The organism is Citrobacter sp. CK189 (genome assembly GCF_030333505.1).
Taxonomy (GTDB): Bacteria; Pseudomonadota; Gammaproteobacteria; order Enterobacterales; family Enterobacteriaceae; genus Citrobacter_B; species Citrobacter_B koseri.
The window spans coordinates 1-115,343 of record NZ_JAOWFV010000040.1 but is presented as its reverse complement, the minus strand read 5'-3'; the positions used below and the strand labels follow the sequence as shown (position 1 = coordinate 115,343).

At 55.7% G+C, this 115,343-nt stretch carries 101 protein-coding genes and 2 pseudogenes (1 of these 103 running past the window's edge); 53 read left to right on the top strand and 50 right to left on the bottom strand.

All coding sequences use genetic code 11. From position 1 onward, the window contains the following. The 9 genes from phnH to phnP all read left to right on the top strand — a co-directional run. Positions 1-421 carry the 3' portion of a phosphonate C-P lyase system protein PhnH gene (phnH, locus tag OGV83_RS18895; RefSeq protein WP_058668431.1) on the top strand. 164 nt of this gene lie to the left of the window's left edge, so only the last 421 of its 585 coding nucleotides appear in the window; its start codon lies beyond the left edge, outside the window; the stop codon is at positions 419-421. Beyond that, complete coding sequence (locus OGV83_RS18890) at positions 421-1,488, top strand: carbon-phosphorus lyase complex subunit (RefSeq protein WP_012134543.1); 1,068 nt, start codon at positions 421-423, stop codon at positions 1,486-1,488. Before phnH ends, OGV83_RS18890 begins: the two co-directional genes overlap by 1 nt. A 46-nt stretch (positions 1,489-1,534) precedes the next feature. Then, positions 1,535-2,326 carry an alpha-D-ribose 1-methylphosphonate 5-phosphate C-P-lyase PhnJ gene (phnJ, locus tag OGV83_RS18885; RefSeq protein WP_065422776.1) on the top strand — a complete coding sequence of 264 codons (792 nt, stop codon included), beginning with the start codon at positions 1,535-1,537 and terminating at the stop codon, positions 2,324-2,326. Next, positions 2,323-3,081, top strand: a complete 759-nt coding sequence (phnK, locus tag OGV83_RS18880; RefSeq protein WP_047459591.1) for a phosphonate C-P lyase system protein PhnK — start codon at positions 2,323-2,325, stop codon at positions 3,079-3,081. The genes phnJ and phnK overlap by 4 nt, the downstream gene beginning before the upstream one ends. A gap of 107 nt (positions 3,082-3,188) precedes the next feature. Beyond that, positions 3,189-3,869: a phosphonate C-P lyase system protein PhnL gene (gene phnL, locus OGV83_RS18875; RefSeq protein ID WP_047459594.1), complete on the top strand. Its 681-nt coding sequence runs from the start codon at positions 3,189-3,191 to the stop codon at positions 3,867-3,869. Continuing rightward, positions 3,866-5,002, top strand: a complete 1,137-nt coding sequence (gene phnM, locus OGV83_RS18870; protein WP_012134547.1) for an alpha-D-ribose 1-methylphosphonate 5-triphosphate diphosphatase — start codon at positions 3,866-3,868, stop codon at positions 5,000-5,002. The genes phnL and phnM overlap by 4 nt, the downstream gene beginning before the upstream one ends. Positions 5,003-5,004: 2 nt before the next feature. Then, a complete protein-coding gene (gene phnN, locus OGV83_RS18865) occupies positions 5,005-5,559 on the top strand; it encodes a ribose 1,5-bisphosphokinase (protein ID WP_012134548.1) in 555 nt (184 codons plus the stop codon). After that, positions 5,546-5,980, top strand: coding sequence for an aminoalkylphosphonate N-acetyltransferase (gene phnO / locus OGV83_RS18860; RefSeq protein ID WP_012134549.1), 435 nt, complete (start codon positions 5,546-5,548; stop codon positions 5,978-5,980). Before phnN ends, phnO begins: the two co-directional genes overlap by 14 nt. Before the next feature lie 8 nt (positions 5,981-5,988). Next, positions 5,989-6,747 (top strand): phosphonate metabolism protein PhnP, encoded by a 759-nt coding sequence (phnP, locus tag OGV83_RS18855; protein WP_286464344.1) that lies wholly within the window; start codon positions 5,989-5,991, stop codon positions 6,745-6,747. Between the two features lie 55 nt (positions 6,748-6,802). Here phnP and yjdP read toward each other — a convergent pair whose 3' ends face one another. Both yjdP and rpiB read right to left on the bottom strand, forming a co-directional pair. Next, positions 6,803-7,135, bottom strand: a complete 333-nt coding sequence (gene yjdP, locus OGV83_RS18850; protein WP_012134552.1) for a DDRRRQL repeat protein YjdP — start codon at positions 7,133-7,135, stop codon at positions 6,803-6,805. A 69-nt stretch (positions 7,136-7,204) separates the two neighbouring features. Then, on the bottom strand, positions 7,205-7,654 hold the full coding sequence (rpiB, locus tag OGV83_RS18845) for a bifunctional allose-6-phosphate isomerase/ribose-5-phosphate isomerase RpiB (RefSeq protein ID WP_024130821.1): 450 nt from the start codon (positions 7,652-7,654) through the stop codon (positions 7,205-7,207). A 359-nt stretch (positions 7,655-8,013) separates the two neighbouring features. Here rpiB and OGV83_RS18840 point away from each other — a divergent pair, with 359 nt between their 5' ends. From OGV83_RS18840 to alsK, 6 genes are all read left to right on the top strand, one after another. After that, complete coding sequence (locus OGV83_RS18840; RefSeq protein ID WP_012134556.1) at positions 8,014-8,904, top strand: MurR/RpiR family transcriptional regulator; 891 nt, start codon at positions 8,014-8,016, stop codon at positions 8,902-8,904. A 53-nt stretch (positions 8,905-8,957) separates the two neighbouring features. Further along, positions 8,958-9,893 carry a D-allose transporter substrate-binding protein gene (alsB, locus tag OGV83_RS18835; protein WP_012134557.1) on the top strand — a complete coding sequence of 312 codons (936 nt, stop codon included), beginning with the start codon at positions 8,958-8,960 and terminating at the stop codon, positions 9,891-9,893. 250 nt (positions 9,894-10,143) lie between these two features. After that, positions 10,144-11,676 (top strand): D-allose ABC transporter ATP-binding protein AlsA, encoded by a 1,533-nt coding sequence (gene alsA / locus OGV83_RS18830; RefSeq protein WP_058668428.1) that lies wholly within the window; start codon positions 10,144-10,146, stop codon positions 11,674-11,676. Beyond that, complete coding sequence (gene alsC / locus OGV83_RS18825; protein ID WP_012134559.1) at positions 11,655-12,635, top strand: D-allose ABC transporter permease; 981 nt, start codon at positions 11,655-11,657, stop codon at positions 12,633-12,635. The genes alsA and alsC overlap by 22 nt, the downstream gene beginning before the upstream one ends. 10 nt (positions 12,636-12,645) lie before the next feature. Continuing rightward, a complete protein-coding gene (alsE, locus tag OGV83_RS18820; RefSeq protein WP_110494789.1) occupies positions 12,646-13,341 on the top strand; it encodes a D-allulose 6-phosphate 3-epimerase in 696 nt (231 codons plus the stop codon). Further along, positions 13,325-14,239: an allose kinase gene (alsK, locus tag OGV83_RS18815; RefSeq protein ID WP_049011255.1), complete on the top strand. Its 915-nt coding sequence runs from the start codon at positions 13,325-13,327 to the stop codon at positions 14,237-14,239. Before alsE ends, alsK begins: the two co-directional genes overlap by 17 nt. Before the next feature lie 14 nt (positions 14,240-14,253). On the opposite strand, the gene OGV83_RS18810 is transcribed toward alsK, so the two are convergent. Further along, positions 14,254-16,524: a hybrid sensor histidine kinase/response regulator gene (locus OGV83_RS18810; RefSeq protein WP_286464343.1), complete on the bottom strand. Its 2,271-nt coding sequence runs from the start codon at positions 16,522-16,524 to the stop codon at positions 14,254-14,256. A 114-nt stretch (positions 16,525-16,638) separates the two neighbouring features. Between OGV83_RS18810 and OGV83_RS18805 the strand changes: the two genes are divergently transcribed. The 6 genes from OGV83_RS18805 (at position 16,639) to OGV83_RS18780 (ending at position 22,867) form a co-directional block, all read left to right on the top strand. Continuing rightward, positions 16,639-18,159 carry a sugar ABC transporter ATP-binding protein gene (locus tag OGV83_RS18805; protein WP_058668426.1) on the top strand — a complete coding sequence of 507 codons (1,521 nt, stop codon included), beginning with the start codon at positions 16,639-16,641 and terminating at the stop codon, positions 18,157-18,159. Further along, entirely contained in the window at positions 18,156-19,151 is a 996-nt protein-coding gene (locus OGV83_RS18800; RefSeq protein WP_049011261.1) for an ABC transporter permease subunit, read from the top strand. The genes OGV83_RS18805 and OGV83_RS18800 overlap by 4 nt, the downstream gene beginning before the upstream one ends. A gap of 101 nt (positions 19,152-19,252) precedes the next feature. Beyond that, entirely contained in the window at positions 19,253-20,194 is a 942-nt protein-coding gene (locus OGV83_RS18795; RefSeq protein ID WP_012134567.1) for an ABC transporter substrate-binding protein, read from the top strand. A gap of 125 nt (positions 20,195-20,319) precedes the next feature. Further along, on the top strand, positions 20,320-21,000 hold the full coding sequence (locus OGV83_RS18790) for a D-lyxose/D-mannose isomerase (RefSeq protein ID WP_024130824.1): 681 nt from the start codon (positions 20,320-20,322) through the stop codon (positions 20,998-21,000). A 14-nt stretch (positions 21,001-21,014) separates the two neighbouring features. Then, positions 21,015-21,875 carry a ketose 1,6-bisphosphate aldolase gene (locus tag OGV83_RS18785; protein ID WP_012134569.1) on the top strand — a complete coding sequence of 287 codons (861 nt, stop codon included), beginning with the start codon at positions 21,015-21,017 and terminating at the stop codon, positions 21,873-21,875. Continuing rightward, positions 21,872-22,867 carry a carbohydrate kinase family protein gene (locus tag OGV83_RS18780; protein WP_110494792.1) on the top strand — a complete coding sequence of 332 codons (996 nt, stop codon included), beginning with the start codon at positions 21,872-21,874 and terminating at the stop codon, positions 22,865-22,867. Before OGV83_RS18785 ends, OGV83_RS18780 begins: the two co-directional genes overlap by 4 nt. Positions 22,868-22,954: 87 nt before the next feature. On the opposite strand, the gene OGV83_RS18775 is transcribed toward OGV83_RS18780, so the two are convergent. After that, positions 22,955-23,686: a response regulator transcription factor gene (locus OGV83_RS18775; protein WP_012134571.1), complete on the bottom strand. Its 732-nt coding sequence runs from the start codon at positions 23,684-23,686 to the stop codon at positions 22,955-22,957. Positions 23,687-23,975: 289 nt separating this feature from the next. On the opposite strand from OGV83_RS18775, the gene fdhF reads away from it, so the two are divergent. Together fdhF and yjcO are read left to right on the top strand one after the other, a co-directional pair. Next, positions 23,976-26,123, top strand: coding sequence for a formate dehydrogenase subunit alpha (gene fdhF, locus OGV83_RS18770; RefSeq protein WP_077956844.1), 2,148 nt, complete (start codon positions 23,976-23,978; stop codon positions 26,121-26,123). A gap of 182 nt (positions 26,124-26,305) precedes the next feature. Then, positions 26,306-26,995, top strand: coding sequence for a Sel1 family TPR-like repeat protein YjcO (yjcO, locus tag OGV83_RS18765; protein WP_012134575.1), 690 nt, complete (start codon positions 26,306-26,308; stop codon positions 26,993-26,995). Between the two features lie 103 nt (positions 26,996-27,098). Here the strand turns inward: yjcO and gltP are convergent, their stop codons facing one another. The 7 genes and pseudogenes from gltP to nrfA form a co-directional block, all read right to left on the bottom strand. After that, entirely contained in the window at positions 27,099-28,412 is a 1,314-nt protein-coding gene (gene gltP / locus OGV83_RS18760; RefSeq protein WP_024130825.1) for a glutamate/aspartate:proton symporter GltP, read from the bottom strand. Between the two features lie 346 nt (positions 28,413-28,758). Continuing rightward, positions 28,759-29,460, bottom strand: coding sequence for a heme lyase NrfEFG subunit NrfG (nrfG, locus tag OGV83_RS18755; RefSeq protein WP_464223599.1), 702 nt, complete (start codon positions 29,458-29,460; stop codon positions 28,759-28,761). Further along, positions 29,457-31,671 (bottom strand): annotated as a pseudogene (gene nrfF / locus OGV83_RS18750) (heme lyase NrfEFG subunit NrfF). Before nrfF ends, nrfG begins: the two are co-directional and overlap by 4 nt. A gap of 18 nt (positions 31,672-31,689) precedes the next feature. After that, positions 31,690-32,646 (bottom strand): cytochrome c nitrite reductase subunit NrfD, encoded by a 957-nt coding sequence (gene nrfD / locus OGV83_RS18745; protein ID WP_049011576.1) that lies wholly within the window; start codon positions 32,644-32,646, stop codon positions 31,690-31,692. Then, positions 32,643-33,314, bottom strand: a complete 672-nt coding sequence (gene nrfC, locus OGV83_RS18740; RefSeq protein WP_012134582.1) for a cytochrome c nitrite reductase Fe-S protein — start codon at positions 33,312-33,314, stop codon at positions 32,643-32,645. Before nrfC ends, nrfD begins: the two co-directional genes overlap by 4 nt. Next, the gene (nrfB, locus tag OGV83_RS18735; RefSeq protein WP_024130827.1) at positions 33,311-33,877 is read right to left on the bottom strand and encodes a cytochrome c nitrite reductase pentaheme subunit; all 567 of its coding nucleotides are present in this window, start codon (positions 33,875-33,877) and stop codon (positions 33,311-33,313) included. Before nrfB ends, nrfC begins: the two co-directional genes overlap by 4 nt. A gap of 112 nt (positions 33,878-33,989) precedes the next feature. Beyond that, positions 33,990-35,426, bottom strand: coding sequence for an ammonia-forming nitrite reductase cytochrome c552 subunit (gene nrfA / locus OGV83_RS18730; protein ID WP_012134584.1), 1,437 nt, complete (start codon positions 35,424-35,426; stop codon positions 33,990-33,992). A gap of 435 nt (positions 35,427-35,861) precedes the next feature. Here nrfA and acs point away from each other — a divergent pair, with 435 nt between their 5' ends. From acs to actP, 3 genes are all read left to right on the top strand, one after another. Continuing rightward, a complete protein-coding gene (acs, locus tag OGV83_RS18725; protein WP_012134587.1) occupies positions 35,862-37,820 on the top strand; it encodes an acetate--CoA ligase in 1,959 nt (652 codons plus the stop codon). A 136-nt stretch (positions 37,821-37,956) separates the two neighbouring features. Then, positions 37,957-38,271 carry a DUF485 domain-containing protein gene (locus OGV83_RS18720; protein WP_024130828.1) on the top strand — a complete coding sequence of 105 codons (315 nt, stop codon included), beginning with the start codon at positions 37,957-37,959 and terminating at the stop codon, positions 38,269-38,271. Continuing rightward, entirely contained in the window at positions 38,268-39,917 is a 1,650-nt protein-coding gene (gene actP, locus OGV83_RS18715; protein ID WP_012134589.1) for a cation/acetate symporter ActP, read from the top strand. The genes OGV83_RS18720 and actP overlap by 4 nt, the downstream gene beginning before the upstream one ends. A 39-nt stretch (positions 39,918-39,956) precedes the next feature. Here actP and OGV83_RS18710 read toward each other — a convergent pair whose 3' ends face one another. Continuing rightward, entirely contained in the window at positions 39,957-40,646 is a 690-nt protein-coding gene (locus OGV83_RS18710; RefSeq protein ID WP_012134590.1) for an LrgB family protein, read from the bottom strand. Next, positions 40,639-41,049 carry a CidA/LrgA family protein gene (locus OGV83_RS18705; RefSeq protein ID WP_286464341.1) on the bottom strand — a complete coding sequence of 137 codons (411 nt, stop codon included), beginning with the start codon at positions 41,047-41,049 and terminating at the stop codon, positions 40,639-40,641. Before OGV83_RS18705 ends, OGV83_RS18710 begins: the two co-directional genes overlap by 8 nt. 103 nt (positions 41,050-41,152) lie before the next feature. Between OGV83_RS18705 and OGV83_RS18700 the strand changes: the two genes are divergently transcribed. Beyond that, complete coding sequence (locus tag OGV83_RS18700; protein WP_012134592.1) at positions 41,153-42,040, top strand: LysR family transcriptional regulator; 888 nt, start codon at positions 41,153-41,155, stop codon at positions 42,038-42,040. Positions 42,041-42,139: 99 nt separating this feature from the next. Here OGV83_RS18700 and OGV83_RS18695 read toward each other — a convergent pair whose 3' ends face one another. From OGV83_RS18695 to soxR, 4 genes are all read right to left on the bottom strand, one after another. Then, positions 42,140-43,786 (bottom strand): Na+/H+ antiporter, encoded by a 1,647-nt coding sequence (locus tag OGV83_RS18695; RefSeq protein WP_012134595.1) that lies wholly within the window; start codon positions 43,784-43,786, stop codon positions 42,140-42,142. Between the two features lie 152 nt (positions 43,787-43,938). Continuing rightward, positions 43,939-45,288, bottom strand: a complete 1,350-nt coding sequence (gene ghxP / locus OGV83_RS18690) for a guanine/hypoxanthine transporter GhxP (protein ID WP_024130830.1) — start codon at positions 45,286-45,288, stop codon at positions 43,939-43,941. A 325-nt stretch (positions 45,289-45,613) separates the two neighbouring features. Continuing rightward, positions 45,614-46,282 (bottom strand): glutathione S-transferase family protein, encoded by a 669-nt coding sequence (locus OGV83_RS18685; RefSeq protein WP_012134597.1) that lies wholly within the window; start codon positions 46,280-46,282, stop codon positions 45,614-45,616. Between the two features lie 318 nt (positions 46,283-46,600). Further along, positions 46,601-47,059 carry a redox-sensitive transcriptional activator SoxR gene (gene soxR, locus OGV83_RS18680; RefSeq protein WP_012134598.1) on the bottom strand — a complete coding sequence of 153 codons (459 nt, stop codon included), beginning with the start codon at positions 47,057-47,059 and terminating at the stop codon, positions 46,601-46,603. Between the two features lie 86 nt (positions 47,060-47,145). Here soxR and soxS point away from each other — a divergent pair, with 86 nt between their 5' ends. Further along, a complete protein-coding gene (gene soxS, locus OGV83_RS18675) occupies positions 47,146-47,469 on the top strand; it encodes a superoxide response transcriptional regulator SoxS (protein WP_012134599.1) in 324 nt (107 codons plus the stop codon). A 2-nt stretch (positions 47,470-47,471) separates the two neighbouring features. On the opposite strand, the gene pdeC is transcribed toward soxS, so the two are convergent. Beyond that, positions 47,472-49,058: a cyclic di-3',5'-guanosine monophosphate phosphodiesterase PdeC gene (pdeC, locus tag OGV83_RS18670; RefSeq protein ID WP_012134600.1), complete on the bottom strand. Its 1,587-nt coding sequence runs from the start codon at positions 49,056-49,058 to the stop codon at positions 47,472-47,474. A 577-nt stretch (positions 49,059-49,635) separates the two neighbouring features. On the opposite strand from pdeC, the gene OGV83_RS18665 reads away from it, so the two are divergent. The 11 genes from OGV83_RS18665 to OGV83_RS18615 all read left to right on the top strand — a co-directional run bounded on the left by OGV83_RS18665 (position 49,636) and on the right by OGV83_RS18615 (position 61,323). Continuing rightward, positions 49,636-49,917: a YjcB family protein gene (locus OGV83_RS18665; RefSeq protein WP_012134601.1), complete on the top strand. Its 282-nt coding sequence runs from the start codon at positions 49,636-49,638 to the stop codon at positions 49,915-49,917. Positions 49,918-50,073: 156 nt separating this feature from the next. Beyond that, positions 50,074-50,592, top strand: a complete 519-nt coding sequence (gene fecI, locus OGV83_RS18660) for a ferric citrate uptake sigma factor FecI (RefSeq protein WP_199976356.1) — start codon at positions 50,074-50,076, stop codon at positions 50,590-50,592. Beyond that, positions 50,589-51,545, top strand: a complete 957-nt coding sequence (gene fecR / locus OGV83_RS18655; protein WP_286464340.1) for a ferric citrate uptake sigma factor regulator FecR — start codon at positions 50,589-50,591, stop codon at positions 51,543-51,545. The genes fecI and fecR overlap by 4 nt, the downstream gene beginning before the upstream one ends. 97 nt (positions 51,546-51,642) lie before the next feature. Then, positions 51,643-53,958 (top strand): TonB-dependent Fe(3+) dicitrate receptor FecA, encoded by a 2,316-nt coding sequence (gene fecA / locus OGV83_RS18650; protein ID WP_012134604.1) that lies wholly within the window; start codon positions 51,643-51,645, stop codon positions 53,956-53,958. 100 nt (positions 53,959-54,058) lie between these two features. Continuing rightward, positions 54,059-54,961 carry a Fe(3+) dicitrate ABC transporter substrate-binding protein FecB gene (locus OGV83_RS18645; protein WP_286464339.1) on the top strand — a complete coding sequence of 301 codons (903 nt, stop codon included), beginning with the start codon at positions 54,059-54,061 and terminating at the stop codon, positions 54,959-54,961. Further along, positions 54,958-55,944: an iron-dicitrate ABC transporter permease FecC gene (fecC, locus tag OGV83_RS18640; RefSeq protein ID WP_115626240.1), complete on the top strand. Its 987-nt coding sequence runs from the start codon at positions 54,958-54,960 to the stop codon at positions 55,942-55,944. The genes OGV83_RS18645 and fecC overlap by 4 nt, the downstream gene beginning before the upstream one ends. After that, entirely contained in the window at positions 55,941-56,897 is a 957-nt protein-coding gene (gene fecD, locus OGV83_RS18635) for a Fe(3+) dicitrate ABC transporter permease subunit FecD (RefSeq protein ID WP_286464336.1), read from the top strand. Before fecC ends, fecD begins: the two co-directional genes overlap by 4 nt. Beyond that, the gene (gene fecE / locus OGV83_RS18630) at positions 56,898-57,665 is read left to right on the top strand and encodes a Fe(3+) dicitrate ABC transporter ATP-binding protein FecE (RefSeq protein WP_012134609.1); all 768 of its coding nucleotides are present in this window, start codon (positions 56,898-56,900) and stop codon (positions 57,663-57,665) included. A 455-nt stretch (positions 57,666-58,120) separates the two neighbouring features. Next, a complete protein-coding gene (locus tag OGV83_RS18625) occupies positions 58,121-60,838 on the top strand; it encodes a cation-transporting P-type ATPase (protein WP_372376842.1) in 2,718 nt (905 codons plus the stop codon). A 102-nt stretch (positions 60,839-60,940) separates the two neighbouring features. Continuing rightward, positions 60,941-61,156: a hypothetical protein gene (locus OGV83_RS18620; RefSeq protein WP_286464335.1), complete on the top strand. Its 216-nt coding sequence runs from the start codon at positions 60,941-60,943 to the stop codon at positions 61,154-61,156. Next, positions 61,153-61,323, top strand: coding sequence for a hypothetical protein (locus OGV83_RS18615; protein WP_286464334.1), 171 nt, complete (start codon positions 61,153-61,155; stop codon positions 61,321-61,323). The genes OGV83_RS18620 and OGV83_RS18615 overlap by 4 nt, the downstream gene beginning before the upstream one ends. A gap of 43 nt (positions 61,324-61,366) precedes the next feature. Here OGV83_RS18615 and OGV83_RS18610 read toward each other — a convergent pair whose 3' ends face one another. Together OGV83_RS18610 and ssb1 are read right to left on the bottom strand one after the other, a co-directional pair. Next, positions 61,367-61,798, bottom strand: coding sequence for a universal stress protein (locus OGV83_RS18610; protein ID WP_012134612.1), 432 nt, complete (start codon positions 61,796-61,798; stop codon positions 61,367-61,369). Between the two features lie 260 nt (positions 61,799-62,058). After that, on the bottom strand, positions 62,059-62,595 hold the full coding sequence (ssb1, locus tag OGV83_RS18605) for a single-stranded DNA-binding protein SSB1 (RefSeq protein WP_047459655.1): 537 nt from the start codon (positions 62,593-62,595) through the stop codon (positions 62,059-62,061). Between the two features lie 250 nt (positions 62,596-62,845). Between ssb1 and uvrA the strand changes: the two genes are divergently transcribed. Continuing rightward, entirely contained in the window at positions 62,846-65,668 is a 2,823-nt protein-coding gene (gene uvrA, locus OGV83_RS18600) for an excinuclease ABC subunit UvrA (RefSeq protein WP_012134614.1), read from the top strand. 95 nt (positions 65,669-65,763) lie between these two features. On the opposite strand, the gene OGV83_RS18595 is transcribed toward uvrA, so the two are convergent. The 5 genes from OGV83_RS18595 to dnaB all read right to left on the bottom strand — a co-directional run bounded on the left by OGV83_RS18595 (position 65,764) and on the right by dnaB (position 71,324). Then, on the bottom strand, positions 65,764-66,120 hold the full coding sequence (locus OGV83_RS18595; RefSeq protein ID WP_012134615.1) for an MmcQ/YjbR family DNA-binding protein: 357 nt from the start codon (positions 66,118-66,120) through the stop codon (positions 65,764-65,766). A gap of 202 nt (positions 66,121-66,322) precedes the next feature. Then, positions 66,323-67,036, bottom strand: a complete 714-nt coding sequence (gene aphA, locus OGV83_RS18590) for an acid phosphatase AphA (RefSeq protein WP_012134616.1) — start codon at positions 67,034-67,036, stop codon at positions 66,323-66,325. A 306-nt stretch (positions 67,037-67,342) separates the two neighbouring features. Then, positions 67,343-68,536, bottom strand: a complete 1,194-nt coding sequence (gene tyrB, locus OGV83_RS18585) for an aromatic amino acid transaminase (RefSeq protein WP_286464333.1) — start codon at positions 68,534-68,536, stop codon at positions 67,343-67,345. Positions 68,537-68,684: 148 nt separating this feature from the next. After that, a complete protein-coding gene (gene alr / locus OGV83_RS18580; protein WP_049011986.1) occupies positions 68,685-69,764 on the bottom strand; it encodes an alanine racemase in 1,080 nt (359 codons plus the stop codon). A 144-nt stretch (positions 69,765-69,908) separates the two neighbouring features. Beyond that, positions 69,909-71,324 (bottom strand): replicative DNA helicase, encoded by a 1,416-nt coding sequence (gene dnaB, locus OGV83_RS18575; RefSeq protein WP_012134629.1) that lies wholly within the window; start codon positions 71,322-71,324, stop codon positions 69,909-69,911. 81 nt (positions 71,325-71,405) lie between these two features. On the opposite strand from dnaB, the gene OGV83_RS18570 reads away from it, so the two are divergent. Then, positions 71,406-72,389 (top strand): quinone oxidoreductase, encoded by a 984-nt coding sequence (locus tag OGV83_RS18570; RefSeq protein ID WP_012134630.1) that lies wholly within the window; start codon positions 71,406-71,408, stop codon positions 72,387-72,389. 176 nt (positions 72,390-72,565) lie between these two features. Here OGV83_RS18570 and pspG read toward each other — a convergent pair whose 3' ends face one another. Continuing rightward, a complete protein-coding gene (pspG, locus tag OGV83_RS18565) occupies positions 72,566-72,808 on the bottom strand; it encodes an envelope stress response protein PspG (protein WP_012134631.1) in 243 nt (80 codons plus the stop codon). Between the two features lie 162 nt (positions 72,809-72,970). Beyond that, positions 72,971-73,966 (bottom strand): tRNA dihydrouridine(20/20a) synthase DusA, encoded by a 996-nt coding sequence (gene dusA, locus OGV83_RS18560; RefSeq protein WP_047459672.1) that lies wholly within the window; start codon positions 73,964-73,966, stop codon positions 72,971-72,973. Positions 73,967-74,121: 155 nt separating this feature from the next. Here dusA and zur point away from each other — a divergent pair, with 155 nt between their 5' ends. Continuing rightward, positions 74,122-74,637, top strand: coding sequence for a zinc uptake transcriptional repressor Zur (gene zur, locus OGV83_RS18555; protein WP_012134638.1), 516 nt, complete (start codon positions 74,122-74,124; stop codon positions 74,635-74,637). A 93-nt stretch (positions 74,638-74,730) separates the two neighbouring features. Here the strand turns inward: zur and OGV83_RS18550 are convergent, their stop codons facing one another. From OGV83_RS18550 to OGV83_RS18535, 4 genes are all read right to left on the bottom strand, one after another. Next, on the bottom strand, positions 74,731-74,940 hold the full coding sequence (locus OGV83_RS18550) for a CsbD family protein (RefSeq protein WP_024130835.1): 210 nt from the start codon (positions 74,938-74,940) through the stop codon (positions 74,731-74,733). Positions 74,941-75,077: 137 nt separating this feature from the next. Beyond that, positions 75,078-76,397, bottom strand: a complete 1,320-nt coding sequence (gene dinF / locus OGV83_RS18545; RefSeq protein ID WP_286464331.1) for an MATE family efflux transporter DinF — start codon at positions 76,395-76,397, stop codon at positions 75,078-75,080. A 348-nt stretch (positions 76,398-76,745) separates the two neighbouring features. Next, positions 76,746-77,354 (bottom strand): transcriptional repressor LexA, encoded by a 609-nt coding sequence (gene lexA / locus OGV83_RS18540; RefSeq protein WP_012134642.1) that lies wholly within the window; start codon positions 77,352-77,354, stop codon positions 76,746-76,748. A 123-nt stretch (positions 77,355-77,477) separates the two neighbouring features. After that, the gene (locus tag OGV83_RS18535) at positions 77,478-77,846 is read right to left on the bottom strand and encodes a diacylglycerol kinase (RefSeq protein ID WP_286464330.1); all 369 of its coding nucleotides are present in this window, start codon (positions 77,844-77,846) and stop codon (positions 77,478-77,480) included. A 170-nt stretch (positions 77,847-78,016) separates the two neighbouring features. Here OGV83_RS18535 and plsB point away from each other — a divergent pair, with 170 nt between their 5' ends. Beyond that, on the top strand, positions 78,017-80,437 hold the full coding sequence (gene plsB / locus OGV83_RS18530) for a glycerol-3-phosphate 1-O-acyltransferase PlsB (RefSeq protein ID WP_049011993.1): 2,421 nt from the start codon (positions 78,017-78,019) through the stop codon (positions 80,435-80,437). Positions 80,438-80,528: 91 nt separating this feature from the next. On the opposite strand, the gene ubiA is transcribed toward plsB, so the two are convergent. From ubiA to malK, 5 genes are all read right to left on the bottom strand, one after another. Further along, positions 80,529-81,398, bottom strand: a complete 870-nt coding sequence (gene ubiA, locus OGV83_RS18525; RefSeq protein ID WP_110494805.1) for a 4-hydroxybenzoate octaprenyltransferase — start codon at positions 81,396-81,398, stop codon at positions 80,529-80,531. A gap of 12 nt (positions 81,399-81,410) precedes the next feature. Then, positions 81,411-81,908, bottom strand: a complete 498-nt coding sequence (gene ubiC / locus OGV83_RS18520; protein WP_012134646.1) for a chorismate lyase — start codon at positions 81,906-81,908, stop codon at positions 81,411-81,413. A 181-nt stretch (positions 81,909-82,089) separates the two neighbouring features. Then, on the bottom strand, positions 82,090-83,031 hold the full coding sequence (gene malM, locus OGV83_RS18515) for a maltose operon protein MalM (protein ID WP_012134648.1): 942 nt from the start codon (positions 83,029-83,031) through the stop codon (positions 82,090-82,092). Between the two features lie 154 nt (positions 83,032-83,185). Further along, positions 83,186-84,538 carry a maltoporin gene (locus OGV83_RS18510; RefSeq protein ID WP_024130837.1) on the bottom strand — a complete coding sequence of 451 codons (1,353 nt, stop codon included), beginning with the start codon at positions 84,536-84,538 and terminating at the stop codon, positions 83,186-83,188. A 133-nt stretch (positions 84,539-84,671) separates the two neighbouring features. Beyond that, on the bottom strand, positions 84,672-85,781 hold the full coding sequence (malK, locus tag OGV83_RS18505; protein WP_012134650.1) for a maltose/maltodextrin ABC transporter ATP-binding protein MalK: 1,110 nt from the start codon (positions 85,779-85,781) through the stop codon (positions 84,672-84,674). Positions 85,782-86,152: 371 nt separating this feature from the next. On the opposite strand from malK, the gene malE reads away from it, so the two are divergent. The 3 genes from malE to malG all read left to right on the top strand — a co-directional run bounded on the left by malE (position 86,153) and on the right by malG (position 89,921). Next, complete coding sequence (malE, locus tag OGV83_RS18500) at positions 86,153-87,343, top strand: maltose/maltodextrin ABC transporter substrate-binding protein MalE (protein WP_024130838.1); 1,191 nt, start codon at positions 86,153-86,155, stop codon at positions 87,341-87,343. Between the two features lie 128 nt (positions 87,344-87,471). Beyond that, positions 87,472-89,016: a maltose ABC transporter permease MalF gene (malF, locus tag OGV83_RS18495; RefSeq protein WP_286464327.1), complete on the top strand. Its 1,545-nt coding sequence runs from the start codon at positions 87,472-87,474 to the stop codon at positions 89,014-89,016. Positions 89,017-89,030: 14 nt separating this feature from the next. Beyond that, the gene (malG, locus tag OGV83_RS18490) at positions 89,031-89,921 is read left to right on the top strand and encodes a maltose ABC transporter permease MalG (protein WP_012134654.1); all 891 of its coding nucleotides are present in this window, start codon (positions 89,031-89,033) and stop codon (positions 89,919-89,921) included. 105 nt (positions 89,922-90,026) lie between these two features. Here the strand turns inward: malG and psiE are convergent, their stop codons facing one another. Then, a complete protein-coding gene (gene psiE / locus OGV83_RS18485; protein WP_012907714.1) occupies positions 90,027-90,437 on the bottom strand; it encodes a phosphate-starvation-inducible protein PsiE in 411 nt (136 codons plus the stop codon). Between the two features lie 141 nt (positions 90,438-90,578). On the opposite strand from psiE, the gene OGV83_RS18480 reads away from it, so the two are divergent. Continuing rightward, entirely contained in the window at positions 90,579-91,031 is a 453-nt protein-coding gene (locus OGV83_RS18480; RefSeq protein ID WP_286464325.1) for an acyltransferase, read from the top strand. Here the strand turns inward: OGV83_RS18480 and OGV83_RS21675 are convergent. The 6 genes and pseudogenes from OGV83_RS21675 to pgi form a co-directional block, all read right to left on the bottom strand. Further along, positions 91,014-91,112, bottom strand: a pseudogene (locus OGV83_RS21675) (hypothetical protein); the annotation flags it as partial. The gene OGV83_RS18480 and the pseudogene OGV83_RS21675 sit on opposite strands and share 18 nt — an antisense overlap. 16 nt (positions 91,113-91,128) lie before the next feature. After that, positions 91,129-93,225, bottom strand: coding sequence for a YjbH domain-containing protein (locus OGV83_RS18475; protein WP_286464324.1), 2,097 nt, complete (start codon positions 93,223-93,225; stop codon positions 91,129-91,131). Beyond that, positions 93,225-93,962 carry a capsule biosynthesis GfcC family protein gene (locus tag OGV83_RS18470; protein ID WP_286464322.1) on the bottom strand — a complete coding sequence of 246 codons (738 nt, stop codon included), beginning with the start codon at positions 93,960-93,962 and terminating at the stop codon, positions 93,225-93,227. The genes OGV83_RS18475 and OGV83_RS18470 overlap by 1 nt, the downstream gene beginning before the upstream one ends. After that, positions 93,959-94,597 carry a YjbF family lipoprotein gene (locus OGV83_RS18465; RefSeq protein ID WP_049012005.1) on the bottom strand — a complete coding sequence of 213 codons (639 nt, stop codon included), beginning with the start codon at positions 94,595-94,597 and terminating at the stop codon, positions 93,959-93,961. The genes OGV83_RS18470 and OGV83_RS18465 overlap by 4 nt, the downstream gene beginning before the upstream one ends. A 107-nt stretch (positions 94,598-94,704) precedes the next feature. After that, a complete protein-coding gene (yjbE, locus tag OGV83_RS18460; protein WP_012134661.1) occupies positions 94,705-94,947 on the bottom strand; it encodes an exopolysaccharide production protein YjbE in 243 nt (80 codons plus the stop codon). 459 nt (positions 94,948-95,406) lie between these two features. After that, positions 95,407-97,056, bottom strand: a complete 1,650-nt coding sequence (pgi, locus tag OGV83_RS18455; protein WP_286464321.1) for a glucose-6-phosphate isomerase — start codon at positions 97,054-97,056, stop codon at positions 95,407-95,409. Positions 97,057-97,361: 305 nt separating this feature from the next. On the opposite strand from pgi, the gene lysC reads away from it, so the two are divergent. From lysC to OGV83_RS18440, 3 genes are all read left to right on the top strand, one after another. After that, entirely contained in the window at positions 97,362-98,723 is a 1,362-nt protein-coding gene (gene lysC, locus OGV83_RS18450; protein WP_012134664.1) for a lysine-sensitive aspartokinase 3, read from the top strand. Positions 98,724-98,815: 92 nt separating this feature from the next. Beyond that, the gene (gene panS, locus OGV83_RS18445) at positions 98,816-99,754 is read left to right on the top strand and encodes a ketopantoate/pantoate/pantothenate transporter PanS (protein ID WP_101744391.1); all 939 of its coding nucleotides are present in this window, start codon (positions 98,816-98,818) and stop codon (positions 99,752-99,754) included. 130 nt (positions 99,755-99,884) lie between these two features. Beyond that, on the top strand, positions 99,885-100,157 hold the full coding sequence (locus tag OGV83_RS18440; RefSeq protein ID WP_012134667.1) for a YjbD family protein: 273 nt from the start codon (positions 99,885-99,887) through the stop codon (positions 100,155-100,157). On the opposite strand, the gene rluF is transcribed toward OGV83_RS18440, so the two are convergent. After that, on the bottom strand, positions 100,154-101,029 hold the full coding sequence (gene rluF, locus OGV83_RS18435) for a 23S rRNA pseudouridine(2604) synthase RluF (RefSeq protein WP_012134668.1): 876 nt from the start codon (positions 101,027-101,029) through the stop codon (positions 100,154-100,156). The genes OGV83_RS18440 and rluF overlap by 4 nt on opposite strands. A gap of 227 nt (positions 101,030-101,256) precedes the next feature. On the opposite strand from rluF, the gene pepE reads away from it, so the two are divergent. Further along, entirely contained in the window at positions 101,257-101,946 is a 690-nt protein-coding gene (pepE, locus tag OGV83_RS18430) for a dipeptidase PepE (protein ID WP_286464318.1), read from the top strand. Between the two features lie 116 nt (positions 101,947-102,062). Here the strand turns inward: pepE and OGV83_RS18425 are convergent, their stop codons facing one another. Beyond that, on the bottom strand, positions 102,063-103,694 hold the full coding sequence (locus OGV83_RS18425) for a Na/Pi cotransporter family protein (protein WP_024130841.1): 1,632 nt from the start codon (positions 103,692-103,694) through the stop codon (positions 102,063-102,065). A gap of 210 nt (positions 103,695-103,904) precedes the next feature. Continuing rightward, positions 103,905-107,588 (bottom strand): methionine synthase, encoded by a 3,684-nt coding sequence (gene metH, locus OGV83_RS18420; protein WP_286464315.1) that lies wholly within the window; start codon positions 107,586-107,588, stop codon positions 103,905-103,907. A gap of 197 nt (positions 107,589-107,785) precedes the next feature. Between metH and iclR the strand changes: the two genes are divergently transcribed. Continuing rightward, positions 107,786-108,610, top strand: coding sequence for a glyoxylate bypass operon transcriptional repressor IclR (gene iclR / locus OGV83_RS18415; protein ID WP_047459716.1), 825 nt, complete (start codon positions 107,786-107,788; stop codon positions 108,608-108,610). A gap of 83 nt (positions 108,611-108,693) precedes the next feature. On the opposite strand, the gene aceK is transcribed toward iclR, so the two are convergent. From aceK to metA, 4 genes are all read right to left on the bottom strand, one after another. Further along, a complete protein-coding gene (gene aceK, locus OGV83_RS18410; RefSeq protein WP_115182236.1) occupies positions 108,694-110,421 on the bottom strand; it encodes a bifunctional isocitrate dehydrogenase kinase/phosphatase in 1,728 nt (575 codons plus the stop codon). A gap of 97 nt (positions 110,422-110,518) precedes the next feature. Next, positions 110,519-111,823: an isocitrate lyase gene (gene aceA, locus OGV83_RS18405; protein WP_115626198.1), complete on the bottom strand. Its 1,305-nt coding sequence runs from the start codon at positions 111,821-111,823 to the stop codon at positions 110,519-110,521. A gap of 31 nt (positions 111,824-111,854) precedes the next feature. Next, the gene (gene aceB, locus OGV83_RS18400) at positions 111,855-113,456 is read right to left on the bottom strand and encodes a malate synthase A (RefSeq protein ID WP_012134676.1); all 1,602 of its coding nucleotides are present in this window, start codon (positions 113,454-113,456) and stop codon (positions 111,855-111,857) included. A gap of 268 nt (positions 113,457-113,724) precedes the next feature. After that, entirely contained in the window at positions 113,725-114,654 is a 930-nt protein-coding gene (metA, locus tag OGV83_RS18395; RefSeq protein ID WP_012134677.1) for a homoserine O-acetyltransferase MetA, read from the bottom strand. A gap of 156 nt (positions 114,655-114,810) precedes the next feature. Here metA and OGV83_RS18390 point away from each other — a divergent pair, with 156 nt between their 5' ends. Further along, positions 114,811-115,248, top strand: coding sequence for an acetyltransferase (locus OGV83_RS18390; RefSeq protein WP_012134678.1), 438 nt, complete (start codon positions 114,811-114,813; stop codon positions 115,246-115,248). Positions 115,249-115,343 lie beyond the last annotated feature (95 nt).

The window sequence follows — 115,343 nt, the reverse complement described above, 5'->3', positions numbered from 1 at the left end:
GGTCGACGGCGACACCCCGGTATGGCTCGCGCCGTCCATCAACAACGACATTGCCAGTCAGAACCTGCGCTTTCACACCAGCGCGCCGCTGGTTGAACAGCCGCAGCAGGCCGCCTTTGCCGTCGCCGATGAACACATCAGCAGCGAGCAGCTAAATGCCCTTTCCGCCGGAAGCGCCGTCGCGCCGGAAACCAGCGCCACCCTGATCGTCCAGGTCGCCAGCCTGAGCGGTGGACGTATGCTGCGCCTGACCGGGGCGGGTATCGCCGAAGAACGCATGATTGCCCCGCAGCTGCCGGAGTGCCTCATCCATGAACTGACTGAGCGCCCGCACCCGTTCCCGCTGGGGGTCGATCTCATCCTCACCTGCGGCGAGCGACTGCTGGCGATTCCGCGAACCACCCATGTGGAGGTGTGCTGATGTACGTAGCCGTCAAAGGGGGCGAAAAGGCGATAGCCAACGCCCACGCGTTGCAGGAAAACCGACGCCGGGGCGACGACACCCTCGCCGAACTGAGCGTGGCGCAAATCGAGCAACAGTTGAACCTGGCCGTGGATCGCGTGATGACCGAAGGAGGCATCGCCGACCGTGAACTGGCCGCGCTCGCCTTAAAACAGGCCAGCGGCGATAACATCGAAGCCATCTTCCTGCTGCGCGCGTACCGCACCACGCTGGCAAAGCTGGCGGTCAGTGAGCCGCTGAACACCGCAGAGATGCGTTTAGAGCGCCGTATTTCCGCCGTCTACAAGGATATTCCCGGCGGGCAGTTGCTGGGGCCGACCTACGATTACACCCATCGCCTGCTCGATTTTACCCTGCTGGCGAACGGCGAAACGCCGCCGCTGCGTACCGCTGACGCCATGCAGGACGCCGCGCCGCACGTTTTTTCTCTGCTGGCGAACCAGGGGCTGGCGAAGCGTGAAGAAGACAGCGGCGCCGTGCCGGATGACATCACCCGCACGCCGCCGGTTTACCCTTGTTCGCGCTCCTCACGCTTGCAACAGCTGATGCGCGGCGACGAAGGGTATCTGCTGGCGCTGGCGTATTCCACGCAACGCGGCTACGGACGCAACCACCCGTTTGCCGGTGAGATCCGCAGCGGCTACGTCGGGCTGGAAACGGTGCCGGAGGAGCTGGGATTTGCCGTGAACGTCGGCGAACTGCTGATGACGGAATGCGAAATGGTCAACGGCTTTGTCGCACCGGAAAACGACGCGCCGCACTTTACCCGCGGCTACGGACTGGTGTTCGGCATGAGCGAACGTAAAGCAATGGCGATGGCGCTGGTGGAAAGAGCCCTACAGGCACCCGAATACGATGAAACGGTCACGGGCCCGGCGCAGGACGAAGAGTTCGTGCTGGCGCATGCGGATAACGTCGAGGCGGCGGGTTTTGTTTCGCACCTCAAACTCCCCCACTACGTCGATTTCCAGGCTGAACTGGAACTGCTCAAACGCCTGCAACAGGAGGCCGCCCGTGACGACTAACCTCTCCGGCTACAACTTTGCTTATCTCGACGAGCAAACCAAACGCATGATCCGCCGCGCTATTTTAAAAGCGGTGGCGATCCCCGGTTATCAGGTGCCGTTCGGCGGGCGTGAAATGCCGATGCCCTATGGCTGGGGAACGGGCGGCATTCAGCTTACCGCCAGCGTGATTGGCGAGCCGGACATTCTGAAAGTGATCGACCAGGGGGCGGATGACACCACCAACGCCGTGTCGATCCGCAACTTCTTTAAGCGCGTGACCGGCGTGAACACCACCGAGCGCACCGAAGACGCGACGCTGATCCAGACCCGTCATCGGATCCCGGAAACGCCGCTGACCGAAGATCAGATCATTATCTTCCAGGTGCCGATCCCTGAACCGCTGCGTTTTATCGAACCGCGCGAAACCGAAACCCGCACCATGCACGCGCTGGAAGAGTACGGCGTCATGCAGGTGAAGCTGTACGAAGATATCGCCCGCTTCGGCCATATCGCCACCACCTACGCCTACCCGGTGAAGGTCAATGACCGCTACGTCATGGACCCGTCGCCGATCCCGAAATTCGACAACCCGAAGATGAATATGATGCCCGCGCTGCAACTGTTCGGCGCGGGGCGCGAAAAACGCATCTATGCCGTGCCGCCCTGGACCCGCGTGGAAAGCCTCGATTTCGACGATCACCCGTTCACCGTACAAACCTGGGATGAGCCCTGCGCCATCTGCGGTTCAACACACAGCTATCTCGACGAAGTGGTGCTGGATGACACCGGCAAACGGATGTTTGTCTGCTCCGACACCGATTATTGCCGCCAACAGAGCGAGGCACTCATCAAATGACGCAACCGCTGCTTTCAGTCAATAACCTGACCCATCTCTACGCGCCGGGCAAAGGCTTCAGCGATGTTTCTTTTGACCTGTGGCCTGGTGAAGTGCTGGGCATTGTCGGGGAGTCCGGTTCCGGCAAAACCACCCTGCTGAAATCGATCTCCTCGCGCCTGACGCCGCAGTCCGGCGACATTTTGTACCAGAACCGTTCACTGTACGGCATGAGCGAAGCCGACCGCCGCCGCCTGCTACGCACGGAATGGGGCGTGGTGCATCAGCATCCGATGGACGGACTGCGCCGCCAGGTCTCGGCGGGCGGCAATATCGGCGAACGCCTGATGGCCACCGGCGCGCGTCACTATGGTGAAATCCGCGCCACGGCGAAGCGCTGGCTGGAGGAGGTGGAAATTCCGGCTTCGCGCATCGACGACCTGCCGACCACTTTTTCCGGCGGGATGCAGCAGCGTTTGCAGATCGCCCGCAACCTGGTCACTCACCCGAAGCTGGTGTTTATGGACGAACCCACCGGCGGACTGGACGTTTCCGTACAGGCAAAGCTGCTGGACCTGCTGCGCGGCCTGGTGGTGGAACTGGATCTGGCTGTGGTGATTGTCACCCACGATTTGGGCGTGGCGCGCCTGTTAGCAGACCGTCTGCTGGTGATGAAGCAAGGTCAGGTGGTGGAAAGTGGATTAACCGACCGCGTGCTCGACGATCCACACCACCCTTATACCCAGTTGCTGGTGTCGTCGGTATTGCAGAACTGATTTTTTGTTTTGCCGGGTGGCGCTTCGCTTACCCGGCCTACAAAAAGCGCACCTGTAGGCCGGATAAGGCGAAGCCGCCATCCGGCAATCAGAATTAAGAGGCCAAAATGATTCGCGTAGAAAACGTCAGTAAAACCTTTGTGCTGCACCAGCAAAATGGCGTGCGCCTGCCGGTGCTGCAAAACGCCTCTCTGGAGGTACAAAACGGTGAATGCGTGGTGCTGCACGGCCACTCCGGGAGCGGTAAATCGACGCTGTTGCGCTCGCTATATGCCAACTATCTGCCGGACGAAGGGCACATCCACATTCGTCATAGCGATGAGTGGATCGATCTGGTGCAGGCCCCGGCGCGCAAGGTGCTGGAAGTGCGTCGCTCGACGATCGGCTGGGTGAGCCAGTTTCTGCGCGTGATCCCCCGGATCTCCGCGCTGGATGTGGTGATGCAGCCGCTGCTGGATCTGGGCGTCGCCCGCGAAACGTGCGCCGCGAAAGCCGCGAACCTGTTGACGCGCCTGAACGTCCCGGAACGGCTATGGCATCTCGCGCCCTCCACCTTTTCCGGCGGCGAGCAGCAGCGCGTGAATATCGCGCGCGGGTTTATCGTCGATTACCCGATCCTGCTGCTTGATGAACCCACCGCCTCGCTGGACGCCAAAAACAGCGCCGCCGTGGTCGCGCTGATTGAAGAAGCCAAAGCGCGCGGCGCGGCGATTGTCGGCATTTTTCACGATCAAACCGTACGCGATCGCGTAGCGGATCGTTTGCATCTGATGGGAACCACATCATGATTATCAACAACGTAAAGCTGGTGCTGGAAGACGAAGTGGTGCAGGGATCGCTGGAAATGCAGGATGGGATTATCCGCGCCTTTGCGGAAAGTCAGAGCCGTCACCCCGAGGCGCTGGATGGCGAAGGCGGCTGGCTGCTTCCGGGTTTAATTGAGCTGCATACCGATAATCTCGACAAATTTTTCACCCCACGCCCGAAGGTGGACTGGCCCGCCCATTCCGCTATGAGCAGCCACGACGCGCTGATGGTCGCCAGCGGTATCACCACCGTGCTGGATGCCGTTGCGATTGGCGATGTCCGCGACGGCGGCGATCGCCTGGAAAATCTGGAAAAGATGATCAATGCCGTCGAAGAGACGCAGAAACGCGGCGTTAACCGCGCCGAACACCGTCTGCATCTGCGCTGTGAATTACCCCATCACACCACCCTGCCGCTGTTCGAAAAGCTGGTGGATCGCGAGCCGGTAACGCTGGTCTCGCTGATGGATCACTCGCCGGGTCAGCGCCAGTTCGCTAACCGCGAGAAGTACCGTGAATACTATCAGGGCAAATATTCACTCAATGATGAACAGATGGCCCACTACGAAGAGGAACAGCTTCAGCTTGCGGCGCGCTGGTCGCAGCCGAACCGCGCCGCCATCGCGCAGATGTGCCGCGAACGTCATCTCGCGCTGGCAAGCCACGATGACGCAACGCCCGATCATGTGCTGGAATCGCATCAGCTTGGCAGCGTGATCGCCGAATTTCCCACCACGTTCGAGGCGGCAGAGGCGTCACGCAAGCATGGGATGAACGTACTGATGGGCGCGCCCAACATCGTGCGCGGCGGTTCGCACTCCGGCAACGTGGCGGCGCATAAGCTGGCAGAACTGGGGTTGCTGGATATCCTCTCCTCCGACTATTACCCCGCCAGCCTGCTCGACGCGGCATTCCGCGTGGCGGACGACGAGGCCAACACATTTACGCTGCCGCAGGCAATGCGCCTGGTGACACGCAACCCGGCGCGCGCGCTGAATCTCGACGATCGCGGCATCATCGCCGAAGGCAGGCGCGCCGATCTGGTGCTGGCGCACCGTAAAGGCGATCACATTCATATCGACCACGTCTGGCGTCAGGGTAAAAGGGTGTTCTGACTATGGGAAAACTGATCTGGCTGATGGGGCCGTCCGGCTCCGGTAAGGACAGTTTGCTGGCGGCGCTCCGCCAGCGGGAACATACGCAGTTGCTGGTTGCGCACCGCTATATCACGCGTGCGGCTAACGCGGGCAACGAGAACCATATTGCGCTGAGCGAGCAGGAGTTTTTCACTCGGGCAGGGCAAAATTTACTGGCGCTGAGCTGGCACGCTAATGGCCTGTACTATGGCGTTGGCGTGGAGATCGATCTGTGGCTGCACGCCGGTTTTGACGTGGTGGTTAACGGCTCACGCGCCCATCTGCCGCAGGCGCAGGCCCGCTACGGCAAAGCGCTGCTGCCTATCTGTTTGCAGGTCTCTCCCGATATTTTGCGCCAGCGTCTACAGGCGCGCGGGCGTGAAAGCGAAACCGAGATTGCCGCTCGCCTGGCGCGCGCGGCCCGTTACGCCCCTTTTAACTGTCATATCCTCAATAATGACGGAAGTTTGCTACAGTCAGTCGATACCTTATTAACGTTAATGGGCCGCCAGGAGAAAAGCCATGCCTGTCTGTGAACTACGCCGGGCCACGCCGGACGATACCGACGCGGTGTATCAACTGATCTGCGAACTGAAACAAGCGGAGTTCGACCGCCAGGCCTTTCGCGCCGGATTTGCCTCAAATTTGCAGGATCGCACGATACGCTACCAGCTGGCGCTGCGCGACGGGCAGGTTGTCGGGATGATCGGCCTGCATATGCAGTACCACCTGCATCACGCTAACTGGATCGGGGAGATCCAGGAACTGGTGGTGATGCCGCAGGCGCGAGGTCTGAAAGTCGGCAGCCGGTTGCTGGCATGGGCGGAAGAAGAGGCCCGCCAGGCCGGCGCGGAGATGACGGAGCTGTCCACCAGCGTGAAACGCCATGATGCGCACCGGTTTTATCTGCGCGAAGGGTATGCGCAAAGCCATTTTCGTTTTACCAAAGCGCTTTGAGGTGACTAATGAGCCTGACGATTACGCTAACAGGAACCGGCGGCGCACAGGGCGTGCCAGCATACGGCTGCGATTGTCTCGCCTGCCGTCGGGCACGCTTACAGGAGCAGTATCGCCGCCGCCCCTGTAGCGGCGTCGTCAAATTCAATGACGCGGTAACGCTGCTTGATGCGGGCCTGCACGATCTTACCGATCGCTGGCCCGCCGGATCTTTTCAGCAGTTTCTGCTCACGCATTATCATATGGATCATGTTCAGGGGTTGTTCCCCCTGCGCTGGGGCGTGGGCGCCGCGATTCCGGTTTATGGCCCGCCGGATGAACAGGGCTGCGACGATCTGTTTAAACACCCCGGCATCCTTGATTTCAGCCACACCGTCGAACCGTTTGTGGTCTTCGATCTCCAGGGATTACAGGTAACGCCGCTGCCGCTTAACCATTCAAAACTGACGTTTGGCTATCTGCTGGAATCTGCGCACAGCCGCGTCGCGTGGCTGTCGGACACCGCAGCACTGCCGGATAAGACAGTAAAATTTCTGCTGAATAACCAGCCGCAGACGATCGTCATCGACTGTAGTCACGCGCCACGCGCGGAAGCGCCGCGTAATCACTGCGATGTAAACACGGTTATCGCGCTCAATGAGGTGATTCACTGCCCACGGGTCATTCTCACCCACATCAGCCACTCGTTCGACGTATGGCTGATGGATAACCCCCTGCCGGACGGCATTGAAGCCGGATATGACGGGATGGAGATTGTGCTGGAGTAGCCTTACGCCGGATGGCGGCGCATTGCGCCTTATCCGGCCTACGATTGTCGCGCGGTTAACGATCGTACTCGTCTTCCATCCTGCGCTCTTCATCTTCCAGCTGACGACGTTCTTGATCGAGCTGGCGTTGGCGATCGTCCAACTGACGACGCCGATCTTCAAACTGACGGCGTCTGTCGTCATATTGTCTGCGGCGATCGTCGCTCATCTGGCGCTGCCACTCTTCATCACGGCGGTCATCCTCATAATCCCGCCCGTTGTCAGATTTATACGCGTCATTGATCGCCTGCTGAATATTACCGATGGTGTCATCAACAATATCGGCATGCGCAGGAAGCGTCGTCAGCGACAACAGGCCCAGAGCAATGAGCGTAGAATAGCGTTTCATAAAACCAGCCTCGCAGAGATCTTCCCCTCACGGTAGCGAATGGCCTGTTCGACATGTAGCGGAGGAATCTCATTTGCCCTGCTGTTCTATCGCCATAATCGCCTCCACGCGCTTTTGATGGCGCCCCCCTTCAAACCCCGCATCCAGCCAGGCATCCACGATCATTTTTGCCAGCTCCAGCCCAACAACCCGCGAGCCAAAAGCCAGCACGTTGGTATCATTATGCTGGCGCGAAAGCTGTGCCGAATAGGGTTCGCTGCAAACGACGGCGCGGACTCCGGCAAACTTGTTTGCCGTTATCGAAATCCCCACACCGGTGCCACACACCAGAATACCGCCATCAACCTCGCCAGAGACAACGGCTTGTGCCACCTCGCTGGCATAATGCGGGTAATCCGTGCGCTCCGGCGACCAGGTTCCCTTATCAATCACCGTAATACCGCGCTGGGTTAAGTGCGTCAAAATATCCTGTTTCAGGATAAAACCAACGTGATCACAGCCAAATGCTATCTTTTTCATACTCATTCTCGCCCTGGTCAAACTTTACGAATAAAAAATATTTGTGATTTAAATGAATTTAAAAGAACAATAAATCGACAGAAAGCCGCTGTATGGGCCTGTTCTACACACCTCCGTTCGGCAAAGCAAGAGCGACAAATACCCGATCTTGATGCTTACACAGGTTGCACCTGAACAAGCAAAAACTATAATTCATTGTTTTGTATTGACTTATTTTCATTCCGTATTTTTATCAACGTTATTAAATTCACAAAATGACAAACTTTATAAATTTAACTATTTTGTGAAGTGGTCAGCATCTTTTCTGTTCCTGCTGTGGTGATATAGTGGCGTCTTCATTTCAAGGACAAGAGAACGTAATGAGTCAGTCAGAATTTGATTCAGGGCTTCCAAACGGCATCGGGCTTGCGCCTTACCTGCGCATGAAGCAGGAAGGCATGACGGAGAACGAGAGCCGTATCGTCGAGTGGTTACTCAAGCCGGGTAATCTCAGTAGCGCGCCAGCCATTAAAGATGTCGCAGAGGCGCTGGCGGTATCTGAAGCCATGATTGTTAAGGTATCGAAACTGCTGGGATTCAGCGGATTTCGCAACTTACGCAGCGCGCTGGAAGACTATTTTTCTCAGTCTGAGCAGGTATTGCCTGCCGAACTGGCCTTTGATGAAGCGCCGCAGGATGTGGTGAATAAGGTATTCAACATTACCTTGCGCACCATTATGGAAGGTCAGTCAATCGTCAACGTGGATGAGATTCATCGCGCCGCACGCTTCTTTTATCAGGCGAAGCAGCGTGATTTGTATGGCGCTGGCGGGTCGAATGCCATCTGCGCGGACGTACAGCATAAGTTCTTACGCATCGGCGTGCGCTGCCAGACTTACCCGGACGCGCACATCATGATGATGTCCGCATCGCTATTAAAAGAAGGCGATGTCGTGTTGGTGGTGACCCATTCCGGGCGCACCAGTGATGTAAAAGCCGCGGTTGAACTGGCGAAAAAGAATGGTGCCAAAATTATCTGTATCACCCACAGCTACCATTCACCTATCGCCAAATTGGCTGACTATATTATTTGTTCGCCAGCACCAGAAACACCGTTATTAGGGCGTAATGCTTCCGCACGCATATTACAACTCACTCTACTGGATGCATTTTTTGTTTCCGTCGCCCAACTGAATATCGAACAGGCAACCATTAATATGCAAAAAACTGGCGCAATTGTTGATTTCTTTTCACCAGGCGCGCTGAAATAAAATGCTCGTTGCTCTCATTTTCGGGAGCAACACCCTACACTGAGAATACTGCTATGAATAAATATCTGAAATATTTCAGCGGTGCGGCTATGGGCTTAATGTTGTCCACCAGCGCATTTGCCGCCGCCGAATATGCCGTAGTATTAAAAACATTATCCAATCCATTCTGGGTGGATATGAAAAAAGGTATTGAAGATGAAGCAAAAACGCTGGGTGTCAGCGTCGATATTTTTGCCTCTCCTTCGGAAGGCGACTTTCAGTCTCAGTTGCAGCTATTCGAAGATCTCAGCAATAAAAATTACAAAGGTATCGCCTTTGCGCCATTATCCTCAGTAAACCTGGTGATGCCCGTCGCCCGCGCGTGGAAGAAAGGGATTTATCTGGTCAATCTCGATGAAAAAATCGATATGGATAACCTGAAAAAAGCGGGCGGTAACGTCGAAGGGTTTGTCACCACCGATAACGTCGCCGTGGGCGCCAAAGGCGCGGAGTTCATTATTGAGAAACTGGGCGCCGAGGGCGGTGAAGTCGCCATTATTGAAGGTAAAGCCGGTAACGCCTCCGGCGAGGCGCGCCGCAATGGCGCAACCGAGGCTTTCAAAAAAGCAAGCCAAATCAAGCTGGTCGCCAGCCAACCCGCAGACTGGGACCGAATCAAAGCGTTAGACGTTGCCACCAACGTGCTGCAACGCAACCCGAATATCAAAGCGATTTATTGCGCTAACGACACCATGGCGATGGGCGTCGCCCAGGCCGTGGCTAACGCCGGGAAAAGCGGAAAAGTGCTGGTGGTAGGTACAGACGGTATCCCGGAAGCCCGCAAAATGGTGGAGGCCGGACAGATGACGGCGACCATCGCTCAGAACCCTGCGGATATCGGCGCGACAGGGCTCAGGCTGATGGTGGATGCCGCGAAATCAGGCAACGTGATCCCGCTGGATAAAGCGCCGGAATTTAAGCTGGTCGATTCCATCCTGGTCGCAAAGTAAGTCCGTAAATAGGCCGGATGGCGACGCGAAAGCCTCTTATCCGGCCGACCCGAACGTAAGCCTGATAAGCGTAGCGCCATCAGGCAATGGCACTGATTTAGTCAATATTTTTCTTACACAAAATCATTCGAGATGCATCGAGGCGGCAACTGAGTAAATACCCAGGAGCTTACATAAGTAAGTGACTGGGGTGAGCGAAGGTAGCCAACAAAGAGACAGCTTGAAGGATGAAGTGTAAAAGAGGTTAATTATGGTCACGCCATATATCTCGATGGCGGGGATCGGCAAATCCTTTGGTCCGGTTCACGCATTAAAATCGGTTGATTTAACGGTTTATCCTTATGAAATACACGCATTATTAGGAGAAAATGGCGCCGGTAAATCAACGTTGATGAAGGTTCTGTCGGGAATACATGAACCGACCAAAGGCACCATTACGATTAATAACGTTAATTACGACAAGCTGGATCATAAATTAGCGGCACAACTCGGCATTGGCATTATTTATCAGGAACTCAGCGTGATTGATGAATTAACCGTGCTGGAGAATTTATATATTGGTCGTCATCTGACGAAAAAAGTCTGTGGCGTCAATATTATTGACTGGAAAGAGATGCGCGTACGGGCCGCCATGATGTTGCTGCGCGTCGGTTTAAAAGTCGATTTAGACGAAAAGGTGGCGAATTTATCCATCAGCCATAAGCAAATGCTGGAAATCGCCAAGACGCTGATGCTCAACGCCAAAGTGATCATCATGGACGAACCCACCTCCTCGCTCACCAATAAAGAGGTGGACTACCTGTTTCTGATCATGAATCAGCTACGCAAAGAGGGCACCGCCATCGTCTACATCTCGCATAAGCTGGCGGAAATTCGCCGCATCTGCGACCGCTATACGGTGATGAAAGACGGCAGCAGCGTTTGCAGCGGGATGGTGAGCGACGTCAGCAACGACGATATCGTCCGCCTGATGGTTGGCCGCGAACTGCAAAACCGCTTTAACGCCATGAAAGAGAGCACCGGCAACATCGAGCGCGATACGGTATTCGAGGTGAAAAACGTCACCAGCCGCGACAAGAAAAAGGTTCGCGATATCTCCTTTAGCGTCAGCCGGGGCGAAATTTTAGGCTTCGCCGGACTGGTCGGCTCCGGGCGCACCGAGCTGATGGATTGCCTGTTCGGCGTCGATAAACGCGCAAGCGGCGAGATCCGTCTGAACGGGAAAACCATCTCCCCGCGCTCCCCCCTGGATGCGGTGAAAAAAGGGATGGCTTACATCACCGAAAGCCGCCGGGATAACGGCTTCTTCCCCAATTTCTCTATCGCCCAGAACATGGCGATCGGCCGCAGCCTGAAAAGCGGCGGCTTTAAGGGGGCGATGGGCCTGTTCCACGAAGGCGACGAGCAGCGTACCGCCGAAGCGCAGCGCGAACTGCTGGCGCTGAAGTGTCATTCCGTTAACCAGAACATCACCGAACTCTCCGGCGGAAACCAACAGAAGGTGCTGATTTCCAAATGGTTGTGCTGTAACCCGGAGGTGATCATTTTCGACGAGCCGACCCGTGGTATCGACGTCGGTGCGAAAGCCGAAATTTATAAAGTGATGCGCCAGTTGGCGGACGACGGAAAAGTCATCCTGATGGTGTCATCTGAACTTCCTGAAATTATCGCCGTCTGCGACCGCATCGCCGTGTTCTGCGAAGGACGACTGACGCAAATCCTGACCAATCGCGATGACATGAGCGAAGAGGAGATTATGGCATGGGCATTACCACAAGAGTAAAAGGTGACGTGAACGGGAAGAAACCGTTCAACTTTGCGCTGTTCTGGGATAAATACGGCACCTTCTTCATCCTGGCGATTATCGTCGCCATCTTCGGTTCGCTGTCGTCAGAATATTTTCTGACCACCAACAACATCACCCAGATTTTTGTCCAGAGTTCGGTAACGGTGCTGATCGGCATGGGTGAATTCTTCGCCATCCTGGTCGCCGGTATCGACCTCTCCGTCGGGGCGATTCTGGCGTTGTCCGGGATGGTGACGGCCAAACTGATGCTGGCAGGCGTCGATCCGTTCTTTGCGGCGCTGATTGGCGGCGTGCTGGTCGGCGGTGCGCTGGGAGCGATTAACGGCTGCCTGGTGAACTGGACTGGCCTGCATCCGTTCATTATCACCCTTGGCACTAACGCGATTTTCCGTGGTATCACGCTGGTGATTTCCGACGCCAACTCGGTATACGGCTTCTCATTCGACTTCGTGAACTTCTTCGCCGCCAGCGTGTTAGGTGTCCCCGTGCCGGTCATCTTCTCGCTGATTGTCGCGGTGATCCTCTGGTTCCTCACTACCCGCATGCGGCTTGGGCGCAACATCTACGCGCTCGGCGGCAACAAAAACTCGGCGTTCTATTCCGGGATTGACGTGAAGTTTCACATCCTGGTGGTGTTTATCATCTCCGGCATTTGCGCGGGACTGGCGGGCGTGGTTTCTACTGCGCGACTCGGCGCCGCAGAACCCTTAGCCGGAATGGGTTTTGAAACCTACGCCATCGCCAGCGCCATCATTGGCGGTACCAGCTTCTTCGGCGGCAAGGGGCGCATCTTCTCGGTGGTAATTGGCGGCTTAATCATCGGCACCATCAACAACGGTCTGAATATTTTGCAGGTACAAACCTATTACCAGCTGGTGGTGATGGGCGGATTAATTATCGCGGCTGTCGCCCTTGACCGTCTTATCAGTAAGTAAGGAATGGATCATGAAAATCTCTCCCTCTTTAATGTGTATGGATCTGCTGAAGTTTAAAGAACAGATCGAATTTATCGACAGCCATGCAGACTATTTTCATATTGATATTATGGATGGCCACTTTGTGCCGAATCTGACGCTGTCCCCCTTCTTCGTCAGCCAGGTCAAGAAACTGGCGAGCAAACCTCTTGATTGTCATCTGATGGTGACGCGTCCGCAGGATTATATTGGTCAACTGGCGCGCGCCGGTGCGGATTTCATCACGCTGCACCCGGAAACCATCAACGGTCAGGCGTTCCGTCTGATTGACGAAATCCGCCGCCACGGTATGAAAGTGGGCCTGATTCTCAACCCGGAAACACCGGTTGAGGCGATGAAATACTATATCCATAAGGCTGATAAAGTGACGGTGATGACCGTCGATCCCGGCTTTGCCGGGCAGCCGTTCATCCCGGAAATGCTGGATAAAATCGCCGAGCTGAAAGCCTGGCGCGAGCGTGAAGGGCTGCATTACGAAATTGAAGTGGATGGCTCCTGCAATCAGGCCACCTACAAAAAATTAATGGCGGCAGGCGCGGATGTCTTTATCGTCGGCACCTCCGGGCTGTTTAACCACGCGGAGAATATCGACGACGCATGGCAAGTGATGACGACGCAGATCCTGACGGCGAAAAACGAGGTACTGCCTCATGCAAAAACAGCATAGCGTTGTGGCGGGTGTGGATATGGGGGCAACCCATATCCGTTTTTGCCTGCAAACGGCAAGCGGTGAGACTCTGCACTGTGAGAAACAGCGTACGGCGGAGGTGATCGCGCCCGGCGTGGTGGCCGGTATTGCGCAGATGATTAGCGAACAGATCGCACGCTACGAGGCGCGCTGCCGTGGTCTGGTGATGGGATTTCCGGCGCTGGTCGGCAAAGACAACCGCACCATCATTTCGACACCCAATTTGCCGCTGCAACCTGAAGAAGTGCATGACCTCGCGGGAAAACTGGAGGATGCGCTGGGCTGCCCGGTCGCGTTTTCCCGCGACGTGAACTTACAGCTGTCGTATGACGTCGTGGAAAACCATCTCACACAGCAGCAGGTGCTGGCCGCCTACCTCGGCACGGGAATGGGCTTCGCGGTGTGGATGAACGGCGCGCCCTGGACCGGAGCGCATGGCGTGGCGGGCGAACTGGGGCATATTCCCCAGGGCGACATGACGCAAACCTGTGCCTGCGGCAATCCAGGTTGCCTCGAAACGGTCTGTTCCGGGCTGGCGCTGAAACGCTGGTACGAACAACAGCCACGGGATTTCGCGCTGGACGCGCTGTTTGTCCACGCCGGCGAGGCGCCATTCGTCCAGGCGCTGCTGGAAAGCGCCGCCCGCGCGATTGCCACCAGCATAAATCTGTTCGATCCCGATGCGGTGATTTTGGGCGGCGGCGTGATGGATATGCAGGCTTTCCCGCGCGAACAATTAATTACCCTGATCCAAAAATACCTGCGCCGACCGTTGCCGTATCAGGCCGTACGTTTTATTGCCGCCTCGTCCTCCGCGTTTAACGGTGCGCAGGGCGCAGCAACGCTGGCGCGCTGCCGTTTTCTGTCGTCGCGGTGATATCGCGACGCTTATCAGGCCTGCACATGCGCCGCCCGCAGCGCCTGCGCGAGCTGCGCCCGGGTAAACGGTTTACGCAGCAGCGCCACATCCGGTAGCGCGGGGTTATGCGCCGGGCGTAAATCCTGCCCGCTGATAAGCAGCAGCGTCAGGCGGGGATAATGCTTGCGGGCATGGTTGATCACCTCCACGCCGCTCAGACTGCCTGGCAGCATTAAGTCGCTGATAAGAACATCAATCTCGCCGGATGACGCCAGCATCTGCATCGCCTGCTCGCCGTTGGCGGCCTCCAGCGTCAGATACCCCAGCAGATGCAGCTGCTCGCACAACGTCTGACGAACATCCGCCTCATCTTCCAGTACCAGCACCAGTTTCTCGTCGCTGGCGGTACTTTGCACCGCAACCGGCTCCAGGTTTGCCACCGCAGGCGCGATGGCGCGGGGAAGCTGCAATCTGACCGTCGTCCCCTGCCCCGGCGCGCTCTCAACTTCGACACGGCCACCTGACTGGCGCACAAAGCCGTAAACCATCGATAACCCAAGCCCGCTGCCGCTGCCGGTCTGTTTGGTGGTGAAGAACGGCTCGAACACCTGCGCCTTCACCTCCTGCGACATACCGCAGCCGTGATCGATCACCTCCAGCGCCACCATATCCTGACGACGTCCGTCACTGCGCGTAACCCGCTGATTCCAGGTGCGGATTTTGATCGTCCCTGTCTGCCCTTCCATCGCATCGCGGGCGTTCATCACCAGGTTGATGATCGCGTTCTCCAGTTGACTGACGTCTATCCATGCGGCCCAGGCGGGCGACTGGGCTTCTATCTCCAGCGTCAGCGTGGCCGGTAGCGAGTGACGCATCAGTTCGCTCAGGTTTTCCAGCAGCGTTTTCAGTTCCACCGAGTGCGGGTGCAGCGACTGTTTACGGGAGAACGCCAGCAGGCGTTGCGTCAGCAGCGCCCCGCGCTCGGCGGCCTTCAGCGCGCGGGTAATGCGCGGCGCATCCGGCGAGTCGGGGCTGACCAGCTCCAGACTGCCGATAATCACCGCCAGCAGATTGTTAAAATCATGCGCCAGCCCGCCCGTCAGTTGCCCTACCGCTTTCAGTTTCTGGCTGTGCAGCAGCGCCTCTTCCAGCCCCTGACGCTCCGTTCGGTCGATCTCCATCTGGGAGGTCTTTTCTTTCAGCAGGCGGGAGGTGCGCTCCAGCGACGCCGTATTGCGGGCAAAAACGTTAAACGCGCGCGCCAGTTCCCCCAGCTCGTCCCGCCGCTGCAAGGCAGGGACGCTGACATCCGATTCGCCGTGCGCCAGCCGGGTCATGGCGCGCGAAATCGCCGTCAGGTTAGAACCGAGGTTGCGGTAGATATACCACCCGGCAAAGCCGGTAATCACCACCGCCAGCAGGGCGAAGGTCATGATAAACAACGCGCCGGAGCGCAATTCCTGATGGCTTTGCGCCACCCGCTGTTCTGAGATGATCGCCACCTGCGCCGCATACTGATTGATGTCGCTGTTTAAAATCGCCACCAGCGCTTTGATGTGAAACATGTACCAGCTGATGGCCAGGTCGCTTTGCTCCAGCGCCGCCGAGAGCGGTTCAAGTTTGCGTAACTCCTGGTTAAAGTCAGACAGAATCACGTTCACCAGCGGATCGGCATGTTGCTCAGGCAGAGCGCGCATCACGCCATCCAGCTGTTTAATGACGGCGCGCGGCGTCGGCGTTTCGATGGCGGCGCGAATCAGGCGATCCATTTGACTGAACAACGCCGCATCCTGCGCCGCATCAAGCTGTTGCAGATGCCGCAGGTAACTCTGATTCTGATACAGCGAACTCAGCAGCGTATTACGTTCCAGATGCCGCCGCTGCCCGCGCTGCAACATGCCCGCCACGCTGGTCTGCAACTCGTTGCTGCGTTGAATAATGCGGGCCACCAGCCCCGGTTCCTGCTGCGCCAGCGGGGCGGTCGCCAGCTGTTCGAGTGAATGCCTGAGCGCCCGCTGAGTCTCCTGCAACCGCTCCGCTTCGCCCTTGTACTCCAGCGCGCCGACCACCTGCGACAGCCGCACCGCCGCCGTCGCCACGTTCGCCGTATCGCGCGCCAGGTTCATACTGCCGGTCATGTCATCGACGGTTTGCTGCTGCACCTGCTCCTGTATTTGACTCGCATGCTGAAAACCCAGCACCGCCACGCCGCTCACCATCAGCGTCACCGCCACTACCAGCAGATTAAAAAACAGCAGTCGCCCGCGCGCACTGGCGAAAAAGTGACGTCTGTGCTGCGGCATATCACGCTCCATGAAGAAAAATCGCAATATGACAAATATGAACGGCTTCTGACATTTTGCATTTACTTTCCTGTGATGGAGTGCTGATATCGCTAACCCCGCAGGAGATCCGCCATGAGCAGGACACCGGTTCTGGAGATGCGCAATATTGCCAAAGCGTTTGGCAAATTTTACGCGCTGAAAGGGGTCGATCTGACGGTATACCCCGGTGAAATCCACGCGCTGATGGGCGAAAACGGCGCCGGTAAAAGCACCCTGATGAAGATTCTCGCCGGTGCGTATACCGCCACCAGCGGCGAGATTCTGATCGACGGTCAGCCCTTTCATATTCGTGGGCCGAAAGATGCCCTGAGCGCAGGCATTACTCTGATTTATCAGGAGATGCAGCTTGCGCCTAACCTTACCGTCGCCGAAAATATTTTCCTCGGCAGCGAACTGTCGCGCGGCGGCATCGTGCAGCGTAAAGAGATGGTGTTGCAGGCGCAAAAGGTCATCGACCGACTCGGCGCGCAGTTTAAAGCCAGCGATCGGGTAATGCGGCTGACCATCGCCGAACAGCAGCAGGTGGAGATCGCCCGCGCCCTGCATCGCAACAGCCGTATTCTGGTGATGGATGAACCTACCGCCGCCCTCTCATCTCGTGAAACCCACCGTCTGTTTGAGCTGATCATGCGCCTTCGCGATGAAGGGATGGCGGTTATCTATATCAGCCACCGTATGGCGGAGGTGTATGAGCTGTCCGATCGCGTCAGCGTCCTGCGCGACGGACAGTACGTGGGCAGCCTCACCCGCGACAAACTCAACGCGTCCGAACTGGTGCGCATGATGGTGGGGCGTCCGTTAAGCGACCTGTTCAACAAAGAACGCGACATCCCGCTCGGTAAACCGCGCCTGAACGTTCATCACCTTACCGACGGCGGTAAAGTGCAGCCGTGCAGCCTGCTGGTACGTTCCGGCGAAATCGTCGGCCTGGCCGGGCTGGTCGGCGCCGGGCGTTCCGAACTGGCGCACCTGATTTTCGGCGTGCGTAAAGCCACCGGCGGGATGATCGAGGTGGATGGCGAGCCGGTGGTGATCCACTCCCCGCGTGAGGCCATTGAGCACGGTATTGGCTACCTCACCGAAAACCGCAAAGAACAAGGGTTGTTTTTAGAACTGGCGGCGGCAGAGAACATTACGATGGCGACGCTGGAGCGCGACGCCAACTGGGGGATGCTGAACCGTAAAAAAGCCCAAAGCATCTCCGATGACGCCATTCAGTTACTCAACATTCGCGTGCCGCATGCCCAGGTTCGCGCCGGAGGTTTGTCCGGCGGCAACCAGCAAAAGCTCCTGATCTCACGCTGGGTCGCCATCGGCCCGCGCATTCTGATTCTCGATGAACCGACGCGCGGCGTGGATGTCGGCGCGAAAAGCGAGATCTATCGCATCATGAACGAAATGGCGCGTAAGGGCGTGGCGATCCTGATGATCTCCAGTGAATTGCCGGAAATCGTCGGCATGAGCGATCGCGTCTACGTCATGCATGAAGGCAGCATTGCCGGGGAATTGTACAGCCAGGACATTACACAGGAAAACATCATGCGGCTGGCGACCGGCGTAAACGACTCCCACCTTGAGGCGGTGAAATCATGAATAACCCAACCACTCCCCAGCAGGTGGCGAAGTCCGCCTCCGCAAAAAAGATGTTGATGAGCGATCTGATGCAAACGGTCGGTATTTTACCGATTTTAGTGCTGATCGTGGCGGTATTTGGCTTTATCGCACCTAACTTTTTCACTGAAAGCAACCTGCTGAACATCACCCGCCAGGCGTCGATCAACATCGTGCTGGCGGCGGGGATGACGTTCATCATTCTGACCGGCGGCATCGACCTCTCCGTGGGGTCGATTCTCGGCACCACCGCCGTGGCGGCGATGGTGGTCTCTCTGATACCGGAGTTCGCCATGCTGTCGATTCCGGCGGCGCTGATGCTCGGCCTGGGGCTGGGGCTGGTTAACGGCGCGCTGGTGGCCTTCGCCGGGCTGCCGCCCTTTATTGTCACGCTCGGCACCTATACGGCGCTGCGCGGCGCGGCCTACCTGCTGGCGGACGGCACCACGGTGATCAACTCCAACATCAGCTTCGAGTGGATCGGCAATAACTATCTTGGCCCGATTCCGTGGCTGGTGGTTATCGCCCTCGCGGTGATCGTACTGTGCTGGTTCATTCTGCGCCGCACCACGCTGGGCGTACATATTTATGCCGTGGGCGGCAACATGCAGGCGGCGCGTTTAACCGGCATCAAAGTGTGGCTGGTGCTGCTGTTTGTGTACGGCATGAGCGGTCTGCTGTCGGGGCTGGGCGGAGTAATGAGCGCCTCGCGTCTCTACAGCGCCAACGGCAACTTAGGCATGGGGTATGAGCTGGACGCCATCGCGGCGGTGATCCTCGGCGGCACCAGTTTTGTCGGCGGGATTGGCACGATCACCGGCACGCTGGTGGGCGCGCTGATCATCGCCACCCTGAATAACGGCATGACGCTGATGGGCGTCTCTTACTTCTGGCAACTGGTGATCAAAGGGGCGGTGATCATCATAGCGGTGCTGATCGACAAATACCGTACCCGACACCATCAAAGTGCATAGACAAGCTTGCCGGATGGCGGCGCAGGCCTGCCCGTTCGCAGGCCGGATAAGCGCAGTGTCATCAGGCTTATAACAACAATACCCTACGTGAGGAAAAGAGTATGCGTTTGAAACCATTAGTGACCGCGCTCTGTGCTGGCGCGTTACTGGCCGCATCGCCGTTTGTACAGGCCAAAGAACTGAAATCCATCGGCGTGACGGTGGGCGATCTTGCCAACCCGTTCTTCGTGCAGATAACAAAAGGGGCGGAGCTGGAAGCGCGCAAACTGGCCGGTGATGGCGTAAAAGTGACGCTGGTCTCCAGCGGCTACGATCTGGGTCAGCAGGTTTCGCAGATCGACAACTTTATTGCCGCGAAGGTGGATATGATCATCCTTAACGCCGCAGATTCAAAAGGGATCGGCCCGGCGGTGAAACGGGCGAAAGACGCCGGGATCGTGGTGGTCGCGGTTGACGTGGCTGCCGAAGGCGCAGACGCCACCATCACCTCTGATAACACCCAGGCGGGCGAAATGGCCTGTAAATACATTACCGATCGTCTGAAAGGCAAAGGCAATGTGGTGATCATCAACGGGCCGCCGGTTTCCGCCGTGCAGAACCGTGTCGAGGGCTGCCAGACCGAGTTCAAACGCCACCCGGATATCAAGGTGCTCTCCTGGAACCAGAACGCCAAAGGCAGTCGCGAAGGCGGGCTGGAAGTGATGACCGCCCTGCTGGCTGCGAATCCGAAGATCGACGGCGTATTTGCGATCAACGATCCGACGGCGATCGGCGCCGATCTGGCGGCGAAACAGGCACAACGCAATGAGTTCTTTATCGTCGGTGTGGATGGTTCGCCCGATGGCGAAGAGGCGCTGAAGCGTGAAAATTCCCTGTTTGTGGCGACCCCCGCACAAGATCCGCAGGTGATGGCGGCAAAAGCGGTGGAGATCGGCTATGACATTCTACAGGGCAAACCGGCGCCTGGTGAACCTGTGCTGATTCCGGTGACGATGATCGATAAAAACAACATCGGCAGCTACAAGGGCTGGACGGTGAAATAACGGAAAGCGGCCTCTGCGTAGGCCCGATAAGCGCTGCGCCATCAGGCAATAAACCCATGCCGGATGGCGGCAAAAATGCCTTATCCGGCCTACAAGGCTACATCACAATAAGGAGAATTCTTTCAATGAAACGCTCCGAAATAAACGAAATTCTCGGCCACACGCGGCAATTCTTTTCCATGCATGACGTCCACCTGCCGCCTTTCGCCAGCTTTGCCCCATCGCAATGGCGTCAGCTTGATGCCGCCTGGAGCGAAGTATTCGATCTCAGACTCGGCTGGGATGTTACCGCATTCGGCGGGACAGATTTTGCCGCTCAGGGACTGACGCTGTTTACCCTGCGCAACGGCTCGCCCAAAGGTATGCCTTATGAGAAATGCTACGCGGAAAAAATCATGCATGTGCGCGACGCGCAGGTTACGCCGATGCATTTCCACTGGCGCAAACGTGAAGACATTATCAATCGCGGCGGCGGTAATTTAATCGTTGAGCTGTGGAACGCCGACTCCCGGGACCAGACCGACAATACCGACGTCACTATTGTGATAGACGGCTGTCGGCAGACCCATGCGGCAGGCAGCCAACTGCGCCTTTCGCCAGGAGAAAGCATTTGCCTGACGCCGGGCCTGTATCACAGCTTCTGGGCGGAAAAAGGGTTTGGCGACGTGCTGGTCGGCGAAGTTTCTTCCGTCAATGACGATGACCATGACAACCATTTTCTCCAGCCGATCGCCCGCTATAACGACATTGAAGAAGATGAACCGGCGCAACTGGTGTTGTGTAACGAGTACCGCCTGTTCTGCTGAACAAGGAGCACATTATGCCGTTGATTTCTCTTGCCGATGGACTCGACCATGCCCGCAAGCATCGCTATGCGCTGGGGGCGTTTAACGTTCTGGATTCCCACTTTTTACGTGCGCTGTTCGCCGCCGCCAGGCAGGAACGCTCGCCGTTTATCATTAATATTGCCGAAGTCCATTTTAAGTATGTTTCGCTGGATTCGCTGGTCGAAGCGGTAAAATTCGAAGCCGCCCGACACGATATTCCAGTGGTGCTTAACCTCGACCACGGGCTGCATTTTGAATCCGTAGTGCGGGCGTTACGTCTGGGCTTCAGCTCGGTAATGTTTGATGGTTCCACGCTGGAGTATGAGGAAAACATCCGCCAGACCCGGGAAGTAGTGAAGATGTGCCACGCCGTTGGCGTGTCGGTAGAGGCGGAACTTGGCGCGGTTGGCGGCGATGAGGGCGGCGCGCTGTATGGTCATGCCGACGAATCGCTGTTTACCGATCCGCAGCTGGCGCGCGATTTTGTTGACCGCACCGGTATTGATGCCCTGGCCGTCGCCATCGGCAACGCTCACGGCAAATATAAAGGCGAGCCCAAACTCGATTTCCCACGTCTGGACGCCATTCGCCAGCAAACGGCGCTGCCGCTGGTGCTGCACGGCGGTTCCGGCATCAGCGATGAGGATTTTCGTCGCGCCATTACGCTGGGCATTCACAAAATCAATTTCTACACCGGTATGTCGCAGGCTGCGCTGGCGGCGGTGGAATCACGGATGACTAACCGCCAACCGCTGTACGATGAGTTCGCCGAACTGCTGCTGGGCATTGAAGAGGCGATCACCGATACGGTATCGGAACAGATGCGCATTTTTGGCAGCGCGGGGCAGATCTGATGGAACGCAAAGGCATTATCGCGGCGGGCAATATGTTGGTCGACCATGTGCACCAAATCGTACAGTGGCCGGAGCGCGGCTGGCTGGCGGAGATCACCCATAGCGAACGTTCGACGGGCGGCGCGCCGCTTAATGTCCTGCTGACGCTGGCAAAGATGCACACCGGGCTGCCGTTGCAGGCTGTGGGATTAATCGGCCAGGATGCCGACGGAGACTACATTATGGCGATGCTGGAGCAGTATCACGTCAATCGCCAGCATGTCCAGCGCACCACGTTTGCCCCCACGTCGATGTCGCAGGTGATGACCGATCCCAGCGGGCAGCGCACCTTTTTCCACTCCCCCGGCGCTAACCGTCTGTTGGATCTGCCTGCGTTCGATGAGCTTGATGCCTCGATGAAGATTTTCCACCTGGGCTATCTGCTGCTGCTCGACAGTCTGGATATGCCGGATGATGACTACGGCACCCGCAGCGCACGGCTGATGGCGCAGATGCATGAGGAGGGCTTTGAGACTTCGCTGGATCTGGTGTCCCGCAAAGGCGATCCGCGCTATCAGCCGCTGGTTTTGCCCGCGCTACGCCATCTGGATTATCTGGTGATCAACGAGCTGGAGGCCGGAGAGTTCAGCGGCCTGGAGATCCGCCAGCCCAACGGCGAACCGCATATTCCGCACATCGCCGCAGCCGCCCGCGAATTGCTGGATGCAGGCGTCCGCCAGCGGGTGGTGATTCATTGCCCGGAAGGCGCCTGGGGCGAAACGCCGGATCAGCCTGGCGTCTGGATACCGTCGCAAAAGCTGGAGCAGAGGGAGATTGTCGGTAGCGTTGGCGCGGGAGATGCGTTCTGCGCCGGTTTTTTGTATGGCTGCCACGAAGCATGGCCGCTGGCCGAGAGCATTAAGCTGGCGCACGCCTGCGCGCGGGTCAGCCTGCTGTGCGCCAATGCGATTGATGGCGCGAAAACGCTTGAGGAGTTGCGAACGCTTTTGTAGCCATTTCGCCTGATGGCGCTACGCTTATCAGGCCTACAGTAGGCCGGATAAGGCGTTTACGCCGCCATCCGGCAACTGCGCGCCTGATTACGCGGCTTTATCGTGGTGCTGCACATCGGCGGCAAAAACATACCCGAGGCCGCGCAGGGTTTTGATCAACGTCGGCTGATGCGGATTGATTTCAATTTTGCGGCGCAGACGCATAATCAACACGTCAATGGTGCGATCAAACACCTCAACGCTGTCGCTATGCGTTAATTCCAGCAACTGCTCACGGCTGAGCACCCGACGGGCGTTTTGCGCCAGCGCCAGCAGCAAACTGTATTCCCCCTGGGTGAGATCCACCGCCTGCTGCTGCGGATTGTGCAACTGACAGCGCGCGGTATCCAGATGCCAGCCATTGAAAGAGAGGCCAGACGTCTGCACGCTTCCGCCTTCGGCGATCAGCACGCCAACCCGACGGAGTACGGCTTTCATTCGCGCCACCACCACGCGCGGGTTAAACGGTTTGCTGATGTAGTCATCAGCGCCCATCTCCAGCCCGACCACCACATCCGACTCGCTCCCCAGCCCCGTGAGCATCACCACCGGCAGCGTAGGCCTGATCTTCTGTACCTGCTGCAACACCATCAAACCGTTCGTGTCGGGCAGCATCATATCCAGCAACACCAGCGCAATCTCCGGCTGGGTTTCGACGCACGCCAGCGCAGCCTGCCCGGTATGGCAGACCGTCACCGCAAAAACGTGCTCGTTCAGGACATCCTGCAACAATGCGCAGACCGCCGCGTCATCATCCACGACCAGTATGGCTGGTTTCATCACCCTTCCCCATTTCACATCCCCTACAGATGAGTGTGATTGATTCTGCCCGGAGTGACAGATATTGCGCAGCAGGAGATGCAGGAAACATAACCCTGGTCACACTGCCGGGCCGTCACTGCTTTTCCTGTTCGTCACGTCAAAACTGACGACAGCCTGTTTTTCGTCAGGGTTTTGACCAAATTTTACCCGTAATATCAGGGAAAGACCCCAATAAAAACATGGCATAAAAGATGCATAATGAGGCCGACAGCGCGTATGCGCGATTTGATTAACTGGAGCGAGACCGATGAAAAAAGTCGTCACGGTTTGCCCGTATTGCGCATCAGGTTGCAAAATCAACCTGGTGGTCGATAACGGCAAAATCGTCCGGGCAGAGGCGGCGCAGGGGAAAACCAATCAGGGTACTCTGTGTCTGAAGGGCTACTATGGCTGGGATTTTATTAACGATACCCAGATCCTGACCCCGCGCCTGAAAACCCCTATGATTCGTCGCCAGCGTGGCGGCAAACTGGAATCCGTTTCCTGGGATGAAGCGCTGAACTACGTCGCCGATCGCCTGAGCGCCATCAAAGCGAAGTATGGCCCGGACGCCATCCAGACGACCGGTTCGTCTCGCGGCACAGGTAACGAAACCAACTATGTAATGCAAAAATTCGCGCGCGCCGTTATTGGTACCAATAACGTTGACTGCTGCGCTCGCGTCTGACACGGCCCATCGGTTGCAGGTCTGCACCAGTCGGTCGGTAACGGCGCAATGAGTAATGCGATTAACGAAATTGATAACACCGATTTAGTGTTTATCTTCGGCTACAACCCGGCGGATTCCCACCCTATCGTGGCGAATCATGTGATTAACGCTAAACGCAACGGCGCGAAAATTATCGTCTGCGATCCGCGAAAAATTGAAACCGCGCGCATTGCCGACATCCACATCGCGTTGAGAAACGGCTCGAATATCGCGCTGCTCAACGCTATGGGTCATGTCATTATTGAAGAAAATCTGTACGACCAGGCGTTCGTCGCCTCCCGTACTGAAGGCTTTGAAGAGTACCGTAAGATTGTCGAAGGCTACACGCCGGAATCCGTTGAGGATATCACCGGCGTGAGCGCGCACGATATTCGCAAGGCGGCGCGTATGTACGCCGAAGCGAAAAGCGCCGCAATCCTGTGGGGCATGGGCGTGACCCAGTTCTATCAGGGCGTGGAAACCGTGCGTTCGCTGACCAGTCTCGCCATGCTGACCGGCAACCTCGGTAAGCCAAGCGTGGGCGTGAACCCGGTTCGCGGCCAGAACAACGTTCAGGGCGCATGTGACATGGGCGCGCTGCCGGATACCTATCCGGGCTATCAGTACGTGAAAGACCCGGCTAACCGCGAAAAATTCGCCAAAGCCTGGGGCGTGGAAAGCCTGCCAGCGCATACCGGCTATCGCATCAGCGAACTGCCACACCGTGCTGCGCATGGCGAAGTTCGCGCGGCGTACATTATGGGTGAAGATCCGCTGCAAACCGATGCGGAACTCTCTGCGGTGCGCAAAGGGTTTGAAGACCTGGAACTGGTCATCGTGCAGGACATCTTTATGACCAAAACCGCGTCGGCGGCGGATGTTATTTTACCGTCTACGTCGTGGGGCGAGCATGAAGGGGTGTTTACCGCTGCTGACCGTGGTTTCCAGCGCTTCTTTAAGGCCGTTGAACCGAAGTGGGATCTGAAAACGGACTGGCAAATCATCAGTGAAATCGCCACCCGTATGGGCTACCCGATGCACTACAACAACACCCAGGAGATCTGGGATGAGTTGCGTCATCTGTGCCCGGATTTTTACGGGGCAACTTACGAGAAGATGGGCGAACTGGGCTTCATTCAGTGGCCTTGCCGCGACACGTCGGATGCCGATCAGGGGACGTCTTATCTCTTCAAAGAGAAGTTCGACACCCCGAACGGTCTGGCGCAGTTCTTCACCTGCGACTGGGTCGCGCCGATCGACAAACTCACCGAAGAGTACCCGATGGTGCTGTCTACGGTGCGTGAAGTCGGCCACTACTCGTGTCGCTCGATGACCGGGAACTGTGCCGCGCTGGCGGCGCTGGCGGATGAGCCTGGCTATGCGCAAATCAACACGGCCGACGCCGCGCGTCTGGGCATTGAAGATGAAGCGCTGGTCTGGGTTCATTCACGTAAAGGCAAAATTATCACCCGTGCGCAGGTCAGCGATCGTCCGAACAAAGGGGCGATTTACATGACCTACCAGTGGTGGATTGGCGCCTGTAACGAGCTGGTGACGGAGAACTTAAGCCCGATTACCAAAACGCCGGAGTACAAGTACTGCGCCGTGCGCGTCGAGCCGATCGCCGATCAGCGCGCCGCCGAGCAGTATGTGATTGATGAGTACAGCAAGTTGAAAACCCGTCTGCGCGAAAGCGCAATGGGGTAATCTGCCGAATGGCGGCATGAGAATGCCTTATCCGGCCTACGACCTGTTTCCACTGTCGGCCTGATAAGATGCGTGAGCATCGCCATCAGACATTTTCCTTGCAACAGCCTCCGCCGGAGGCTGTTTTTTTATCCATACGATCTCTTTATACTGTCTACTCCGTACCCTAAATAAAACTCAAAATGAAACCACTTCTTGCATTGATGTTCTTAATGACATTCTTTGCCCATGCCACCGATACTGAGCCTGGCAGCCAGTATCTGAAGGCGGCGGAGGGCGGAGACCGACGCGCACAGTATTTCCTTGCCGATACCTGGTTCAGTTCCGGCGATCTCAGCAAGGCCGAATACTGGGCGCAAAAAGCCGCAGACAACGGTGATGCGGATGCCTGCGCATTGCTGGCGCAAATCAAAATCACCAACCCCGTCAGTCTGGATTATCCGCAGGCTAAAACGCTGGCCGAAAAAGCGGCACAAGCGGGCAGCAAAGCCGGAGAAATCACTCTGGCGCGCATTCTGGTCAACACCCAGGCGGGGACGCCTGACTATCCAAAAGCTATTTCACTGTTGCAAAACGCCTCAGAAAACCTGGAGAGCGATTCTGCCGCCGATGCGCAGATGCTACTCGGGCTGATTTATGCCAACGGCGTAGGCATTCCTGCCGATGACGATAAGGCGACCTGGTATTTCAAACGCAGTTCCGCCATTTCCCGTACCGGCTACTCCGAATACTGGGCCGGAATGTTGTTCTTAAACGGCGAACAGGGCTTTATTGAGAAGAATAAACAGAAGGCGCTGCACTGGTTGAATCTGAGCTGTACGGAAGGGTTTGATACCGGCTGCGAAGAGTTTGATAAGTTAACCAACGGGTGAATGTAATATTGCCGGATGGCGGCGCAAGCGCCTTATCCGGCCTACAGACCACAGCTTCCCGTAGGCCGGATAAGCGTAGCGCCATCCGGCAATCTGTCATGAATTACTGATTCGCGGTCTTATCAAATTTGCCCAATACCTCGCGCTCATACGCCAGCGCTTTCTTACGGTCAAACTTGTGTTCCCACTTGGCGATAACCAGCACCGCCAGCGCATTACCCACCACGTTCAGCGCGGTACGCGCCATATCGAGGATACGGTCAACACCGGCGATAAACGCCAGCCCTTCCAGCGGAATGCCCACGCTACCCAGCGTCGCCAGCAGCACCACGAAGGAAACGCCCGGCACGCCCGCAATCCCTTTCGAGGTGACCATCAGCGTCAGCACCAGTATGATTTCCTGCCACAGCGACAGGTCGATACCGTACAGCTGCGCGATAAAGATCGCCGCAATACTCTGGTACAGCGTTGAGCCATCAAGGTTGAAGGAGTACCCGGTCGGCACCACAAAGCTGGTGATCGACGCCGGAGCGCCATAGGCCTCCATCTTCTCGATAATGCGCGGCAGCACGCTCTCAGAGCTGGCCGTGGAGTAAGCCAGAATCAGTTCATCTTTCAGGATACGAATCAGAATCCAGACGCTCAGACCGCACAGACGCGCCACGATGCCCAACACCACCAGCGCGAAGAACAGAATCGCGAAGTGTACCAGCAGCACCAGTTTCGCCAGCGGCCACAGCGACGCAAAACCAAAGTTCGCCACGGTCACGGCGATCAGCGCAAACACCCCGACCGGCGCGTAACGCATCACCATGTGGGTCACTTTAAACATGGTTTCTGAGATGGAGCGGAACACGGTGACCAGCGGTTCACGGTGAGTCGCAGGCAGGGAAGACAGACCCAGACCAAACAGCACCGAGAAGAAGATAATCGGCAGCATGTCGCCCTTCGCCATCGACGCGACAATATTGGTCGGAACCAGTGACAAAATCGTGCCCATCAAACCGTGCGCATGGCTTTGTACTTCTGCCGTCGTGCTTTGGTATTTCGAAATATCCACGGTCGCCAGTTGCGACATATCAATCCCGGAACCGGGTTGAAACACGTTCGCCAGTGTAATACCGAGGATAATGGCGACGGTCGTGATCACTTCGAAATAGATAATGGTTTTGGCACCGATACGCCCTAACTGTTTCGCATCGCCGACACCGGCAATACCGACAATCAGGGTGGAAATAACAATCGGAACGACGATCATTTTGATCAGATGGATAAAGATATCACCCGCCGGTGACAGCAGGTTGGCAACCAGCCATTCGCGGCTGTCGCTGTGATAATGCAGATAACTGCCCAGAAGAATACCCAGCACCATGGCCAGCAAAATCTGCCAGGCCAGGCTGATTTTCAAGTTTTTCATAACAACAGACTTCCTCAATGAAGCGCCGTTCTGCATTCAAAAAAGGATGAGAACAGTACATACTGAAAGGGTATGAATTGTGTTGCGTTCGTTTGTGGAGTTTTTTAACGCGCATAATCAGTACCATTTGCATGGCATACTGCGCAACCCTTTCAGAACAGGGCATCTAACTGATTTTCTGCATAATAACGCGAGTTTATCGCGATCATCATGAATAACTATTTGTTATGGAAAGATTTTTATTTCCTCAAAAACGAATAATACCTTTCTGGAATTATTTTAACGCCACCGTTCATTCGCTTACTTTTTAAACAGCAAAAACGACACAAATCACAAAAAAACAAAATTATTTCTGACGATTCTGCAACAACTTCGCCATATTAATAGCGTCAATGAGTTGCACGCGATTAACCCTTGGCGAGTTCAAATCCAGTAATTTTTGCCAGAATGCGATGGCCTGCACATAATCAGCCTGCATAAACGCATCAGCGGCCAGCAGCATTAACGCAGTGATTTCCGAAGCATCAAGCGCCAGCGCTTTATCGATCATTTCACGCGTTTCCGGCGTCATATGCTGCCCGGACTGGTAATAGCGCACCGTCGCCAGCGCCGAATAGAGCTCCGCGTTCTCTCCCCGCAGGCGCAGCGCCTGCTGATACGCCAGCAGAGCATTGTCATAGGCATTACGCCAGAGGTAGTACTCGCCCAGCGTCGCCCACTGCGCGCTGTCCTGCGGGTTTGCGCGAATCGCCGCCTGCAACGTCAGCAACTGCTTTTCCGCCGTCGGTTCATCGGTAAACGCCCGCAGCGGATCGGCCAGACGCTGCTGCTCCTGGCGAACGGCCTGCCATTTTGACGACGCCAGATAGCCGCCGACGCAAGCCATCACCATGACGATCGCAACGGCCAGCAGCGCTTTCACCGGTAGCGGGCGCGACGGCGCGTCCGAAGCCACAGGCTCCGCCAAATCATGATGCAATTCCTGTTGTAGCTGCGCCTGGCGCTGGCTGTGACGCAACAGCAGTACGCTCACCTGATGCAGACTCATTCACTCCCCTCCTCTTTACGCTGACGCGCTATCACTCGCCACAGCACCACGCCCACCAGCAGCAACAGCAGGAAAGGCAGCGCCCACAGCAGCAACGTTTGCCCGGTTAGCGCCGGGTTGTAGAGGACAAACTCACCGTAGCGTTCGGTCATCCAGGCGGTGATTTCCTCTTCGCTTTTACCTTCCGCCACCATGGTATAGACCTGATGGCGCATACTGACCGCTACCGGCGCGTTGGATTCCAGCAAGTTTTGATTCTGGCACTGCGGGCAGCGCAGCTGGCTGGCAATAAATAGTGATTTTTCCTGCTGTTGCGCGTTTTCAAAGCGCCAGGTGTCCACAACCTGGGCATGCGTTGCGAAGGTGATGAAAAACAAAATGATAGCCAAGAGTAAACCTATTCTGCCGGATGGCGCTGCGCTTATCTGGCCTACAATGTGTTGCGCACCCCGTACGCCGCCATCCGGCAACGCGTTGATTAATTTACTCATCACGCTTCCTCCCACGCCAGCCGCTGAGCGCCGCGCCTGCAATCATCAACAGCCCTCCGCCCCAGATCCAGCGCACGCCGGTCTGGACATACAGGCGCATGGCATAGCGATCCTGCCCGGTTTTTTCGCCCATCACCGCATACCAGTCATGCAGCAGATTCCAGCGAATCCCCGGCTCCATCATCTGCTGACGGCGCGCCGCGTAAAAACGCCGCTCGGGCGTGACGCGCCCGATGTGCCGTTTATCCTGCTCAATGGCGATCTGCGCTTTCTCGGTGGTGTAATTGCCTTTCGCCTCCAGATCGAGACGTTCAAAACGAAACGTGTAGCCTGCCAGTTCCACCTGCTCTCCGGGGCGCAGATTAAGGCTGATCTCGTGCCGACTGCCGCTGGAGAAAATAATCCCGGCGGCGACAACCAATACGCCGGTGTGCGCCAGCAGCGCCGGAAGCTGACAACGCACAGACACTTTCCGGCTTCTGATTGTCGCCAGTACGATAACTAACAGCATCAGCAGCCCAAACGGCAGCGTGGCGCGATTAAAATAGGGCGCGCCGACGGAGAGTCGCCCCCAGCCGAACAGGCCGTAAATCATCGGATAGAGCGTCCCGATAAGCACAATCAGCAGCACGGCGCTAAAAAGCAGCAGCGCGGCCAGAATCATCATCTCACGCGACCAACTGCCAAAACGCGCATTCTGGCGGACTTGCTGGCCTCGCCACGCGTACAACCCGAGCGACGCCAGGCTCAACACGGTAAACAGCGCGAACAGCGGCACCGCACGCACGTTATCCAGCGCAAAGGCATGGACAGAAACCAGAATGCCGGAGCGCACAATCAGCGTGCCCAGCAGGGATAAAATCAGCGTCAGAATCGCCAGCAGCAAAGACCAGTGGCGGAAGATGCCGCGCTGGCGGGAAACGAACAGGCTGTGCAGTAGCGCGCTGGCGGAAAGCCAGGGTAATAAAGAAGCGTTTTCCACCGGGTCCCAGAACCACCAGCCGCCCCAGCCCAGTTCGCAGTACGCCCACCACGACCCGAGAATGATGCCCAGCGTCAGCGCGCACCAGCCGGGGAGCGCCCAGCGCCAGCAGACCCAGGCGGTGGCCGCGCTAAAGCCGCCGCGCAGCAATGACGCCAGCGCAACGCCCGCTGCGACCATCAGGCCGCCATAGCCCAGATAAAGCAGCGGTGGATGGAGAATCAGCCCCAGGTGTTGCAGCATCGGATTGAGATCGCGTCCCTCAATCGTGGGCGGAAAGATACGCACGAACGGGTCCGACCAGACCACGACAAACAGCAGCAGCAGGGCGGTCATCATCGACAGAATACAGAGCGTTAGCGGAAAGAGCGCATCGCGCTCGCCTTTGCACCGCCAGGCGAACAGCGCGCTCCAGCCGGAAAGGAACAGCACCCACAGCAGCAGCGATCCTTCATGACCGCCCCACACCGCCGCCAGTTTTAATCCCCACGGCAGCAGGCTGTAGCTATGCTGTGCAACGTAGACAACCGAAAAATCGCTGGTAAGAAAACAGAAAACCAGAATAGCGAACGCCAGTAATAACAGCGCGAATTGCGCCAGGACGCCGATTATCGCCAGACGTCTGATGCCCTGCCAGCGCTGGCGCAACCCCACCAGCGTGGCAAGTGGGGTCAACACGTTGACCCCAAGACTCAGTAATAATGCCAGAAAACCGGCTTCAGGAAGGAATACGTCCAGAGATCACCCTGCCTAAGCTCACGCGACCGTTAGCTGTCCCGCATAAAGAATGAAAAAGCGCAGCAGCAGGACACCGGTCAGGCTGGCGCCGCATACCGCCAGCACGCCGTGAAACGTCGAACCGCGATTCGCCCAGGGCTTCAGCAGCATTGGCACAATCAGCCCCAGCCCCGCGACGCCAAGCCAGAACCACCATGTCCAGAATCCGCCGCCCAGCGCCGCAGTCAGCGCGCGCATTTTACCGTCATCGCCCAACGCCAGCCCAACGAAGAACGCCGCCAGCAGGAAGATTTCCAGCCAGACGACCGGCGTTTCCATGCGATGCACAAAATGCGCTTCAGTGCTGTGCGGATTGCTGCGATGACGCAAGGCCATCGCAATCAGCGCCACCGCCGCCCCGGAAGAGATCCCCGAGAACAGGAACAGCACCGGCAGGATCGGGTTATTAAGGAACGGATAGGACTTCAGCGCCGACAGCAGGAAGCCGGTATACGCCCCCAGCAGTACCGCCAGCACCAGCATTACCGTCTCAAGCAGGCGATGGAACGGCGTCAGCAACGTCAACGCTTTTTGCACCATCCCCAGACGCGGCAACCAGCGCTGTTGCAGGGCAATCACTTCTTTTTCAAAGATTTTCGCCAGCCACAGAACCAGTACCACCATATAGAGCTGGAACAGCATGACGCCCATCGACATCACCGACGTGAAGCTGTAGTGGAACATCAGTTTCCAGAAGGTCCACGGGCGCGTCAGGTGAAAGATCAGGATCAGCAGGCCAAGAATAATTGCCCCCGGCCCCACCACCAGCGTCGTACGCAGCAGCGTGCTGTCCGCCCCGCCCGCTTCCGGGTGAATGCGGCGCAGCAAAATAGCCAGCGTCACTAACCCGGCAGAAATACCAATCAGAAACAGATAGATGGCGATGGGCCAGTCCCACACCAGCGATTCAAAATGGAAAGCAGAAGCGTGCGTCATTGGCTCACCTCCCCAAATTTAAAGGGAACGCGGTAGACCTTCGGTTTCGTACCCAGCGCCAGCTTGTAGCGGTAGGTGGTTTTCTGCCGCAGCAGACGAGAGATGTCGCTGTTGGGATCGTCCAGGTTGCCAAACGTCAGCGCCTTTGTCGGGCAGGACTCGACGCAGGCGGGCAACTTACCCGCTTTCAGGTTGGTTTTCCGGCAGAAATCGCACTTATCCGCCGTCTTGCTGACCGGATGGATAAAGCGTACGCGATAAGGACACGCCGCAATGCAATACTGGCAGCCGACGCACAGATCCGGGTTCACATCGACGATACCGCTGGCGGCATCGCGGAATGACGCCCCGGTCGGGCAAACATCGACGCAGGGCGCATGGTCGCAGTGCTGGCACGAATGACGGAAGAATTGATACTTCACGTCAGGAAACGTCCCCTGCGGCTCGCTGCGGATAATCGTCAGACGCGACACGCCCTCCGGCACCTGGTTCACTTCCCGACAGGCATCCATACAGGCGGTACAGCCGATGCATAATGACTCATCATGCACCATGCCATAACGCACGCCGTTGATATTCAACGTTTTCGCCACCACGCGTCCTGCTGTTCCGCTGACCGCCACCAGCGCGCCGACGCGGGTGATAAACTGGCGACGAGAGCAACTCATGGATGCTCCTTAAGCAAGGGAACGGACGCCGGGTTAAAGTGCGGATTGGTGCGCTGATCGCTGTGGCAATCGACGCAAATCTTAATCCGTCCTTTCTCATTGAGCGTCTGCATCGTGTCTTGCTGTGGATGCAGCGAGTGACAGCTGGCGCACGCCACTTTGGTCACATGGACATCATGCGGCCAGAACGCTTTTTGCAGCTGCTCAGGCAGGTGGCAGGACATACAGACGCTGTTCTGCTGCTCTACCGTATACATCGGGTCATTAAAGCGCATCACATCTTTCACCCCTTCGCGGTGTTTAGGCGATGGCTGACCGTGACAGTTGGTGCACGTAACCGGCAGCTTGTTGTTCGGGTTAACGACAGAAGCGTGCTTACCGTGCATACCCTCGGTATCCGGCTTGTGGCAATCCAGACAAGCAGCATCTGGATTACGCTGCTGGGTGACCGTCCAGCGTTGCTCTGAGTCCTGCGGCGTTGGGGTAGCGGTTATCCCACACAGGCTCCAGAACAGACCTGACGCCAGCACCCCAGCAGTTAATAACGAACGTAATACGCTCATATTCACTCCGTTGCATAATGCCTGATGGCGCTACGCTTATCAGGCCTACAAGACTTCCGTAGGCCGGATAAAGCGCTTGCGCTGCCATCCGGCAAATTTGTCACATGTGAGGTTATTGGCTTAACAGACCGTTTTTACGCGCCTGATCTTCCCATTGCGGAATCACCGTCTTGATGAAGTCCTGCTTCTCGGCGTTGATTTGCTGCATGTTCAAACCAATCGCTTTCTGGGCTTTCTCTTTGGTGGAGATATCCGGCAGCGGGATTTCATGAGTGATGCCTTTACTGCCCAGCAGACGCACCAGTTTGGTACGGGCATCCGCCGCTTTATCCATCGCGCCGCCCAGCATACGCAGACCTTCATCCGGGGCATGCATATGGATGCCGTGCGAGGCAATCGCCAGATCCCAGCGCCACTGCGCATGACGAATATCGTCCAGAATCGGTTTCATTTCCGCTTCTGTCGCGCCCGCATCCCACGCTGCTTTCGCTTCGAAATGCGCGTGTACTAACTGATCTTCAACCTTGATTTTCAGGTCATGAATCGCCTGTTTACGCTCAGCAACCACTTTTTGCAGGGAGGCTTTATCCTGGGTGTGGCAGTTGGCGCAGGTCTGGGCGAAGTTATCAAACGGGTTGCCAATCTTATGGTCGGTGTAGAGTTTGCCTTCGGCGTTCTGCACTTTCGGCATGTGACAATCAATACAGGTCACGTTGTTCTTGCCGTGAATGCCCACGCTCCAGGTTTCATATTCCGGGTGCTGCGCTTTCAGCATTGGCGTTTTCGACAGCGGGTTTGTCCAGTCAGAGAAGGCGATGGCGTCGTAATATTTCTCCATATCCTCGACTTTTGTTCCCTCATCCCACGGGAATTTGACGGCTTTGTTTTTACCGTCAAAGTAGTACTCCACATGGCACTGCCCGCACACCATAGATTGCTGGTCAAAACGGCTGGCTTTATCAAACGGTTTGCCGATGGTTTCCATCGCGCGCTCGGCATAAGGACGGGAGAGCGTTAACGCTGGTTTGCCTTTGGCGAAATCGTCTGAGGCGGTGTTATGGCAGTCGGCGCAGCCCAGGGCATTGACGATTTCCGGGCCGCCGCGCGCCCATTTACCGTGGAAGTAGCCGTCTTCGCCATCTTTCTGGATCAGACGCGCCACATCCGGGCTTTTACAGCTCCAGCAGGCCATCGGCAATGGGCCATCTTCGGCATTTTTCGGTGCGCCGGTACGCAGGGTTTCACGCACATCGGTAACCGCATAAGCGTGCCCGCGCGGCTTATTGTAGTCACGCGAGAAGGGGTATCCCGCCCACAGGATCACCAGACGCGGGTCTTCTGCCAGCGCATCTTCACGCGTTGACTGTTCTGACGTCGCTTTCCATGAGAGATATTGATCGGGATGCTGAGGGGCGAAGGTTTCATTCTTCGCTTCAACGGTGACGGTCTTTGCGGGAACGGACGTTTGTTCAGCGTATACAGAGGAAATGAAAAAAAACGGTAATATCAGGCTGAAGAAACGGCGTGCGCGTAATATTGTCCTTGCCATAGAGGTCTCATCCAGATTGCGCCATTGCCTTCAATGGCGGTTCTTTATTTTGTTTTTCCACAACAGCAACCGCACGAATACTGTCATGACATTGCTCCCCTCTATGTGTAACAAAAAACCCCATTAAAAATGTTGTCTTTAATCAATTGTAAGTGCATGTAAAATACCACTTTAGAGTTATACCACCCTCCTTAAACCTACTCCTTTCGTTAGCATTCGACGCGGATCACTTTTTCAACAACTCGCCTGTAACTGCATGTTATCGCGGGTATTAATCCATTTTTGCGAGATTCCTTCAAAAATCACTTTGCCGTTTATTTGCACAGTTCCGTTATTGCGTGATCTGCCGCGCAAATACTAAACAAAACTGCCAAAGCCCCTACATTTAACTTTTGTGAGACATATTATTAACATCTTACAAGGAGAACAAAAGCCATGAGCCAAATACATAAACACGCTATTCCCGCAAACATTGCGGATCGTTGCCTGATAAACCCGGAGCAGTATGAGGCGAAATATCAACAATCTATTAACGAGCCAGATACCTTTTGGGGTGAACAGGGAAAGATTCTCGACTGGATTACACCGTATAAAAAAGTGAAGAACACCTCCTTTGCGCCCGGCAACGTGTCGATTAAATGGTATGAAGATGGCACGCTGAACCTGGCGGCAAACTGCCTTGACCGCCATCTGCAAGAAAACGGCGACCGTACCGCCATCATCTGGGAAGGCGATGACGCCACCCAGAGCAAACACATTTCATATCGCGAATTGCATCGCGATGTTTGTCGTTTCGCCAATACGCTGCTGGAGCTGGGCATTAAGAAAGGCGACGTCGTGGCTATTTATATGCCGATGGTGCCGGAGGCGGCGGTGGCGATGCTGGCCTGCGCGCGCATTGGCGCGGTGCATTCGGTGATCTTCGGCGGCTTCTCGCCGGAAGCGGTTGCCGGGCGAATCATCGACTCCAGCTCACGTCTGGTGATCACCGCCGATGAAGGCGTGCGTGCCGGACGCGGCATCCCGCTGAAAAAGAACGTCGATGATGCGCTGAAAAACCCGAATGTGAACAGCGTTGAACATGTGGTGGTTTTAAAACGTACTGGCGGGAAAGTCGACTGGCATGAAGGCCGCGATCTGTGGTGGAGCGACGTGATTGAGAAATCCAGCGCTGACCATCAGCCGGAAGAGATGAATGCGGAAGACCCGCTGTTTATCCTCTACACCTCCGGTTCAACCGGCAAGCCAAAAGGCGTGCTGCATACCACCGGCGGCTATCTGGTTTATGCCGCCACCACCTTTAAGTATGTCTTTGACTATCACCCGGACGATATCTACTGGTGTACCGCAGACGTAGGCTGGGTGACCGGGCACAGCTACCTGCTGTATGGGCCGCTGGCCTGCGGCGCAACCACCCTGATGTTTGAAGGCGTGCCAAACTGGCCGACGCCAGCGCGGATGGCGCAGGTGGTGGATAAGCACCAGGTTACTATTCTCTACACCGCCCCAACCGCTATTCGCGCTCTGATGGCGGAAGGCGATAAGGCGATTGAAGGCACCGATCGCTCTTCGCTGCGCATCCTCGGTTCCGTCGGCGAACCAATCAACCCGGAAGCGTGGGAATGGTACTGGAAGAAGATCGGTAACGAAAAATGCCCGGTAGTGGACACCTGGTGGCAGACCGAAACCGGCGGATTCATGATCACGCCGCTGCCCGGCGCGACTGAACTGAAAGCCGGTTCCGCCACGCGTCCGTTCTTTGGCGTGCAGCCCGCGCTGGTGGATAACGAAGGCCACCCGCAGGAAGGGGCGACCGAAGGCAATCTGGTGATTACCGACTCCTGGCCGGGTCAGGCGCGTACCCTGTTCGGCGATCACGAGCGTTTTGAGCAGACCTACTTCTCTACCTTCAAAAACATGTATTTCAGCGGCGACGGCGCGCGTCGTGATGAAGATGGTTACTACTGGATCACCGGGCGCGTCGATGACGTACTGAACGTTTCCGGCCATCGTCTGGGCACGGCGGAGATTGAATCCGCGCTGGTGTCGCATCCGAAGATTGCCGAAGCCGCGGTGGTCGGTATTCCGCACAACATCAAAGGCCAGGCCATCTACGCCTATGTCACGCTGAATCACGGCGAAGATCCGTCGCCGGAGCTGTATACCGAAGTACGCAACTGGGTACGTAAAGAAATTGGCCCGCTGGCAACACCGGACGTGCTGCACTGGACAGACTCACTGCCGAAAACGCGTTCCGGCAAAATCATGCGCCGTATTTTGCGCAAAATCGCAGCGGGCGATACCAGCAATCTGGGCGATACCTCAACTCTCGCCGATCCTGGCGTGGTCGAGAAACTGCTCGAAGAGAAGCAGGCCATCGCAATGCCTTCATAACCCTAACCGTGAAATGCCCGATGGCGCGCTGCTTATCGGGCCTACAGGTTCAACATCGCTTGTAGGCCCGATAAGGCTTCAGCCGCCATCCGGCAAAATAAAAAAATCCCCCTACCTTATCTCTGGAGACTCTGTGATGAATGACAATATTTATCAACGGATAGAAGACAGTGCGCGTTTCAGGGAGTTAGTCGAAAAACGGCAACGGTTTGCCACCATCCTGTCGGTCATCATGCTGGCGGTTTATATCAGCTTTATTTTACTGATCGCCTTCGCGCCGGGCTGGCTGGGCACCCCGCTACACGCCGGCACCAATGTCACCCGGGGTATTCCAATTGGGGTGGGCGTCATTCTGATCTCCTTCATCCTGACCGGTATTTACATCTGGCGGGCGAATGGTGAATTCGACCGTCTTAACAACGCCGTACTGCACGAGGTTAAAGCATCATGAAGAGAGTCCTGACGGCGCTTGCCGCCACACTACCCTTCGCTGCAAACGCAGCGGATGCCATTAGCGGTGCAGTAGAACGCCAGCCAACCAACTGGCAGGCAATCGTTATGTTCCTGATTTTCGTGGTGTTTACGCTCGGCATCACCTACTGGGCCTCTAAACGCGTCCGTTCACGCAGCGACTATTACACGGCAGGCGGGAATATTACCGGCTTCCAGAATGGGCTGGCGATCGCCGGCGACTATATGTCGGCAGCATCGTTCCTCGGGATTTCCGCTCTGGTGTTCACCTCCGGTTATGACGGGCTGATCTATTCACTCGGCTTCCTGGTGGGCTGGCCTATCATTCTGTTCCTGATCGCCGAGCGCTTGCGTAACCTGGGTCGCTATACCTTTGCCGACGTCGCCTCTTACCGACTGAAACAGGGGCCGATCCGCATTCTGTCTGCCTGTGGTTCGCTGGTGGTCGTGGCGCTTTACCTCATCGCCCAGATGGTGGGGGCAGGTAAACTGATCGAACTGTTGTTCGGTCTGAACTACCACATTGCGGTCGTGCTGGTGGGCGTTCTGATGATGATGTACGTCCTGTTCGGCGGCATGCTGGCAACGACATGGGTACAGATTATCAAAGCCGTACTGCTGCTGTTCGGCGCCAGCTTTATGGCGTTCATGGTGATGAAGCACGTCGGCTTCAGCTTCAACAACCTGTTCACCGAAGCGATGGCGGTACACCCGAAAGGTTCAGCCATTATGAGCCCTGGCGGTCTGGTCAACGACCCGATCTCCGCGCTGTCATTAGGCCTGGGGCTGATGTTCGGTACGGCAGGCTTACCGCACATTCTGATGCGTTTCTTTACCGTCAGCGATGCCCGCGAAGCGCGTAAGAGCGTGTTTTACGCCACTGGCTTTATGGGCTATTTCTACATCCTGACCTTTATTATCGGCTTCGGCGCGATCATGCTGGTCGGCGCTAACCCGGAGTATAAAGATGCCGCAGGCGCGTTAATCGGCGGCAACAACATGGCGGCGGTTCATCTGGCGAACGCGGTAGGCGGCAACCTGTTCCTCGGCTTTATCTCTGCGGTGGCCTTCGCAACGATCCTGGCGGTCGTGGCCGGTCTGACGCTGGCAGGCGCATCGGCGGTATCTCACGACCTGTACGCGAACGTGTTTCGTAAAGGCGCGACCGAACGCGAAGAATTGCGGGTATCGAAAATTACCGTACTGGTGCTGGGCGTGATCGCCATCATTCTGGGCGTGCTGTTTGAAAACCAGAATATCGCCTTCATGGTCGGCCTGGCGTTTGCCATCGCGGCGAGCTGCAACTTCCCAATCATCCTGCTCTCCATGTACTGGTCGAAGCTGACCACGCGCGGCGCGATGATGGGCGGCTGGTTAGGTCTGGTGACGGCTGTCGTGCTGATGGTTCTCGGCCCAACGATTTGGGTGCAAATCCTCGGCCACGAAAAAGCCATCTTCCCGTATGAGTATCCGGCGCTGTTCTCCATCAGCGTTGCCTTTATCGGGATCTGGTTCTTCTCCGCTACCGATAATTCTGCGGAAGGTAATCGCGAGCGTGAGCAGTTCCGCGCCCAGTTCATCCGTTCCCAGACCGGGTACGGCGTTGAGCAAGGCCGCGCGCATTAATTCAGCGCACTCCTCCGGCCTACGGGTCGGAGGACAACATCAGAACATCACTTTTGCGACCAGCGGCGCCGCCAGCACCATCATCACACCGGACAGCATCATCACCAGACTGGCGACGACGCCCTCCTGCTGACCCAGTTCATACGAACGCGCCGTACCGGCCCCATGTGATGCCGCGCCAAACCCGGCCCCTTTCGCCATTCCTTCACGAATAGACAGTCGCAAAAACAGCGCATCGCCAACCGCCATCCCGAACACGCCGGTCACCACCACAAAGAGCGCCACTAAATCCGGCTGACCGCCCAGCGGCTCTGCCGCCGCCAGCGCAAATGGCGTGGTGACGGAACGCACGGCCAGGCTGCGCTGAATCTCATCCGGCAGCGTAAACAGGCGCGCCAGCCAGACGGAACTGGTGACCGCCACCACGGTTGCCGTTACCACGCCCGCCGTCAGCGACATCCAGTGGCGTTTAATGATGGCGAGATTATCGTAAACCGGAACGGCAAACGCGATGGTCGCCGGGCCTAACAACCACAGCAGCCAGTGCGATTCGCCAATGTAGTTCTGCCAGGAGATATGGCCAAACACCAGTATCAATACCAACAGCGCGGGCGTGAGCACCAGCGGCATCAACGGCAGCTTACGAAAGCGACGGTACAGCCGCTTATTGACGAAATAGATCCCCAGCGTGATGACCAGGCACAGTACGCTTAGCTGAAAATTACTCACGGTTTACCCTGCTCATCTCATAGCGGTATACGTTATCCACCACCCATGCGGTTGCGCCAAGCACCATCAGCGTGCTGATCGCAATCACGGCGAAGATGCGCCAGCCGTCCATCAACAGCAGTTGCGCATAGTTAACGACCGCCACCACGGCGGGGACAAAGAACAGCAGCATTTCCGCCAGTAGCCAGTGTGCGCCCGCACGAACCCAGTTAAGCGGGATCACCCGACAGACAATCAGCGCCAGCATCAACGCCATCCCAACCAGATTGGCGGGAAGCGGCAGATGCAGCCATGAAACAAGATATTGAGCAAAAACAAATAAACCTGCATACAGCAGTACCTGAACCGGTATCTGGAGTCGTTGCATAACAGCAGGCGTAACACGGCTTATCGCCACAGCCATGAGGGAATGTCCTGAAAAATAAAACGGAACGCCAGTATAGAGAGCGCCCGTCCACTACTGAAATGAATTAAACTCATTGCAGGCATAGTCTTAAGGAATAATCATGGATATCAGAACGCTGCGTTATTTTGTCGAGGTGGTGCGCCAGCAGAGTTTCACCCGCGCAGCGGAGAAGTTATTTGTCACTCAGCCCACCATCAGCAAGATGCTGAAGAATCTGGAAGATGAGCTTAATTGCACGCTGCTGATCCGCGATGGGCGACGTCTGCTGCTGACGGATACCGGGCGCGTGGTGTTCGAGCGCGGCCTGGCGATCCTCGCTGAATTTCGCCAGCTGGAAGCAGAGCTGGGCGATATTAATCATCTCAATAAAGGGCTGCTGCGGCTTGGTATCCCGCCGATGGTCGGCATGCTGATGGCCGGGCCGATTAGCCTGTTTCGCCAGCGTTATCCGGGTGTGGAACTGAAGATTGCAGAATTTGGCGGTTTGACGGTACAGCAGGCGGTAATGAACGGCGAGCTGGATGTGGCGATGACCGCGCTGCCGGTGGAGGAAGAGAGCGGACTGACGACCTTGCCGCTGTTCAGCCACCCGCTATGCGTGCTGGTGCCGCGTTCCGGTAAGTGGATGGCGTGCGAGTCGATTTCCCCCGAAGCGCTGGCGGAGCATCCTCTGCTTATCTACAACGAAGATTTTGCGTTGAATCGCCAGCTGATGCGGCTTTTTAAGCAGCATGATGTGAAGCCGCGTATTGCGGTACGCAGCGGTCAGTGGGATTTCCTGGCCGCTATGGTGCAGGCCGGCGTCGGAATTGCGATTTTGCCGGAGCCGATTTGCCAACGGCTGGATAAACAAACCCTGCGTTGGCTCCCGCTGGAGAGTGATTTACGCTGGCAGTTAGGCATGATCTGGCGCGAAGGCGTTTATTTGTCCCACAGCGCCAGGGCGTGGTTGACGTGTTGTGAAGGGTTCTGGTTAACGCAGGAATAATACCTCGCTCGCCGGATGGCGGCGCAAGCGCCTTATCCGGCCTACGGGAATGCATTTTGTAGGCCCGGTAAGCGAAGCGCCACCGGGCGATACGGGTGCTTACTGATTCTCGATCAACAATGCTTCCAGCAAATCCAGGTCATGCAGCAGTTTTTGCAGGGTTTCGTTACTGATCTCACGCGTCGCGCGCAGGTGGTACAATTCTGCACGTTCCGAGCGTAGCGCCGCCAGGCGGAAGCGCCGTTCGAGGTTCTCTTCCTGCATTGAGCTTTCCACATCGTTACGCCCATCGGCGCGGCGACGCAAATTACCAATCACACGGGAGCTGACCTCGGTGAGTAACTGGTTATCGATGTTCTCTTCGGTATCTGCCGCCAGACGTTCTTCCATCTTCTGAATCGCGACAATCGCCACTTCCGCCGTGGCGGCGCGGGCGATTCGCTCCTCTTTCTGCTGCTGTGAGTGATCGCCCACTTCCAGATGTTGCAACAGAATCGGCAGCATCACGACCCCCACAAACAGCGAGAACAAAATCACGCCCGCCGCAAGGAATACCAGCTCATAGCGCGCCGGGAAGCCGTTACCATCCGGCAACAATAGCGGGATAGAGAGCACACCGGCCAGCGTAATCGCCCCGCGTACCCCCGCAAAGGAGGCGATGAGGACTTCACGCATCGTCCAGGCGCCAAACTCCATCGGCTTTTTCTTCAGGAAGCGATTACTGAAGTTCTTCATCGTCCACAGCCAGCCAAAGCGCACCAGCATCAGCGCGGCATAAATCAGCACGATATCGGTGAACAGCATCCAGGTTTCAACGTTGGGATCGGCTTCCGCCGCCACCAGCGACGACTCCAGAATCCCTGGCAGTTGCAGACCCAACAGCAGAAAGACCATGCCGTTAAAGACAAACTCCAGCATCGCCCAGGTGCTGTTGGCGCGCAGACGCATCGCCAGCGGCGCGCGACGCATAACACCGGAGCGGGTGATGGTCATCCCGGCCGCCACAGCGGCAAGAATGCCGGATACGCCGATATGTTCCGCAATCAGGTAGGAGGCGAACGGCAGCAGGAACAGCAGGACGATTTGCGTCGCTGGCTCATCCCCGCCCCAACGGCTCAGGAAACGCAGGGAGCGACCGTATAACCAACTGACGACAAAGCCCGCCAGAATACCGCCCACTGCGACTTTAAAGAACTCCACCGTCGCCCCGCCGACGGTAAACACCATCGTCCCCATCGCCACAGCGACGGCAAATTTCAACGACACCAGGCCGGACGCGTCGTTCATCAACGCCTCGCCTTGCAGGATGCCCATAATTTTCTTCGGAATGCGCCCCTCGCCGACAATGCCGGAAAGCGCAACCGCATCGGTCGGCGACAGTACGGCAGCCAGCGCGAAGGCCGGTATCAGCGGAATGCCCGGCACCAGCCAGTAAATCATAAAGCCAATTCCGACCACCGTGACCAGCACCAGCGCCAGCGCCAGACCGAAAATCTCTCGCCCATGTTCAAGAAACTCCCGGGTCGGCGTTTTCCAGCCGTCTGCGAACAACAGCGGCGGAATAAACAACACCAGGAACAGTTCAGGGTCAAATTCCACATGCAAACCAAACGTCGGCCATGCCAGCAGCGCGCCAATGGCGATTTGCATGAGGGGTAAAGGAAGCTGGAAGGGCAATACACGAGTAAATACCCCCGACAGCGAGACCACAAGGGTCATGATGAGTATTGTGAAGAAGATTTCCATGCGTTCCCTGTTTGCGATATTTCTTATGTTTTAAAACGTGAGGCGTCGTGCCTCAATTCTATCTTCCTCAGAGTAACGCAAAAGACAACGGGATGTGTCCTGAAAATAAAAACGGGCGGCAAAAGCCACCCGTTTTTAGAGGACGCCAGGAATCAGATAGCCCAGCCGCCCGCATAGAAGGCGACCAGCGCTACGGCAATTACCACGGTGCCGACGTTCAGCTTACGCCATTCGCCCGACACAATGCGGCCGATCACCAGCGTAGCAAAACCAATCATAATGCCGGTTACGATGTTGCAGGTCAGGACGATAAACACCGCCGTGATCAGACCCGCCATCGCATCCACAAAGTCAGCGAAGTCGATTTTCGCCACGTTGCTCAGCATCAGCAGGCCGACGTACATCAGCGCGGGCGCGGTCGCGTAGACCGGAACCAGATAAGAGAGCGGAGAGAGGAACAGGATCAGCAGGAACAGGACGCCGACGGTGATCGCCGTCAGACCCGTTTTACCGCCTGCCGCCGTACCCGCCGCCGATTCAATGTATACCGCCGCAGGCGCTGCGCCAACCAGACCAGAGAACACGCTGCTCAGGGAGTCGGTGGTCAGCGCTTTGCCGCCATCAATAATCTGCCCGTCTTTATCCAGCAGGTTCGCCTGGCCAGCGACCGCGCGAATCGTGCCGGTGGCGTCGAAAACAGCGGTCATCACCAGCGCCAGCACGCTCGGCAGGACGATCGGGTTCAGCGCGCCCATAATATCCAGGCTGCCAATCAGCGAGTTGCCGTGTTCATCACTTAAAGACGGCATAGCAAAAAAGCCGGAGAAATGGACGGATGGATCGAAGATCAAACCCACAACCGAAATACCAATAATGGTCAGCAGAATGCCACCCGGCACCTTCAGTTTTTCCAGGCCGATAATGACCGCCAGACCAATCAGCGACATGATAACCGGGAAAGAATCAAAGTTACCCAGCGCGACCGGCAGACCGTCCAGCGGGTTCTTAATCACCAGACCCACGCCATTCGCGGCGATCAGCAACAGGAACAGGCCGATACCGATGCCGGTGCCGTGCGCCACGCCATGCGGCAGGTTGCGCAGGATCCAGCTACGGATACCGGTCGCCGAGATGATGGTAAACAGCACGCCCATCAGGAATACCGCACCCAGCGCAACCGGAACGCTAATGTGCTGACCCAGCACCAGGCTAAACGCGGTGAAGGCGGTCAACGAGATGGCGCAACCGATAGCCAACGGCAGGTTCGCCCACAGACCCATAACAATAGAACCGACGCCAGCCACCAGGCAGGTCGCCACAAATACGGCGGCAGGCGGGAATCCGGCTTTACCCAGCATCCCCGGAACCACGATAACGGAGTAGACCATCGCCAGGAAAGTCGTTAATCCGGCAACCACTTCCTGACGGACGGTGCTTCCACGGTGTGAAATTTTAAACCAGGCGTCGAGTGAACCGCCGGTACGCGCTGAAGGCGTAGACATAGAAAACATCCCCTGAGAGTTTATTTTTCGTCGAGTATGCGTGGTGGACAATCCACTGCCAGCGAAACGTCATCTCCTTGTGCTACGTTTGCAACAATAAGGGGTGTCGCAAAAAAGCAAACGTTTAACTCCGCGCATACAAAACGGGTAGTAAAAAAAAGCAAACGATTATCCAGCGATAATACGGGGCTTTTCAACTAAACTTTGCGGCTTTTTGCTTATTTCTTTTCATCACGCTCAATAAATCGCCAGTCGATGCGCAAACGTTATCGTCAATGCGCAATCTGATAACATTTTTTCTCGGGCGGACGACTGACACATCCGTCTATCCGCCAGGGATCTCAAAAGGACCGCCTTGCTGGATAGCCCTTTGCCACGCCGGGCGCATCTCTACGCGCTTCTTCCAGGCGCTAATGTGCGTCAGGTCGTTAATTCCGCCTCGGCTCAGTAACGCAAACAGAGGAAAACTCATCTGGATATCCGCCATGCTGATATGTTCCCCGGCAAACCAGGGCTGCGCGGCAAGATGCGCATCAATGTAGCGCGCATGCGTCTCCAGTTGCGGGTTGAGATACGCTTTTTGCACGCCCTGCCCCAGAATGCCGCCCAGCGTGCGTAACCCAAATGGCACCGGCGGTTTACCCAGGCTGACAAACACCAGTTTCATTAACAGCATTGGCATTAACGAGCCTTCCGCATAATGCAGCCAGAACCGATACTGCCGTTTTTGCCGGGCATCGGCAGGTTTAAACTGCCCTGCGTGGTCATAGGTTTCCTGCAAATACTCCAGGATGGCGCCGGATTCGGCGAGGATCTCACCGTTATCTTCAATAACGGGCGATTTTCCAAGCGGGTGGATTTTTTTCAGCGCCGGTGGCGCAAGCATGGTTTTTTCACGCTGGTAGCGAACAATCTGGTAGGGCAGCGACAGCTCCTCCAGCGCCCAGAGCACGCGCTGGGAACGAGATTGATTCAAATGATGCACCGTCAGCATGGCTGTCTCCTGTTTTTCATTCAAATTAACTATAGAAAAGAGCGAGAGATGGCGTAAAAATTTCGGCTAAAAAACAGACAATACACTGGCAAACGGGCGGGCATGGCATACAATTACAGTATCAACACAAACCGGAACCTCCACCACGTGCTCGACTGAGGGGTGTTGATGTCGGGGGAAACCCTCCCGTGAACCAACGGGATAGAGCGAAAGACAAAGACCGGAAACAAACTAAAGCGCCCTTGCGGCGCTTTAGTTTTATGCGCGGCGATATGGCGCTCGCTTATCCGGCCTACGCGCGTCCCGGCGAAACGACATTTAATCATCTTCCAGCAATCGCGCCCCTGTTCCCTGCGTACCGAGCTGATCGCCGGGGTTGCGCAGCGGGCAATCGCTACGCGACAAACAGCCGCAGCCGATGCAGCCGTCCAGCTCATCACGCAACGCCACCAGAGTATGAATACGTCTGTCCAGCTCCTCGCGCCATTGCGAAGAAAGCTGCTTCCACTCCTTTGCGCTCAACGTATGCCCCTCAGGCAATACGCCAAACGCTTCGCCAATGGTCGCCAGAGGAATGCCAATACGTTGAGCAATCTTGATGATCGCCACATAGCGCAGCACATCGCGCTTATATCGCCGCTGATTGCCGCTGTTACGGACACTGCTGATAAGCCCTTTGCTCTCATAAAAGTGCAGCGCCGATACCGCCACACCGCTACGTTTCGCCACCTCACCCGGCGTAAGCAGGGACTTTATACGCGGTAATTTCTTTTCCATAAATCGCTTTACCTCAAGTTAACTTGAGGAATTATACTCGCCCGCAGACAAAACGACGAATCGAACACTGAGAAAGAGGCAGCAATATGTCCCATCAGCAGATAATTCAGACCCTTATTGAATGGATTGATGAACATATCGACCAACCGCTGAACATTGATGTGGTCGCAAAAAAATCAGGTTACTCGAAGTGGTATTTACAGCGGATGTTCCGCACGGTGATGCATCAGACGCTGGGCGACTATATTCGTCAGCGCCGACTCCTGCTGGCCGCCGTAGAGCTACGAACGACCGAGCGCCCCATTTTTGATATCGCGATGGATCTGGGATATGTGTCGCAACAGACATTTTCGCGCGTCTTCCGCCGCGAGTTTGACCGCACGCCCAGCGACTACCGTCATCGCCTGTAACCTTACTGCCCGCGCTGCATCAGGAGTGCGGGCGACTGTTGCAACCACTGAATAAACGCCTGCGGCGGCATCGCCTTCGCAAAATACCATCCCTGACAATACTGAACGCCGCGCTTGAACAGCCAGTTCACCTGATCTGCCGTTTCCACGCCTTCGGCAATGGCCTTCAGGTGTAAACTTTGCGCCATTTCGATGATATGTTCCGCGATCAGATGGCTGGTGCTATTGGTGGTCAGCGTGTCGATAAAGGATTTATCAATCTTCAGAATATCGACATTCAATGAATACAGGTTGTGCAGGTTTGAATACCCTGTTCCAAAATCATCAATCGCCACTTCAAAACCTGCCTGACGAAATGCCTGAATAACCGGCGTGGTTTTCGGCACGTCAATAAAGCCGCGCTCCGTCACTTCCACCTTAATTTGTTGCGCAAGAACGGAATGCTGGCGGGCTTTCTCCGCAATTAACGCGATAAGCCGGGAGGAGTGGAAATCAGAAGCGGAGAGATTAATAGAGATATAAAGATGAGGTTGCGAGGCGAGAAAATGTCCCAGATCGTTGAATACTTCTTCCACCACGTAATCGGTAATCTGCGCAATCATCCCCTCTTTTTCAGCCAGCGGGATGAACTCTGCCGGGCTCATCACCTGCCCTTCAAAACCAGGCCAGCGCAATAGCGCCTCCGCCCCCACGCATTTTTCATTTTGAATATCAATAATGGGCTGATAATAAAGACGCAGTTGACGTTTATCGATCGCTCGCTGCAACAAACGGCGCGGTGAATGATATTCCTCACGCGTACGCGACCACATCAATAACACAATGATGCTACAGATAATGCCTAACGGCAGCGTTAACGTCGCCTGATGGTACAGGTTCTGATAGAAACGCGCGTTATCAGTGGAAACAATTATCGCGATCGGACGTTTTTCTGAATGGGCAATAGTATAGAAGCGATTATTTTGCTGAAAGGTAGATTCATCACGGTGCAGCAACGGTAATAATTGTTCGACGTTTGCCTGCTCGCTCACGGAGAAAAAGGAGTTCGTCACCGTGTCATATACACCCCAAGCCAGAGTCGGATCGTCTGACATCACCTCGCTGTAAGACAACGGGTTTATTACCGCGACATAGTGTCCTCTTTGCATATACGTCATTTTGTAGCCAGCAAAGAATGGCGTATCACGATAGTAATAAATAGAAACGTCTGGTTCTCGTTTATAATCTGCGGCAGGGATAATATAAGGACTGGCAGGCGCCATTACCGTAGAGCATAAAAAATGATCGTCTTGCGCATAAATTAACTCGCTGATATACAGACGACCACGAATAATATCCTGCATTCGTTTTTGATGCGCAGGAGTACAGGCTTTTCCCTGATACTGCTGTATCGCGTCGCGGGCCAGCTCCACCTGCTGGACAACCAGTTCCGTTTTTTCTAATGCCAACTCGGCAAAAGAGTGCAGTTGATTACGGGTTTCAGACACCGCCCGCATGTGGGCAAACCATAGCGCCAGCATCACGGGGAGTAATACCACCATGATTGTTCCAAGGAATCTCAGCAACTTTCGTTGCGCGCTATGATTCATTTCGGCCCTGTATCCCTGAATTGTCTGTGCCTGTCATCATCAAGGCGGATGCTATAACAAACAGGTGATTACGTTGCATGAATTAAGCGACATTAGCAACAGACTTTTCCTGGTAAAAGTCTGATATTGACGGATGACGATAATATTTTCCCGTAAGGCAAACTTAAAGTTATGCTTATTTTTATTAGGGAATATTCTAATCCAAAAGGAGTAAGAATTTTCCAGGGTTTTTTCCGATTAATGCAGAAAAATTAAGTTAAATTTCCAGGCTGGTTAATTTTCCGGCGCTAATAAAATGGTAATAAAAATACATCTTCAATAACCAGCCCCATAATCTTCCGGTATAGCCCCCTCCAGATACCCATATTTAATTTGTGGTTATAAAGCGCACAAAAAAGGGTGCCCTGCACTGGCTAACAAACAATTTATTGTGATATAGTTCACAAAAAATGATGAAACAGAAACGTTGTTTCATTCAGTGTCGATGTCATGCCCGTCGATAGCCAGAGTGTACCACGCCTTCCGTGAGCAACGCCGCGCTGTCCAGGGCACCTGCTATTCTCAGAGGAAATGTTTCATGGCTACCATAACCACTGGCGTGGTTCTTCTCCGCTGGCAACTGCTGAGCGCTGTGCTCATGTTTTTAGCCAGCACGCTCAATATTCGCTTTCGTAAATCCGACTATATCGGACTCGCGGTGATCAGTAGCGGCCTTGGCGTCGTGTCGGCCTGCTGGTTTGCAACCGGGTTACTCGGCATCACTCTGATGGATGTCTCCGCAATCTGGAACAATATCGAAGCCGTGATGGTAGAAGCCATGAGCCATACCCCGCCAGAGTGGCCGATGGTGTTGACCTGATGCTGATATAAGCCTCCGCCCGGAGGCTTTTTTATTCTCTCAAAAACAGCCAGTTAACCTTTATCCCGCTAAAATCGCCGTATCATTTATTGTAATGAGAACTATTCTCATATTAACATCCCCGCCGTGATGATTAACTTTTGATACTTTTCCGCTATGCCGACTCCAGTTCAGTGCGCTCCTTTAACGTTTGAATCGCTGTATCGCGCGCATCACGGCTGGCTGACGCACTGGCTGGCGCGAAAGTTACAGTCGGCGTTCGACGCCGACGATGTCGCCCAGGACACCTTCCTGCGTATTATTAACGGTGAATCTCTGACGGCGATTCGTGACCCAAAGTCGTTTCTCTGCACCGTCGCCAAACGGGTGATGATCGACCTTTTCCGCCGCAATGCGCTGGAAAAAGCGTATCTGGAGATGCTTACGCAGTTACCCGAAACGCTGGCGCCTTCCGCTGAAGAAAAGCAGTCGCATCTCGAAACGCTGCAACTTGTCGACAGGATGCTGGACGGGTTGAGCGCCAAAGCGAGAACGGCCTTCCTGCTTTCTCAGCTTGACGGGCTGACCTACAGCGACATCGCGCAACGTCTGAATGTTTCCGTCAGTTCGGTGAAAAAGTACGTCGCGAAAGCCACGGAACACTGCCTGCTGTTCCGCCTGGAGCATGATCTGTGAAAACCTCCCTCACCGATGCCCGCCGCCAGGCGCTACGTTCAGCCTCACACTGGTATGCCGTTTTAAGCGGGGAGCGCGTAAGCCCCCAGCAGGAAGCGCGCTGGCAGCAGTGGTATGAACAAGATCAGGATAATCAATGGGCCTGGCAGCAGGTCGAAAACCTGCGCTGCCAGATGAGCAGCGTCCCCGGCAAACTCGCCAGCCACACGCTGAAAGACAGCCGCCTGACGCGCCGCCACGTACTGAAAGGGTTGCTGTTGCTGGTCTGCGCGGGCGGCAGTTGGCAGCTCTGGCGATCGGAGTTGGGCGAAGGCCTGCGTGCTGATTATCGTACCGCCCGGGGGCAGACTCGCCAGCAGACGCTGGAGGATGGCACGTTGCTTTCGCTGAATACCGACAGCGCGGTTAACGTGCGATTTGACGGTAGCCAGCGCCAGATCCAGCTCTGGTACGGCGAGATCGCCATTACCACCGGAAAAGACGCGCTGCAACGCCCGTTTCGTGTACAGACGCGCCAGGGCCAGCTCACCGCATTGGGTACGGAATTTACCGTACGCCAGGACGGCGATGAAACCGTCCTTAGCGTCCGCCAACATGCCGTCGAAGCGATTCTCGCCGGAGATCCGCAACAAAAGCGGGTTATTCAGCAAGGTGAAACGGTGCGCTTCAGCGCCTCGCAGTTTGGCGACGTCGCATCATTGAATGACGAGTCTGCAAGCTGGACGCAGGGCGTGTTAAGTTTCAGCGACAAACCTCTGGGCGACGTCATCGCCACGCTCTCGCGCTACCGGCACGGCATACTGCGTTGCGACCCGGCCGTTGCCGGATTACGCCTGACAGGGACGTTCCCGCTCGGCAACACCGATGCCGTACTGAATGCGATCGCGAAAACGCTTCCTGTGAAAATTCAGTTTGTTACGCGCTACTGGATCACGCTGTCTCCCGCCATTTAAACGATAACGAAAAAAATTATCATTTTTATTGTCCCTTTTGCCCCGCTCGTTCGACTTCATAACTGAATACAAATAAAGAAATGATGATGGAGACGTGATGGCCTTTCATAACACAGCACCTCTGGTGATGGCGATTCGTTTAAGCCTGCTTCCGCTTGCCGGACTGGCTTCACTGCCTGCATTTGCCACGCAGTTCGATATTGCCGCCGGAGACTTAGACAAAGCACTTAATCAATACGCTGCCCGCAGCGGCATTATTATGTCAGTGGATGCTTCGCTCACGCGGGGCAAACACAGTGACGGACTGCACGGCGACTACGCGCTTGAAGATGGCCTGCGCACGCTGCTAAAGGGGAGCGGCCTACAGGAGAAATCGTTAGGCGATAACACCTGGACGCTGGAAGCCGCCCCGGTTGCCAGCGAGGACTCGTTGACCGTAGTCGGCGACTGGCTGGGTGAAGCCCGGGAAAACGACGTGTTCGAACATGCCGGCGCGCGTGACGTTATCCGTCGGGATGATTTCACCAAAACCGGCGCGACGACCATGCGCGAAGCGCTGAACCGTATCCCCGGCGTCAACGCCCCGGAAAACAACGGCACCGGCAGCCATGATCTGGCGATGAACTTCGGTATTCGCGGCCTTAACCCACGCCTGGCCAGCCGCTCGACGGTATTGATGGACGGCATCCCCGTACCTTTTGCGCCATACGGTCAGCCGCAGCTGTCGCTCGCGCCGGTCTCTCTGGGCAATATGGATGCCGTTGACGTGGTGCGCGGCGGCGGCGCGGTGCGCTATGGGCCGCAAAGCGTGGGCGGCGTGGTGAACTTCGTGACCCGCGCGATTCCGCAGGATTTCGGTATTGAAGCCGGCGTTGAAGGGCAACTCAGCCCCACCTCGTCGCAAAACAATCCAAAAGAGACGCACAACCTGATGGTAGGCGGAACGGCGGATAACGGTTTCGGCACGGCCCTGCTCTACTCCGGCACGCGCGGCAGCGACTGGCGCGAACACAGCAACACCCGTATCGACGACGTGATGCTGAAAAGCAAATACGCGCCTGACGAGGTACACACCTTCAATAGCCTGCTGCAATACTATGACGGTCACGCCGATATGCCCGGCGGCCTGTCCCGCGCCGACTACGACGCCGATCGCTGGCAGTCCACGCGCCCGTATGACAGCTTCTGGGGCCGCCGCCAGCTTGCCAGTCTGGGATATCAATACCAGCCCGACAGCCAGCACAAATTCAATGTTCAGGGTTTCTACACCCGCACCCTGCGCAGCGGTTATTTAGAGCAAGGAAAACGCATTACGCTCTCACCGCGCTACTACTGGGTTCGCGGCATTGAACCGCGCTACAGCCAGAGCTTTATGATTGGCCCGTCTGCGCATGAAGTCGGCGTAGGCTATCGCTATGTCAATGAATCCACGCATGAAATGCGCTACTACACCGCAACCACCAGCGGTCAGTTGCCGTCAACATCCAGCCCTTATGACCGTGATACGCGTTCAGGGACCGAAGCTCACGCCTGGTATCTCGATGACAAAATTGATATCGGCAACTGGACCATTACGCCAGGTATGCGTTTTGAGCACATTGAATCCTACCAGGACAACAACGTTAAAGGTACGCACGAAGAGGTGAGCTACAACGCCCCGCTTCCGGCGCTTAACGTCCTCTACCACCTCACTGACAGCTGGAATCTTTATGCCAACACTGAAGGCTCGTTCGGCACCGTACAGTACAGTCAAATTGGCAAGGCTGTGCAAAGCGGCAATGTGGAACCGGAAAAAGCGCGAACCTGGGAAGTCGGAACCCGATTCGACAACGGCGCGCTGACGGCGGAAATGGGGCTGTTCCTGATTAACTTTAATAATCAGTACGACTCCAACCAGACTAACGATACGGTTACCGCCCGTGGCAAAACCCGTCATACCGGGCTGGAAACGCAGGTACGTTACGATCTCGGCGATATGACGCCCACGCTGGAAAATGTCGCCGTTTATGCTAACTACGCGTACGTTAACGCCGAAATTCGCGAAAAAGGCGACACTTACGGCAATCAGGTGCCGTTCTCACCGAAGCATAAAGGAACGCTGGGCGTGGATTACAAACCCGGCAACTGGACGTTCAACCTGAACAGCGATTTCCAGTCCAGCCAGTTTGCCGACAACGCCAATACCGGGAAAGAGAGCGCGGACGGCAGCACCGGGCGTATTCCGGGTTACATGTTGTGGGGCGCGCGCGTGGCGTATGACTTCGGCCCCGAGATGGCCAACCTGAACCTGGCGTTTGGCGTGAAGAATATCTTCGACCACGAGTATTACACCCGCTCGTATGACGACAACAACAAAGGCATCTATGCCGGACAGCCGCGAACGCTGTACCTGCAAGGGTCACTGAAGTTCTGATTGTTCATTTGTTGCCGGGTGGCGGCGTAAATGCCTTACCTGGCCTACAGAGTGACGTAGGCCAGGTAAGCGCAGCGCCATCCGGCAACCGGAGTTGACTATGTTTGCTTTTATTCGCGTTTATTTTTTCAGCCTGACCATCCTGGCAGCGCCGGTTTTTGCTGTGACGGTGCAGGATGAACACGGCGCCTTTACCCTGAATAAAACACCGCAACGGATTGTCGTACTGGAACTGTCGTTTGCCGATGCGCTGGCGGCGGTGAACGTCAGTCCGGTGGGGATCGCCGATGACAACGATCCCACGCGTCTGCTGCCGGAAGTGCGCCAGATTATTGGGCAATGGCAGCCCGTCGGCACCCGCGCTCAGCCGAGCCTTGAGGCGATCGGCGCGCTAAAGCCTGACCTGATTATCGCTGACAGCAGCCGCCACGCAGGGATTTACGCCGCGCTGCAAGAGATCGCCCCCGTGTTGTTGCTCAAATCCCGCAATGAAACGTACGCTGAAAATCTGCAATCCGCCGCGATCATCGGGAAAGTATCAGGTAAAGATGCGGAAATGCAAAAACGGCTGACGTTGCATCGGGAACGTATGCGCGCGTTTGCCGCCCACTTGCCGAAAGGGGCCAGCGTGGTATTCGGCACCTCACGCGAACAGCAGTTTAATCTGCACAGCCGCGAATCGTATACGGGCGGCGTGCTCGCTGCGCTGGGTCTGCGCGTGCCGGAGGCAATCAACTCTGCGCCAATGACCACGATTAATCTGGAGCGGCTACTGGCGCTCGATCCGCAGTGGCTGATTGTCGCACACTACCGCCAGGAGAGCATCGTTAAACGCTGGCAGCAGGATACGTTGTGGTCCATGCTCCAGGCGTCGCAACACCACCAGGTTGCCGCTGTCGACAGCAACAGCTGGGCGCGGATGCGCGGGATTTTCGCTGCGGAACGCATTGCCGGCGATACGGTGAAAATCTTTCATCACCAGACGCCTGATACCACGCAATGAGGACATTGATCATTTGGGGAGCACCCATACTGGCGCTCCTGGCTGCGTTCTGGCTGAGCCTGTTCTGCTACTCGGCGATCCCGATTTCACCCGTCAGTGCTCTGCATGCCCTGTTTCCTTCTTCAACGCCTCCGCTTTCGGAGGCGTTGGTGCGTAATTTACGTCTGCCGCGCAGCCTGGTGGCATTGCTGATTGGCGCCAGCCTTGCCCTGGCGGGAACATTGCTGCAAACCCTGACCCATAACCCACTAGCCTCTCCTTCTCTGACCGGCATTAATAGCGGTGCGGCACTGGCGATAGCGTTAACCAGCGCATTCAGCCCCATGTTGCTCAGCGGGTATTCCATCGCGTTTATCGCCGCCGCAGGCGGAGGCCTCGCCTGGCTTCTGGTGATGCTGGCTGGCGGCGGCTGGCGACAGGAGCCCGACCGCAACAAACTGATTCTCGCCGGAATCGCGCTCTCCGCGCTGTGTATGGCGCTGACCCGTATCACGCTGCTATTGGCGGAAGACCACGCTTACGGCATTTTTTCATGGCTGGCGGGCGGTATTGCCCATGTGCGCTGGGCCGAGTTCTGGCAGCTCTTTCCTTTTGTTCTGGTGATTATTCCCGTCATGCTGCTGCTGGCGAACGCCCTTAATCTGCTCAACGTCAGCGATGTCGCCGCACACACGCTCGGCGTAAACCTGTTTCGGCTGCGGCTTACCGTCAATATCGGCGTGCTGGTGCTGGTCGGCGCCTGCGTCAGCGTGGCGGGGCCGGTGGCGTTTATCGGCCTGTTAATGCCGCATCTGGCCAGGGCGTGGTCAGGTCACGACCAGCGTAAGTTGCTGCCGATGAGCCTGCTGATGGGCGCAACGTTTATGCTGCTGGCGGATATTCTGGCGCGAGCGCTGGCCTGGCCGGGCGAGCTTCCGGCAGGCGCAGTGCTGGCGCTGATTGGCGCGCCGTGTTTTGTCTGGCTGGCAAGGAGGCGTGGATGAAAGCCTTTATTCTGCTCATCACGTTGTTCCTGCTGAGCATCACCGCGCTGCTGTCATTGCGTCTGGGCGTGGTTCCCCTGCCCTGGTCCGCGCTGATCGATGGCTGGCATACCGGTCACGAGCACCACTATGTTCTGACTCAGTATCGTCTGCCGCGACTGCTGCTGGCGATATTCGTCGGCGCCGCCCTGGCGATTTCCGGCGTACTGGTGCAAGGCATCGTGCGTAATCCGCTGGCCTCGCCGGATATTTTAGGGGTGAACCATGCCGCCAGTCTGGCGACGGTAAGCGCACTCATGCTGCTGCCATCGCTGTCGGTCGTCTGGCTGCCGCTGCTGGCATTTGTGGGCGGGCTTTGTGCGCTGATCTTGCTGCGTGCGATTGCGGGTCGCTCCTCCCCCCTGCGCCTGGCGTTAATCGGCGTGGCGTTGTCGGCAACCTGGGCCAGCCTGACGGATTACCTGATGCTCTCCCGCCCGCAGGACGTTAACAACGCGCTGCTGTGGCTGACCGGCAGTTTATGGGGACGCGGCTGGTCGTTTGTGTATGTGGCGCTGCCGGTAATGCTGGCGCTTATTCCACTCAGCGCCTGGTTTTGCCGCGATCTGGATCTGCTGGCGCTGGGCGATGATCGCGCCAGCACGCTCGGCGTCCCGGTCAGTCGGGCGCAGCGCCTGGGATTGCTCCTCGCCGTCGCGCTGGCAGCCACCAGCGTGGCAGTTTGCGGGCCGATAGCTTTCGTCAGCCTGGTCGTGCCCCACCTGACCCGACGCCTGCTGGGAGGGCGCCATCACTGGCTACTGCCCGGCGCTGCGCTAATCGGCGCATTTGTCTTAACGCTGGCCGATTTGCTGGCAAGGATCATTAACCCTCCCACGGAGCTTCCGGCAGGCATGCTCACCGCCATTATCGGCGCGCCGTGGTTTATCTGGTTGCTTGTGAGGATGCGCTAAATGGATATCAGATGTGAAAACCTGACTGCCGGATACGGTGATAAACGCATTCTTGACGGCCTGTCGGTTACGCTACCCGCCGGGCAGATCACCGCATTACTGGGGCCTAATGGCTGCGGCAAATCGACGCTGCTGAAATGCCTTGCCCGCCTGCTCATACCGCAATCCGGCACCTTGCACATTGCGGGTAAGCCGCTGTCGGCATTCTCACCCCGCGCGCTTTCGCGTCACCTGGCGCTACTGCCGCAACAGCACATGACGCCGGAAGGGATCACCGTGCGGGAACTGGTCAGCTATGGCCGCAGCCCGTGGCTGCCGCTGTGGGGGCGGCTTTCTCGCGACGACCATCAGCATGTCAACCGGGCAATGGCGCAGACGCACACTGACGCGCTGGCAGAAAGGCGGCTGACGGAGCTGTCCGGCGGTCAGCGGCAGCGCGTGTTTCTGGCGATGGTGTTAGCGCAGGATACGCCCATTGTATTACTGGATGAACCCACCACCTGGCTCGACATTAATCATCAGGTGGAGTTGATGGCGCTCATGCAGATGCTAAAACAGGCGGGGAAAACGGTCGTGACGGTACTGCACGATCTGAATCAGGCAAGTCGCTATTGCGATCATCTTGTCGTGCTGGCGCAGGGGAATGTGATTGCGCAAGGGCAACCTGTTGATGTGATGCAACCAGAATTATTACGCAAGGTATTTCAGGTTGATGCGGAAATTCACCCTGAACCGCTAACAGGAAAACCAATGTGTATTATTCGTTAGTCTGCTAGCCATATTTTTACCTGTCCAGAGCAGTCTGTTCATCCTGTCAGACTGCTCATCAAAAATATATTCTTATGCCCTTTATTTTTATTCTCTGTCATTAACCTTAAATATTTAAAAGTTATGTAAGGAACACTATATTTAGTGTTTTTCAACCCAGATATTTAACGAAAGCGTAGGTTGAAATCCCGCTAATTACCGCGATGATGATTGCAAGAATAACCAGTAACATCAATCGCCTACCGCTATATATTCCTAACATAATTACCTCCTTTACTAAATTTACACTTCCATCAAAACACTGAAAATATACGCTACAAGCGTTATCTAACCATCAAGATAAAATAATCTTTAACGAAACGCCATTGATTAATGTCAATAATTCAGACTCTTTATTTTAATAGTATAAGCGCGATTCAAAACATTATGCATTTTATACTTCGAGGAATTTTAAATTGACCAGAATGCCGAATAAAAATCGTCTCCATTCTGCGCCATGCGTTGAAAAAAAACCGTACCAGCAATCTGTTAACGAGGTACTTGAAAAAAAGCAGAGTCAGCCTTCCGGGCTGACGCAAAATGAAGCCAGCGCGCGCCTCGCGCAGCATGGGCCTAACGCGCTGCCAGAAAAAGCAGACAAACCGGCATGGTTACGCTTCCTGGCGCATTTCCACGATGTTCTGATTTATGTCCTGATCGCTGCGGCGGTGCTGACTGCTGTCATGGGTCATTGGGTGGATACGGCCGTCATTTTGGGTGTTGCCGTTATCAACGCCCTGATTGGCCACATTCAGGAAAATAACGCGGAAAAGTCGCTGAAAAGCATCCGCAATATGCTGTCGAACTCAGCGGTCGCGATCCGCAACGGTCAACATGAAACCGTCCCCACAACCGAACTGGTGGTGGGCGATATCGTCGTGCTGCGCGCAGGCGATCGCATCCCGGCAGATCTTCGCGTTATGGAAGCCCATAACCTGCGGGTTGAAGAGGCCATCCTGACGGGCGAGTCTACCGTTGTCGATAAAACAGCCGACACCCTTACCGGCGAACTGCCGTTAGGCGATCGTAAAAATCTGCTGTTCTCCGGCACCACCATCAGCGCAGGCGCCGGGCTGGGCGTGGTTATCGCCACCGGTGAAGAGACTGAACTCGGCCACATCAACCAGATGATGACGGGCATTGAGAAGCACCGTACCCCGCTGCTGGTTCAGATGGATAAACTCGGCAAAGCCATTTTCGCCATTATCGTCGCCATGATGGCAGGACTATTTGTGTTCAGTCTGCTGCTGCGCGATATGCCGATGGGCGAACTGCTGCTTTCTCTGATTAGCCTTGCCGTCGCGGCCGTACCGGAAGGGCTGCCCGCGATCATCTCAATTATTCTGTCGCTCGGCGTACAGACGATGGCCCGCAAACGCGCCATTATCCGCAAGCTGCCGACGGTCGAGACGCTGGGTGCGATGTCCGTGATCTGTTCCGATAAAACGGGCACCCTGACCATGAATGAGATGACGGTAAAAGCCATTATTACGGCGGACAAAAATTACCGCGTTCAGGGCAACAGCTATGAGCCAATGGGCGAGATCCATACTGAGGAGAGCGACGCTGCGGTAGAGATCCTGCCCGGCAGCCTGCTGGAGAACTACCTTCGCACTATCGACCTGTGTAATGACAGCCAATTGATTCAGGACGAAAACGGTCACTGGGGCATCACCGGCGGGCCAACGGAAGGAGCCTTAAAAGTGCTGGCGGCAAAAGCACGCCTTCCCGCCATTGAAACTGAACTGCGCAGCAAAATCCCGTTCGATTCGCAGTACAAATACATGGCGACGCACCATCGCATTGGAAATGAAGAGCGCGTACTGGTGACCGGTGCGCCAGATGTGTTGTTTAAACTGTGCCAGCTACAGCAGACCGCTACCGGTACTGAAGCCTTTACGCAAAATCACTGGGAAGCGGAGATCGCGCGCTATGCGAAAGAAGGTCTGCGCATGGTTGCGGCAGCCTGGAAGCCAGGACGTGCAGAAGCCGCCTCTCTCACCCATGAGTGCCTGAATGACGGCCTGATCTTCCTGGGCATCGCAGGCATGATGGACCCGCCGCGTCCAGAAGCCATTGACGCAATCCAGGCCTGCCAGCAGGCGGGGATTCGCGTGAAGATGATCACCGGCGATCACCCGCAAACGGCCATGAGTATCGGCGGCATGCTGGGGATTCATAACAGCACCCACGCGGTAACGGGCTACGAACTGGAGCAGATGGACGATGCGGCATTAGCCGAAGCTGCTGTCACCTACGACATCTTTGCCCGCACCAGCCCTGAACATAAACTGCGTCTGGTGAAGGCGCTGCAAAACAAAGGCGAGATTGTCGGTATGACCGGCGACGGAGTCAACGACGCCCCCGCGTTGAAGCAGGCGGACGTCGGCATCGCGATGGGCATCAAAGGCACGGAAGTGACAAAAGAAGCCGCTGACATGGTACTGACGGACGATAACTTCGCCACCATCGCCAGCGCTGTGCAGGAGGGGCGTCGCGTTTACGACAACCTGAAGAAAACGATTCTGTTCATCATGCCCACCAACCTGGCGCAGGGTCTGCTGATCATCATTGCCCTGTTGGCTGGGAACCTGATCCCGCTCACGCCGGTACTGATTCTGTGGATGAATATGGCGACCTCCGCCACGCTGTCGTTCGGGCTGGCATTTGAAGCCGGTGAGCGCAACATCATGCGACGCCCGCCACGCCAGAGTAATGAGAACGTCATGGATGCCTTTGCTATCTGGCGCGTCGGTTTTGTCGGAACGTTAATTGCAGCCTGCGCCTTTGCGCTGGAAGCCTGGTTGCAGCCTCGCGGCCACAGCCCGGAGTTTATCCGTACCGTGCTGTTGCAGACGCTGGTCACCGCACAGTGGGTATATATGCTCAACTGTCGGGTTTCGGATGGTTTCTCGCTGGGACGCGGGCTGCTGATGAATAAAGGCATCTGGATGGTCAGCGGCATTCTGTTGCTGTTACAAATGGCGATTATCTATATGCCTTTCATGCAGATGCTGTTTGGCACAGAAGCGCTGCCGCTGCGTTACTGGGGCATAACCTTCGCTATCGGCGCAGTGCTGTTCTGCATTGTGGAGATAGAGAAACCGCTCACCCGTAAATTCCGCCGGAAATAGCCGGCGGTTCACCGCGAAGCAAAAAGCCTCCCGTAGCGGAGGCTTTTTTTTTGCCGATGGGGGAAGGGTTTTGTAGGCCCGGTAAGCGAAGCGCCACCGGGCATGGCGACGGATGGCGGCACAAGCGCCTTACCCGGCCTACGGGAGAGGGATTTTGTAGGCCCGGTAAGCGAAGCGCCACCGGGCATAACGCCGGATGGCGGCGCAAGCGCCTTATCCGGCCTACGGGAGAGAGGTTTTGTCGGCCCGGTAAGCGAAGCGCCACCAGGCATGACGCCGGATGGCGGCGCAAGCGCCTTATCCGGCCTACGGGAGTGAATTTTGTAGGCCCGGTAAGCGAAGCGCCACCGGGCATGACGCCGGATGGCGGCGCAAGCGCCTTATCCGGCCTACGGGAAAGGGATTTTGTCAGCCCGGTAAGCAAAGCGCCACCGGGCATGACGCCGGATGGCGGCGCAAGCGCCTTATCCGGCCTACGGGAGTGAATTTTGTAGGCCCGGTAAGCAAAGCGCCACCGGGCATGGCAGATTAACGAATGACCATCACCGGAATTTTCGCGTATCGCAAAATATTCGCCGCAGCCGAACCGAGCAAATGCGTTGCAATACCCGGCTTGCGCGAACCGATGATAATCATCTCGGCGTTATGCGCTTCTACCGCGTTATTTACTTCATCACGAATATTGCCATGACGGACTTCAAAACGAATATTCTCCAACGGCGTTTTGAATTTTCTCGCAAGGTTAAGCATTTTTTCTTGCGCGTCATTCGTCATGTATTCCTCGTATTTTCTGATATCCGAGGCAAAACCACGCATTGGGGAGGTACCCAGTTTAGGGAACACATGCAGCAGATGGATCACGCCGTTTTCTTTGTCCACCATATGATCAGCGTAGGCAATGGCTTTGTCAGAAAGATCCATCGCCAGAATATCAACGGGCATTAAAATGACTTTATTCATGATGATTTCCTTAAGTTAGCTGACAGGCCAATCACATATCCCTGAAAAGACCTGGCAAGATTCAGCATTCATTTGACCAAAATAACGGGGGAATAATAATCAATAATACCCTGTCTTTTTTGATCATAAGCAAGAAAGGAAATAACCCATAAAGTCTGTAGATATATTTACGTCCGGTGACAAAACTGACAAGCTTGCTATTTAATTGCACGCTATTTCAGCCAAAAAAAAGCTCCCGTGAAGGGAGCCTTTTTAATTCATCAGAACGGGATGTCGTCGTCGAAATCCATTGGCGGTTCGTTAGACGGTGCCGGAGCGGATTGTTGCTGTGGACGGGACTGCGCGCCGCCGCTGAACTGGTTGCCGCCCTGCGGTTGCTGAGGCTGACCCCAACCGCCCTGCTGCTGACCGCCGCCCATATTGCCGCCAGCCGGAGCGCCACCGCCCTGACGGCCACCCAGCATCTGCATGGTGCCGCCAACGTTGACCACCACTTCAGTGGTGTATTTGTCCTGACCGGACTGATCGGTCCATTTACGGGTACGCAACTGACCTTCAATGTAAACCTGAGAACCTTTACGCAGATATTCGCTGGCCACTTCCGCCAGTTTGCCGAACAGCACAACGCGGTGCCATTCCGTCTGCTCTTTCATCTCACCGGTCTGCTTATCACGCCAGGATTCGGAAGTAGCCAGCGTAATGTTGGCAACTGCGCCACCATTTGGCATGTAGCGTACTTCCGGGTCCTGGCCCAGATTACCGACGAGAATCACCTTGTTTACGCCTCTGCTGGCCATGATCGAGTCTCCTGAAAAACGTTTCTGAATAAGTGTAAACGCGCGATTGTAGCATTACCAATAGCGTTTTTACTACGATGCGAGGCTGATTCCAGTAAACAACCTTGGGCGGACATTGTTACACAGTAGCCTGTGTTTTGCATTCCAATACTGTATATCCATTCAGGTTGAGTTGTGTCATAATTAACCGTTTGTGATCGCCGGTAGCGCCATGCGGCCGGGAAAAAGCGTTTTAATCCGGGAAAGGTGAATGGATAAGATCGAAGTTCGGGGCGCCCGCACCCATAATCTCAAAAACATCAACCTCGTCATCCCGCGCGACAAACTGATTGTCGTCACCGGGCTTTCGGGTTCTGGCAAATCCTCGCTCGCTTTTGACACCTTGTATGCCGAAGGGCAGCGTCGTTACGTTGAATCCCTTTCCGCATATGCGCGTCAGTTTCTGTCTTTGATGGAAAAACCAGATGTCGACCATATTGAGGGGCTGTCGCCCGCTATCTCAATTGAGCAGAAATCGACATCCCATAACCCGCGCTCTACGGTAGGTACAATTACCGAAATACATGACTATCTGCGTCTGCTGTTCGCCCGCGTGGGTGAACCGCGCTGCCCGGATCATGACGTCCCGCTGGCGGCGCAAACCGTCAGCCAGATGGTGGATAACGTGCTGTCTCAGCCGGAAGGCAAACGCCTGATGCTGCTGGCGCCCATTATTAAAGAGCGCAAAGGCGAGCACGCCAAAACGCTGGAAAACCTGGCCAGCCAGGGCTACATCCGCGCCCGTATTGATGGCGAGGTCTGCGATCTCTCCGATCCGCCGAAGCTGGAGCTGCAAAAGAAACACACCATTGAGGTCGTAATCGATCGTTTCAAAGTCCGTAGCGATCTGTCCCAGCGCCTGGCGGAATCTTTTGAAACTGCGCTGGAGCTCTCCGGCGGCACCGCGATCGTCGCGGATATGGACGATACGAAAGCGGAAGAGCTGCTCTTTTCCGCCAACTTCGCCTGCCCAATTTGCGGCTACAGTATGCGCGAGCTGGAACCGCGTCTGTTCTCGTTCAACAACCCGGCGGGAGCCTGCCCGACCTGTGACGGCCTCGGCGTACAGCAATATTTCGATCCCGATCGCGTGATCCAGAACCCGGAGCTTTCTCTGGCTGGCGGCGCGATTCGCGGCTGGGATCGCCGTAACTTCTATTATTTCCAGATGCTGAAATCGCTGGCGGAACACTATAAGTTCGACGTGGAAGCGCCGTGGGGAAGTCTGAGTCAGAATGTGCATAAAGTCGTTCTGTACGGTTCCGGCAAAGAGAGCATCGAGTTCAAATACATCAACGATCGTGGCGACACCTCCGTGCGTCGCCATCCGTTCGAAGGCGTGCTGCACAACATGGAGCGCCGTTACAAAGAGACGGAGTCCAGCGCGGTACGTGAAGAGTTAGCTAAATTCATCAGCAACCGTCCGTGCGCCAGTTGTGAAGGCACGCGTCTGCGCCGTGAAGCACGTCATGTCTTCGTCGAGAATACTCCGCTGCCTGCGATCTCCGACATGAGCATCGGCCATGCGATGGACTTCTTCAACAATCTCAAGCTCGCAGGCCAGCGTGCAAAGATTGCGGAGAAGATCCTCAAGGAGATTGGCGACCGCCTCAAGTTCCTGGTAAACGTCGGCCTCAACTACCTGACGCTGTCCCGTTCGGCAGAGACCTTGTCCGGCGGCGAAGCCCAGCGTATCCGTCTGGCCAGCCAGATTGGCGCCGGGCTGGTAGGCGTGATGTATGTGCTGGATGAACCGTCTATCGGTCTCCATCAGCGCGATAACGAACGTTTGCTGGGAACGCTGATTCACCTGCGTAACCTCGGCAATACCGTGATTGTGGTGGAGCATGACGAAGACGCCATCCGCGCCGCCGACCATGTGATCGATATCGGCCCCGGCGCTGGCGTACACGGCGGTCAGGTCGTGGCCGAAGGGCCGCTGGAGGCGATTATGGCGGTGCCGGAATCCCTCACCGGCCAGTACATGAGCGGCAAACGCAAGATTGAAGTGCCGAAACAGCGCGTTCCCGCGAACCCGGAGAAAGTGCTGAAGTTGACCGGCGCGCGCGGCAACAACCTGAAAGACGTCACCCTGACGCTGCCGGTTGGCCTGTTTACCTGTATTACCGGCGTATCCGGGTCGGGTAAGTCTACGCTTATCAACGACACGCTGTTCCCGATTGCCCAGCGCCAGTTAAACGGGGCGACCATTGCGGAACCTGCGCCGTATCGTGATATTCAGGGGCTGGAGCATTTCGACAAAGTCATCGACATCGACCAGAGTCCGATTGGCCGTACGCCGCGCTCTAACCCGGCAACGTATACCGGCGTGTTTACGCCCGTACGTGAGCTGTTCGCTGGCGTGCCGGAATCACGCTCACGCGGCTATACGCCGGGACGTTTCAGCTTTAACGTGCGCGGCGGGCGCTGCGAAGCCTGTCAGGGCGACGGCGTCATCAAGGTTGAAATGCACTTCCTGCCGGATATTTACGTACCGTGCGACCAGTGCAAGGGCAAGCGCTATAACCGCGAAACGCTGGAGATTAAGTACAAGGGCAAGACTATCCACGAAGTGCTGGATATGACCATCGAAGAAGCGCGCGAATTTTTTGACGCCGTTCCGGCGCTGGCGCGTAAGCTGCAAACGTTGATGGACGTGGGTCTGACCTACATCCGTCTCGGTCAGTCCGCCACCACGCTCTCCGGCGGTGAAGCACAGCGCGTGAAGCTGGCGCGTGAATTGTCGAAACGCGGCACCGGGCAGACGCTGTACATTCTGGATGAACCGACCACCGGTCTGCATTTTGCCGATATTCAGCAACTGCTGGACGTGCTGCACCAGTTGCGCGATCAGGGCAACACCATTGTGGTGATTGAGCACAACCTGGACGTCATTAAGACGGCGGACTGGATTGTCGATCTCGGCCCGGAAGGCGGCAGCGGCGGCGGCGAAATTCTTGTTTCCGGGACGCCGGAGACGGTCGCAGAGTGTGAAGCGTCACATACTGCCCGTTTCCTCAAGCCAATGCTGTAATAATGCCCGATGGCGCTGCACTTATCGGGCCTACAGAATATGCGTAATAGTTTGTAGGCCCGATAAGGCGCTTGCGCCGCATCCGGCAAAACGGCTCACGGCTGCACCAACAGCTTACGCTTGTCCTCCGGCAGAGTACTTACCGCCAGTTGATAGGAGGCATCCACCAGATAATAGATTTGCGAATCCGGTAGCGAACCATCCAGGTAGACGGTGCTCCAGTGCGCTTTATTAAGATGTCGGCTTGGTCGCACATCGCTGTGTTGCTGGCGCAGCAACTCCGCCAGTTCAGGGCTGGTTTTCAAAGATACCGCCGGGCGATTTTCCACCTCTTTCACCATGGCAAAAAGCACATCTTCAACCTTGATTTGTGTGGCTTTCCAGTCACTGTGAACGCTCTGTTCCGCGCCTGTTTTTGCCATGCAATATTGCAGTAACTCCGAATTGGTCATCTTCTTATTCCCCTTTTAAGCATATTGCCCCACTGAGAACGTCTCTTACTCAGTTTGCAGCAAGTCCGCCAAAGGTAAAAGCCAGCAGCTCAATTTTGTTCAAAAAAACAGCGATTGAGAATCTTGCCGGATGATGCCACTGTAGGCCTGATGGCGACGCTAATGCGTTTTATCAGTCCTGGGGCAAAAGGTTCCGCCGGTTTTAATATTCCGAGTTCACAATCACCTCTTCCCCAAACGCGCCGGCCTGTGGCAACGGTTTATAGGTAGAGTTGGAGGCGCGCAGGATGCGGATGCCACGAATGCCCGCGTCACGGGCTGCCGTAATATCATTGTCGGAGTCGCCGTAGAAGATGCGGATATTTTTCTCCTGTAGCCACTGCGTTTTGGTGTTCTGGCCCGGCTTGTCGCCTGCAAAAATCACAGGATTCATATTGGCTGCGGGAATGTGGAAATCATCAGCCAGCGTTTTCGAGACGGTTTCGGTTTTCGTCTGGCTCCGCCCCGTGACAAAAAAGATGCTGTCGCCACGCCGGACGTGCATATCAATAAGCAGACGCGCCACCTCTTTCGGAATGCTGAACTCATCCCAGCCGTTGTTCATCTTCTCCCAGAATGCCGGATTTTTCAGATAATCCTCGCTTTCTGGCGAATAGACTTTTTTGCCGCGCCAGAAGCCAGGGCTGGAAAACAGCACGGTGTCATCAATATCAAACCCGACAGCAATGGGAGGACGACCCGCCAGGCTATTTTCGATCTGCGCGACAGAAACCCAGTGGATGGGAGACTGCTCGGCGAGTTTCGCAACATTGGTGCCAGGATTTAGCGGCGACGGCGAGGACGCCAGGGCGATTGCTGAATTATTTAACGTGAAAAGTAAACAAAAGGCGCTCAAGGCCAGGGTTATCTTGCGCATATTTTTCCCTAAATAGTCAGTTAGTTATGATTTTTAATTATATTGACTGGTCAAAAAACTCTCTGACCATAACCCCAGCGGCAGGTGAAAGGAAGAATTTTCTGCGGTTTTGTTACAGAAAAAGAGGATGATCACATATGAATGGAGGGGGCAGCGCTACCGCTTACCGGGCCTACGAGTTGCTTTGTAGGCCGGATAAGGCAACGCCGCCATCCGGCAGGTCGCCCGGTGGCGCTACCGCTTACCGGGCCTACGGGCTGCTTTGTAGGCGGATAAGGCAACGCCGCCATCCGGCAACACAATCACTTACATCACCGCAGCAAACGCCTTCGCCACGCGCTGGACATTGCCGGAATTCAGACCCGCCACGCACATGCGTCCGCTGGCGATCAGGTAGACGCCGAACTCATCACGCAGACGGTCCACCTGTGCAGCGCTCAGGCCGGTATAGCTGAACATGCCGCGCTGTTGCAGCAGATAATCAAAGTTACGGCCCGGTATCTCGGCGTTCAGGACATTCACCAGTTCCTGACGCATCGCCAGGATACGCGTACGCATTGCTTCCACTTCCGCCAGCCAGCTGGCTTTGAGCGCCTCATCGTTCAGTACGGCGGCAACCACCTGCGCGCCAAAATTCGGCGGGCTGGAGTAGTTACGGCGCACGGTGGCTTTGAGCTGACCCAACACGCGGCCTGCGGCCTCAGCGTCTTCACAGACCACCGAAAGCCCGCCCACACGTTCGCCATACAGCGAGAAGATCTTCGAGAAAGAGTTACTGACCAGCGCGGGTAATCCGGCGCTGGCAATGGCGCGAATCGCGTAGGCATCATCTTCCATACCTGCGCCAAATCCCTGATAGGCAATGTCGAGGAACGGAATCAACTCGCGCGCTTTCAGGATCTCAATAACCGCATCCCACTGCGAATGGGTTAAATCAGCACCGGTCGGGTTATGGCAGCACGGATGCAGCAGCACAATGCTGCGGGCAGGCAAGGTGTTGAGGGTCGCCAGCAATTCGTTGAAACGTACGCCGTTAGTGGCGTTGTCATACCAGGGGTAAGTACTTACTTCGAAACCAGCGCCTTCAAAAATTGCGATGTGGTTTTCCCAGGTCGGGTCACTGACCCACACGGCGGATTCAGGAAAATAACGCTTCAGGAAATCCGCCCCTACCTTCAGCGCGCCGGAACCGCCCAGCGTCTGAATTGTCGCCACGCGTTGCTGCTGAAGAACCGGATGATCGGCGCCAAACAGCAACGGCGCAATGGTATGGCGATAGGTATTGAGACCTTCCATTGGCAGGTACAGCGACGCGCCGTGCGGCTGCGCATTAATCCGGGCTTCCGCTTCGGCAACGGCTTTAAGCTGAGGAATGATGCCCTCTTCGTTGTAATACAGACCGATGCTGAGATTCACTTTGTCGCTACGCGAATCCTCTTTGAAACGCTCCATAAGCGAAAGAATCGGGTCGCCAGCGTAGGCGTCAACTTTTTGAAACACGCTGTGGTTCTCCAGGTTTACAGGCAGGGGGTTAAAACACAATAAACCGGAAGCGAGAGAAGATCGAGAGGATGTTGATGTGAATATCGCCGGATGGCGGGGTATCCGCCTTATCCCGCCTGGGATCAATGCGCCACCCGGCACGCATTTAATCAATGTACTTCATCGCAACCCTTGATGTCAGGCGCGTGATAAGTTCGTAAGCACTCACTTTTGTTATTTCCGCAATGCGCTCAACGGGCAGACCTTCACCCCACAAAATGACCGGATCGCCTGCTTTGTCCTGCGCCTGAGGGCCTAAATCGACGCAGATCATGTCCATCGCCACGCGACCGACAATCGTCACTTCCCGACCATTAACCAGCACCGGCGTACCGGACGGCGCCGCACGCGGATAACCATCGCCATAGCCCATAGCGACCACGCCCAGACACGTATCGCGCTCGCTGATCCATGTGCCGCCGTAACCCACCGGTTCGCCCGCTTTATGCTCGCGAACGGCAATGAGGCTGGAGATTAGCGACATGACCGGCTGACAGCCAAAATCTTCGCCAGTGGACTGGTTTTCCAGCGGCGAGACGCCGTAGAGGATGATGCCCGGTCGCGCCCAGTCAAAATGAGACTGTGGCCACAACAGGATGCCGCCGGAAGCGGCGATGGAGCGTTGCCCCGGTTTACCTTCGCAGAAGGTATTAAAAATATCGAGTTGCTGCTCGGTCGCGCCGCATTCCGGCTCATCGGCGCGGGCGAAATGGCTGACGATATTTACCGGCTGGCGCACGTTTTTACACTGCGTAAGCCGTTGATAAAACGCTTCGGCTTTTTCAGGACGCACGCCCAGACGATGCATTCCCGTATCCAGTTTCATCCACACCGTTACCGGTTCATCCAGCCCGGCGGCTTCCAGCGCGGCAAGCTGTTCTTCGTTATGCACGGCGGTATGCAGATGCTGTGCAGAGATGACTGGCAGATCGGTGGCTTCAAAAAAACCTTCCAGCAACAGAATGGGCTGCGTGATCCCGCCCGCCCGCAGGCGCAGGGCTTCTTCAAGGCGGGCGACGCCGAAAGCGTCGGCATCAGGGAGCGTTCGCGCGGTCTCCAGAAGACCGTGTCCGTAAGCGTTCGCTTTCACGACCGCAACCAGCTTGCTGGCAGGCGCCAGTTCACGCAGACGTTGCAGATTGTGTCGCAGAGCGCGGCGGTTAATGACTACAGTTGCCGCTTGCATTTGAATTCCTTATAAAAAGAATCGCCAAAATCATTCGCGTTGCAGGACAAAAACGCTCTGGCGTTTTTGAACAGCGCCGGCGCTGTTCCCGAAGGGATAAGCGGGCGCAGTCAACGCATCTGCGGCGTGAATGATGAAGGAGATTTACTCGTCGTCGTATTGCGGTCCCGCATAGTTATCAAAACGCGACCATTGCCCGTTAAACGTCAGACGTACCGTACCGATTGGGCCGTTACGTTGTTTACCAATAATAATTTCTGCGATGCCTTTTAAGTCGCTGTTTTCGTGATAAACCTCGTCACGATAGATAAACATGATCAAGTCGGCATCCTGCTCGATGGAGCCGGATTCACGCAGATCCGAGTTGACCGGACGTTTATCGGCGCGTTGTTCCAGAGAGCGGTTAAGCTGCGACAGCGCCACCACCGGCACCTGTAGCTCTTTTGCCAGCGCTTTCAGCGAGCGAGAGATTTCTGCGATTTCCAGCGTACGGTTATCGGAGAGCGACGGCACGCGCATCAGTTGCAGGTAGTCGATCATGATCAGGCTTAAGCCGCCATGTTCACGGTAGATACGACGGGCGCGCGAGCGAACTTCCGTCGGCGTCAGGCCGGATGAATCGTCAATATACATATTGCGCTTCTCCAGCAGGATGCCCATCGTACCGGAAATACGCGCCCAGTCTTCGTCATCCAGTTGACCCGTACGAATGCGCGTCTGGTCCACGCGCGACAGCGACGCCAGCATACGCATCATAATCTGTTCGCCGGGCATCTCCAGACTGAAGATCAGTACCGGTTTCTCCTGCAACATCGCGGCGTTTTCGCAGAGGTTCATCGCAAATGTCGTTTTACCCATCGACGGACGCGCCGCTACGATGATCAGATCCGAGCGCTGCAAACCGGCGGTTTTTTTGTTTAAGTCCTGATAACCGGTATCGACCCCTGTCACACCGTCATGCGGCTGCTGGAAAAGGGTTTCAATGCGCGCCACGGTCGCATCGAGGATTTGATCGATGCTTTTCGGGCCTTCGTCTTTATTGGCGCGGTTTTCCGCAATCTGGAAAACGCGAGATTCCGCGAGATCCAGCAGCTCGTCGCTGTTGCGCCCCTGCGGATCGTAACCCGCGTCGGCAATTTCATGGGCGACGGAAATCATATCGCGAACAACGGCACGTTCGCGGACAATATCCGCATAAGCGCTGATGTTCGCCGCACTTGGCGTATTTTTGGATAACTCCGCCAGGTAAGCAAAACCGCCAACGCTGTCCAGTTGCCCCTGAATTTCCAGCGACTCCGCCAGCGTGATCAGGTCAATGGGTTTCCCCATCTCCTGCAAACGGTGCATTTCGGTAAAAATATGCCGGTGCGGCCGGGTATAAAAGTCATCCGCCACTACGCGTTCGGCGACATCGTCCCAGCGTTCGTTATCCAGCATTAAACCGCCCAACACCGACTGTTCCGCTTCAATCGAGTGCGGCGGCACTTTCAGCCCGTCAACCTGCAAATCACGGTCACGCGCATCAGTCTGTTGTTTGTTGAAGGGTTTATTTCCTGCCATAGTGAATGGAGTTACCGAGATAAAGAATGGGTCGAAACTTTACCATATAAGTGGACCCTTACGATACGTTCTGGAGGAAGCATGGCAACACGAATTGAATTTCACAAGCACGGTGGCCCTGACGTCCTGAAAGCAGTGGACTTTACCCCTGTAGACCCGGCGGAAAACGAAATCCAGGTCGAAAATAAAGCGATTGGCATCAACTACATTGATACCTATATTCGCAGTGGGCTCTATCCACCGCCATCCCTGCCCAGCGGGTTGGGCACTGAAGCGGCGGGCGTGGTGAGTAAAGTCGGCAGCAACGTTAAACATATTAAAGCGGGCGACCGCGTCGTTTATGCCCAGTCTGCGCTCGGGGCTTACAGTTCGGTACACAATGTTCCCGCCGATAAGGCCGCCATTCTCCCTAAAGCGATCTCTTTCGAGCAGGCTGCCGCCTCTTTTCTGAAAGGATTAACGGTCTTTTATCTGCTGCGCAAAACCTATGAGGTTAAACCCGACGAACCGTTTTTGTTCCATGCCGCCGCCGGGGGCGTGGGCCTTATCGCCTGCCAGTGGGCTAAAGCGTTGGGCGCAAAACTTATTGGCACGGTAGGCAGCGCGCAGAAAGCGCAAATTGCCTTACAGGCTGGCGCATGGAAAGTGATTAACTATCGTGAAGAAAATATCGCTGAACGGGTGAAAGAGATTACTGGCGGCAAAAAAGTACGGGTGGTTTACGATTCAGTCGGGAAAGATACCTGGGAAGCGTCGCTGGATTGCCTGCAACGCCGGGGGCTGATGGTGAGTTTTGGTAACGCTTCCGGCCCTGTGACCGGCGTTAACTTAGGCATCCTGAACCAAAAAGGCTCGCTGTACGTCACTCGCCCTTCTCTTCAGGGTTATATCACCAGTCGCGATGAATTGACCGAAGCCAGCAACGAGCTGTTTTCACTGATTGCCAGCGGCGTGATAAAAGTCGAGGTCGCGGAGAATCAGAAATACGCGTTGAAAGATGCGCAGCGCGCGCATGAGGTGCTGGAAAGCCGGGCAACGCAGGGATCGAGCCTGCTCATTCCGTAGTATGACGGGGAAAAGAATTAGGGCTTCCACATGGGAAGCCCTTTCTTTTTTAGTTCGGCTGTATGTAGGGTACAGCTCGATGAATTCATTAGCCGCGCAATAGTGACAGATTTGATAATCAATTCCTATTTGCTTCTAAGAAGAAAGTTACAGGTTGTGATCCTCTGCACAATACCTTAGTAAAACCGACGGTTATTGCGCTGATACTGTGGGATTTTTGGCGTTTTTACCGCTTTGATGACCCATACCACGGCAACAGCCAACAGCAACCACGGCAGCAGTTTGATCACCAACGCAAACATGCCGCCCAGGAACATCACGGCGGTCGCCACCATCAGCGCGGCCAGAATTCCCAACAATGACACGCCGGTGGCCATCAGCATGATAAAAAAGCCCATCACAAAAAGTAGTTCCAGCATGATTCCCCCTGAATATGGAATGCCCGGTGGCGTAGCGCTTTGCGGGCCGACATATTCAGACCATTACAAGAAACATGCCAAAATTAATTTATTGATTTGCAAACAAAACGCCCCGCGACTGTGCGCAGGGCGTGGTGAAATTGACTAACTTTTAGTGAGAACTTAACGCTTATCCGCCACCCGTTTCAGCGCATGTTCCAGCACGTCAATGTCGGCGCCTGCTTTATGGGCATTTTCGCTCAGATAACGGCGCCACTGGCGCGCGCCAGGAATCCCCTGAAACAGCCCCAGCATATGACGGGTAATATGCCCGAGGTATGTCCCCTGGCTCAGTTCACGCTCAATGTACGGATACATGGCGCGAACGACAGCCACAGGATCGGCATCCGCCGTGGTCGCGCCAAAGATTTCACGGTCAACGGAGGCCAGAATGCCCGGGTTTTGATAGGCTTCGCGCCCGATCATCACGCCATCCATATGCTCCAGATGCGCTTTCGCCTCTTCCAGCGACGTAATACCACCGTTGATGGACATGGTCAGATGCGGGAAGTCACGCTTTAACTGGTAAACGCGCGGGTAATCCAGCGGCGGGATCTCGCGGTTTTCCTTCGGGCTGAGCCCGGAGAGCCAGGCCTTGCGCGCGTGGATAATAAACATCTCGCATTCGCCTTTACCGGCGACCGTATTGATGAAGTCACAGAGAAATTCGTAGCTATCCTGATCGTCAATACCGATACGGGTTTTGACCGTTACCGGGATCGACACTACATCCCGCATCGCCTTCACGCAATCCGCCACCAGTTGCGCATTTCCCATCAGACAGGCGCCAAACATGCCGTTTTGTACACGGTCAGACGGGCAACCTACGTTAAGGTTAATTTCGTCATATCCTCGCGCCTGCGCCAGTTTCGCGCATTGCGCCAGCGCAGCCGGATCGCTGCCGCCAAGCTGCAACGCCACCGGATGCTCTTCCTCGCTGTATGCCAGATAGTCGCCTTTGCCATGAATGATCGCCCCGGTAGTTACCATCTCGGTATAGAGCAACGTCTGGCGAGACAGCAGACGCAGGAAGTAGCGACAATGTCTGTCCGTCCAGTCGAGCATCGGCGCGATAGAAAAACGATGAGCAGGAAAAGCGAACTGTGATTCTGTAGACATGGCGAAATTTTAAGCATCTGGTGAATTTGGGGCGCTACTATAGCACAGCCCACTGAAAGATTAGCTGACGATATATCGTTAGGGCTGCTTCTCGGCGTTTTACGCAGAACATGGTAAAGTAGAAGATTAACCTTTCACGCAATCCGAGGTGCCACATGGAAAAGACCACCACGCAAGAGCTTTTAGCGCAAGCTGAAAAGCTCTGTGCGCAACGCAATGTGCGGCTGACACCCCAGCGCCTCGAAGTGTTGCGTCTGATGAGCCTACAGGAAGGCGCGATCAGCGCCTATGACCTGCTGGATCTGCTGCGTGAAACGGAGCCGCAGGCCAAACCGCCGACGGTGTATCGTGCGCTCGATTTTCTGCTTGAGCAGGGTTTTGTTCACAAGGTCGAATCCACCAACAGCTACGTGCTCTGTCACCTGTTCGATCAGCCGACCCATAGCTCGGCCATGTTTATCTGCGACCGTTGTGGTGTGGTAAAAGAGGAGTGTGCTGAAGGCGTGGAAGACATTATGCATACGCTGGCGGCAAAAATGGGGTTCGCTCTGCGCCATAACGTGATTGAAGCACACGGGTTATGCCCGGCGTGTGTGGAAGTCGAAGCCTGTCGCCACCCCGGCGAATGCCAGCACGACCATTCTATTTTGGTGAAGAAGAAACCACGTTAAATAAATCGGGCGGCTAATCCGCAGACGCCGCCCAAAGCAAGTACGTTGAACAGAGGGGAGTACGTCCTTGTACTCACGGGCAGGAGAAGTTGATTACCAGCGGTAGTCGTTACGGTTTTCCCATTCTTTCACTTCTTTTTCCGCCTCATCTTTTGCGTAACCATAGCGTTCCTGGACTTTACCCACCAGTTGATCACGCTTACCTTCGATGACTGTCATATCATCATCGGTCAGTTTGCCCCATTGCTCTTTCACTTTACCTTTAAACTGTTTCCAGTTGCCGCCGATTTCGTCTTTATTCATCATCAAGTCCTCATCGTTCGGTTGTGAATAGCGGGAGAACGTCGCTCAAACGCATTACGTTTTCTGCTGAACGTGAGATTAATTGTAGTCAGTGATTCGGCCTTCGTTTTTTAATTCAGAGTTTTTAACCACCGGACTCAGGCAAACCAGGTCCCTTTTCGCCAGTGTCGCCGCCAGATAAATGCCAGAGAAAGCCCACGAAGCGCCAGAAAAACGGTTAGCGCAAGCCACAGTCCGTGGTTCCCCAGCAGCGGTATCGTCAGTAGGGTGAGCGCAAACCCGGCTGCGGCGACAGCCATGCTGTTACGCATTTCAGCCGCCCGCGTCGCCCCGATAAACATACCGTCCAGCAAATAGCACCAGACGCCCACCAGCGGCAGAACCACCTGCCAGATAAGATAGCGATCGGCCAGAAGCTGAATCTGCGGCAGCGAAGTCAGCAGTGCGATGATGTACTCCCCCGCCAGCACATAAACCAGCGCAAACAGCAGCGCCACAATTCCCGACTGGCGACACGCCGCCCGCCATACGTCCAGTAGCTGGCTGCCGTCCCGCGCGCCATAAGCCTGACCCGAATGGGCTTCTACCGCATAGGCGAAGCCGTCCAGCGCATAGGCAGTAAAGGTCAGCAACGTCATAAGAACGGCATTCACCGCAATGATATCGCTTCCCATACGGGCGCCCAGTACCGTGATTGCGCCAAAACAGAGTTGCAGCAGCAGCGAACGCAGCATGATGTCGCGATTAAGCGCCAGCAAACGACGGAAGTTCCCGCGCCAGGCCTGTTTCAACATACCGGGAGAGACTCCGCGCAGATGAAGGACTTTGCGTACCATCAGCAGACCAATTAACAGCGTGGCATATTCGGCGATGACCGTCGCCAGCGCAGCCCCCTGCACGTTCATGTGCAGCCCCATAACCAGCCACAGGTCGAGAACGATGTTCAGGATATTCCCGACAATCAGCAGGATAACCGGCGCACGGGCGTACTGAACGCCAAGCAGCCAACCAAGCAAAACCAGATTCGCCAGAGATGCCGGGGCACTCAGCCAGCGGATCGCCAGAAAGCGTCTTGCCTGCTCCAGCACCGCTTCGCTACCGCCAACGATATGCAATGCCAGATCGATAATCGGCGTGCGCAGCAGCGCAATCAGCGCCCCCGCGCTCAGCGCCAGGATGAGTGGTTGCACCAACGCTCTCGCCAGCGCTTGCGGATTTTTCGCGCCAAAGGCCTGCGCCGTTAACCCGGTAGTGCTCATGCGTAAGAAGAGCAACAGCATGAAAAGGAAGCTGGTTGCGGTTGCGCCAATGGCAACACCACCCAGATAGACGGGGCTATCGAGATGACCAATAACAGCCGTATCCACCAGACCCAGTAAGGGAACGGTGATGTTGGAAAAAATCATGGGTAAGGCGAGGTGCCAGAGTGCTTTGTCAGAGGATGTGAAGAAAGGCATGCAGATGAGCCTGAGAAAAAGTCAAATAAACCAATCGATTAATCGCCGGATGGCGGCATAAATGCCTTATCCGGCCTACGGTACTACGGACACATTTGCCGGATGGCGGCATAAATGCCTTATCCGGCCTACGGTACTATGGGTACATTTGCTGGATGGCGGCGTAAACGCCTTATCCGGCCTACGGTACTACGGGTACATTTGCCGGATGGCGGCATAAACGCCGTATCCGGCCTACGGTACTATGGGCACATTTGCCAGATGGCGGCGTAAATGCCTTATCCGGCCTACGGGGATATTTGTAGGCCTGATAAGCGCAGCGCCATCAGGCGTTATGCCAGCGCCTGATTACAGCCATTCACCGTTACGGATAACGCCTACCGCCAGTCCTTCGATGGTGAAGCTCTGCTCACGCAGATCAACCACGATCGGTTTAAATTCGCTGTTTTCTGGCAAAAGTTCAACTTTATTGCCCTGTTTTTTCAGGCGTTTTACCGTGACTTCATCGTCAATACGCGCCACAACCACCTGGCCGTTACGGACATCCTGAGTTTTATGCACTGCCAGCAGATCGCCGTCCATAATTCCGATATCTTTCATTGACATGCCGCTAACACGCAGCAGAAAATCAGCATTGGGTTTAAACAGCGAGGGATCGACCTGATAATGGCCTTCGATATGCTGCTGCGCCAGCAGCGGTTCACCGGCGGCGACACGACCGACCAGCGGCAACCCTTCTTCTTCGTCCAGAAGCAGGCGAATACCGCGCGATGCGCCGGAAACAATTTCAATCACCCCTTTACGCGCCAGCGCTTTCAGGTGTTCTTCAGCGGCGTTTGGGGAACGGAACCCCAAACGCTGCGCGATCTCCGCACGCGTTGGTGGCATACCTGTCTGGCTGATGTGATCCCGAATGAGATCAAACACCTCTTGCTGCCTGGCCGTTAACGCTTTCATTCCGCCCCCTGGGTGTATATACAGTTATGCTGTGAGTATATACAGCTAAAAGTGATTTTGGAACCATAAACTGCGCAGAAAACAGGAGTTTTATACCGTTATGGAATCTTTATCGAAAAAACCTTAGCGGAAATGTGACCATAGCAGGAGACCCCAGGTCATCAGCGCGACGAAAATAGACAGTAGCACCGCCGCAGACCCCATGTCCTTCGCGCGGCCGGAGAGTTCATTGTATTCGGAGCCAATACGGTCAACAACAGCTTCAATGGCGCTGTTAAGGATTTCAACAATCATCACCAGCATCACGGAACCAATCAGCAGTACGCGAGTAATGGCATCCACATCCAGCCAGCAGGCAATCAGCACACCTGCCAGCACGGCGATGCTTTCCTGGCGAAACGCCGCTTCGTTGACCCATGCGGCGCGAAAACCTTTCCAGGAATAGCCTGCGGCTTTAATGATTCGGGTGAATCCAGTGGTATTATTGGCCATTAAAAGAACCTTTTTGCATTATTAGCGTCAATGAAATTATATCGTTGGCCCGTATGATTCGGGCGACGGCAACGCAGCGCGAAGTATGACGGGATACACCAGAAATTCACCAGACTTTCTGATATCCTTGCAGCGCATTTGCATTATTAACCAGAGGCTTTACATCGTTTATGTCCGGCTGGCCACGAATTTACTACAAATTACTGAATTTACCATTAAGCGTGCTGGTAAAAAGCAAGTCTATTCCGGCAGATCCTGCCCCGGAGTTGGGGCTTGATACATCGCGCCCTATTATGTACGTATTGCCGTACAACTCCAAAGCAGACCTGCTGACGCTGCGCGCCCAGTGTCTGGCGCACGATCTTCCCGACCCGCTGGAGCCGCTGGAGATCGACGGAACGCTGCTGCCGCGTTATGTCTTTATTCACGGCGGGCCGCGTGTCTTCACCTATTACACGCCAAAAGAAGAGTCCATTAAGCTTTTCCACAACTATCTCGATCTCCACCGCAGCAATCCCGATCTGGATGTGCAAATGGTGCCGGTATCGGTGATGTTTGGCCGCTCTCCGGGGCGCGAAAAAGGAGAAGAGAACCCGCCTTTACGTATGCTGAACGGCGTGCAGAAATTCTTTGCCGTCTCCTGGCTGGGACGTGACAGCTTTGTTCGTTTCTCGCCGTCCGTGTCTTTGCGTCGGATGGCTGACGAACACGGCACTGACAAGACAATAGCGCAGAAACTGGCGCGCGTGGCGCGTATGCACTTCGCCCGTCAACGTCTGGCGGCGGTCGGGCCGCGTCTGCCAGCCCGTCAGGATCTGTTTAACAAGCTGCTGGCTTCAAAAGCCATCGCTCGCGCCGTGGAAGATGAAGCGCGCAGCAAAAAAATCTCCCATGAAAAGGCGCAGCAAAACGCCATTGCGCTGATGGAAGAGATTGCCGCCAACTTCTCCTACGAGATGATCCGTCTGACCGACCGTATTCTGGGCTTTACCTGGAACCGTCTTTATCAGGGGATTAACGTCCATAACGCCGAGCGCGTTCGCCAGTTGGCGCACGACGGGCATGAAATTGTCTATGTGCCCTGCCACCGCAGCCATATGGACTATATGCTGCTTTCCTACGTGCTGTATCACCAGGGGCTGGTGCCGCCGCATATCGCTGCGGGCATCAACCTGAACTTCTGGCCGGCGGGTCCGATTTTCCGCCGTCTGGGCGCGTTCTTTATTCGTCGAACCTTCAAGGGCAACAAGCTCTACTCCACCGTTTTCCGTGAATACCTGGGCGAGCTGTTCAGCCGTGGTTACTCGGTTGAGTATTTTGTCGAAGGCGGTCGCTCGCGTACCGGTCGTCTGCTCGACCCGAAAACCGGCACGCTGTCGATGACCATTCAGGCAATGTTACGCGGCGGCACGCGTCCTATCACGCTGGTGCCGATCTACATCGGCTATGAGCATGTGATGGAAGTGGGCACTTACGCCAAAGAGCTGCGTGGCGCGACGAAAGAGAAAGAGAGCCTGCCGCAGATGCTGCGCGGTTTAAGCAAACTGCGTAATCTGGGCCAGGGCTACGTCAACTTTGGCGAACCGATGCCATTGATGACTTACCTCAACCAGCATGTGCCGGAGTGGCGTGAATCCATCGATCCTATCGAGTCTATCCGCCCGGCCTGGCTGACACCGACGGTGAATAACATTGCCGCCGATCTGATGGTGCGCATTAACAACGCCGGTGCGGCCAACGCCATGAACCTGTGCTGCACCGCGCTGCTGGCTTCCCGCCAGCGCTCTCTGACCCGTGAGCAACTGACTGAACAGCTCGACTGCTATCTGAGTCTGCTGCGCAACGTGCCGTACGCGGCGGATTCTACGGTTCCTGCGCAGAGCGCCAGTGAACTGATCGACCACGCCTTGCAGATGAACAAGTTTGAGGTCGAGAAAGACACCATCGGCGATATCATCATTCTGCCGCGCGAGCAGGCCGTGTTGATGACCTACTATCGCAACAACATCGCGCATATGCTGGTTCTGCCTTCCCTGATGGCGGCCATCATTACCCAGCACCGCCACATCTCGCGTGACGCGCTGATGCAGCATGTTGACGTGCTCTATCCGATGCTGAAAGCGGAACTGTTCCTGCGCTGGGAACACGATGAGCTTGCCAGCGTGATTGACGCGCTGAGCAGTGAGATGCAACGTCAGGGGCTGATCGCCGTGCAGAACGATGAGCTACATATCAATCCGGCACATTCTCGCACGCTGCAACTGCTGGCGGCTGGCGCGCGCGAAACGCTGCAACGCTATGCCATCACCTTCTGGCTGCTGAGCGCGAATCCGTCGATCAACCGCGGTACGCTGGAAAAAGAGAGCCGCACGGTCGCGCAACGTCTTTCCGTTCTGCACGGCATTAACGCGCCGGAGTTCTTCGATAAAGCGGTGTTCAGTTCCCTGGTGCTGACTCTGCGTGATGAGAAATACATCAGCGATACCGGAGACGCCGAGCCTGAGCAGACGATGAAGGTGTATCAGATGTTGGCCGATTTGATCACGTCGGATGTGCGTCTGACCATTGAGAGCGCAACGCAGGGCGAGTGACAATAAAAAGCCGGGTGGCGGCTTCGCCCTACCCGGCCTACGTTCTGCGCAATATGTTATGTAGGCCCGGTAAGCGCTACCGGGCTTTTTTTCAGCCAACGTAACTCATCGCCAGCCCTAAAAACAGCACCAGGCCGACATAGTTATTGTTCATAAACGCTTTAAAACAGGCTTCACGTTCGCGCCCGACAATCAGTTTCTGCTGATACACAAACAGCGCGCCGGCCACCAGCACCGACCAGTAATACCCCCAGCCCAGCCCGTTCAGCCAGCCAATCAGCGCCATTAGCGCCAGCACCGCAATCTGCAAAATCCCGATAATAAGTTTGTCATGTCGCCCGAACAGAATGGCCGTCGATTTAATGCCGATTTTCAGATCGTCGTCCCGGTCAACCATCGCATACTGCGTGTCGTAAGCCACTGCCCAGAGGATATTGGCCAGGAACATCAGCCAGCAGCTCAGCGGCACGGACTCACTCACCGCCGCAAACGCCATAGGAATAGACCAGCCGAACGCCGCGCCCAGCACAACCTGCGGCAAATGGGTGTAACGCTTCATGAAGGGATAGACCCACGCCAGCGCCAGCGCCGCAATCGACAGCAGAATGGTCATCGTATTCAGCGTTAATACCAGCAGGAAGGAGAGCACTACCAGTACGACAAACAGCGTGCGCGCCTCTTTCTCCGTGACCGCCCCGCTGGGCAACGGTCGGTTGGCCGTGCGTTTCACATGTCCATCAAACTTACGATCGGCATAATCGTTGACCACGCAACCGGCGGCGCGCATTAACCAGACCCCGGCGACAAACACCGCCAGAATCCACAGTTGCGGTACTCCCGGCGTCGCTACCCACAGCGCCCATAATGTCGGCCAGAGCAGCAGTAAGGCGCCGATTGGCTTATCCGTACGCATCAGGCGGTGAAACGCCAACAGCTTATTCTGCGTCAGACTCCACTCCATTTTGTTTTCCTCTTAATACAACGGTGATGCGGGCAAAAACAGCTCGGTAAGCATCAGTGGCTTACCGCTCAGACGCAGGCGGGAACGACGCCCCCACAGTGCGGCATCACGACCAATCTCAATAAAATCTCGGGTCAACGTTGATGATGTAAACAGGTAGCGCCCTAACGGCGTTTTTCCCAGATTTTGTAAGGCCAGCTCAGGGCCGCACAACGTTGATTCAGGCACGACGGTACGCCCGGCAAGCCAGGGTTCGCCGTCTGCACATAACAAAATTTCACGTAACCAGTAGCGGGATTCGACCGGTAGCAGCGCCACCTCTTCAGCCACTTCATGTGGACCAACAAACGCTTCCCGAAGCAATGTCACGCTTACCCGTTTCCCTTCTTGCTCAAAACGTTTGGTCATGGAATCTTCCAGAAGTAACCAGTCGAGCAACCGGGAATCCAGCGCAGGAATCTCTTTAAAATAGCGCAGCGCACGCAGTTGCGTTAACGCAGGGTGTGACATGCCGTACTCTCCGTTTCATAACGTAAAGGCATTGTATCGCAGAAAAGAGATTACGGGAGGCGTAAACATAATTAAGTGATCGGTTGCGCAACAGAAGTGTAACAACTCGCATGGAATGCTAAAAAAAAGGTGCGCCAGGAGACGCACCAGTTGTTGCAAAATCAGCAATGTGGGGAGACGCTTACCCCTTGCCTTTTACACTGCTGATAAACGTGGAACGGGCAGATGTCGATCCCAGGCGTTCGGCTTCATCAAGCAGTTTCAGAGCTTTATCAACGTCACCTTTCGCTACCGCGTCCTTAATCGCATTGTTGAAGTAGCTTTCCGTGTCGTTCAGCATTGGCTCGCTTTTCTTCGCCGGGGCAGGCGCTGGCGCGGCAACGGCTGGTGCGGTATAGGCGGTCGCCGGTGCCGCAGTGTTGCCGACGGTGACAGGTCCCGGACCGGAAGAACCAAACAGCGGGCCAACCAGTACGCTGGAGCTGCTGTTGGTTTTCACTTTCAGTTTCAGCAGGCCATCAGTCGTGTGGCGCGCGATCGGATCGGGAATATCCGGGACGGCATTACCCACGCCTTTCGCATACGCTTTTGCCGGGTCAAGCAGCGTGGTGGTCTGCTGGAGATCGTTATTGGTGGTAAACACCAGAACGTACAGCTTCTGCTGGCCCAGCGCAGGCGTCAGGCGCATCACCCCTTCCAGACGATCCGCGCTCATCACGCCGGGGGCCTGGTAGGTAAAGTAGCTGCTGGGAAAAAACGCTGAAGGCGTCAGGTTCTGGTCGAGAATCAGCACGTTCGGTGCAAATACGCTGGTTTGTTTGTTAACTTCGCTGCTCAATGTCAGCGTGAGCTCACCGATGTTCGCCGGTACGCTATACGCGGCAACCGGGCCTGTAATACCGGCGACGTCAAGCCGCTGACCACCGGTAGAAAGCTGTGTGGACTGCGTACTGGACTGGTCGACAGGCGTCCAGGTGAGTTGTTGTAGTGCGGCGGTCGGAATCGCAGGCGCTGCGCTGGTGTTTTGCGGAACATAGTTTACATCCGCCAGGCTGATGCCTGGTGCGCTTGCCAGCAACCCCGCCGATAAACAAAGGGCGACGAGACTTTTCTTCATTTTCATTGTTATCACCTCAGATAGCACGGGTTCAGCGGTGGCCAGGCAATAGCGCGCTAAACCGCGAGAAACGGTGCAGATAATGCCGGATAGCGGCTACGCCTTATCCGGCCTGCATCTCGTTACCGGGGGACTTGCGCCCCCCTCGTTATGTCACGTATTACCACCAGATTTCCATCTGGGCGCCGAAGGACCACTCATCGTTGTCGCCACGGCTGGTTGTGTTGAAGCCGGAGTTATTCGATGCGGCATAACGCAATGTGTTATCGCCATCTTTGATATAGCCCCATTTCTCATCCCACTTCGCGTAGGTTGCAAAGAGACGGATAGCCGGGCGGGACCAGATGCTGTCGCCAGCCTGCCATTGTTGCGCCAGGGTGATTTTGTACTGGTTGTTGCGATCGCCAGTCTGCTGAGATTTGACGTTGTCGTAACCGACTTCCAGCAGGGTGCTCATGATCGGCGTCCATTTGAACATCGGACGAACGCCTACGGTCCACCAGTCAGTACCCAGATCGTTATCCAGGTCCTGTTTCTGGAACATACCGACGTACATCAGGTCCCAACGGTCGCCCAGAGAGATCGCCCCGTGGTCCAGAATACGCCACAGCTTACCGTTGTTATTGACGTAACGATCGACATAGTGGAGCTGATCGTCGCCTTCGCCGATATCAAAAGTCGAGCCGTAAGAACCCTGAGGAATACCTTTACCCTGCGTGGTCATCGCGTCAGTGGCGTACTGAACCACAAACTTGTTGTAGCCCTTCAGCATGCTCTGGGTATGTTCAGCAGTGAACATCCAGCCGTCTTTAGATGCGCCGTCAGCCAGACGATAATCGTCAGTGGTGTTTGCGCGACCATAGTCGACACCCAGTTCCAGCACGCCGTCCGGGTTCGTTTCCAGACCGGCTAAACGCACGTCGAAGACGTCGTTGGCGGTGTCTTTAGAAGAGTTGTAAATATCCTGGCTGCTGAAGGTGTAGGAACCACCGGCTTCCTGAGAGCGGGTCGCTGCCAGAGACAGTTTACCGAAGCCCAGGTCGATGTTTTCGATACCCGCACCAGGACCAGAAATATCCCAGTAGTAGAAGTCGATCATGTGAACGTCATGACGCTGATAGAAGCGCTTACCCGCCCAGATGGTGGAGCCTGGCAGCCAGTCAATCAGGTTTTTACCCTGCACGTTGGCTTCACGGAACGCCGGATCGGTTGCTTCCCAGTCATTCTGTTGCGCTACGGAGTAGGCCACGTTAGTGTCGAAATAAAAGCTCTTGTCGCCTTCTTTCCACACTTCCTGACCCAGTTTCAATTCCGCATAGGTTTCACATTCGTTACCAAGACGGTATTTACTTTGAGCGCCAGTTGCCTGGAAACATTGTTGTTCGCCGCCACTACCCGTCCAGCCGATACCGGAACGAGCATAACCATGGAAATCCACTGCCATTGCCTGAGCAGACATAACGCCTGCTGCGACGGCAACCGCCAGAGGAAGTTTGCGCAGAGTAATCATTATTCTATCTCCTGAGATCATTGCTTTTCTTTAAACGCGTCCCCCTTCGGACTGCCTCTTTGTTGGCGGTGTTCTTTCACTTGCCGCCTCGATACATCCTCGAATGGTTTTGCGTTTTGTTTTTTTAATGGGGACCTTAAACGCCCGGCTCCTTATGCAGCCGACGGCATGCGGAACCATCTTCACGGAACAGATGGCAACGCTCTGGCGGCAGACCGATAGCGAATGTGGCACCCTCTTCTACCAACACCACGTCGTTCTGGCGGTAAACCAGGTTTTGACGAATGGCGGGGATCTGGATATGAATTTGTGTTTCGTGACCAAGTTGTTCGACGACCTGAACCTCGCCTTCCAGGGTGACATCGGCGATGTCGCTGGGCAGCAGATGCTCTGGACGAATACCTAAAGACATATTTGCCCCGACCTGAACGCCGTTGCTTTCTACCGGCAGCCAGACGTTCTGGCGGTTCGGCAGCTCAACCTGCACCTGCTCGATAGCGGTCGCGGTGACTTTCACCGGCAGGAAGTTCATTTTCGGGGAACCGATAAAGCCCGCGACGAAGCGATCCGCCGGATAGTGGTACAGCTCCAGCGGCTTACCGACCTGCGCCACGCGGCCGGCATCCAGCACCACGATTTTGTCGGCCAGCGTCATCGCTTCGACCTGATCGTGGGTGACGTAAATCATCGTGCGGCCCAGACGCTTATGCAGGCGGGAGATTTCGATACGCATCTGCACGCGCAGGGCGGCATCAAGGTTAGACAGCGGCTCATCAAGCAGGAACACGCGCGGTTCCGCCACCAGCGTGCGGCCTATCGCCACGCGCTGGCGCTGGCCGCCGGAGAGCGCTTTCGGCTTGCGCTCCAGCAGGTGCGCCAGTTGCAGCACTTCCGCCACCTGATTCACACGCTGATTCATCACCTCTTTTTTGGCCCCCGCCAGCTTCAAACCAAAAGACATGTTTTCTGCCACGGACAGGTGGGGATAGAGCGCATAGGACTGGAAAACCATCCCTACGCCGCGTTCGGCGGGCGGGATGTCGTTCATACGGGCTTCCCCAATGAACAGATCTCCGCTGGTGATGGTTTCAAGTCCGGCGATCATACGCAGCAAGGTCGATTTCCCGCAGCCTGACGGTCCGACAAACACCACGAATTCCCCTTCGTGAATGTCGAGATTGATATCTTTCGATACCACCACGTCACCCCAGGCTTTCGTTACATTTCGCAGCTGTACGCTCGCCATGCCCTTCTCCCTTCGTTACAACCTGTCATCGACAGCAACATTCATGATGGCCTGACTATGCGTGATCCCTTGATTGCGTAAATCCTCCACCCCCCGGCTTTTTTATGGGGGAGGAGGCGGGAGGATGAGGGAGCAGCGTCTGAGACCCGGGCCGCGCCCCGCCGAGGAATTTCGTGATGTCACCTGCAAAAATCGCGGTGTTTTTATGTGCGCCAACACGCATTACTCACATTTATGCAACACAGATCACATAAAGAAGGGGTGGGGCGTAGGGGTAAGGAGGATGGAAAGAGGTTGTCGTATAAAGAAACTAGATACCGTTAAGCCACCTCTGTGTATCCACGAGCACATCACCAAAAAGGATGGGAGATATGAAAATCAAAACTGGCGCACGCATCCTCGCATTGTCCGCACTGACGACGATGATGTTTTCCGCCTCGGCTCTCGCCAAGATTGAAGAAGGTAAGCTGGTTATCTGGATTAACGGCGACAAAGGCTACAACGGCCTCGCTGAAGTGGGCAAAAAATTCGAACAAGACACCGGCATTAAAGTCACCGTTGAGCACCCGGACAAGCTGGAAGAGAAATTCCCTCAGGTTGCGGCCACCGGTGACGGCCCGGACATCATCTTCTGGGCGCATGACCGTTTTGGCGGCTACGCACAGTCTGGCCTGCTGGCTGAGATCACCCCGGACCAGGCATTCCAGGACAAGCTCTATCCGTTCACCTGGGATGCAGTGCGTTACAACGGCAAGCTGATCGCCTACCCGATCGCCGTTGAAGCGCTGTCCCTGATTTACAACAAAGACCTCGTTCCGAACCCGCCGAAAACCTGGGAAGAGATCCCGGCGCTGGATAAAGAGCTGAAGGCGAAAGGTAAGAGCGCGCTGATGTTCAACCTGCAAGAACCGTACTTCACCTGGCCGCTGATTGCCGCCGATGGCGGTTACGCGTTCAAGTTTGAGAACGGTAAGTATGACGTGAAAGATGTCGGCGTAGACAGCGCAGGGGCGAAAGCCGGTCTGGGCTTCCTGGTCGATATGATCAAAAACAAACACATGAACGCCGATACCGATTACTCCATCGCGGAAGCCGCCTTTAACAAAGGCGAAACGGCGATGACCATCAACGGTCCGTGGGCGTGGTCAAACATCGACAAGAGCAAAATCAATTACGGCGTGACACTGCTGCCGACATTCAAAGGCAAACCGTCTAAACCGTTCGTTGGCGTGCTGAGCGCGGGCATTAACGCCGCCAGCCCGAACAAAGAGCTGGCGAAAGAGTTCCTCGAAAACTACCTGCTGACCGATCAGGGTCTGGACGACGTGAACAAGGACAAACCGCTGGGCGCGGTTGCGCTGAAATCCTTCCAGGATCAGTTAGCGAAAGATCCGCGTATCGCCGCCACGATGGATAACGCCCAGAAAGGCGAAATCATGCCGAACATTCCGCAGATGTCAGCCTTCTGGTATGCGGTTCGTACGGCAGTTATCAACGCTGCCAGCGGTCGTCAGACTGTCGACGCCGCGCTGAAAGACGCGCAGGGTCGTATCACCAAGTAATGTTCAGGTCGTGTGCCGGCTGGCGGCATCAATGCCTTCTCCGGCCTACAGAACAGGTAGGCCGGATAAGCGCAGCGCCATCAGGTACGCTGACCTACAGGATTTCAAAGTTGTAGAGGAAGATCCCCATGGATGTCATTAAAAAGAAACATTGGTGGCAAAGCGACGCGCTGAAGTGGTCAGCGATTGGTCTGCTGGGCCTGCTGGTGGGTTACCTTGTAGTTTTAATGTACGCACAAGGGGAGTACCTGTTTGCCATCATGACGCTGATTTTAAGCTCTGCTGGCCTGTATATTTTCGCGAATCGTAAAACCTATGCCTGGCGCTATGTTTATCCGGGCATGGCCGGCATGGGGCTGTTTGTTCTGTTCCCGCTGGTCTGCACTATCGCCATCGCCTTTACCAACTACAGCAGCACCAACCAGCTCACCTTTGAACGCGCCCAGCAGGTGCTGATGGATCGTTCTTATCAGGCGGGCAAAACCTATAACTTTGGCCTGTATCCGGCGGGTGACGAGTGGCAACTGGCCCTCACCGACGGCGAAACCGGCAAGAATTATCTCTCCGACGCCTTTAAATTCGGCGGCGAACAAAAACTGCAACTGAAAGAGACTGACGCACTGCCGACCGGTGAACGCGCTAACCTGCGCATCATCACCCAAAATCGTCAGGCGCTGAACCAGCTTACCGCCATTTTACCCGATGAAAGCAAGGTCATCATGAGCTCGCTGCGCCAGTTTTCCGGCACCCAGCCGCTCTATACCCTTGCCAGCGACGGCACGCTGACAAATAACCAGAGCGGCGTGGCGTACCGGCCAAACAACGATATTGGCTACTATCAGTCCATCAACGCGGACGGCAACTGGGGCGACGAAAAACTGAGCCCAGGCTACACCGTGACCATCGGCTGGGACAATTTCTCCCGCGTCTTTACTGACGAGGGCATCCAGAAACCGTTCTTCGCGATCTTCGTCTGGACCGTGGTGTTCTCAGTTCTCACCGTGCTGCTGACCGTGGCGGTTGGGATGGTGCTGGCCTGCCTCGTACAGTGGGAAGCGCTGAAAGGTAAAGCGATTTACCGCGTGCTGCTGATTCTGCCGTATGCGGTGCCGTCGTTCATCTCGATTCTGATCTTCAAAGGTTTGTTCAACCAGAGCTTTGGTGAGATCAACATGATGCTGAGCGCGCTGTTTGGCCTCAAACCGGCCTGGTTCAGCGACCCGAACACCGCCCGCACGATGGTCATTATCGTCAACACCTGGCTGGGCTATCCGTACATGATGATCCTCTGCATGGGCCTGCTGAAAGCGATTCCAGACGATCTGTACGAAGCGTCGGCAATGGACGGCGCGGGGCCGTTCCAGAACTTCTTTAAGATTACATTCCCGCTGCTGATTAAGCCGCTGACGCCGCTGATGATCGCCAGCTTTGCCTTTAACTTTAACAACTTCGTACTGATTCAGCTTCTGACCAACGGCGGCCCGGACCGCCTCGGCACCACTACGCCAGCCGGTTATACCGACCTGCTCGTGAGCTACACCTACCGCATCGCCTTTGAAGGCGGCGGGGGCCAGGACTTCGGTCTGGCGGCCGCGATCGCCACGCTGATCTTCCTGCTGGTCGGCGCGCTGGCCATCGTGAACCTGAAAGCCACGCGTATGAAGTTTGATTAAGGGAGATAACAACAATGGCAATGGTTCAACCCAAATCTCAAAAGCTGCGTCTCTTCATCACGCACTTAGGGCTGCTGATTTTTATCGCGGCAATCATGTTCCCGCTGCTGATGGTCGTCGCCATTTCGCTGCGTGAAGGCAACTTCGCAACCGGGAGCCTGATCCCGGAACGCATCTCCTGGGAGCACTGGCGGCTGGCATTGGGCTTCAGCGTGGAACACGCTGATGGCCGTGTCACGCCGCCCCCCTTCCCGGTTCTGTTATGGCTGTGGAACTCGATCAAAGTCGCGGCGATCACCGCCATTGGCATCGTGGCGCTCTCTACGACCTGCGCTTACGCGTTTGCCCGTATGCGCTTTCCCGGCAAAGCGACGTTGCTCAAAGGGATGCTGATTTTCCAGATGTTCCCGGCGGTGCTGTCACTGGTGGCGTTGTACGCGTTGTTCGACCGTCTCGGCCAGTACATTCCGTTTATCGGTCTGAATACCCACGGCGGGGTGATTTTCGCTTACCTGGGCGGGATTGCGCTGCACGTCTGGACGATTAAAGGCTATTTCGAAACCATCGACGGTTCGCTGGAAGAAGCGGCGGCGCTGGATGGCGCGACGCCGTGGCAGGCTTTCCGCCTGGTGCTGCTGCCGCTCTCGGTGCCGATTCTGGCGGTGGTCTTTATTCTGTCGTTCATTGCCGCCATCACTGAAGTTCCTGTCGCCTCGCTGTTACTGCGTGATGTAAACAGCTATACCCTGGCGGTAGGTATGCAGCAGTACCTCAACCCGCAAAACTATCTGTGGGGCGATTTTGCCGCCGCAGCCGTGTTGTCCGCCATCCCGATCACGCTGGTGTTCCTGCTGGCCCAGCGTTGGCTGGTCAACGGCCTGACGGCAGGCGGTGTGAAAGGCTAAGTTTCATTGATGTACCTGCCCGGAAACGGGCAATGCCACTGCAACCCTCAACTTATATTATCCCAACTTGTGACTGTTCTTCGGCGCTCCTCGGAGCGCCTTTTTTTATTCCCGTTTTAGCCGTTTCGAATTACATAACCACAGGGTGATCACCAATAACAGGATCGCCGCAGAGTAGATCAGCACATCCATCGGCGATTTATGATCGACGATGATCAGCCGCACAATCGCGGTGATCCCGATATAGACAAAGTAGCGTAGCGGGAAATGAAAACCTGACTGGAAATACTTCACAATCAACGCAATAAACTCAAAGTAGAGAAAGTAGACCACCAGCCCTTCCACCAGTTCGTATTTGCTGGTTTGCTCCGGCGCGAACAGCACATCCGCCAGATGTAAGGTCTCTTTACCGAGGAAAACGACCAGGATCAGGCCCAGACTTAACAGCCCAAGATTCAGCACGGTCTGTAGGATCGTGGAGATAAACTCCACGCGTGGACGAGATAGTGACGTCATAGCAGCACCCTCTTTCTCAGTAGCAAGGTTCCTGTATAACGCAAAAATGTGACGGAGATCTATATTTTTTGTTTATGTTTTGTGCAGCAAAGGTCAGCGGAGAATTATCTCTGTCATGGCATGTTTCAAAGAGAAGGGAAAATGCAGTTAAAACACGTTACCGTCCGCAACGTCACCTGCGGTGAAAATGTGGTGATTTATGAGCCCGCAAACCTGTACGACTGCCAGCTTGGCGACAATGTTTTCATCGGACCTTTTGTCGAAATACAGGGCAATACACAGATTGGCGCAAACACAAAAATTCAGTCCCATACGTTTGTTTGCGAATATGTCACGATTGGACGCGATTGCTTTATCGGCCACGGCGTAATGTTCGCTAACGACATGTTTCGTGAAGGAAAGCCTGACCCGAACAGGCAGAACTGGGGGCGAATTGAGATCGGCAGCAATGTTTCCATCGGCAGCGGCGCGACCATCCTGGCCGTCAGCATTTGCGACGGCACAGTGATCGGCGCGGGAAGCGTGGTCACTAAATCGATCACCGAGAAAGGCGTATATGCCGGAAACCCGGCAAAATTATTGCGTCGCCTGTAAATTGCCGGATGGCGGCGTAAACGCCTTATCCGGCCTACAATGAATGCGGTTTGTAGGCCGGATAAGCGTAGCGCCATCCGGCTGGCAAACGGCTCGATCAGCGGAAATTCACGTTGCGGTCGCTGGTCATATCGTACAGACCAAACTTCCGGCCAAGCTGCTGACCGCCATCACGCGTCAGCGGCGTCCAGCCAATCGCTGCGCGGCTGCGGGTTGGGCTGGACGAGAAGAGATCCAACGGCACCGACACGTACACGCCTTTGGTGAAATCCCCTTCCCCGTACTCGTCCGGCGACACATCGGTGATCGTGGCATAGCCGCCAACCACCACGCCGCTGTCAAAGCGTTTCGCGATTTCCAGCGTACCGCCCTTGTCGCCAGCCAGATATTGACCGACGCTCGCTTTCACCAGCACATCCTGCGCGAACGACGGCGTCCAGTAGGCGGTCAAGTGGCCGGTTTTCACGCTGTAATCGGTGAATTTCATCATATCCTGCGCGCTACGCCAGTCACGCTGTTTCACGTAGTTAGCGTCAAGACCAAACGCCCAGTTGCTGTCGACCGGGCGATACAGCACTTCCGCCCCTGCGCCGCCGTACATGGTCTCCAGATAACCGCCGTAAACCTGGCCGTAGAAACCGTTGCCGAGGTACTGGAAGTAGTTGGCTTGCAGGTTATTAACATAGATATCGTTCTGCACATATTCACGCACATGGGTACGCACACGCGGAAGATGCGAATCGTTCGGTGGATTGGTGTAGTTAAATTTGTCGTAATTGTTGGCGATATTGGCAAACAGACTGCCGGTGGTAAGCAGATGATCCGTTACCCACAGATCCGCCGTCCCCATCACGCCAAGCTGGTACATATAGAAATTTTCCGGGCCGCCGACAGACTGGTTCAACACCGGATCGATATGGAAATCAAAGCGCGATTTATCGATATACCAACCCTGCTCGGTTGTTTCCGGCACGATCGGCTCCACACGTTTTTGCGCCAGTAGGGTCTCGTGTCCTAATGGCTCGCCTTCCAGATGGCGTTTCAGGCTGGCGACATCGGTTTCCGTGGTGACCTGCGGCATATTGAGACGGTTTTCCGTCACGCGGATCGTGCGAATCCCTTCTGGCAGATCGTTCATGACGATCCGATTCGCGCGTTCGATCCCTTCCCGCGAGTCACGGTATTTCACCTGCTCGCCGGTAACGTACAGCGTATCGCCTTTCACCTGAATTTTAGGGTCCGCCAGTCCGGCGTTGTATTTCAGCAGCGTCAACTGGTTAGCGACGACCGAGTGTTGCAGGATGGCGTCCTGCGGTTCAGGCTGATATTTCGGTCGCGCGTTATCGTTATACGATGGGCGCAAATCGTTGAAGTTTGTCCGCAGCGTCACGCCAAACATGAAGGTGTTGCCGCGTTCATAGCTGAGGTTAACGTCGGCCCAATCGGTGACGCGGTAAATGGCGCCGACGTTAAACTTGCTCTTCTGCTCCAGCTTACCCGCGAAATCCTGCTGATAATTGTTGCCTTCATACTCCAGTTTCAGGCGCAGCGGCTGCCAGGGCGTTTGATACTCCACCCCGCCAAACAGCGACGCTGGCCCGTGGAACATATCGCTGCCGTTGACGGAACCGGCCTGTTTATAACTGTTATCGCGGTGACAGAATTTATCGCTGTATGAGCAAAACGGATTGCTCACGTTGCCGCTGGTGCCCAGATAACCCCAGCCAAGACCGAGCGAGAAATCAAACGGCCCCCAGGCTTTGTTCGCTACTATGTATTCCGCATCGAACAGCCCCGTCCCGCCGATATCCCTTGCGCCGACCGCCACCTGCGGCATCCAGTAGCTCTCTTCCCATAACCGCAGTTTCAGGTCGAAGGCTTTGTCTTTGTAGGTCTGGTTGCCGGAAAACGACTCCACGCTGCTGTATTGTCTGGTACGCACGTCGGTATAGCGCAGCGTGGTTTCCAGCCACGGGAACAACTGTATCGACGCGGAGTAGTAGCGATACTGATCGTTATCACGATAGTTCAGGCTCATCTCCCCTTCCCGCGCCATTCGCGCCGTTGGCGTTTGCAGCAGCCCCACGCCGCCGAAGTCAGATTGTGACGGCCCAATGGGGGCCGGATATGTTTCGGCATGGCAGGCTGCGCTGATGCCCAGCGCCAGTAAGCTGAGCAGATGTGTTTTTTTCATTATTCGGGTATCCGCTGCGTCAGAGTACGAAGAATGTCGGCGTTAAGCGCATCCGGCGTGTTGCTCCATAGAGAATCCGTAAGACCGATAAAAATGATGCTGCCTGGCATCGGCTCAACGTGACGCTTGTTCCAGTAAGCGACCGGCGCTTTCTGCGTGCGTCCGTCGGGATAGACAACCCACGCATAGCTGCGATCCGCCCCGCTGAGCAGGCTTTGCTCATCAAGGTAGCTGGCCACGTCCCGCCCCGGGCTGAAGGGGCGTTTACCCGGCTGACTAACCAATCCAAACAGCGTGATATCTGTCGGCTGCCCGCCGACCCACAGCGTGTAATGGCCCTGCAACGGCGGATTGCCCCGTTCGCTGACGCGCACGGTATCCGGGTCAAGGTTAACGAGCTGTCTGCCAGTCACTTTCAATGTCTGCACCTGCTGGCGCAGCGTATTGATTGCGGCGGCGTCATCGCCGCTTTTCTCTGCGCCAAACGCAGCCAGGCGGCTCAATAATTCCTGCTGCTGGCGCTGCGCCGTGGCGGTAGCCCGCTCTTCGCTGATAACCGCGCCAGGCCACCAGCTGTTCGCCAGTTTCGGCTGCCCGACCAGATCGATCAGATGTTCCGCGCCGGTGAGCGTCTTCGGTTCTGTGCTGCCTGCGGCAAACACCTTCACGGTGCCTGCGGCAAAAGATGAGGAAGCGCACAAACTCAAGGCCAGCGCTGCAATGGTCTGTTTCATCATTGTTTTGCCGCCTTAATGAGCGTGGTTTTCACCGGGAAGTAGTCCGCCCCCAGATACTGCTCCGACTGGCGGATTTGCCCTTCGCTGTCGATCCAGTAGCGGTTATGCCAGCGCGCCTGGTCGGTTGTAACTTCTTCATCCAGTACGCGAACGGCGGTTACATCGCTACCGACCTTAATGCTGTCAGTGCCATCCCATTTGAAGACCGAGCGGGCGGTGGCGTAACGCACCTGTTTATGTTCCGTCCAGCCCATCGTGCGCGTCCACGTTGCGCCATCTACGATTTGTGCCGGTCTGGCCAATGGGTCAGCCGCCAGATTGTTCACACCGATCAGATTGTCGCCGCCGAGCAGGGTTTTAATCAGGCGACCATGCTGAGTCACGATGGTGGCCTGATCCTGCGTCACCCATTTCTGCTGCCCGTTCTCTGCGAAAGCGAGCACCACAAACAGCTGCGGCCCGCCATTGAGCTGCATGTACTGGCTGGCATAAGGCATGTTTTGAATGTCATCGTCCGTCAGTTGTACGCCCGGCGTACCGAACAGACTGTCCCACAGCGAATTACCCAGACCTTTAGTGGTGGCTGAGCAAGCCTGTAACAGCAGGCAAATGATGATAATTCCAGGTCGCTTCACGACTCTTCTCCGCATTATTGCCGGGAGGCCCCGGCCAGGAAGTCCCACAGGCTCAGGCAAGCTAAAATAACCACACCGAAGTGTGGTTATGATTAAACGTACCGGTGTTACTGGGTACTGGTGGTTGTGGTGGTAGTGGTTCCGGTATTAGAACCATCGCCACCGCCGGTCGCCGCCAGAGCGACGCCCACCGCCGAGCTTACGGTGCTGACGCTGGTTGCGGAGGAACTTCCCGCTGATACCGACGTCGCCGCCGACCCTGCTGCTTCACCCACCTGAACGGGGGCGGCCCAGACAGAAGTCGCCGCAAGCGCAGATATGGCAAAAATGCCATACAGAGCTTTTTTCATCACAATATCCCTTCATTGAATGAATGGAGATTTACCCGAAAAACGATTCAGGCGGGATCGAGTATACACAACTAAAGCATGTGGATTGCGACAGGTCTAAATAGCGAGACGGTTTTAGGATAATTAAACTTTTGGCTGGAATGGCATTTATATGCTAATTAAATATCTTTTAAAAACATCATATTAAAATAAAACAATGCAATATTTATTATCCGTATACTCTGAAAATAACACCGAGTAACTTACGGGTTATTCATTATTTTAGGATTAAGCTCAATATAAATTTTTGCGGAATAGCACAGACAACCGGAATTATCTTATAAAAAAAGCCGATAATAATATCGGCTTTTTTTACAGATATATCACTTTTCTGCCGGATGGCGGCGGAACGCCTTATCCGGCCTACAGGACGCACCATTTGTAGGCCCGGTAAGCGTAGCGCCACCGGGCGTTACGCCATCAGGCACGCCATGCTTTATAACGGTTAATCAGACCGTTAGTTGAACTGTCATGGCTGGAAATCGCTTTATCATCACCCAGTTCCGGCAGGATACGGTTAGCCAGTTGTTTGCCCAGCTCAACGCCCCACTGATCGAAGGTGAAGATGTTCAGGATCGCGCCCTGAGTGAAGATTTTGTGCTCATACAGCGCAATCAACGCCCCCAGGCTAAACGGCGTGATTTCACGCAGCAGGATGGAGTTCGTCGGGCGGTTGCCTTCGAACACTTTGAACGGCACCACATGCTCAAGCTGAGACGGATCTTTCCCCTGATCGCGATATTCCTGCTCAACCACCTCACGGGATTTGCCGAACGCCAGCGCTTCGGTCTGAGCGAAGAAGTTAGACAGCAGTTTCTGATGGTGATCGGACAACGGGTTATGGGTTATCGCCGGGGCGATAAAGTCGCAAGGCACCATCTTCGTCCCCTGGTGAATCAGCTGGTAGAACGCGTGCTGGCCGTTGGTGCCCGGTTCACCCCAGATGATTGGGCCAGTCTGGTAGTCTACGGCATTGCCGTTACGGTCAACATACTTGCCGTTGGACTCCATATTGCCCTGCTGGAAGTAGGCCGCAAAACGGTGCATATACTGGTCGTACGGCAGAATCGCTTCGGTTTCTGCGCCAAAGAAGTTGTTGTACCAGATACCGATCAGCGCCAGCAGCACCGGCAGGTTTTTCTCAGCCGGTGTTGTGGAGAAGTGTTTATCCATCGCATGTGCGCCGGACAGCAGTTCAACGAAGTTGTCAAAGCCGACGGACAGGATGATAGACAGGCCAATCGCCGACCACAGAGAGTAACGACCGCCGACCCAGTCCCAGAACTCAAACATGTTGGCGGTGTCGATCCCAAACTCACCCACCGCTTTCGCATTGGTGGAAAGCGCCGCAAAGTGTTTCGCGACGTGTTTTTCATCATTCGCGGTGCTCAGGAACCAGTCGCGCGCGCTGTGGGCGTTGGTCATGGTTTCCTGCGTTGTGAAGGTTTTAGACGCCACCAGGAACAGGGTGGTTTCCGGGTTTACTTTCTTCAGCACTTCGGCGATGTGGGTGCCATCGACGTTAGACACAAAATGCATATTCAGATGGTTTTTGTACGGGCGCAGCGCTTCAGTCACCATGAACGGCCCCAGGTCGGAACCACCGATACCGATGTTGACCACGTCAGTGACCGCTTTACCGGTGTAACCTTTCCATTGACCTGAAATAATCGCTTCAGAGAAGGCTTTCATCTTCTCCAGCACCGCATTCACTTCCGGCATCACATCTTTGCCGTCAACGATAATCGGAGTATTGCTACGGTTACGCAGCGCAACGTGCAGCACGGCACGGTCTTCGGTACGGTTGATTTTTTCGCCAGAGAACATGGACTTAATCGCACCGGCCAGATCGGTCTCTTTCGCCAGATCCTGTAATTTCGCCAGCGTCTCTTCGGTGATGCGGTTTTTGGAGAAATCCACCAGCATCAAATCGTCAAATGTCGCGGAAAATCGGGTAAAACGGTCGCTATCTTTCGCGAAAAGATCCGCGATAGTAACGTCCTTCATGTCGTCGTAGTGTTTTTGTAGTGCCTGCCAGGCAGAAGTCTGCGTCGGATTGATGTTTTTCATTAGCAATACTCTTCTGATTTGAGAATTGTGACTGAGATCGATTGTAACGCCAGTCACAAAAAAGTGTGATTGTTTTAGTGCCGTTAGCCCGAACGCGAATCAAACGCGGATAAAAAGCAGCAAAAAGTATAGTCGTTATAAGCACTGTTACTGAGGGCTAAGACAGCATAAAAAATCCGCATAATCCCGGCGTTGACAGTCCCAGCCACACATTTTATTTATAAATACGGTATTTGCGCCTGCACCGGTTTCTGTTCTGCCCTTGTGCCATGGTCGCTTTTTTCATTCCCTGACACGAGGTTGATATGACAACTGCTGTTTCCCCGCTCGTCGTCGCCAAATTTGGCGGAACCAGCGTCGCCGATTTTGACGCCATGAACCGTAGCGCCGACGTGGTGCTTTCCGATGCTAACGCACGCTTAGTGGTGCTTTCCGCCTCTGCGGGCGTCACCAATCTGCTGGTAGCGCTGGCAGAAGGGCTGGAACCGCCAGAGCGCTTCGAAAAACTCGACGCCATCCGTAAAATTCAGTTCGATATTCTGGAGCGTCTGCGTTACCCGAACGTTATCCGCGAAGAGATCGAGCGTCTGCTGGAAAACATTACCACGCTTGCCGAAGCAGCTTCACTGGCGACGTCAATGGCCCTGACCGACGAGCTGGTGAGCCACGGCGAGCTGATGTCCACCCTGCTGTTTGTGGAGATCCTGCGCGAGCGCAATATTCAGGCGCAGTGGTTTGACGTGCGTAAGGTGATGCGCACCAGCGATCGTTTTGGCCGCGCGGAACCGGATATCGCAGCGCTGTCGGAGCTGGCTACGCTACAGCTTGCCCCACGCCTGGCAGAGGGTCTGGTCATCACCCAGGGCTTTATCGGCAGCGAAAGCAAAGGCCGCACAACGACGCTGGGACGCGGCGGCAGCGACTACACGGCGGCGCTGCTTGCAGAAGCGCTGCACGCGGCGCGCGTCGATATCTGGACGGATGTGCCGGGCATCTACACCACCGACCCGCGCGTGGTGCCTGCCGCGCAGCGTATCGATGAAATCGCCTTTGAAGAAGCGGCGGAAATGGCGACCTTTGGCGCGAAGGTGCTGCATCCTGCAACGCTGCTGCCCGCCGTACGCAGCGATATCCCGGTTTTCGTCGGCTCCAGTAAAGATCCAAAAGCGGGCGGGACTCTGGTATGCAATAAAACCCAAAACCCACCGCTCTTCCGCGCGCTGGCGCTGCGTCGCAAACAGACGCTGTTAACGCTGCACAGCCTGAATATGCTGCATTCGCGTGGTTTCCTGGCGGAAGTGTTCGGCATTCTGGCGCGGCACAATATCTCCGTAGATTTAATCACCACCTCGGAAGTGAGCGTGGCGCTGACGCTGGATACCACCGGTTCCACTTCAACGGGCGACACGCTGCTGACGCAGTCTTTGCTGATGGAGCTTTCCGCGCTATGCCGGGTAGAAGTGGAAGAAAATCTCGCGCTGGTTGCGCTGATTGGCAACGATCTGTCTAAAGCCTGCGGCGTCGGTAAAGAAGTGTTCGGCGTACTGGAGCCGTTCAATATCCGCATGATTTGCTATGGCGCATCCAGCCATAACCTCTGTTTCCTGGTGCCTGGCACCGAAGCGGAGCAGGTCGTGCAGAAGCTTCATCATAATTTGTTTGAATAAAATTTCCTCACGCGATAAATAATACCTATAGCCGGGCTCGAACCCGGCTTTTTTATAACTAAACAACACGACAATACTGCAAGGAATTTATTATGTTATCCGTTATCACCCGGCTGTTCCCGTTGTGGGCGCTGCTGCTCTCTGTTATTGCGTATTACACGCCATCGACTTTCACCCCCATTGGCTCGTGGGTGACCACGCTGCTGATGCTGATTATGTTCGGCATGGGTGTACACCTTAAGCTCGACGACTTTAAACGCGTGCTTTCCCGCCCGGCGCCTGTCGCTGCCGGTATTTTCCTGCATTACCTGGTGATGCCGCTCGCCGCCTGGCTACTGGCGATACTGTTTAACATGCCGCCGGACCTCTCAGCCGGGATGGTACTGGTGGGCAGCGTCGCCAGCGGAACGGCATCTAACGTCATGATCTATCTGGCGAAAGGGGATGTGGCGCTTTCGGTTACCATCTCATCGGTTTCCACGCTGGTTGGCGTGGTCGCGACACCGCTGCTGACGCGCCTGTATGTGGATGCGCATATTCAGGTGGATGTGATGGGGATGCTGCTCAGCATTTTACAGATCGTCGTGATTCCAATCGCGCTTGGGCTGGTCATTCACCACCTGTTTCCTCGCGTGGTAAAAACCGTGGAGCCTTATCTGCCTGCGTTCTCAATGGTGTGCATTCTGGCGATCATCAGCGCAGTGGTGGCCGGTTCCGCCTCGCATATCGCATCCGTTGGTTTTGTGGTGATTGTGGCGGTGATCCTGCACAACACCATTGGTCTGCTCGGCGGTTACTGGGGCGGTCGCCTGTTTGGCTTTGATGAGTCCACCTGCCGCACGCTGGCGATTGAAGTTGGAATGCAGAACTCCGGCCTTGCGGCGGCGCTCGGTAAAATTTACTTCTCTCCGCTGGCCGCGCTCCCCGGCGCGCTGTTCTCGGTCTGGCATAACCTCTCCGGCTCACTGCTGGCCGGTTACTGGTCAGGCAAGCCGATTGCCGAGAAGCCGCGTGATAGGGTGAAGGTGTAGACTTGATAAGCGTAGCGCCATCAGGCGCAATCCGTGCACGTCGCCGGATGGTGGCTAACGCCTTATCCGGCCTACACAGCCTCTGCACTTTGCCGTACACTGGGTTATCTGACTGACCGAGGGTACATTTATGGCACTCCCACGCATCACCCAAAAAGAGATGACCGAGCGCGAGCAGCGTGAACTGAAAACGCTGCTCGACCGCGCGCGCATTGCACATGGCCGTCCGCTCACGAATGCGGAAACCAACAGCGTGAAAAAGGAGTACATTGATAAGTTAATGGCGCTGCGCGAAGCAGAGGCCAAAAAAGCCCGCCAGTTGAAGAAAAAGCAGGCTTATAAACCAGATACTGAGGCGTCGTTTTCCTGGTCGGCCAATACGCCGACGCGCGGCAGACGTTAACGCCCTTTCTTCTTCCGCCCCGGCGAGGTAAAGCGTTTTCCGTTTGACGCCGGGCGCGCTTTCTCGTTGGTTTTTTCGATTTTCACCACCGGACGCTTAATGCCCGCCGTTTTCGGCTTCGCTTTCGCCTTCGACGTCGGTTTGGCTTCTGATGAAGAGTTTTCGATCAGCTTAAACAGAGCGATGAGTTCGTCATCCGTCAGATCCCGCCACTCGCCGGGCGGCAGACCGGATAAACTCACGTTCATAATGCGCGTGCGTTCGAGTTTCGTCACTTCATAGCCAAAGTGCTCGCACATGCGGCGGATCTGGCGGTTCAGCCCCTGAATCAGGGTAATGCGGAAAACAAACGGCGCTTCCTTCTTCACCTTGCACTTTTTGGTCACCGTGCCGAGGATCGGGACGCCCGCGCCCATACCGCGAATAAAGTCATCCGTTACCGGCTTATCAACCGTGACCAGATACTCTTTCTCGTGATCGTTACCGGCACGGAGGATTTTGTTGACCAGATCGCCGTGATTGGTAAGAAAGATAAGCCCCTGGGAGTCTTTATCCAGGCGGCCAATCGGGAAAATACGTTTGCTATGGTTCACGAAGTCCACGATGTTATCGCGTTCGCTGTCTTCCGTGGTACTGACAATCCCTACTGGCTTGTTCAGCGCGATAAAGACCAGATCTTCCGCTTCGCGCGGCTCAATCAACCGACCATTCACCTTCACCACGTCGCCAGGCATCACCTGATCGCCAATGGTGGCGCGTTTGCCATTAATGAAGACATTCCCTTGTTCAATGTAGCGATCCGCCTCGCGACGCGAGCAAATTCCGCTTTCACTGATGTATTTATTTAATCGGACAGATGAGTCGGGCAGCATAAATTCTCCTGTAAAAGCGAAATATACCGCACCTTGCGGTCAGGGAAAAAGCGTCGAATGACAGGAGTGCGGCTCACCGCTGCTCATAAAGTCGATGACATCACGAAATCCCCCTGCGAGACGCGTTCCAGAATATCGATAACCACATCGTGAGCCACATCAGCAAGCGGTAAGATGAGCGGTGGTAGCATCACGGATGTTTTTACTTTTTGATTACTGGAGATGTCATGGAACTGCTGTTATTGAGTAACTCCACTCTGCCGGGAAAAGCCTGGCTGGAACACGCGCTGCCGCTGGTGGCGGAACAACTGCATGGCCGCCGTTCAGCGGTGTTTCTCCCGTTTGCTGGCGTCACGCAAACCTGGGACGATTACACAGCGAAAACCGCCGCAGTCCTTGCGCCGCTCGGCGTTTCAGTGACCGGTATTCATAGCGTTGCCGATCCGGTCGCAGCGATTGCCGATGCGGAAGTGGTGATTGTCGGCGGTGGGAACACTTTCCAGTTGCTAAAAGAGAGCCGTGAACGTGGGCTGCTGGCGCCCATCGTGGCTACCGTTAAGCGTGGCGCGTTGTATATCGGCTGGAGCGCGGGCGCGAACCTTGCCTGTCCGACTATTCGCACCACCAACGATATGCCGATCGTTGACCCACAAGGATTTGATGCGCTGGGTCTGTTCCCGTTGCAGATTAACCCGCACTTCACTAACGCGTTGCCGGAAGGCCACAAAGGCGAAACCCGCGAACAGCGTATTCGCGAGCTGCTGGTGGTCGCGCCGGAGTTAACGGTGATTGGCCTGCCGGAAGGCAACTGGATTCAGGTGAGTAAGGGGCAGGCGACGCTCGGCGGCCCGAACACGACGTATGTGTTCAACGCGGGTGAAGAAGCGGTTCCTCTTGAAGCCGGTCATCGCTTCTGATCGTCGCCATGTAGAATGTAAAATGCCTGATGGCGCTACGCTTATCAGGCCTACAGGATAGTGCTTATAACGTAGGCCGGATAAGGCGTTTCACGCCGCCATCCGGCAATCAGCAATCAATAGTCATCCCGCTCGTCGTCTTCATCCGGCTGCTCCAGCACGCTGTAAGCCACCGAACAAAACAGCGAATTCAGGCGTTGCATATCGCCCAGCAGTCCCAGATGCAATGAACTGGTTTCGATGCTCTGTACGTTCTGCTGGTGCAGGCGATCCACATGCGCATGTGAATAACGACGATTGAGAATACGGAAACGATGTTTGCTGCGACGCAAACGTCGGGCGCTGGTAACGTCGCCGGAGAAAAACACCGACATCGCCAGTTGCAGGTTGCTGAGTAACTGATCATACAGCGCATCCAGCTCTTTCAGCCCTTCAATGGAAAACGCCCGCCGCGCCGCCAGCGACTTGTCGGCAATCTCGCTGCCCATCCGTTCGACGATATCCGAGGCCTGCTCCAGGTTCAGGGACATCTCGATGATTTCCGCCCAGCGCCGCGACTCTTCCTCCGCCAGTTCCTCTTTCGGCATCCGCGCCAGATAGAGTTTGATGGCGGTGTAAAGCACGTTGATATCATCCGCCAGCTTGCGCAGCTCTTTCTCTTCGCGCGGCTCGCCGTGCATCACCTTTTTCAGACCTTCCATCATCTGCTCCATCGCATCACCAATGCGCAGCGCTTCCCGGGCGGCATTGGCCAGCGCGAGCGTTGGCGTGTCCAGCGCGCTGACATCCAGATGTTTAGGCTTCAGATGGGCATCCAGTTCCGGTTCATCGCGGATAATACGTTTACAGAAACGCGCCATCGGTTCGGCGAACGGAATCATCACCAGACACCGCGCCAGGTTGTAAAAAACGTGGAAGTAGATAACCAGTTCGGATTTTGGCAGCGGTAACGCATCCATCGTATCGGCCAGCACATGGACAAACGGCAGGATAATCAGGCTGCCCACCAGCTTAAACAGCAGACTGCCCAGCGCCACGCGGCGAGCGGCGGCATTGGCTGCGCTGTTGTTGAGCATCGCCAGCAGGCCGGAACCAAGGTTGGCGCCGATGACCAGGCACAACGCGACCGGGAACGATATGATGCCCGCCGCCGTCAGCGTGGCCGTCAGCAGGACGGCAGCCAGGCTGGAATAGCTGATGATGGCAAACATGGCGCCAATCAGCGCATCCAGCATGATGTCGCCGGTCAGCGAGGCGAAGATGACCTGTACGCCATTCGCCTGAGTAATCGGCGTCACCGCCTGCACAATCAGCTCCAGCGCCAGCAGTATCAGGCCAAGACCGATCCCCACTCGCCCCAGTTGTCCGGCGCGTGACTGCTTACGCCCCAAAAAGAAGATAACGCCGATGAAAATCAGCAGCGGCGATAGCCATGACAAATCAAAGGTAAGGATACGCGCCATCAGCGCGGTCCCCACGTCGGCCCCCAACACAATCACCAGTGCAGGCGTCAGGGCGACCAGATCCTGGGCGACAAATGACGTCACCAGCATAGTCGTGGCGTTACTGCTTTGCACCAGCGCAGTAACGCCGATACCCGCGCAGAAGGCGAGCGGTTTCTTTTCAACACTGCGGCTGAGAACGGTACGCAGACGGGCGCCGAAAACGCGCATCACGCCGGTACGCACAATATGGGTGCCCCACACCAGCAGGGCAACAGCAGAAAGCAGGTGTAGCAGAGTTAACACAGAATCAGGTACTCCTTATCATTATTATGATGTTCAGCCTTTTTACCGGATGGCGTACGGGGATATTTGTAGGCCGGATAGGCGTTTACGCCGCCATCCGGCAAGCAGCCCCGTGAACCTTCTTCCAGTATAAGGGTTTCAAAACAATAAAGAGACAGGGCGCCCGATGAGCACCCTGTTTGTTGTAAGGAAAAATGACAGTTTTATGAACTAGTCGGCATCATAGCCCAGGTTGGAGGCCAACCAGCGCTCCACCTCCGCGACCGTCATCCCTTTACGCTGCGCATAATCCTCCACCTGATCGCGCTGTATTTGCGCGACGGTGTAGTACTTGCTGTCAGGATGGCTGAAGTACCAACCGGAAACGGAAGCGCCCGGCCACATGGCGTAGGATTCGGTCAGCTTCATGCCGGTGTGTTTTTCCACGTCCAGCAGTTGCCAGATGGTGCCCTTCTCAGTGTGCTCCGGGCAGGCCGGATAGCCTGGCGCCGGACGAATCCCCTGATAGTTTTCGCGGATCAGCTCCTCGTTGCTGAGGTTCTCATTCGCCGCATAACCCCAGTAGACTTTACGCACCCGCTCATGCAGGTATTCCGCAAAGGCTTCCGCCAGACGGTCGGCGATCGCTTTGACCATAATCTTGTTGTAATCATCATGCTGCGCCTCGAATGCCTCTGCCAGCGCATCCTCTTCCAGACCGCCCGTGACGGCGAAGGCGCCGATGTAATCCTCTTTGCCGCTCTGTTTCGGCGCAACAAAGTCAGACAGGCAATAGTTGGCAAAACCCACCTTCTCCGTTTGCTGACGCAGATGATGGCTGACCGCCAGCACATGGGTACGCGTCTCATCGCGGTAAATTTCGATATCATCACCCACACGGTTTGCCGGGAACAGCCCCACCACGCCACGCGGGTTGAGCGTCTTCTCGGCACTCAGTTTATCCAGCATGTCGTTGGCGTCTTTAAACAGGCGTTTCGCCTCTTCGCCCACCACCTCGTCTTCGAGAATGCGTGGATATTTCCCGGCCAGCGACCAGGTCATAAAGAACGGCGTCCAGTCGATGTAGTTGCGCAGCGTTTCGATACTGGCCTCAACGTCCTGCACGCCCAGACGATGAGCGACAGGCGGTGTATAGCTTTCCCAGTCAAATGCCAGGTCATTATCACGCGCGGCGGCCAGCGTCACTGGCGGCGTGCGCGGTTTCTTACGCGCATGCTGGATGCGCACGGTTTCATACTCTTTACGGGTACGGGCGACAAACTCATCGTGCTGGGTTTCAGACAGCAACGCCGCCACGACGCCCACGGTACGCGAGGCGTTCTGGACATAGACCGTCGGGCCGCTGTAGTTCTGCTCAATCTTCACCGCCGTGTGCGCTTTGGACGTGGTCGCGCCGCCAATCAGCAGCGGGATGGTGAAGCCCTGACGTTCCATCTCCTTCGCCACGTTGACCATTTCATCCAGCGACGGGGTAATCAGGCCGGAGAGACCAATCAAATCCGCATTCACTTCTTTCGCGGTTTTGAGGATTTTTTCTGCCGGCACCATGACGCCAAGATCGATGATTTCATAGTTGTTGCACTGTAAAACGACGCCAACAATGTTTTTGCCAATGTCATGCACGTCGCCCTTCACGGTGGCGATAACCATTTTACCGTTGCTGGAGCCCTGCTCTTTGCTGGCTTCAATAAACGGTTCCAGATACGCCACCGCCTGCTTCATGACGCGGGCCGATTTCACCACCTGCGGCAGGAACATTTTGCCTTCGCCGAACAGGTCGCCCACCACGTTCATACCGTCCATCAGCGGCCCTTCGATAACCTCGATCGGACGCGTCGCCTGCTGACGGGCTTCTTCGGTATCCTGTTCGATAAACTCGGTAATGCCTTTTACCAGCGAATACTCAAGGCGTTTTTTCACTTCCCAACTGCGCCATTCCGCCTGTGGCGCATTGGCTGAATCATCGGCTTTGCTGCCACGGTATTTTTCCGCCAGCGCCAGCAGACGCTCGGTGCTATCGTCGCGGCGATTGAGGATCACATCTTCCACCGCGTCGCGCAGTTCGGCGGGCAGGTCGTCATAAATCGCCAGTTGCCCGGCGTTGACGATCCCCATGTCCATGCCGTTACGGATGGCGTAGTAGAGGAACACCGCATGAATCGCTTCGCGCACCGGGTCGTTGCCGCGAAACGAGAAGGAGACGTTAGAGACGCCGCCGGAGATCAGCGCGTGCGGCAGTTCGCGTTTGATATCTTCACAGGCGCCGATAAAGTCCTGCGCGTAGTTGTTGTGCTCGTCGATACCGGTCGCTACGGCAAAAATGTTCGGGTCAAAGATAATGTCTTCCGGCGGGAAGCCCACCTCTTTGGTGAGAATGTTGTACGCCCGGCGGCAAATCTCGATCTTACGCGCGCGGGTATCGGCCTGCCCTTGTTCATCAAAGGCCATCACCACCACCGCCGCACCATAGCGACGCAGCAGCTTCGCATGGTGGATAAAGGTTTCCACGCCCTCTTTCATCGAAATGGAGTTAACGATGCCTTTACCCTGAATGCATTTCAGCCCTTTTTCGATGACCTCCCATTTTGAGGAGTCGATCATGATCGGTACGCGGGCGATATCCGGCTCACCGGCAATCAGGTTGAGGAAGCGCACCATCGCGACTTCGGCATCGAGCATCCCCTCATCCATGTTGATATCGATAATCTGCGCGCCGCTCTCCACCTGCTGGCGGGCGACATCCAGCGCTTCGCTGTATTTCTCTTCTTTGATCAGCCGCTTAAATTTAGCGGAACCGGTAACGTTGGTACGCTCCCCCACGTTTACAAACAGGCTGTCATCGCCAATATTCAACGGCTCAAGGCCAGAGAGGCGACAGGCAACCGGAATATCGGGCAGTTTACGCGGCGCTAAACCATCAACCGCGCGGCTCATCGCGGCAATGTGTTCCGGCGTCGTCCCACAGCAGCCGCCGACAATGTTGAGAAAGCCCGACTCCGCCCACTCGCGGATCTGCTTCGCCATCGTATCAGCATCAAGATCGTATTCGCCGAAGGCGTTAGGCAGACCGGCATTCGGGTGCGCGGTGACATAGCATTCAGCAATGCGCGCCAGTTCCTGCACATACTGGCGCAGTTCATCCGGCCCCAGCGCGCAGTTAAGACCGAAGGTGAGCGCTTCGGCATGGCGCAGCGAGTTATAAAACGCTTCGGTAGTCTGGCCGGAGAGCGTGCGCCCGGACGCATCGGTAATCGTGCCGGAGATCATAATCGGCAGCTCGACGCCCAGTGCTTCAAATTCTTCTTTCACCGCAAAAACGGCGGCTTTCGCATTCAGCGTGTCAAAGACGGTTTCAATCAGAATCAGGTCTGACCCGCCTTCCACCAGCGCTTTGGTGGATTCGCGATAGGCCGCGACCAGCTGATCGAAGGAGATATTGCGAAACGCCGGGTCGTTCACGTCCGGCGAGATGGATGCGGTACGGTTGGTTGGGCCAAGCACGCCCGCAACGTAGCGCGGTTTTTCCGGCGTGCGCGCCGTCCATTCATCGGCGCAGGCGCGGGCCAGTTTCGCAGCGGTAAAGTTGATTTCCGCCGACAGGGATTCCATCTGGTAATCCGCCATCGCAATCGTCGTGGAGTTAAACGTGTTGGTTTCGATGATATCCGCACCCGCCTCAAAGTAAGCGTGATGAATCGCAGTAATCACCTCCGGCTTGCTGAGTACCAGCAGGTCGTTGTTGCCTTTCAAATCGCAGGGCCAGTCAGCAAAACGCTCGCCGCGAAAATCCTCTTCACTCAGGCGATAGCTCTGGATCATTGTCCCCATGCCACCATCCAGAACCAGAATACGTTCATCTAACTGCGCACGCAGTTGTTCAACTTTGCTGCTCACGACTTGCTCCCGACAACACTCAACCTGGACCGAAAAAAGGCCAACAAACCATACTGGCATAAACACGACAGGCGGAAAAGAGAACAACGGGCAACATGAGACATGTTCAGCTTCACTCCTCCGATCAGTGCAGGAATTCTTGCATTATATTTTAATAAAACGAAAATGATTTCCACGATACAGAAAAGGAGTCCGCCATGGTTGCCCCTGTCCCCGCGAAACGCGGTAGAAAACCCGCCGCTGCCACTGCGCCCGCAACCGGGCAGGTTCAGTCGCTGACCCGTGGCCTGAAGCTGCTGGAGTGGATTGCCGAATCCAACGGCAGCGTCGCGCTGACCGAACTGGCGCAGCAGGCGGGCCTGCCGAACTCCACGACTCACCGTTTGTTGACCACCATGCAGCAGCAGGGCTTTGTGCGGCAGGTGGGAGAGCTGGGCCACTGGGCCGTGGGCGCCCATGCGTTTATCGTCGGCAGCAGTTTTTTGCAGAGCCGTAATCTGCTGGCGATTGTCCATCCTATCCTGCGCAAACTGATGGAAGACTCCGGCGAGACGGTCAATCTGGCGGTGCTGGATCAGAGCGATCACCAGGCGATTATTATCGACCAGGTACAGTGCACACAGCTGATGCGCATGTCTGCGCCCATCGGCGGCAAACTGCCAATGCACGCTTCCGGCGCCGGGAAAGCGTTTCTGGCGCAACTCAGCGAAGAGCAGGTGACTGGCCTGCTGCACCGTAAAGGGCTGCATGCCTATACCCACGCCACGCTGGTGTCGCCGGTACATCTGAAAGACGACCTCGCCCAGACGCGCAAGCGCGGTTATTCCTTTGATGATGAAGAGCACGCGCTTGGCCTGCGTTGCGTTGCGTCGTGCATTTACGACGAGCACCGCGAGCCGTTTGCCGCGATCTCAATTTCCGGGCCGATTTCCCGCATCACTGACGATCGTGTCACCGAGTTTGGCGCGATGGTGATTAAAGCGGCGAAAGAAGTCACGCTGGCATACGGCGGGTTTAGATAAGCAAGGCTTGCCGGATGGCGGCGCAAGCGCCTTATCCAGCCTACAGTCACGTGTAGGCCCGGTAAGCGCAGCGCCACCGGGCGTCAAGCCGCAAATCTGAAGCAAAACCGCTGTTTGCGCCGATAGGCGTAAACATCTTCCACGTGCCCTTCGCGAATACGCGTCTGTAACGCCCGCCAGTAGTCGGCGCGGAACAGGTCGGCGTGCATCTCCTCAAATAACGGCCCAATTCTTGGGTCAGCGCACAGCCAGTGGCGAAACTCTTCCGGGAAAACATCCCCTGGCGAAACGCTGTACCAGGGTTCGCTGGCCAGCTCATCTTCCGGGTAGCGCGCTTGCGGAATATCGCGGAAATTCACTTCCGTCATGTAGCAAATTTCATCGTAATCGTAGAACACCACGCGCCCGTGGCGGGTGACGCCAAAGTTTTTAAACAGCATGTCGCCGGGGAAGATGTTGGCGGCGGCAAGCTGGCGAATCGCATTGCCGTACTCTTCAATCGCGTCACGCAGTTGCTGGCCCTCCACCTGCTCCAGCCAGATATTCAGCGGCACCATACGACGCTCAATGTAGAGATGGCGAATCACTATCTGATCGCCAAGATCGATGATTTTCTCCGGCGCCTCTTGGCGCAACAGCGTCATCAGCGCTGGCGCGATTCGCCGCTTCTCCAGCACAAAGTTCTCGAACTCCTGCGTATCGGCCATCCGCCCGACGCGATCGTGTTCTTTAACGAGTTGATAGCAGGCGCGCACATGGGCGGCCGACATCTCTTTTTGTGGGGCAAACGTATCCTTGATGATCTTAAACACCCGGTCAAAGCCCGGCAGCGTAAACACCAGCATCACCATGCCGCGAATACCGGGCGCTTCAATAAACTGCTCATCGCTGTTCGCCAGATACAGTAAATACTCGCGATAGCTCTCGGTTTTCGCATGCTTCTGACAGCCAATCGCCATGTACAGCTCGGCGGTGGTTTTACCTGGCAAGATCTCACGCAGCCACTCAACCAGCGCGGCGGGCAACGGCGCGTACACCATGAAGTAGGAACGGGCAAAACCAAACACGATACTGGCCTCAGCCGTGGTGGTCAGGCAGGTATCGACAAACAGTTCGCCTTCATCGGTGCGATGAATCGGCAGCAAAAACGGCAACGTGCCGGCTGGGGTCAGCAACTTCCCCACCAGCCAGGCGGCTTTATTGCGATAAAACAGCTCATTCGCCACCTGCAAATGGCTGCGGTGCAAAGCCTCCGCTCCGAACGTTTCCGTCAGGTGAGCAATGATGTAATGAATATCACGGCTTTTGTTTTGCCAGGGCAAACGCAGCGGTAGATCGCTGAGAATACGCGTCAACAGCGGTTCCCAGCCGTGATCGGGGAAGAAATCTTTCGCCAGCGGGCGCGGGATCGTGCGAAACCGGCGTTCAGGCTGGGAGCTAAAGATAAAAAGCCGCTCGGGAGTGAGCGAGCGGTGGTCAAATAACCGACAGTAGACGGAGTTAAAAAAGCTCTCCGCAATCTCGAAGCGCGGGTAATCCGGCAACAGCCGGGTGTAATGCTCTTTGACACGCAGTAAAAAGGCCGCATCGGTGCTTTTGCCGTCAGTAATGCAGCGCAACTGTTCCACCACCAGACCAACGTGATGATCGTAGAGGTGGATACGGCTTTTCATCGCCTGCTGCACAGCATGCCAGTCGGCCTGTTCAAAGCGCTGCTGCGCGCCGGAAGTCACTTCCAGAAATCGACCATACTGCGCGTCAAAGCCTTGCAGGATGGTTTGAGCAATCAGTAATTCCAGGCCACGCGACATGGTTTGTCCTCATCGGTTGCCGGATGGCGGAGCAAGCACCTTATCCGGCCTACGGTTCGGGGTAGGCCGGATAAGCGTAAGCGCCATCCGGCATGAATCAGAACTGCGATTCTTCAGTAGAACCCGTTAATGCCGTCACTGAGGAGGTGCCACCCTGAATAATGGTGGTCACTTTGTCGAAGTAGCCTGTCCCCACTTCCTGCTGATGGGACACGAAGGTGTAACCGTCTTTGGCCGCCGCAAATTCTGGCTGCTGAACCTTCTCAACGTAGTGGCGCATGCCTTCACCCTGCGCATAGGAATGTGCCAGGTCGAACATGTTGAACCACATGCTGTGGATGCCCGCCAGGGTGATGAACTGGTACTTGTAGCCCATGTCCGACAGCTGCTGCTGGAAGCTGGCGATGGTTTTATCGTCCAGGTTCTTCTGCCAGTTGAACGACGGCGAGCAGTTGTAGGCCAACAGTTTACCCGGGTATTTCGCATGGATGGCATCGGCAAAGCGCTTCGCCAGTTCAAGGTCCGGCGTGGAGGTTTCGCACCACACCAGGTCTGCGTAAGGCGCATACGCCAGACCACGGCTGATCGCCTGCTCAATACCGGCACGCGTGCGGAAGAAGCCTTCGCTGGTGCGTTCGCCGGTAATAAATTCACTGTCGTACGCGTCGCAGTCGGAGGTTATCAGATCTGCCGCATCCGCGTCGGTACGGGCAATCAGCAACGTCGGTACGCCCATCACGTCAGCCGCCAGACGCGCAGCCACCAGTTTCTGAATGGCTTCCTGCGTCGGCACCAGAACTTTGCCGCCCATATGACCGCACTTCTTCACCGACGCAAGCTGATCTTCGAAGTGAACAGCCGCTGCACCGGCTTCGATCATCGATTTCATCAGTTCAAACGCGTTCAGTACGCCGCCAAAACCGGCCTCCGCATCGGCAACGATCGGCAGGAAGTAATCGACAAAGCGCGGATCGCCAGGCTCAATGCCGGATGCCCACTGGATCTGATCCGCACGACGGAAAGTGTTGTTGATCCGATCCACGACCGCCGGAACAGAGTTTGCCGGGTACAGCGACTGATCCGGGTACATGCTGGAGGCCAGGTTAGCGTCCGCCGCCACCTGCCAGCCGGACAGATAGACCGCCTCAATGCCCGCTTTCGCCTGTTGCAGCGCCTGGCCGCCGGTCAGTGCGCCGAGGCTATTGACGTAGCCTTTTTTCGCGTCGCCATGCAGCAGACGCCACATTTTGGCTGCGCCAAGCTGCGCCAGCGTACATTCCGGGTTGACCGAGCCGCGTAATTTCACCACTTCCTCCGCGCTATACGGGCGACGGATGCCTTCCCAGCGCGGTTGCGTCCATTCTTTCTGTAACTCTTCGATTTGTTGGGTACGGGTTTTCATGTGCAGATGCTCCATATTGTTATGTGGTGAGTTAAGCCAGCAGGCGGTAGCCTGGCAGGGTCAAGAAATCGATCAGTTCATCAGAGGTAGTGATCTGCTCCATCAGGCGCGCGGCTTCATCAAAGCGCCCACTGCTGAAGCGGTGCTCTCCCAGCTCATCCTGGATCACCAGCATCTCTTCGGCCAGCATCTGGCGGAATAGCGCTTTCGTGACGGGTTTGCCGTTGCTCAGGGTTTTCTCGTGATGAATCCATTGCCAGATAGAGGTACGGGAGATTTCAGCCGTTGCCGCATCTTCCATCAGGCCATAAATCGGTACGCAGCCATTGCCGGAGATCCATGCTTCGATGTACTGCACCGCCACGCGAATATTGGCGCGCATCCCCTCTTCGGTACGATCGCCCTCGCAGGGCGCCAGCAGCTGTTCGGCTGTAATGGGCGCATCTTCATCGCGGGTAACAAACAGCTGGTTCTGGTTTTCGCCCAGCGCCTCGTTAAAGACCGTCATCGCGGTGTCCGCCAGCCCCGGGTGCGCGATCCAGGTGCCGTCATGACCGTTATTGGCTTCCAGCGCTTTGTCCGCTTTCACTTTGTTGAGCACTTGATTGTTGCGCTCGGCGTCTTTGCTCGGGATAAACGCCGCCATGCCGCCCATCGCAAATGCGCCGCGCTTGTGGCAGGTTTTGATCAACAGCCGTGAATAGGCGCTGAGGAACGGTTTATCCATCGTCACCACCTGACGGTCCGGCAGGACGCGATCCGGGTGATTTTTCAGTGTTTTGATATAGCTGAAAATGTAATCCCAGCGGCCGCAGTTAAGACCAACAATATGGTCACGCAGCGCGTGCAGGATCTCATCCATCTGGAAGACGGCAGGCAGCGTTTCAATCAGCAAGGTGGCTTTGATGGTGCCGCGCGGCAGATTAAAACGGTCTTCGGCATAGCTGAAGACTTCGCTCCACCAGGCGGCTTCCTGCCAGGCCTGAGTTTTCGGCAGGTAGAAATACGGACCGCTGCCTTTTGCCAGCAACGCTTTATAGTTGTGGAAAAAGTAGAGAGCGAAATCAAACAGGCTGCCAGGAATGGCTTCGCCACGCCAGGTCACATGTTTTTCCGGCAGGTGTAAACCGCGTACGCGACAAATCAGTAACGCCGGGTCCGGCTTGAGTTGATAGATTTTCCCGGCTTCGTTGGTGTAGCTGATGGTGCCGTTCACCGCATCACGTAGGTTGATCTGGCCATCAATCACTTTGCTCCACTCCGGCGCCAGTGAATCCTCAAAGTCGGCCATGAACACTTTCACGTTAGCATTCAGCGCGTTAATCACCATTTTACGTTCTACCGGGCCGGTGATTTCCACGCGACGATCCTGTAAATCGTCAGGAATGCCGCGAATTTTCCAGTCACCCTCACGAATGGAAGCGGTTTCCGAAATAAAATCAGGCAACTTACCGTCATCAATATCCTGCTGTTGCTGAATACGAGCAGCGAGGAGTTTGTTACGCTTTGGCGTAAAACGCGTCACCAGTTCGGTCAGAAACTCTACCGCTTCAGCGGTCAGAATTTGCTTCTCCTGCTCACCATGCGGCCTGGTAAAGGTCAGTTCATCGGTTGTCGTTGCCTGTTGATTCATTATGCAGCTCCTCGTCATTGATCCGAATACATCCCCAATGCGAACGAAGGATCGTTGTGTGGTTTTCGTTCAGCACAACTAAGACTACTCAATTAAATTCCAAAATCAAAAACAATTTCCATTTTTAATTTAATTATCAATTAACTTATTGATAACAATAAAAATAAAGTTTAATTACAAGATGAGCGACATTTCAGAAATAAAAAAGGCACCCGAAGGTGCCTGTTTCAACATGCTGAAACGCTTTAGGATCGTGCGCTACAGAAGATTAATCCAGCGTTGGATTCATGTGACGCAGATCATATGGCGTGATCTGGTAGACGTAATAGTTGAGCCAGTTGGTAAACAGCAAATTACCGTGGCTGCGCCAGGTCGCGCGAGGTTTGTTTTGCGGATCGTTTTTCGGGAAATAGTTGTACGGTACATTCGGACTTAAACCTGCTTCAACATCCCGGAAATATTCACTGGCCAGCGTATGGGCATCGTACTCCGGGTGACCGGTTACAAACGCGATTCGTTTATCTTTGCTGGCGAACAGGTAGGCATCTCCATCTTCGGTTTCCGCGAGGATCTCAAGGTCGGTATAGTCCCGAATCAGCGCCGCCGGGAAGTCGGCATAGCGTGAGTGCGGAGCAAGGAATGAATCATCAAAACCACGAGTCAGTAAAGCATGAGGATGAAGGATGTGATGTTCGTAGACGCCGGAAAGTTTATCTGTGCGGGTTTGCTTCGGAATGCCATAGAGAATATTAAGCGCGGCCTGTACCGCCCAACAGACAAACAGCGTTGAGGTGACGTGATCTTTTGCCCACTCCAGCACCTGCTTAATCTGCGGCCAATACGCAACATCATTAAACTCCACCAGGCCCAGAGGCGCACCGGTGACAATCAGCCCATCGAAGTTCTGATCGCAGATATCCTCGAAGTTACAGTAGAAGTTGTTCAGATGCTCTGCCGGTGTATTACGCGATTCACGAGCATCAATCCGCAAGAGCTGAACATCGACCTGAAGCGGTGAGTTTGACAACAGGCGCAGGAACTGGTTTTCCGTTTCGATCTTCTTCGGCATCAGGTTGAGGATAAGTACCTTCAGCGGACGAATTTCCTGGCCAGAAGCGCGGGATGTCGTCATAACAAAGACGTTTTCCTCACGTAAGAAATTGACGGCGGGTAGCTCGTCCAGCACGCGAATTGGCATAACCTGATAACCTCACTACATACGTTTAAACGTTTAGACATCCAGATAGCTGAAGATACCCAGAAATTCTTCTAATGTCGAGCCTGCATGTTGAAGGTGAGAAAGTTTCACGGCGGTGTTTACGATAGAATATAAGCACAAAGAAAAGGAGATAATATGGTTATTAGCATTCGCCGATCGCGGCAGGATGAAGGGGAAAAACTGATTGCTATCTGGTGTCGTTCTGTTGATGCTACGCACCATTTCCTGTCTGCATCCTATCGGAGCGAGCTGGAAGAGCTGGTGCGTTCTTTTTTACCAGAAGCGCCGTTATGGGTGGCAGTGACAGAGCAGGATGAGCCCATCGCGTTTATGCTGCTGACCGGGCAGCACATGGATGCCCTGTTTGTCGATCCCGACGTTCGTGGCTGCGGCGTAGGGAAATTGCTGGTTGAGCATGCGTTTACGCTGGCCCCCGAGTTAACAACCAACGTTAACGAACAGAATGAACAAGCGGTTGGGTTCTACAAAAAGATGGGATTTAAAGTGACAGGACGTTCAGAGGTAGACGATCTTGGCAGACCGTATCCGTTATTGAATCTGGTTCATACGTAGGCCGGATAAGGCGCGGCCGACATCCGGCTGCACCCGGGCGCATGAACGCAAAAAGGCCATCCCTCAGGATGGCCTCTTCACTTTAATTAATGCCT

What these genes read in the sequence shown, in the direction of transcription:
- OGV83_RS18890 (WP_012134543.1), top strand. Translation starts at nt 421, where the DNA reads ATGTACGTAGCCGTCAAAGGGGGCGAAAAGGCGATAGCCAACGCCCAC.
- phnJ (WP_065422776.1), top strand. Translation starts at nt 1,535, where the DNA reads ATGATCCGCCGCGCTATTTTAAAAGCGGTGGCGATCCCCGGTTATCAG.
- phnK (WP_047459591.1), top strand. Translation starts at nt 2,323, where the DNA reads ATGACGCAACCGCTGCTTTCAGTCAATAACCTGACCCATCTCTACGCG.
- phnL (WP_047459594.1), top strand. Translation starts at nt 3,189, where the DNA reads ATGATTCGCGTAGAAAACGTCAGTAAAACCTTTGTGCTGCACCAGCAA.
- phnM (WP_012134547.1), top strand. Translation starts at nt 3,866, where the DNA reads ATGATTATCAACAACGTAAAGCTGGTGCTGGAAGACGAAGTGGTGCAG.
- phnN (WP_012134548.1), top strand. Translation starts at nt 5,005, where the DNA reads ATGGGAAAACTGATCTGGCTGATGGGGCCGTCCGGCTCCGGTAAGGAC.
- phnO (WP_012134549.1), top strand. Translation starts at nt 5,546, where the DNA reads ATGCCTGTCTGTGAACTACGCCGGGCCACGCCGGACGATACCGACGCG.
- phnP (WP_286464344.1), top strand. Translation starts at nt 5,989, where the DNA reads ATGAGCCTGACGATTACGCTAACAGGAACCGGCGGCGCACAGGGCGTG.
- yjdP (WP_012134552.1), bottom strand. Translation starts at nt 7,135, where the DNA reads ATGAAACGCTATTCTACGCTCATTGCTCTGGGCCTGTTGTCGCTGACG.
- rpiB (WP_024130821.1), bottom strand. Translation starts at nt 7,654, where the DNA reads ATGAAAAAGATAGCATTTGGCTGTGATCACGTTGGTTTTATCCTGAAA.
- OGV83_RS18840 (WP_012134556.1), top strand. Translation starts at nt 8,014, where the DNA reads ATGAGTCAGTCAGAATTTGATTCAGGGCTTCCAAACGGCATCGGGCTT.
- alsB (WP_012134557.1), top strand. Translation starts at nt 8,958, where the DNA reads ATGAATAAATATCTGAAATATTTCAGCGGTGCGGCTATGGGCTTAATG.
- alsA (WP_058668428.1), top strand. Translation starts at nt 10,144, where the DNA reads ATGGTCACGCCATATATCTCGATGGCGGGGATCGGCAAATCCTTTGGT.
- alsC (WP_012134559.1), top strand. Translation starts at nt 11,655, where the DNA reads ATGGGCATTACCACAAGAGTAAAAGGTGACGTGAACGGGAAGAAACCG.
- alsE (WP_110494789.1), top strand. Translation starts at nt 12,646, where the DNA reads ATGAAAATCTCTCCCTCTTTAATGTGTATGGATCTGCTGAAGTTTAAA.
- alsK (WP_049011255.1), top strand. Translation starts at nt 13,325, where the DNA reads ATGCAAAAACAGCATAGCGTTGTGGCGGGTGTGGATATGGGGGCAACC.
- OGV83_RS18810 (WP_286464343.1), bottom strand. Translation starts at nt 16,524, where the DNA reads ATGCCGCAGCACAGACGTCACTTTTTCGCCAGTGCGCGCGGGCGACTG.
- OGV83_RS18805 (WP_058668426.1), top strand. Translation starts at nt 16,639, where the DNA reads ATGAGCAGGACACCGGTTCTGGAGATGCGCAATATTGCCAAAGCGTTT.
- OGV83_RS18800 (WP_049011261.1), top strand. Translation starts at nt 18,156, where the DNA reads ATGAATAACCCAACCACTCCCCAGCAGGTGGCGAAGTCCGCCTCCGCA.
- OGV83_RS18795 (WP_012134567.1), top strand. Translation starts at nt 19,253, where the DNA reads ATGCGTTTGAAACCATTAGTGACCGCGCTCTGTGCTGGCGCGTTACTG.
- OGV83_RS18790 (WP_024130824.1), top strand. Translation starts at nt 20,320, where the DNA reads ATGAAACGCTCCGAAATAAACGAAATTCTCGGCCACACGCGGCAATTC.
- OGV83_RS18785 (WP_012134569.1), top strand. Translation starts at nt 21,015, where the DNA reads ATGCCGTTGATTTCTCTTGCCGATGGACTCGACCATGCCCGCAAGCAT.
- OGV83_RS18775 (WP_012134571.1), bottom strand. Translation starts at nt 23,686, where the DNA reads ATGAAACCAGCCATACTGGTCGTGGATGATGACGCGGCGGTCTGCGCA.
- yjcO (WP_012134575.1), top strand. Translation starts at nt 26,306, where the DNA reads ATGAAACCACTTCTTGCATTGATGTTCTTAATGACATTCTTTGCCCAT.
- gltP (WP_024130825.1), bottom strand. Translation starts at nt 28,412, where the DNA reads ATGAAAAACTTGAAAATCAGCCTGGCCTGGCAGATTTTGCTGGCCATG.
- nrfG (WP_464223599.1), bottom strand. Translation starts at nt 29,460, where the DNA reads ATGAGTCTGCATCAGGTGAGCGTACTGCTGTTGCGTCACAGCCAGCGC.
- nrfD (WP_049011576.1), bottom strand. Translation starts at nt 32,646, where the DNA reads ATGACGCACGCTTCTGCTTTCCATTTTGAATCGCTGGTGTGGGACTGG.
- nrfC (WP_012134582.1), bottom strand. Translation starts at nt 33,314, where the DNA reads ATGAGTTGCTCTCGTCGCCAGTTTATCACCCGCGTCGGCGCGCTGGTG.
- nrfB (WP_024130827.1), bottom strand. Translation starts at nt 33,877, where the DNA reads ATGAGCGTATTACGTTCGTTATTAACTGCTGGGGTGCTGGCGTCAGGT.
- nrfA (WP_012134584.1), bottom strand. Translation starts at nt 35,426, where the DNA reads ATGGCAAGGACAATATTACGCGCACGCCGTTTCTTCAGCCTGATATTA.
- acs (WP_012134587.1), top strand. Translation starts at nt 35,862, where the DNA reads ATGAGCCAAATACATAAACACGCTATTCCCGCAAACATTGCGGATCGT.
- OGV83_RS18720 (WP_024130828.1), top strand. Translation starts at nt 37,957, where the DNA reads ATGAATGACAATATTTATCAACGGATAGAAGACAGTGCGCGTTTCAGG.
- actP (WP_012134589.1), top strand. Translation starts at nt 38,268, where the DNA reads ATGAAGAGAGTCCTGACGGCGCTTGCCGCCACACTACCCTTCGCTGCA.
- OGV83_RS18705 (WP_286464341.1), bottom strand. Translation starts at nt 41,049, where the DNA reads ATGGCTGTGGCGATAAGCCGTGTTACGCCTGCTGTTATGCAACGACTC.
- OGV83_RS18700 (WP_012134592.1), top strand. Translation starts at nt 41,153, where the DNA reads ATGGATATCAGAACGCTGCGTTATTTTGTCGAGGTGGTGCGCCAGCAG.
- OGV83_RS18695 (WP_012134595.1), bottom strand. Translation starts at nt 43,786, where the DNA reads ATGGAAATCTTCTTCACAATACTCATCATGACCCTTGTGGTCTCGCTG.
- ghxP (WP_024130830.1), bottom strand. Translation starts at nt 45,288, where the DNA reads ATGTCTACGCCTTCAGCGCGTACCGGCGGTTCACTCGACGCCTGGTTT.
- OGV83_RS18685 (WP_012134597.1), bottom strand. Translation starts at nt 46,282, where the DNA reads ATGCTGACGGTGCATCATTTGAATCAATCTCGTTCCCAGCGCGTGCTC.
- soxR (WP_012134598.1), bottom strand. Translation starts at nt 47,059, where the DNA reads ATGGAAAAGAAATTACCGCGTATAAAGTCCCTGCTTACGCCGGGTGAG.
- soxS (WP_012134599.1), top strand. Translation starts at nt 47,146, where the DNA reads ATGTCCCATCAGCAGATAATTCAGACCCTTATTGAATGGATTGATGAA.
- pdeC (WP_012134600.1), bottom strand. Translation starts at nt 49,058, where the DNA reads ATGAATCATAGCGCGCAACGAAAGTTGCTGAGATTCCTTGGAACAATC.
- OGV83_RS18665 (WP_012134601.1), top strand. Translation starts at nt 49,636, where the DNA reads ATGGCTACCATAACCACTGGCGTGGTTCTTCTCCGCTGGCAACTGCTG.
- fecI (WP_199976356.1), top strand. Translation starts at nt 50,074, where the DNA reads ATGCCGACTCCAGTTCAGTGCGCTCCTTTAACGTTTGAATCGCTGTAT.
- fecA (WP_012134604.1), top strand. Translation starts at nt 51,643, where the DNA reads ATGGCCTTTCATAACACAGCACCTCTGGTGATGGCGATTCGTTTAAGC.
- OGV83_RS18645 (WP_286464339.1), top strand. Translation starts at nt 54,059, where the DNA reads ATGTTTGCTTTTATTCGCGTTTATTTTTTCAGCCTGACCATCCTGGCA.
- fecC (WP_115626240.1), top strand. Translation starts at nt 54,958, where the DNA reads ATGAGGACATTGATCATTTGGGGAGCACCCATACTGGCGCTCCTGGCT.
- fecD (WP_286464336.1), top strand. Translation starts at nt 55,941, where the DNA reads ATGAAAGCCTTTATTCTGCTCATCACGTTGTTCCTGCTGAGCATCACC.
- fecE (WP_012134609.1), top strand. Translation starts at nt 56,898, where the DNA reads ATGGATATCAGATGTGAAAACCTGACTGCCGGATACGGTGATAAACGC.
- OGV83_RS18620 (WP_286464335.1), top strand. Translation starts at nt 60,941, where the DNA reads ATGGCGACGGATGGCGGCACAAGCGCCTTACCCGGCCTACGGGAGAGG.
- OGV83_RS18610 (WP_012134612.1), bottom strand. Translation starts at nt 61,798, where the DNA reads ATGAATAAAGTCATTTTAATGCCCGTTGATATTCTGGCGATGGATCTT.
- ssb1 (WP_047459655.1), bottom strand. Translation starts at nt 62,595, where the DNA reads ATGGCCAGCAGAGGCGTAAACAAGGTGATTCTCGTCGGTAATCTGGGC.
- uvrA (WP_012134614.1), top strand. Translation starts at nt 62,846, where the DNA reads ATGGATAAGATCGAAGTTCGGGGCGCCCGCACCCATAATCTCAAAAAC.
- OGV83_RS18595 (WP_012134615.1), bottom strand. Translation starts at nt 66,120, where the DNA reads ATGACCAATTCGGAGTTACTGCAATATTGCATGGCAAAAACAGGCGCG.
- aphA (WP_012134616.1), bottom strand. Translation starts at nt 67,036, where the DNA reads ATGCGCAAGATAACCCTGGCCTTGAGCGCCTTTTGTTTACTTTTCACG.
- alr (WP_049011986.1), bottom strand. Translation starts at nt 69,764, where the DNA reads ATGCAAGCGGCAACTGTAGTCATTAACCGCCGCGCTCTGCGACACAAT.
- dnaB (WP_012134629.1), bottom strand. Translation starts at nt 71,324, where the DNA reads ATGGCAGGAAATAAACCCTTCAACAAACAACAGACTGATGCGCGTGAC.
- OGV83_RS18570 (WP_012134630.1), top strand. Translation starts at nt 71,406, where the DNA reads ATGGCAACACGAATTGAATTTCACAAGCACGGTGGCCCTGACGTCCTG.
- pspG (WP_012134631.1), bottom strand. Translation starts at nt 72,808, where the DNA reads ATGCTGGAACTACTTTTTGTGATGGGCTTTTTTATCATGCTGATGGCC.
- dusA (WP_047459672.1), bottom strand. Translation starts at nt 73,966, where the DNA reads ATGTCTACAGAATCACAGTTCGCTTTTCCTGCTCATCGTTTTTCTATC.
- zur (WP_012134638.1), top strand. Translation starts at nt 74,122, where the DNA reads ATGGAAAAGACCACCACGCAAGAGCTTTTAGCGCAAGCTGAAAAGCTC.
- OGV83_RS18550 (WP_024130835.1), bottom strand. Translation starts at nt 74,940, where the DNA reads ATGAATAAAGACGAAATCGGCGGCAACTGGAAACAGTTTAAAGGTAAA.
- dinF (WP_286464331.1), bottom strand. Translation starts at nt 76,397, where the DNA reads ATGCCTTTCTTCACATCCTCTGACAAAGCACTCTGGCACCTCGCCTTA.
- lexA (WP_012134642.1), bottom strand. Translation starts at nt 77,354, where the DNA reads ATGAAAGCGTTAACGGCCAGGCAGCAAGAGGTGTTTGATCTCATTCGG.
- OGV83_RS18535 (WP_286464330.1), bottom strand. Translation starts at nt 77,846, where the DNA reads ATGGCCAATAATACCACTGGATTCACCCGAATCATTAAAGCCGCAGGC.
- plsB (WP_049011993.1), top strand. Translation starts at nt 78,017, where the DNA reads ATGTCCGGCTGGCCACGAATTTACTACAAATTACTGAATTTACCATTA.
- ubiA (WP_110494805.1), bottom strand. Translation starts at nt 81,398, where the DNA reads ATGGAGTGGAGTCTGACGCAGAATAAGCTGTTGGCGTTTCACCGCCTG.
- ubiC (WP_012134646.1), bottom strand. Translation starts at nt 81,908, where the DNA reads ATGTCACACCCTGCGTTAACGCAACTGCGTGCGCTGCGCTATTTTAAA.
- malM (WP_012134648.1), bottom strand. Translation starts at nt 83,031, where the DNA reads ATGAAAATGAAGAAAAGTCTCGTCGCCCTTTGTTTATCGGCGGGGTTG.
- malK (WP_012134650.1), bottom strand. Translation starts at nt 85,781, where the DNA reads ATGGCGAGCGTACAGCTGCGAAATGTAACGAAAGCCTGGGGTGACGTG.
- malE (WP_024130838.1), top strand. Translation starts at nt 86,153, where the DNA reads ATGAAAATCAAAACTGGCGCACGCATCCTCGCATTGTCCGCACTGACG.
- malF (WP_286464327.1), top strand. Translation starts at nt 87,472, where the DNA reads ATGGATGTCATTAAAAAGAAACATTGGTGGCAAAGCGACGCGCTGAAG.
- malG (WP_012134654.1), top strand. Translation starts at nt 89,031, where the DNA reads ATGGCAATGGTTCAACCCAAATCTCAAAAGCTGCGTCTCTTCATCACG.
- psiE (WP_012907714.1), bottom strand. Translation starts at nt 90,437, where the DNA reads ATGACGTCACTATCTCGTCCACGCGTGGAGTTTATCTCCACGATCCTA.
- OGV83_RS18480 (WP_286464325.1), top strand. Translation starts at nt 90,579, where the DNA reads ATGCAGTTAAAACACGTTACCGTCCGCAACGTCACCTGCGGTGAAAAT.
- OGV83_RS18475 (WP_286464324.1), bottom strand. Translation starts at nt 93,225, where the DNA reads ATGAAAAAAACACATCTGCTCAGCTTACTGGCGCTGGGCATCAGCGCA.
- OGV83_RS18470 (WP_286464322.1), bottom strand. Translation starts at nt 93,962, where the DNA reads ATGATGAAACAGACCATTGCAGCGCTGGCCTTGAGTTTGTGCGCTTCC.
- yjbE (WP_012134661.1), bottom strand. Translation starts at nt 94,947, where the DNA reads ATGAAAAAAGCTCTGTATGGCATTTTTGCCATATCTGCGCTTGCGGCG.
- pgi (WP_286464321.1), bottom strand. Translation starts at nt 97,056, where the DNA reads ATGAAAAACATCAATCCGACGCAGACTTCTGCCTGGCAGGCACTACAA.
- lysC (WP_012134664.1), top strand. Translation starts at nt 97,362, where the DNA reads ATGACAACTGCTGTTTCCCCGCTCGTCGTCGCCAAATTTGGCGGAACC.
- panS (WP_101744391.1), top strand. Translation starts at nt 98,816, where the DNA reads ATGTTATCCGTTATCACCCGGCTGTTCCCGTTGTGGGCGCTGCTGCTC.
- OGV83_RS18440 (WP_012134667.1), top strand. Translation starts at nt 99,885, where the DNA reads ATGGCACTCCCACGCATCACCCAAAAAGAGATGACCGAGCGCGAGCAG.
- rluF (WP_012134668.1), bottom strand. Translation starts at nt 101,029, where the DNA reads ATGCTGCCCGACTCATCTGTCCGATTAAATAAATACATCAGTGAAAGC.
- pepE (WP_286464318.1), top strand. Translation starts at nt 101,257, where the DNA reads ATGGAACTGCTGTTATTGAGTAACTCCACTCTGCCGGGAAAAGCCTGG.
- iclR (WP_047459716.1), top strand. Translation starts at nt 107,786, where the DNA reads ATGGTTGCCCCTGTCCCCGCGAAACGCGGTAGAAAACCCGCCGCTGCC.
- aceK (WP_115182236.1), bottom strand. Translation starts at nt 110,421, where the DNA reads ATGTCGCGTGGCCTGGAATTACTGATTGCTCAAACCATCCTGCAAGGC.
- aceA (WP_115626198.1), bottom strand. Translation starts at nt 111,823, where the DNA reads ATGAAAACCCGTACCCAACAAATCGAAGAGTTACAGAAAGAATGGACG.
- aceB (WP_012134676.1), bottom strand. Translation starts at nt 113,456, where the DNA reads ATGAATCAACAGGCAACGACAACCGATGAACTGACCTTTACCAGGCCG.
- metA (WP_012134677.1), bottom strand. Translation starts at nt 114,654, where the DNA reads ATGCCAATTCGCGTGCTGGACGAGCTACCCGCCGTCAATTTCTTACGT.
- OGV83_RS18390 (WP_012134678.1), top strand. Translation starts at nt 114,811, where the DNA reads ATGGTTATTAGCATTCGCCGATCGCGGCAGGATGAAGGGGAAAAACTG.